This window comes from Adhaeribacter terrigena, assembly GCF_016623615.1.
GTDB lineage: Bacteria > Bacteroidota > Bacteroidia > Cytophagales > Hymenobacteraceae > Adhaeribacter_A > Adhaeribacter_A terrigena.
Window position 1 is genome coordinate 1 of sequence record NZ_JAEHFX010000012.1, and the last position, 105,769, is coordinate 105,769.

80 protein-coding genes and 2 tRNA genes are annotated in these 105,769 nt (G+C 47.1%); 29 read left to right on the forward strand and 53 right to left on the reverse strand.

Going from position 1 to position 105,769, the window contains the following annotated elements; genetic code table 11:
* The first annotated feature begins 279 nt into the window (after nucleotides 1-279).
* The 5 genes from I5M27_RS17590 (at nucleotide 280) to I5M27_RS17610 (ending at nucleotide 6,199) form a co-directional block, all read left to right on the forward strand.
* Nucleotides 280-678: a T9SS type A sorting domain-containing protein gene (locus tag I5M27_RS17590; protein ID WP_200507706.1), complete on the forward strand. Its 399-nt coding sequence runs from the start codon at nucleotides 280-282 to the stop codon at nucleotides 676-678.
* A gap of 149 nt (nucleotides 679-827) precedes the next feature.
* Nucleotides 828-3,788 (forward strand): glycosyltransferase family 117 protein, encoded by a 2,961-nt coding sequence (locus I5M27_RS17595; RefSeq protein WP_200507707.1) that lies wholly within the window; start codon nucleotides 828-830, stop codon nucleotides 3,786-3,788.
* A gap of 84 nt (nucleotides 3,789-3,872) precedes the next feature.
* Nucleotides 3,873-5,084, forward strand: coding sequence for a GWxTD domain-containing protein (locus I5M27_RS17600; protein WP_200507708.1), 1,212 nt, complete (start codon nucleotides 3,873-3,875; stop codon nucleotides 5,082-5,084).
* A complete protein-coding gene (rlmB, locus tag I5M27_RS17605) occupies nucleotides 5,057-5,863 on the forward strand; it encodes a 23S rRNA (guanosine(2251)-2'-O)-methyltransferase RlmB (RefSeq protein ID WP_200507709.1) in 807 nt (268 codons plus the stop codon). The genes I5M27_RS17600 and rlmB overlap by 28 nt, the downstream gene beginning before the upstream one ends.
* A gap of 153 nt (nucleotides 5,864-6,016) precedes the next feature.
* Nucleotides 6,017-6,199, forward strand: coding sequence for a hypothetical protein (locus tag I5M27_RS17610; protein WP_200507710.1), 183 nt, complete (start codon nucleotides 6,017-6,019; stop codon nucleotides 6,197-6,199).
* A gap of 93 nt (nucleotides 6,200-6,292) precedes the next feature.
* Here I5M27_RS17610 and I5M27_RS17615 read toward each other — a convergent pair whose 3' ends face one another.
* The 4 genes from I5M27_RS17615 to I5M27_RS17630 all read right to left on the reverse strand — a co-directional run bounded on the left by I5M27_RS17615 (nucleotide 6,293) and on the right by I5M27_RS17630 (nucleotide 9,972).
* The gene (locus I5M27_RS17615; RefSeq protein ID WP_200507711.1) at nucleotides 6,293-7,303 is read right to left on the reverse strand and encodes a hypothetical protein; all 1,011 of its coding nucleotides are present in this window, start codon (nucleotides 7,301-7,303) and stop codon (nucleotides 6,293-6,295) included.
* A 35-nt stretch (nucleotides 7,304-7,338) separates the two neighbouring features.
* The gene (locus tag I5M27_RS17620; protein ID WP_200507712.1) at nucleotides 7,339-7,758 is read right to left on the reverse strand and encodes a hypothetical protein; all 420 of its coding nucleotides are present in this window, start codon (nucleotides 7,756-7,758) and stop codon (nucleotides 7,339-7,341) included.
* A gap of 241 nt (nucleotides 7,759-7,999) precedes the next feature.
* Nucleotides 8,000-8,557, reverse strand: a complete 558-nt coding sequence (locus I5M27_RS17625) for an RNA polymerase sigma factor (protein WP_200507713.1) — start codon at nucleotides 8,555-8,557, stop codon at nucleotides 8,000-8,002.
* Between the two features lie 227 nt (nucleotides 8,558-8,784).
* On the reverse strand, nucleotides 8,785-9,972 hold the full coding sequence (locus I5M27_RS17630; protein ID WP_200507714.1) for a T9SS type A sorting domain-containing protein: 1,188 nt from the start codon (nucleotides 9,970-9,972) through the stop codon (nucleotides 8,785-8,787).
* Between the two features lie 600 nt (nucleotides 9,973-10,572).
* Between I5M27_RS17630 and I5M27_RS17635 the strand changes: the two genes are divergently transcribed.
* The 4 genes from I5M27_RS17635 (at nucleotide 10,573) to I5M27_RS17650 (ending at nucleotide 14,677) form a co-directional block, all read left to right on the forward strand.
* Nucleotides 10,573-11,424, forward strand: a complete 852-nt coding sequence (locus I5M27_RS17635; protein WP_200507715.1) for a cyanophycinase — start codon at nucleotides 10,573-10,575, stop codon at nucleotides 11,422-11,424.
* Nucleotides 11,425-11,807: 383 nt separating this feature from the next.
* Nucleotides 11,808-12,467, forward strand: a complete 660-nt coding sequence (locus tag I5M27_RS17640) for a sigma-70 family RNA polymerase sigma factor (RefSeq protein WP_200507716.1) — start codon at nucleotides 11,808-11,810, stop codon at nucleotides 12,465-12,467.
* An 83-nt stretch (nucleotides 12,468-12,550) separates the two neighbouring features.
* A complete protein-coding gene (locus I5M27_RS17645; RefSeq protein ID WP_200507717.1) occupies nucleotides 12,551-12,892 on the forward strand; it encodes a hypothetical protein in 342 nt (113 codons plus the stop codon).
* A 189-nt stretch (nucleotides 12,893-13,081) separates the two neighbouring features.
* Nucleotides 13,082-14,677, forward strand: a complete 1,596-nt coding sequence (locus I5M27_RS17650; protein ID WP_200507718.1) for an FAD-dependent oxidoreductase — start codon at nucleotides 13,082-13,084, stop codon at nucleotides 14,675-14,677.
* 221 nt (nucleotides 14,678-14,898) lie between these two features.
* Here the strand turns inward: I5M27_RS17650 and I5M27_RS17655 are convergent, their stop codons facing one another.
* The 3 genes from I5M27_RS17655 to I5M27_RS17665 form a co-directional block, all read right to left on the reverse strand.
* Nucleotides 14,899-15,549, reverse strand: a complete 651-nt coding sequence (locus I5M27_RS17655; RefSeq protein ID WP_200507719.1) for a hypothetical protein — start codon at nucleotides 15,547-15,549, stop codon at nucleotides 14,899-14,901.
* Between the two features lie 228 nt (nucleotides 15,550-15,777).
* The gene (locus I5M27_RS17660) at nucleotides 15,778-16,854 is read right to left on the reverse strand and encodes a mannose-1-phosphate guanylyltransferase (RefSeq protein ID WP_200507720.1); all 1,077 of its coding nucleotides are present in this window, start codon (nucleotides 16,852-16,854) and stop codon (nucleotides 15,778-15,780) included.
* A gap of 7 nt (nucleotides 16,855-16,861) precedes the next feature.
* On the reverse strand, nucleotides 16,862-17,836 hold the full coding sequence (locus I5M27_RS17665) for a KpsF/GutQ family sugar-phosphate isomerase (protein ID WP_200507721.1): 975 nt from the start codon (nucleotides 17,834-17,836) through the stop codon (nucleotides 16,862-16,864).
* Between the two features lie 57 nt (nucleotides 17,837-17,893).
* On the opposite strand from I5M27_RS17665, the gene recQ reads away from it, so the two are divergent.
* Together recQ and purD are read left to right on the forward strand one after the other, a co-directional pair.
* Nucleotides 17,894-20,080, forward strand: coding sequence for a DNA helicase RecQ (gene recQ / locus I5M27_RS17670; RefSeq protein ID WP_200507722.1), 2,187 nt, complete (start codon nucleotides 17,894-17,896; stop codon nucleotides 20,078-20,080).
* Between the two features lie 586 nt (nucleotides 20,081-20,666).
* Entirely contained in the window at nucleotides 20,667-22,001 is a 1,335-nt protein-coding gene (purD, locus tag I5M27_RS17675; RefSeq protein ID WP_200507723.1) for a phosphoribosylamine--glycine ligase, read from the forward strand.
* A 365-nt stretch (nucleotides 22,002-22,366) separates the two neighbouring features.
* Here the strand turns inward: purD and I5M27_RS17680 are convergent, their stop codons facing one another.
* From I5M27_RS17680 to I5M27_RS17690, 3 genes are all read right to left on the reverse strand, one after another.
* Nucleotides 22,367-22,783, reverse strand: coding sequence for a BrxA/BrxB family bacilliredoxin (locus tag I5M27_RS17680; RefSeq protein ID WP_317193624.1), 417 nt, complete (start codon nucleotides 22,781-22,783; stop codon nucleotides 22,367-22,369).
* 226 nt (nucleotides 22,784-23,009) lie between these two features.
* Complete coding sequence (locus I5M27_RS17685; RefSeq protein ID WP_200507725.1) at nucleotides 23,010-24,128, reverse strand: S1 family peptidase; 1,119 nt, start codon at nucleotides 24,126-24,128, stop codon at nucleotides 23,010-23,012.
* Between the two features lie 39 nt (nucleotides 24,129-24,167).
* Nucleotides 24,168-24,746, reverse strand: a complete 579-nt coding sequence (locus tag I5M27_RS17690) for an RNA polymerase sigma factor (RefSeq protein WP_200507726.1) — start codon at nucleotides 24,744-24,746, stop codon at nucleotides 24,168-24,170.
* Nucleotides 24,747-24,882: 136 nt separating this feature from the next.
* On the opposite strand from I5M27_RS17690, the gene I5M27_RS17695 reads away from it, so the two are divergent.
* Entirely contained in the window at nucleotides 24,883-25,101 is a 219-nt protein-coding gene (locus I5M27_RS17695; RefSeq protein WP_200507727.1) for a hypothetical protein, read from the forward strand.
* Nucleotides 25,102-25,692: 591 nt separating this feature from the next.
* Here I5M27_RS17695 and dinB read toward each other — a convergent pair.
* From dinB to I5M27_RS17730, 7 genes are all read right to left on the reverse strand, one after another.
* A complete protein-coding gene (gene dinB / locus I5M27_RS17700; RefSeq protein WP_262896462.1) occupies nucleotides 25,693-26,760 on the reverse strand; it encodes a DNA polymerase IV in 1,068 nt (355 codons plus the stop codon).
* 65 nt (nucleotides 26,761-26,825) lie between these two features.
* Nucleotides 26,826-27,374, reverse strand: coding sequence for an arylesterase (locus tag I5M27_RS17705; protein ID WP_200507728.1), 549 nt, complete (start codon nucleotides 27,372-27,374; stop codon nucleotides 26,826-26,828).
* Between the two features lie 189 nt (nucleotides 27,375-27,563).
* The gene (locus I5M27_RS17710; protein ID WP_200507729.1) at nucleotides 27,564-28,493 is read right to left on the reverse strand and encodes a DUF4249 domain-containing protein; all 930 of its coding nucleotides are present in this window, start codon (nucleotides 28,491-28,493) and stop codon (nucleotides 27,564-27,566) included.
* Nucleotides 28,494-28,533: 40 nt separating this feature from the next.
* Entirely contained in the window at nucleotides 28,534-30,948 is a 2,415-nt protein-coding gene (locus tag I5M27_RS17715) for a TonB-dependent receptor (RefSeq protein WP_200507730.1), read from the reverse strand.
* 454 nt (nucleotides 30,949-31,402) lie between these two features.
* Nucleotides 31,403-31,816, reverse strand: a complete 414-nt coding sequence (locus tag I5M27_RS17720) for a hypothetical protein (RefSeq protein ID WP_200507731.1) — start codon at nucleotides 31,814-31,816, stop codon at nucleotides 31,403-31,405.
* A gap of 145 nt (nucleotides 31,817-31,961) precedes the next feature.
* A tRNA-Arg gene (locus tag I5M27_RS17725) sits at nucleotides 31,962-32,035 on the reverse strand.
* 58 nt (nucleotides 32,036-32,093) lie between these two features.
* Complete coding sequence (locus I5M27_RS17730; protein ID WP_200507732.1) at nucleotides 32,094-32,822, reverse strand: TVP38/TMEM64 family protein; 729 nt, start codon at nucleotides 32,820-32,822, stop codon at nucleotides 32,094-32,096.
* A gap of 329 nt (nucleotides 32,823-33,151) precedes the next feature.
* Between I5M27_RS17730 and I5M27_RS17735 the strand changes: the two genes are divergently transcribed.
* The 3 genes from I5M27_RS17735 (at nucleotide 33,152) to I5M27_RS17745 (ending at nucleotide 38,566) form a co-directional block, all read left to right on the forward strand.
* Nucleotides 33,152-34,291 carry a cystathionine gamma-synthase gene (locus tag I5M27_RS17735; protein WP_200507733.1) on the forward strand — a complete coding sequence of 380 codons (1,140 nt, stop codon included), beginning with the start codon at nucleotides 33,152-33,154 and terminating at the stop codon, nucleotides 34,289-34,291.
* Between the two features lie 129 nt (nucleotides 34,292-34,420).
* Entirely contained in the window at nucleotides 34,421-37,105 is a 2,685-nt protein-coding gene (locus I5M27_RS17740) for a VPS10 domain-containing protein (protein ID WP_200507734.1), read from the forward strand.
* 168 nt (nucleotides 37,106-37,273) lie between these two features.
* Nucleotides 37,274-38,566, forward strand: coding sequence for a hypothetical protein (locus I5M27_RS17745; RefSeq protein WP_234462591.1), 1,293 nt, complete (start codon nucleotides 37,274-37,276; stop codon nucleotides 38,564-38,566).
* A 143-nt stretch (nucleotides 38,567-38,709) separates the two neighbouring features.
* On the opposite strand, the gene I5M27_RS17750 is transcribed toward I5M27_RS17745, so the two are convergent.
* The 4 genes from I5M27_RS17750 to I5M27_RS17765 all read right to left on the reverse strand — a co-directional run bounded on the left by I5M27_RS17750 (nucleotide 38,710) and on the right by I5M27_RS17765 (nucleotide 43,606).
* Nucleotides 38,710-40,248 carry a T9SS type A sorting domain-containing protein gene (locus tag I5M27_RS17750; protein WP_200507735.1) on the reverse strand — a complete coding sequence of 513 codons (1,539 nt, stop codon included), beginning with the start codon at nucleotides 40,246-40,248 and terminating at the stop codon, nucleotides 38,710-38,712.
* Between the two features lie 48 nt (nucleotides 40,249-40,296).
* A complete protein-coding gene (locus I5M27_RS17755) occupies nucleotides 40,297-40,806 on the reverse strand; it encodes a gamma carbonic anhydrase family protein (RefSeq protein WP_200507736.1) in 510 nt (169 codons plus the stop codon).
* A 958-nt stretch (nucleotides 40,807-41,764) separates the two neighbouring features.
* Nucleotides 41,765-42,748, reverse strand: coding sequence for a radical SAM protein (locus I5M27_RS17760; RefSeq protein ID WP_200507737.1), 984 nt, complete (start codon nucleotides 42,746-42,748; stop codon nucleotides 41,765-41,767).
* A gap of 168 nt (nucleotides 42,749-42,916) precedes the next feature.
* Nucleotides 42,917-43,606, reverse strand: a complete 690-nt coding sequence (locus I5M27_RS17765) for an endonuclease III domain-containing protein (RefSeq protein ID WP_200507738.1) — start codon at nucleotides 43,604-43,606, stop codon at nucleotides 42,917-42,919.
* A 49-nt stretch (nucleotides 43,607-43,655) separates the two neighbouring features.
* Between I5M27_RS17765 and I5M27_RS17770 the strand changes: the two genes are divergently transcribed.
* A complete protein-coding gene (locus I5M27_RS17770) occupies nucleotides 43,656-44,318 on the forward strand; it encodes a DUF2238 domain-containing protein (protein ID WP_200507739.1) in 663 nt (220 codons plus the stop codon).
* A gap of 1 nt (nucleotide 44,319) precedes the next feature.
* Here I5M27_RS17770 and I5M27_RS17775 read toward each other — a convergent pair whose 3' ends face one another.
* From I5M27_RS17775 to I5M27_RS17785, 3 genes are all read right to left on the reverse strand, one after another.
* Nucleotides 44,320-44,793 carry a hypothetical protein gene (locus tag I5M27_RS17775; RefSeq protein ID WP_200507740.1) on the reverse strand — a complete coding sequence of 158 codons (474 nt, stop codon included), beginning with the start codon at nucleotides 44,791-44,793 and terminating at the stop codon, nucleotides 44,320-44,322.
* A gap of 134 nt (nucleotides 44,794-44,927) precedes the next feature.
* The gene (locus I5M27_RS17780) at nucleotides 44,928-45,617 is read right to left on the reverse strand and encodes an OmpA family protein (RefSeq protein WP_200507741.1); all 690 of its coding nucleotides are present in this window, start codon (nucleotides 45,615-45,617) and stop codon (nucleotides 44,928-44,930) included.
* 266 nt (nucleotides 45,618-45,883) lie between these two features.
* The gene (locus I5M27_RS17785) at nucleotides 45,884-46,618 is read right to left on the reverse strand and encodes an OmpA family protein (RefSeq protein ID WP_234462592.1); all 735 of its coding nucleotides are present in this window, start codon (nucleotides 46,616-46,618) and stop codon (nucleotides 45,884-45,886) included.
* A 283-nt stretch (nucleotides 46,619-46,901) separates the two neighbouring features.
* Here I5M27_RS17785 and I5M27_RS17790 point away from each other — a divergent pair, with 283 nt between their 5' ends.
* Nucleotides 46,902-47,615 carry a hypothetical protein gene (locus I5M27_RS17790; RefSeq protein WP_200507742.1) on the forward strand — a complete coding sequence of 238 codons (714 nt, stop codon included), beginning with the start codon at nucleotides 46,902-46,904 and terminating at the stop codon, nucleotides 47,613-47,615.
* A 92-nt stretch (nucleotides 47,616-47,707) separates the two neighbouring features.
* On the opposite strand, the gene accD is transcribed toward I5M27_RS17790, so the two are convergent.
* Nucleotides 47,708-48,613, reverse strand: a complete 906-nt coding sequence (accD, locus tag I5M27_RS17795; protein WP_200507743.1) for an acetyl-CoA carboxylase, carboxyltransferase subunit beta — start codon at nucleotides 48,611-48,613, stop codon at nucleotides 47,708-47,710.
* A gap of 171 nt (nucleotides 48,614-48,784) precedes the next feature.
* Nucleotides 48,785-49,843 (reverse strand): class I fructose-bisphosphate aldolase, encoded by a 1,059-nt coding sequence (locus tag I5M27_RS17800; protein WP_200507744.1) that lies wholly within the window; start codon nucleotides 49,841-49,843, stop codon nucleotides 48,785-48,787.
* Between the two features lie 288 nt (nucleotides 49,844-50,131).
* Here I5M27_RS17800 and I5M27_RS17805 point away from each other — a divergent pair, with 288 nt between their 5' ends.
* Both I5M27_RS17805 and I5M27_RS17810 read left to right on the forward strand, forming a co-directional pair.
* Nucleotides 50,132-51,124 carry an OmpA family protein gene (locus tag I5M27_RS17805; RefSeq protein ID WP_200507745.1) on the forward strand — a complete coding sequence of 331 codons (993 nt, stop codon included), beginning with the start codon at nucleotides 50,132-50,134 and terminating at the stop codon, nucleotides 51,122-51,124.
* A gap of 166 nt (nucleotides 51,125-51,290) precedes the next feature.
* Nucleotides 51,291-51,998, forward strand: coding sequence for a DUF2243 domain-containing protein (locus I5M27_RS17810; RefSeq protein ID WP_234462593.1), 708 nt, complete (start codon nucleotides 51,291-51,293; stop codon nucleotides 51,996-51,998).
* A 119-nt stretch (nucleotides 51,999-52,117) separates the two neighbouring features.
* Here the strand turns inward: I5M27_RS17810 and I5M27_RS17815 are convergent, their stop codons facing one another.
* The gene (locus I5M27_RS17815) at nucleotides 52,118-53,428 is read right to left on the reverse strand and encodes a hemolysin family protein (RefSeq protein WP_200507746.1); all 1,311 of its coding nucleotides are present in this window, start codon (nucleotides 53,426-53,428) and stop codon (nucleotides 52,118-52,120) included.
* A gap of 229 nt (nucleotides 53,429-53,657) precedes the next feature.
* Between I5M27_RS17815 and I5M27_RS17820 the strand changes: the two genes are divergently transcribed.
* On the forward strand, nucleotides 53,658-55,844 hold the full coding sequence (locus I5M27_RS17820; protein WP_200507747.1) for a protein-disulfide reductase DsbD family protein: 2,187 nt from the start codon (nucleotides 53,658-53,660) through the stop codon (nucleotides 55,842-55,844).
* 152 nt (nucleotides 55,845-55,996) lie between these two features.
* Entirely contained in the window at nucleotides 55,997-57,022 is a 1,026-nt protein-coding gene (locus I5M27_RS17825; RefSeq protein WP_200507748.1) for an isoaspartyl peptidase/L-asparaginase family protein, read from the forward strand.
* Nucleotides 57,023-57,264: 242 nt separating this feature from the next.
* Here the strand turns inward: I5M27_RS17825 and I5M27_RS17830 are convergent, their stop codons facing one another.
* From I5M27_RS17830 to I5M27_RS17840, 3 genes are all read right to left on the reverse strand, one after another.
* Nucleotides 57,265-59,829: a gliding motility-associated C-terminal domain-containing protein gene (locus I5M27_RS17830; protein ID WP_200507749.1), complete on the reverse strand. Its 2,565-nt coding sequence runs from the start codon at nucleotides 59,827-59,829 to the stop codon at nucleotides 57,265-57,267.
* Nucleotides 59,830-60,059: 230 nt separating this feature from the next.
* On the reverse strand, nucleotides 60,060-61,235 hold the full coding sequence (locus I5M27_RS17835) for an MBL fold metallo-hydrolase (protein ID WP_234462594.1): 1,176 nt from the start codon (nucleotides 61,233-61,235) through the stop codon (nucleotides 60,060-60,062).
* A 20-nt stretch (nucleotides 61,236-61,255) separates the two neighbouring features.
* Nucleotides 61,256-61,453 carry a hypothetical protein gene (locus tag I5M27_RS17840; protein ID WP_200507750.1) on the reverse strand — a complete coding sequence of 66 codons (198 nt, stop codon included), beginning with the start codon at nucleotides 61,451-61,453 and terminating at the stop codon, nucleotides 61,256-61,258.
* A 194-nt stretch (nucleotides 61,454-61,647) separates the two neighbouring features.
* Here I5M27_RS17840 and I5M27_RS17845 point away from each other — a divergent pair, with 194 nt between their 5' ends.
* From I5M27_RS17845 to I5M27_RS17855, 3 genes are all read left to right on the forward strand, one after another.
* Nucleotides 61,648-62,316 (forward strand): hypothetical protein, encoded by a 669-nt coding sequence (locus tag I5M27_RS17845; RefSeq protein WP_200507751.1) that lies wholly within the window; start codon nucleotides 61,648-61,650, stop codon nucleotides 62,314-62,316.
* 198 nt (nucleotides 62,317-62,514) lie between these two features.
* A complete protein-coding gene (locus I5M27_RS17850; protein WP_200507752.1) occupies nucleotides 62,515-62,775 on the forward strand; it encodes a hypothetical protein in 261 nt (86 codons plus the stop codon).
* Nucleotides 62,776-62,878: 103 nt separating this feature from the next.
* On the forward strand, nucleotides 62,879-63,151 hold the full coding sequence (locus I5M27_RS17855; RefSeq protein ID WP_200507753.1) for a sugar phosphate isomerase family: 273 nt from the start codon (nucleotides 62,879-62,881) through the stop codon (nucleotides 63,149-63,151).
* Nucleotides 63,152-63,343: 192 nt separating this feature from the next.
* Here I5M27_RS17855 and I5M27_RS17860 read toward each other — a convergent pair whose 3' ends face one another.
* Nucleotides 63,344-63,514, reverse strand: a complete 171-nt coding sequence (locus tag I5M27_RS17860) for a hypothetical protein (protein WP_200507754.1) — start codon at nucleotides 63,512-63,514, stop codon at nucleotides 63,344-63,346.
* Between the two features lie 238 nt (nucleotides 63,515-63,752).
* On the opposite strand from I5M27_RS17860, the gene I5M27_RS17865 reads away from it, so the two are divergent.
* A complete protein-coding gene (locus I5M27_RS17865; RefSeq protein ID WP_200507755.1) occupies nucleotides 63,753-64,580 on the forward strand; it encodes a DUF1206 domain-containing protein in 828 nt (275 codons plus the stop codon).
* Between the two features lie 171 nt (nucleotides 64,581-64,751).
* Here I5M27_RS17865 and aspA read toward each other — a convergent pair whose 3' ends face one another.
* From aspA to I5M27_RS17890, 5 genes are all read right to left on the reverse strand, one after another.
* Nucleotides 64,752-66,158 (reverse strand): aspartate ammonia-lyase, encoded by a 1,407-nt coding sequence (gene aspA / locus I5M27_RS17870; RefSeq protein WP_200507756.1) that lies wholly within the window; start codon nucleotides 66,156-66,158, stop codon nucleotides 64,752-64,754.
* A 202-nt stretch (nucleotides 66,159-66,360) separates the two neighbouring features.
* Nucleotides 66,361-67,035 (reverse strand): porin family protein, encoded by a 675-nt coding sequence (locus I5M27_RS17875; RefSeq protein WP_200507757.1) that lies wholly within the window; start codon nucleotides 67,033-67,035, stop codon nucleotides 66,361-66,363.
* Nucleotides 67,036-67,153: 118 nt separating this feature from the next.
* Nucleotides 67,154-68,965 carry a translational GTPase TypA gene (gene typA, locus I5M27_RS17880; RefSeq protein ID WP_200507758.1) on the reverse strand — a complete coding sequence of 604 codons (1,812 nt, stop codon included), beginning with the start codon at nucleotides 68,963-68,965 and terminating at the stop codon, nucleotides 67,154-67,156.
* A gap of 263 nt (nucleotides 68,966-69,228) precedes the next feature.
* The gene (locus I5M27_RS17885) at nucleotides 69,229-69,606 is read right to left on the reverse strand and encodes an endonuclease domain-containing protein (protein WP_200507759.1); all 378 of its coding nucleotides are present in this window, start codon (nucleotides 69,604-69,606) and stop codon (nucleotides 69,229-69,231) included.
* A 182-nt stretch (nucleotides 69,607-69,788) separates the two neighbouring features.
* Nucleotides 69,789-71,306 carry a SulP family inorganic anion transporter gene (locus I5M27_RS17890; RefSeq protein WP_200507760.1) on the reverse strand — a complete coding sequence of 506 codons (1,518 nt, stop codon included), beginning with the start codon at nucleotides 71,304-71,306 and terminating at the stop codon, nucleotides 69,789-69,791.
* A gap of 422 nt (nucleotides 71,307-71,728) precedes the next feature.
* On the opposite strand from I5M27_RS17890, the gene msrB reads away from it, so the two are divergent.
* Nucleotides 71,729-72,265, forward strand: coding sequence for a peptide-methionine (R)-S-oxide reductase MsrB (msrB, locus tag I5M27_RS17895; RefSeq protein WP_200507761.1), 537 nt, complete (start codon nucleotides 71,729-71,731; stop codon nucleotides 72,263-72,265).
* 162 nt (nucleotides 72,266-72,427) lie between these two features.
* The gene (locus I5M27_RS17900; protein ID WP_200507762.1) at nucleotides 72,428-72,799 is read left to right on the forward strand and encodes a hypothetical protein; all 372 of its coding nucleotides are present in this window, start codon (nucleotides 72,428-72,430) and stop codon (nucleotides 72,797-72,799) included.
* A gap of 86 nt (nucleotides 72,800-72,885) precedes the next feature.
* Here I5M27_RS17900 and I5M27_RS17905 read toward each other — a convergent pair whose 3' ends face one another.
* Entirely contained in the window at nucleotides 72,886-73,398 is a 513-nt protein-coding gene (locus I5M27_RS17905) for a hypothetical protein (RefSeq protein WP_200507763.1), read from the reverse strand.
* Between the two features lie 478 nt (nucleotides 73,399-73,876).
* Here I5M27_RS17905 and metG point away from each other — a divergent pair, with 478 nt between their 5' ends.
* Entirely contained in the window at nucleotides 73,877-75,910 is a 2,034-nt protein-coding gene (metG, locus tag I5M27_RS17910) for a methionine--tRNA ligase (RefSeq protein ID WP_234462595.1), read from the forward strand.
* A 129-nt stretch (nucleotides 75,911-76,039) separates the two neighbouring features.
* Here the strand turns inward: metG and I5M27_RS17915 are convergent, their stop codons facing one another.
* The 13 genes from I5M27_RS17915 to I5M27_RS17975 all read right to left on the reverse strand — a co-directional run bounded on the left by I5M27_RS17915 (nucleotide 76,040) and on the right by I5M27_RS17975 (nucleotide 94,566).
* Nucleotides 76,040-77,323 carry an MFS transporter gene (locus I5M27_RS17915; protein WP_200507764.1) on the reverse strand — a complete coding sequence of 428 codons (1,284 nt, stop codon included), beginning with the start codon at nucleotides 77,321-77,323 and terminating at the stop codon, nucleotides 76,040-76,042.
* Between the two features lie 432 nt (nucleotides 77,324-77,755).
* Nucleotides 77,756-77,950 carry a hypothetical protein gene (locus I5M27_RS17920; protein ID WP_200507765.1) on the reverse strand — a complete coding sequence of 65 codons (195 nt, stop codon included), beginning with the start codon at nucleotides 77,948-77,950 and terminating at the stop codon, nucleotides 77,756-77,758.
* A 29-nt stretch (nucleotides 77,951-77,979) separates the two neighbouring features.
* Nucleotides 77,980-79,260 carry a DEAD/DEAH box helicase gene (locus tag I5M27_RS17925; protein ID WP_200507766.1) on the reverse strand — a complete coding sequence of 427 codons (1,281 nt, stop codon included), beginning with the start codon at nucleotides 79,258-79,260 and terminating at the stop codon, nucleotides 77,980-77,982.
* 255 nt (nucleotides 79,261-79,515) lie between these two features.
* Nucleotides 79,516-79,824 carry a hypothetical protein gene (locus tag I5M27_RS17930; RefSeq protein WP_200507767.1) on the reverse strand — a complete coding sequence of 103 codons (309 nt, stop codon included), beginning with the start codon at nucleotides 79,822-79,824 and terminating at the stop codon, nucleotides 79,516-79,518.
* A complete protein-coding gene (locus I5M27_RS17935) occupies nucleotides 79,805-80,578 on the reverse strand; it encodes an HNH endonuclease (protein WP_200507768.1) in 774 nt (257 codons plus the stop codon). Before I5M27_RS17935 ends, I5M27_RS17930 begins: the two co-directional genes overlap by 20 nt.
* Nucleotides 80,579-80,639: 61 nt before the next feature.
* Nucleotides 80,640-81,779 carry a hypothetical protein gene (locus I5M27_RS17940; RefSeq protein ID WP_200507769.1) on the reverse strand — a complete coding sequence of 380 codons (1,140 nt, stop codon included), beginning with the start codon at nucleotides 81,777-81,779 and terminating at the stop codon, nucleotides 80,640-80,642.
* Between the two features lie 252 nt (nucleotides 81,780-82,031).
* Nucleotides 82,032-82,595, reverse strand: a complete 564-nt coding sequence (pth, locus tag I5M27_RS17945; protein ID WP_200507785.1) for an aminoacyl-tRNA hydrolase — start codon at nucleotides 82,593-82,595, stop codon at nucleotides 82,032-82,034.
* 443 nt (nucleotides 82,596-83,038) lie between these two features.
* On the reverse strand, nucleotides 83,039-83,608 hold the full coding sequence (locus tag I5M27_RS17950; RefSeq protein WP_200507770.1) for a 50S ribosomal protein L25/general stress protein Ctc: 570 nt from the start codon (nucleotides 83,606-83,608) through the stop codon (nucleotides 83,039-83,041).
* 135 nt (nucleotides 83,609-83,743) lie between these two features.
* Nucleotides 83,744-84,673 carry a ribose-phosphate pyrophosphokinase gene (locus I5M27_RS17955; protein ID WP_200507771.1) on the reverse strand — a complete coding sequence of 310 codons (930 nt, stop codon included), beginning with the start codon at nucleotides 84,671-84,673 and terminating at the stop codon, nucleotides 83,744-83,746.
* Between the two features lie 158 nt (nucleotides 84,674-84,831).
* Nucleotides 84,832-84,904 (reverse strand) — tRNA-Gln (locus I5M27_RS17960).
* 429 nt (nucleotides 84,905-85,333) lie between these two features.
* Complete coding sequence (gene purL, locus I5M27_RS17965; protein ID WP_200507772.1) at nucleotides 85,334-87,562, reverse strand: phosphoribosylformylglycinamidine synthase subunit PurL; 2,229 nt, start codon at nucleotides 87,560-87,562, stop codon at nucleotides 85,334-85,336.
* A 289-nt stretch (nucleotides 87,563-87,851) separates the two neighbouring features.
* Nucleotides 87,852-89,525 carry a T9SS type A sorting domain-containing protein gene (locus I5M27_RS17970; RefSeq protein ID WP_200507773.1) on the reverse strand — a complete coding sequence of 558 codons (1,674 nt, stop codon included), beginning with the start codon at nucleotides 89,523-89,525 and terminating at the stop codon, nucleotides 87,852-87,854.
* 553 nt (nucleotides 89,526-90,078) lie between these two features.
* Nucleotides 90,079-94,566, reverse strand: a complete 4,488-nt coding sequence (locus tag I5M27_RS17975; RefSeq protein ID WP_200507774.1) for a T9SS-dependent choice-of-anchor J family protein — start codon at nucleotides 94,564-94,566, stop codon at nucleotides 90,079-90,081.
* 273 nt (nucleotides 94,567-94,839) lie between these two features.
* Here I5M27_RS17975 and I5M27_RS17980 point away from each other — a divergent pair, with 273 nt between their 5' ends.
* Nucleotides 94,840-95,775 (forward strand): helix-turn-helix domain-containing protein, encoded by a 936-nt coding sequence (locus I5M27_RS17980; protein ID WP_200507775.1) that lies wholly within the window; start codon nucleotides 94,840-94,842, stop codon nucleotides 95,773-95,775.
* 479 nt (nucleotides 95,776-96,254) lie between these two features.
* Here the strand turns inward: I5M27_RS17980 and I5M27_RS17985 are convergent, their stop codons facing one another.
* From I5M27_RS17985 to I5M27_RS17995, 3 genes are all read right to left on the reverse strand, one after another.
* Nucleotides 96,255-101,339 (reverse strand): T9SS type A sorting domain-containing protein, encoded by a 5,085-nt coding sequence (locus I5M27_RS17985; protein ID WP_200507776.1) that lies wholly within the window; start codon nucleotides 101,337-101,339, stop codon nucleotides 96,255-96,257.
* 644 nt (nucleotides 101,340-101,983) lie between these two features.
* Entirely contained in the window at nucleotides 101,984-104,683 is a 2,700-nt protein-coding gene (locus I5M27_RS17990) for a T9SS type A sorting domain-containing protein (RefSeq protein WP_200507777.1), read from the reverse strand.
* A 702-nt stretch (nucleotides 104,684-105,385) separates the two neighbouring features.
* Nucleotides 105,386-105,769: T9SS type A sorting domain-containing protein (locus I5M27_RS17995; protein WP_200507778.1), on the reverse strand; the 384-nt coding region annotated here is incomplete at its 5' end.

Sequence of the window (105,769 nt, forward strand, 5' to 3'; positions counted from 1 at the left end):
GCTATAAAGAAAGTATTATCGCAAGCAAAACCCTCTACAGCGTTTGCACCGTTTTGGAAAAGGTTTGGGATAGAGGCAGGAGAAGAAAATGGAACGCGGGAAAACTTAACCGGAAACAGATTTGTTAATAAAGAAATTAAAGTTTACTTTTAGAAAAATCACATGCAACAAAATCAGGCGTTTTGGCGTCAGTGTTTTAGGCACAGTAGTTGCAATGTGCATGGTAGTATTAAGAGTGATACTGCTTTTTTAGAATAATACCTTTTAAATTACTACATGATGAAAATCTTTACGCGCATATTTGGTTTAACCTTTTTCATATTTACGCTGCATACCTTCGCCATGACAGGCGTTTGTTCCGGCTCTACTGCCAATGGGGCAGCGGCCAAGCCACAAGTGCAGACCGAACGTGACAAAGTTACCGCTAGTCTGGATGCTTATCCGAACCCGAGCCGCGGCGAAATTTATTTTACCCTATCTAAAGCCACCGGCGAAGATTATAAGATCCGGATCTCAAACGCTATTGGCAGAGTGGTAAAAACGGTGGATCTGAGCAAAGCCACCGCCGATACCCGCGTGCAGGTAGACCTTACCGGCATGCCGGCTGGTTTTTATTTTTATAGCCTGATCGCAAACGATAAAATGATTGAAACCAAACGCCTGATTGTGCAGCGTTAATACTTTCTGGCATCAAAAGCATACCATTTTTAAGCCCCGCAATCTGCGGGGCTTTTTTTTGTTCAAAATAATTCTGCTCTAAGTTGCGTTAAGAACCCATATGTTTTATTTATTTTATTAATTTCGGCGGTTCATTTAAACACTACTTAATGCGTACTTATAAACGGATCAACGACCTGGCCGGCTGGATCATCTTTCTGGTTGCCACTTTTGTTTACGTTAAAACGCTGGAACCAACAGCCAGCTTCTGGGATTGCGGTGAATTCATTGCCTGTTCTTACAAACTTCTGGTTCCGCATCCGCCCGGAGCGCCTTTCTTTTTAATGATCGGCCGTTTATTTTCCATGTTCGCTACCGATCCTACCAATGTGGCTTTCATGGTGAATTTGCTTTCGGCCCTTTCGAGCTCGTTTACAGTACTGTTTTTATACTGGAGCATAACCATTCTGGGTAGAAAAATGCTGATTTGCGACCGTATTACCGAGCCAACTACCGGCCAGACCTGGCTGCTGATCGGTTCGGGCGCGGTAGGAGCCCTGGCTTTCACGTTTACCGATTCGTTTTGGTTCTCGGCCGTAGAAGCTGAAGTTTATGCCATGTCTTCCTTCTTTACGGCCATCGTTTTCTGGGCCATGCTCAAGTGGGAAGCCCGCTCCGAAGAACCGACCGCCGATAAATGGCTGATCTTAATTGCCTATTTAACCGGTCTTTCCATCGGGGTTCACTTACTGAACTTGCTTGCTATTCCTTCGCTGGCCTTTATTTATTACTACCGTAAGCACAAAGCAAACCGCAAAGGTGCCCTGGCTACTTTTGTGATCAGCGCTGTTATCATCGTTTTCATCCTTTGGGGTATTATCCCGGGCCTGCCTTCGCTGGCCGGAAGCTTTGAGGTGTTCTTCATTAATAATATGGGGCTGCCTTTCGGGGCGGGTATCATCATTTTCCTGTTGTTTTTCCTGGCGGCGCTTTACTTTGCATTTGCTTATTCTTACCGCAAAAACCTGCGCTGGCTCAATACCGCCTTGCTTTGCTTCGTTTTCATCCTGATCGGTTATTCTTCTTATCTCATGATCCCGATCCGTTCGGCTTATAACCCGACCATTGATGAAAACGACCCGGAAAACATTGTAAGCTTTGTATCTTACCTGAAACGGGAGCAATACGGCGATCGTCCGTTGCTTTACGGTCCGCAGTTCAACGCCGAAATTATAGACGAAGAGAAAACCGACCCGCGCTATTTTAAAGGTAAAGACAAATACGAAATTGTAGATTACAAAACCGAACCGGTTTACAACCCGAAAGACATGGCGCTGCTACCGCGTATTTACAGCAACCAGCCCGCGCATATTCAGGAATATAAAAAATGGGTAAACATTCAGGAAGGCAAAAAGCCGACTATGGGTCAGAACCTTTCTTTCCTGATGCGTTACCAGCTGGGCCACATGTACTGGCGTTATTTCCTTTGGAACTTTGTGGGCCGCGAAGGCGATGTGCAGCAATCGGGCGTGCTTTGGCCGGCCGAAGGCGACAAAAACCTGCCGGAACGCGTAGGGGAGAGCATGGCGCGGAATAATTTCTATGCCCTGCCGCTGATCCTGGGCATTATCGGTCTTATCTTCCAGATCCGCCGCAACGGGTTCGATGCCTTTATTGTAGGGTTGCTGTTCTTCTTTACCGGTATTGCCATTGCGCTTTACCTGAACCAGCCGCCGATCGAGCCACGGGAGCGTGATTATACTTTTGCCGGTTCGTTCTTCGCGTTCAGCATCTGGATCGGTTTGGGGGTAATGGGTATTGCTGCGGCGTTAAAGAAAATGATGCAAAGCGAAACGGCCCGCGCGGCAGTGGCTACCGTTTTAGGTCTTTCGGTGCCGGCTATTTTAGCGGCCGAAGGCTGGGATGACCACGATCGTTCGCACCGCTACCATTCCGTAGATTCGGCCATTAACCTGCTGCAAAGCTGTGCGCCAAACGCCATTTTATTCACCAACGGCGATAACGATACTTTCCCGCTCTGGTACGCCCAGGAAGTGGAAGGCATTAGAACCGATGTGCGCGTAGCCGTTTTAAGCTACCTGAACACCGACTGGTACGTAGACCAGATGAAGCGCCAGAGTTATAAATCTGATCCGCTGCCAATTTCTTTAGAGAATCCGAATTACCGCCAGGGTACTAACGATTACCTGCCATTTGTAGAAAAAGAAGTGGTGAAGAACGGCATGGACCTGAAGCAATTCGTGAAACTGGTGAAAGATAATTATGAAGGGTTGCAGGTACAGTCTGCTGCCGGCCGTTCGTTTACTTCTTTCCCAACCAAAACTTTCTTCCTGAACGTAGACCGCAACGCGGTAATTCAAAACAACGCCGTGCCGGCCAATCGTCAGGCGGAAATTGTGCCGCAGCTGAACTTTAACGTGGGCCGCTCGGCGCTGGAAAAAAAGCACCTGGTAATTCTGGATATTCTGGCTACCAACAACTGGAAACGTCCGGTTTATTTTTCTACTACCGTTAATACTTCCGACTTCCTGAACCTGGACCCTTATCTGCAGCTGGAAGGTTTGGCTTACCGCATTGTGCCGGTACGCAACCAGCAGCAAGGCGACTTAGGTTATGTAGAGAAAGATCTGATGTATAACAACATCATGAACAAATTCCAGTGGCGCGAAATGGATAACCCGAACGTTTTCTACGACGAAAATTACCTGCGTTTCCCTTCTAATGCCCGGAATATGTTTGGCCGTTTAGCTACCGAGTACCTGAAAGCCGGCGACAAAGCCAAAGCCAAAGAAGTGCTGGATCATTGCTTTAAAGTGCTGCCGGACAAATCGATCCCGTATGATTATTACACCCCGCCGTTGCTGTTGCCTTTAGCCGAAGTTGGCCAGCGCGATAAAGCCGCCCAGATCGTAGATGTAATGGGTAAGCGTACGCAACGGGCTTTAGATTATTACTTTACGCAGGGCACGCGTTTCGATAATGAAATTCAGTTGAACCTGTTTACCTTGCAGCAGTTAGTAATGGCCGCCCAGCAGTTAGGCATGCAGCAGAAAGCCGCGGAACTCAATACCATGTTCCAGCGCTACTACGGCAATATGCAGGGCATGTAAAAACGGTATTATTTTAAGCAGAAAAAGTCGGGTTAAACGCCGGCTTTTTCCGTTTAAAGCAATTTTGCGTATTCGAAGCACTGTATGAAAAAAATATTTCAGGTTCTTGCCGGCTGTATGCTGGTTTTAAGTTTTGGCTGCCGCAAATTGCCTGCACCCTCGCGCTTTAACCAGGGTTTTGAATACCAGCCTAAAACGGCCGTACAGCACGATCTGCGCCGCGAAGGCGACAGCCTGCACGTATATCTGAAATTTGCCGACGCCGGTTTTTTTTCCTTTCCGAAAAACCTGCAGGTTGCTTATACCGGTTTTGTGAACTACGAAGACACCGATATTATTTTAGCCGATTCGGTTAGAAAAGCCGGGAGCAGGATCTTAAAAACCGAAGACGGCGTATTGTTCGATTTTAAGCTGCCGGTTGCCAGGCTGAAATTCCCGATGGTGCTGCAAATGAAGCTGGTTTTGCGCAACGATCCGCAAAACGCGCTGTACCACGATGTCCGGCTTTCGGCCACCGAAGGAACCAAACCGTATGTTTTAGCTGATGCCGCCACCAATCTGCCGCTTTTCCGGAATTATGTGCGGGCGAACGAACCGTTTCTGATCGCGCAATTTGGCGTGCCGCAACCCGGCGAATTCCAGCGCTACGAAACCGTTTTCGGGGCCGCACTGCCGCCTATGGCTTCGCAGGAAAAAACGGTAGCCCCCACGCTTAAAAAACTGCAGACCATCTCCTTTCTGGATTATATTGTTTCGCTTTCGGAGATTGGGTTATACGGTATCGAAATAGGCGGTAAAAGTGTAGGCGGGGTTTTGGTAGAAAGTGCGAATTTCCCGGAACTGGTTTCGGCACAGGATCTGATTCAGCCGCTTATTTATTTAACCACCGCCGAAGAACGCAATAAACTTTATGCTGCTCCGGATCCCAAGGCGGCCGTAGATAAATTCTGGCTCGGGGTAAATCCTAATCAGAACGAAGCCCGGAGGTTAATTAGAAGCTACTACGAACGGGTAACGGCCGCAAACCGCTTTTTTACCGCCCACAAAGCCGGCTGGCTGACCGACCGGGGCATGCTTTATTTGATTTTCGGGCCGCCCGAAGAAGTGAAGCGTTACAGCAACCGGGAAGAGTGGATCTATCTGGTAAATCAGAATCATAACCAGGCGCGGTTCATTTTCTTGAAAAAAGAGAATACCTTTACGCAAAATCATTATGAACTCGTGCGAAGCCCGTATTACGAACAGGTTTGGTACGATATGGTAGAACAATGGAGAAAAGGAACTATCGGGAAATAGGCAACCGCCGTCCGCCGTTTAAAAAGGATAATGCCGATAAAATTGAAATGATCTTCGGGCTGCGGCCCATTCTGGAAGCGCTGGCGGCCGGAAAGACCATTGAACGGATATATTTACAGAAAGGTCAGAAGAACAGCTTAACCGCCGACATGACCGAAATGGCGCGCAAAGCCCACGTGCCGATTGCCAGCGTACCGGTAGAAAAACTCGACAGCCTGACCCGCAAAAATCACCAGGGTGCGGTGGCGTATCTTTCCATGATCACGTATCTGCCGCTCGGAAACATTGTAACGTCTTTGTTCGACGAAGGCAAAGATCCGCTGATCCTGGTTTTAGATAGAATTACGGACGTACGTAACTTTGGTGCTATTGCCCGAAACGCGGAATGCTTGGGCGTGCATGCCATTGTAATTCCGAGCCACGGCGCGGCGCAGGTAAACGGCGATGCGGTTAAAACCTCGGCCGGCGCGTTGAACAGGATCCCGGTTTGCCGCGAGCACAATTTAAAAGAAACGCTCGATTACCTGCATAACTCCGGCATCCGGATCGTATCGTGTACCGAAAAAGCCGAGCACAGCCTGGAAGAAAACATCGACCTGACCGGGCCTTTGGCCATTGTAATGGGAAGCGAAGAAGACGGCATTTCGCCGGAATACCTGAAACGCTCCGACCTGCGCATTAAAATTCCGATGGTGGGTAAAATTTCTTCGCTCAACGTTTCGGTAGCCAGCGGCATTATGCTTTTCGAAGTGCTGAAGCAGCGTTTGGCACAGAAGTAATTCTGATTTGAAGATTTGAAGATTTGAAAATTCGGAGATGGATTTTCAGGTTTGAAAACGGTAAGGAATTAGCGTCGAAAAGTGATTATAGCTTGTTAAAAAAACAATTTGTTATCTTTAATGCTCCAAAACTGAACCTTATTTCTGCAAATTATGAGCAACCTTTTCAGACCAACCTTTTCTTTTATTGCCGGCCTTCTTTTTCTGGTATTTATACTGTTACTTGGCGTGAAGAATTTAATTTCCGACGAAGGGAATTCAGTTCTGGGTATTATTTCCGTGTTCATTATTACAGCCGGTATTGCGATGAAAGTTTATTTGCGCAGACGTACTTAGGAATTTTGGAAAGTGTTTTAAAGAAATCAAAAAAGTCAGGCTGGAAGGCCTGACTTTTTTGTTGGAAAAGGGTAGCGTTTTTAGTTGCGTAGATCAAAGAATAAAACGCTTATAGGTAAACAGTAAGAAAGCTTCTTTATTGCCAAGAGGAATCATATCAGCAGAAAAACTATTCCGGCCTTGGGTACTGATCAGCCCCCAGATGAATTCATTGCGTTTTAGACCAGTAGATTTGTCGGTGCCAACGTAGCCGGCGCTTAAACCAAACCAACTGTCATGCTGACCAGTTGAGTTGATCTTGAATTGATAATATCCTTTCAGGCTTGTTCCTGTATTCAGATTTTCAAATTTTCCTTCTTTAAAATCAGTGAGAAGAAAGCCATTGTAAGAGGCTCCGAAACGATGTTTCAGAAACCGGCGGCTTGGCAGTGTTATGTACAAATCGTAACTAATAACTGGAGAAAGCTGGCTTCCGAATAACATTCCTCCCAAACCACCATTAAATTCTAAAGTAATCACTTTATTCTTTTTCGGATTGCGGTTTTCAAACCCGAAACCGGTTTTTTCCAGGCGGTAAGTAGATAAAAGATTGGCTTTTTTGCCTTCTTTTTTTACCGCTTGCAACGCCGGGCTCAGCATGGTGGTTGCCGCTAGCTCCGTTGCAGCAGAATCTTCCAGAAAGAAATGAATTTCAACGTTTTCCGGAAGATCGTAAATGGTGTAATGCAGCGGCGGCAAATCCAGGTTCATCCGGGTTTTTTCGTAACCAAGATCGAATTTGGCAGCAAATTCTTCGTTTATTTCTGCCTTTAACCGGCGTTTGCCTTGCTGGCTTACAAAATAATGAATGCGCTTTGGCATTTCCGGAAACGAACCGTTTTGCAGGCTCTTATTCAGATCAGAAAAAAAGTACGCTTTTAAAGAGTCGGCGCGCTCATAAGTGGCCAGCGTTCTGAGGCGTTTGCCAATTATGTGTACTTGGTTGCGGCCTTGCAAGCGAATCAAAACTGTATCCTGAGGATTTTGCTCCGTATTGGTTTGTGCCCACAGCGGAAAAGTTAGGGCAATAAATGCCAGGCACATAAATAGCTTTATGTTTTTCATAGAAGTAAGAATCTGAAATTTTGATTTAGGAAATGTTAGAAAGTATGTTGTAAACGAATAGGATTTTCTGGTTGACCGGTAGTGCGGCCGGGTTCAGAAATTTGAGGCATGAGCCTTATCTTAAATTGCAATTGCGCGGTTTGTACGGGCTGAGGTAAGCGTTGTAGTGTTTCCGGCGCATCGAAATCGAGTTCTACGTAGTGGTTTCTTTTTTTAGCAGTAACTTTGGGGTTTTCCGCTGCAATCAGAACCGGAGTTTCTTCAGAAGTTTGAGTTTGAATGCGTAATTTTCCTGTAGTATCTGTGGCGGGAACGGCGTTGTATTGATTTTGAACCTTAGTTTTTTGGTGTTTAACCATAGCGTTTATTCGCGCAGATTTCGTACTGGCAATAACCGGTTTAACAAGTTTCCTGCTTGGTTCGAATTTGTAAATTTCAGGCGCTTTTGTACTCATTTTTTCTGCAAAGCTTTCTTTCCGGGCAATGGCTCTTTTAGTTATTTTTTTCTCAGTTTGCCAGAACGTTAAACTGAAACTTAAGAGTAAAAGGAGGGAAGCTGCAGCTGCGTACCGGAAAAAATGCGGCGTTTTTTTCTTTACTGGTATTCCGGCGCGCAACAATTCCCACTTCGAATCCAGCAATGGATTGTAACCTTCCGGCAGCGAATCGAGGCTGTTCAATTTCTCCCGAATTTGTTTATCCTGCATAGCTTCCATACACGTTGTTCATTTTTTCTACCATTAACTTCAGGCGGCCGCGGGCTTTTAAAAGCTGACTTTTACTGGTACTTTCGCTGATACTGAGCATCCGGGCAATTTCCTGGTGCGAATAACCTTCTACCACATACAGGTTGAAAACCGTACGGTAGCCGTCTGGTAGTTTCGTGATCAGGCCAAAAAGTTCTTCCGCAGAAAGCTGGTCAATGGTATTGCTATCTTCAACTTCTTCCGGCAGGTTCTCCGATTGCACGACTAGCAGTAAATTGTTCCGGCGCAGTTCCATCAGCGCTTCGTTTACCATTATTTTCCGGATCCAGAAAAAGAGGCTGTGTTCATTTTGCCACTCAAAGGTTTCCAGTTTCTGAAAGATCTTCATAAAAGCTTTCATCAGGCAATCTTCGGCTTCGGCCTGTCGCCCGATATAGCGGAAACAAACCCGGTACATGGGCGCATAAAGTTTCTCAAAAAGCTCTTTCTGAGCTTTCTGGTCTTCTTTTTGGCAACGGCTCGTAAATTCCTTACTAAAAGCGATCATGCATCGGGGCGTTTAATGTCATAATGCAACAAGATGAGGTTGCGTTGCCTGCCGGTAAAAATATTTTTTATTTTTATATTGTTCCCCAAAACGGTAGGCTTTTAATGCAAAAAAGTCAGGTTTAACCGCCTGACTTTTTTATTGACGCATAAGGAATTAGAGCTTGCTGCATGCTGCAACTAACATTTGCTAGTATTGCCAGGGAAATCGGACGGCCTGAAAAAGGATCACAGCTTCATAATTTTTCTGATTACTTTTCCCTTATTGGTTAAAACCGCAACAAAGTAAATTGCTCTGGCATGCCGGCTTAAGTCTAATACCGTTGCGTATTTTTTGGAAACAGTATTTTCCTTTTGGGTAAAAACTAACTGCCCAATATTATTATATAGGTAAACTTCCACATATTTTAATTCCGGATCCTGAACTTCAATTACGTAATTGGAGGTGTATGGCAAAGGATTAATGGAAATGCCGGCATTCGGATTTGTAGTATTAGTTGAATCTGAAGGTTGAGGGGCGGGGTCTTTTACTTTATAAGTAAATAGAGATTGTACAAAATTGGGAAGCCCGAGGGTATTACTTCTTCCTTTCAGGGAAACAGCATTGTGCCGGTAATTGCAGGAAGCGCCGGGAGCATTTGGATTCGTGATTGCTCCAAGAGAGTCTAACAGGCTTTTTGCTACGTAGATCCTGGAATCTAAGGCCAACTGAACGCTCCCAAAAAGGAATGCTGAAGGTGAAAGTGGAATTTCATGCACTAAAAAACGGGAGTTGTAAATTTGTTGTTCGCTGGGTAAATCTACTTGAAACTGATATAGTTTCGCGTTGGAAGTAGTATATAAGATGCTGTCGTTGGGAGAAAATTCTAAACCATAATAACCATCATCCAGGTTTAAGGTTTTAAGGTTGCTGAGCAGCCCCGTAGTATTATCAAAGTCATACAACTCAATTATCTTGGTTTGTGTAATGGCACTGGCAACTTTCCGGCCATTATGGGAGAATTTCATGTATCCTTGTGACTGGCCATTGCCGTTGACCGGATCGTTGTGAATAATACCTAACCTGCTGATTACCGGCACTGGATTTAAACCACTGCTGGTAAGAAGCCAGGCGTATTTTTCATTGCTTCCCCAGTGCTGGGTCATGATCCAGATATCGCTTCCGTTTTTATGATGAACGGCGGTAACCTTTTCGGCGGTAGGAGTAAGTAAAGGGGTGTTTTTGGTGGTAACGGCCCCTAAACCGTCTTCCAGGCTCATATCCACAATACTGTAAGCAAGGCCCCCGTAATTGCCGAATGCTCCCGCCTGAAAATCTGCTGTAAATATATAATACTGGTTTTGCGATGGTTGTTTAACAATTAAAGCCGATTGCGTGGAATACCAATTGCCCCATAGCCCGGTTCCATTAGCCATGATTTGGTGCGTTCTATTCCATACCCTTACCCCGTCTGTATAAAAAAGAAGCCGGCCTGTGGAGTCGCTTATAGCAGAGCAGCCTTCAAGTGTATACAAAAAGCCATTGGTTATTGCGGTGGGAGCAGAACCATTAAAATTCAGACCTGCTCTGCTCCCAAAAAACCAGTTTGCAGTTTCCTTTTGTCCGTAAACATTCACGCCAGCACATAGAACAATAAACAACAGTAATATTCTTAATAAATAGAAATGAATTTTTTTCCATTTTCCGGGTGCGAATATTGGGGGTAAGGCTATCATTAACGGGCAGATTATGTGTGAATTACCAGTGTCCAGTGTAATTTGTAATTATTTCATTTTTTCAAATGCCATCAGGTGTCAAAAGGCTGTGTTTTATTTTAAGAATAACAAAAATGGTTGGCTGTAAAACACTTTACGTATTATTTTTTTCGATCTTAAAGGAAAGATACCATTTGTTTTATAAAAGTGCAATGGGTTGAAGCAAGACTTTTGCAGGTTAAAACCATAGCGTTTTCCGGAGTTTAAAACCATTTTTTATTTTCGGAGTTAAGGTCAGAAACGGCTGAAACATAATCTGATATGCAAACCCCGAAAGGTAAGATTGTAGCTATTGGCGGCAACGAAGACAAGGGCTCTATACCGGAACCGGAAGAGAATCATCTTCGGCAACAGGTGCGTTTTTTCGAGAACGGAATTTTAAAACGCATTCACGATGAGCTTTATGGCCTGGGTACGCGCATTGAAGTAGTTACCACGGCTACGTTAATTCCCGAAGAAATGGGGCAGGCTTATTTCGATGCTTTTGTGCGTTTAGGCTGCGATAACGTGGGCATGCTGCATATTCAAACGGCGGAGGACGTGAACAAGCCCGAATACCTGGAACGCCTGCGGCAAACGAACTGCGTGATGTTTACCGGCGGCAACCAGAACCGGATCGCTAAGGTTTTCTACCAAAGCAAAGCCCTGGAATTATTGAAAGAACGCTACCGGAACGAAGAAAAATTTCTGATCTCAGGCACCAGCGCCGGCGCCATGGCTTTGTGCAAGATCATGATCGAAGGGTCGCAGGGCATTCCGAACCTGGTAAAAGGCAACGTACAACTGGGCGATGGGCTGGGCTTGCTAAACGAGATCGCGATCGATACGCATTTTATAAACCGACGCCGTTTTCCGCGCCTTATAGAAACCATTGCTATCAATTCTTCCCTGATCGGGGTGGGACTGGGTGAAGATACCGGTATTCTGATCTCGGACGGCGAGCGCATCGAAACCATCGGATCGGGTTTGGTAGTAGTGCTGGACGGCCGCCATATGCTGGAAAATAACTACACTAAATTGCAAACCGGTGAGCCGTTTTGTCTCGAAAATATTGTCATGCATGTGTTGCCGCGCGGCCGGGCTTTCCTGATGGGTTCGGGTAAACTGGTTTGAAGGAAGAAATTAAGTAGCAGGCTTTCAGGCTTTGGTTTTTAAAAAGGGATTAAGCGCTTTCTTTTCAGGTGTTCTGAAAAATATGCCGGAAATCCTGTAACCGATGGCTGGTACCTGCACTCTAAAAAAAAGAAAGTTTGAAAAGCTGAAAACCGGTTATTGCAGGCTTTTTCGGAAGTACGGATTTAGCGATTCTCGAGCCGGAAATGATTTCAGGTTATATGATCAACTTTTAAAGCATTGCCGTCAATGAAACAGCGTTGTCATCCGCCGCATCTTAAGCTGCATCCTTCTCCGGCGGCTTTGTTTGCAGTAAATTGTGGCAATTGGTTTTGAAAGTAAAATTGGCACCCTTAATAACGAAATACATAAACGCTAAAAGCATGCGCCATTCCGAAACCCTGGAAAAAACTGCCACCGATCTGGAAACGATCGGGAAAATAAAAGCCGGTAAAAAGGACTTCTTCGGGATCCTGATCCGCCGTTATAACGGCGCGCTTTATAAAGTGGGCCGGGCATACGGTTTCGGGCACGACGATGTACAGGATCTGATGCAGGAAACCCATATTGCCGCCTTTCAGAACCTGCATAAATTTGAAGGGCGTTCCACCTATAAAACCTGGCTCATCCGGATTATGCTGAACAAATGCTACCACCTGGCGCAGAAAAACCGCCAGTTAATTAAACCCGAATTCACCGAACCTACCAGCACCGGGGCAGTTTTTTCCTCGCAAACCATACCGTTTTCCGATGCGCGCCACGAAGTGTTGAACCGGGAACTGGGGCAGGTGCTGGAAAAATGCATCGAAAAGTTGCCCCTGGATTACCGTACCGTTTTTGTGCTCCGCGAGCTGGAAGGCCTCAACGTGCAGGAAACCGCCGAAGCAACCAATATAACCGAAACCAACGTGAAAGTGCGGCTGAACCGGGCAAAAGCCATGCTCCGCAAACAACTGGAAAGCTGGTATCCGCAGGCTTCCGTGTACGAATTCAACCTGATATACTGCGATAAAATGGTAACGGACGTGATGCAGAAGATTTGAAAAACGAAATAACTGCAATGCTTTAAATTAAAAACACCCCGCTGCTATAACTGGAAGGAAACACAACCTAAAACCATGAAACGATGACCCTGATCTATGCTTCTATCGGATTTTTTGCGCTGGCCGCTTTGCTGGGCATGTACCTGTTAAGTTTTGTGCTGAAAGGCAAGGAAACGCCCAAAACCATTGTTTTCACGCATGGGCCTATGGCGGTTGTCGGGCTGGTTTTGCTCATTATTTACGCCCTGAAAGGCGGCCCCAACCCCACCGAAAGCCTGATCTTATTTGTATTGGCAGCGGCAGGCGGACTTTTCATGGTTTTCCGCGACCTCACCGGCAAACCCATTCCGAAGCTTCTGGCTGTTGGCCACGGTTTGCTGGCCGTTACCGGTTTTATTTTCCTGCTGATCTTTGCTTTTCGTTAGGCGGTAAAACGGTAGGATTTTCCGGGTGAAAACTGGCTTGATTACTAAAAAGATTCGCTTAGATTTCAGGCTTTCCAAACGGGAAATTTTGCTTACATAACATTAAGGTATTGCCTTTGTTGTTTATAAAATCCAGGCTGCTCAGCTGGAAACGGTTTTTTGCTTACAGGTAAATTAAAACGAAACATGATGGAAACGCAATCTTTCTGGGAAGCTACCACGCCGCGACGTCCCGATTTTCCGGCCTTGGAAGGCGATATTGAAACCGATGTAGTAGTAATTGGCGGCGGCATTACGGGCATTACTACGGCTTTGCAACTTACCCGCGCCGGCAAAAAAGTAGTAGTGCTGGAAGCGCGAAGAGTAGGAGGCGGCACAACAGGCTGGTCTACGGGCAACCTGTATGTGCCCGTGGGGCCTTATCTGCACACGATCTCTAAAAACCGCAATCTGGAAACCATGCAAACCGTAGCGCAGGCCCGTTATGCCGCCCTCGATTTTATTGAAATGCAGACCAGAGAGAAAAATATTGACTGCCATTTTGCCCGGCGGCCCTGGTATTTTTTCACGCAGGAAGAGGACATGGTTTCTACCATTGCGCACGAAGTGGAAGCCTTGGAGATTGCCGGCTTCATGCCTGAATTTGTAACCGAAGTGCCGCCGCTGCATTTGCTCCAGGTAAAAAAAGCGGCTCGTCTGGATGGGCAGGCGCGTTTTCATCCCTTGCGTTACGTGCTGGGGTTGGCTACGGCCGTTGCTAAGCACGGCTGTAAGTTATTTGAACATACCACCGTGCATGACTTTAAAGAGGAAGAGGACCATTGCCTGGTAAAAACCAGTCATGGAAACGTAACCAGCAAGCAGCTGGTAATTGCCACGCATATTCCCATCGGCATTCATACGGTGCAGACGGTAGCCTCGCCTTACCGGAGTTACGTGGTGGCGATGCGCCTGAAAAGCGGCGATTACCCGGATGCGTATTTCTGGCACAACGATAAAACCCACCACGCCATTACCACGCACAGCACCGATTCTATGAAACTGGATATGCTCATGATTGCAGGAAACCACCATAAAACCGGGCAGGCCAGCCACCAGGAATACCAGCATTATTTCAATGAACTCGAAGCTTACGCCCGCCAGCATTTCGATGTGGCTTCGGTAGAATACCGCTGGTCGGCGCAGCATTACCGCTCCGGCGACGGCGTTCCCTATATCGGGCTGACGCATAAAAGTGCCAAACGGACCTATATTGCTACCGGGTTTTATGCCGATGGTTTGATTTATGGCACGGTGGCCGGCATGCTGTTAGCCGATATGATCTCGGGACGGGAAAATGCCTGGAAAAAGGCTTTTGATGCGACCCGCGGAACCAACCTGGCTACGGCAGCGCAGTTCGTGAAAGAAAATGTAAACGTAGCTGCGCAGTATTTAAAAGATATGCCCGTTGGGAACGTAAGCCATTTTTCCGAAATAAAACCGGGCGAAGGCAAAACCATCGAAATTGATTCGGAAAAGCTGGCTGTTTACCGCGACGAGGAAAACCAGTTACACGTTTGTTCGGCGGTTTGCACCCACATGAAATGCATTGTAAACTGGAACAACGCCGAAAAAACCTGGGATTGCCCCTGCCACGGCAGCCGCTTTATGGTAGACGGTAGCGTAATTGAAGGTCCCGCAATTGAAAACCTGCAGCGCAAAAAAGTGGATATTCCAACCGAACACCTGCTTACCGAAAAGGTCCCGCCATCCGGCGAACGCGATCTGAATAATCCTATTGCCTGACCTGACTTTTTTACTGCAAAAAGGATAGGGTTTGAACGGGAAATTCAGAATTTTGGGCCTGACTTATTGTTGAGAAGGGTAAATGGTGAAGTAGGGGAGTTCTTACAAAACAGTGATTCTTGTTTCTGGGGAATGCTGGTTTCTGATTGATTGTTTTTGAGATAACGTACTTGGCTAAGGCACGTTTTAATGTGCTTTAGGCGTGGTTAAAGCTATTTATTTTAGTAAGGGTTCCATTTTACATATTTCCCTTTTCTTGAATTCTCGACAGCAAATTTTAATGCGTTATCTGGGATTAAATCACAATCTTTCAAGAATGATGATTTCAATTCATTCTTCCAACCAGAACTAGCCGCTGCTGCCCAAAGCCTCAACCCTCTTGGATCATTTGGATAGCTCTGAATAAAATCAACAGCTTTTGGATCAATGGCCTTTTCAAAGATTTCTTTGATTATAGCATCATCAGGCACAATTTGAAGAAGAGCAAGGGCTCGAAACGCACCATCAATCAACATATAATTATTGAAATCATATATCTGCTGCAAGGAATCCTGGATTGAATTTGAAAGGATTGAAAGCCTAAAAATGGAATCACCCAATCCTAGATATAGGATGGTTGCTTCAAAATTTTTTTTAGCAAGCTCTAGCAAAATAGGTAACGCAGCTTCATACTTTGAATGTCCAATTGCAAGAATAAGGTGATACTGGGTTGACCAAGTGCGAGAATCTTTTATTTCTTTTTGTAAAGCTTGGACCAAAGCTGGGCCAGCTTCCAATGATTCCAGTTTCCTAAGTTTTTTTGCTCCTGATTCACGCTTACTTGACTTAGGATTCTGTAAAAGCTCTATTGCCTCTTTTACTTTTTCTTCCATTACTAATTTGCTCTAACTACTGTATTTATGTAATAACATACGTTTATCCAACTACCATCCGTCAGATAACCGTATGTTTTTCAAATATAACAAAAGAATTAAACGGCCGGCCAACAGAGCAACTAATTCCCTTTCTCAGAAAAACGCTATCCCTGAAACGCAAAAAAGTCAGGCCATAACAACCTGACTTTTCTTCCTAAAACGCTATCGTTTTAGCGCTTAAAACTGCTAAATATACGCCGTGCCTTTCTTCGATTTTACGTCCGAAACGAATTCCTTTACTTTCTGCTCTTGGTCTTTGCTGCAGATCATGAGCACGTTATCGAATTCGGCTACAATGTAGTTTTCCAGGCCCTGAATTACTACCAGGCGGTCTTTCGGGGTTTTAATGATGTTGTTTTTGGCGTCGTAAAGCATCACGTCGCCATCTACCACGTTGCCGGCTTCGTCTTTCTGGCCAATGCTGTACAAAGAGTCCCAGGTGCCCAGGTCGCTCCAGCCAAAATCGCTGAGCAGCACGTACACGTTATCGGCTTTTTCCATAATGCCGTAGTCTATCGAAATGTTGCGGCAGTGGGAGTAGGCTTTGGTAATAAACTCGTCTTCGTGCTTGGTGTTGTAAAAATTATTGCCGTCTTCAAAGATCTCAGCCATCTCGCTTAAATGCAATTTAAACGCTCTCAGAATAGCTTTGGCGTTCCAGATAAAAATGCCGGAATTCCACACAAAATCGCCGCTTTGCAGAAACATGTTCGCAATTTCCAGGCTCGGTTTTTCGGTAAAGGTTTTTACTTTTTTTAGTTCCTGGCTTTCGCTTTCAATAAACTGAATGTAGCCGTAGCCGGTGTGCGGTTTGTTGGGTTTTATGCCCAGCGTAATGAGTTTATCGTCTTTCGCAGATTCTTCCAGCGCCTTCAGAACTGTGGTTTTAAAAGCCTCGTCTTTCAGAATTACATGGTCCGAAGGCATTACCAAAATATTAGCGTCCCGGTTCAGGCTCGAAATTTTGTAGCAGGCATAGGCAATGGCCGGGGCCGTATTACGCCCGATCGGTTCGCAGAGAATTTGCTCTGATTTTAAAAACGGCAATTGTTCGGCTACCAGGTCGCGGTAATCTTTATTGGTAACCACGTAAATATTTTCCGGGAGGCAGATATCCGTTAAGCGGTTGATGGTAAGTTGCAGCATGCTTTCGCCCACCCCCAACACATCGTGAAACTGCTTCGGGTTATTGGTCCGGCTGAAAGGCCAGAAACGGCTGCCAATGCCACCAGCCATTACTACGGCGTAGGTATTCTTATTCATATCGTTATTAAACCAGACCTTCTTTTAAAAGATCGTGCAAATGCACAAACCCCTCAAAGTTACCGGATTTTGTGACAATTAACTGCGTAATATTTTTTTGCTGCATCAGCGCCAGCGCTTCGGCTGCGTAGGTATCGGTTTCTACGGTTAGCGGAGCGACGGTCATAATGGCGGCGGCCGTAATCTGCGGAATTTCGTTCAGATCGAATTTGGTGAGCATGCGCCGCAAGTCGCCGTCGGTAATAATGCCGGTCAGTTTTTTAGCCGCATCCAACACCGCAGTGGCGCCTAATCTTTTGGAAGAAATCTCGATGATGATCTCTTTCAGGTTGGCCGTTTCCGGAACCTTCGGAGCGGCGTTCTGGTGGTAAATGTCTTCTACTTTCAGGTACAGTTTTTTGCCTAAGGAGCCGCCCGGGTGCAGGGTAGCAAAATCGCGGCTGCTGAAGTTACGGCATTCCAGCAAACAAACAGCCAGGGCATCGCCTAGAGCCAGGTGAGCGGTGGTGCTGGTGGTGGGGGCCAGGTTATTCGGGCAGGCTTCGCGGTCTATGGTGGCGTTCAGTACAAAATCGGCGTTTTTGGCCAGGTAAGAATCTACGTTCGAAACCAAAGCCGCCAGTTTGGCGCCTTTGCGTTTCAAGAGCGGAGCCAGGACTTTAATTTCGGGGGTGTTACCGCTTTTGGAAATGCAGATCACGAAATCCTCGTTTTGGATCATTCCAAGGTCGCCGTGAATAGCATCGGCGGCGTGCATAAACAAAGCGGGTGTGCCGGTGGAATTTAAAGTGGCCACAATTTTGGCGGCAATGTTTGCGCTTTTTCCTATGCCGGTTACCACTACACGCCCTTTTAAGGCTAAAATGGCTTCCACGCAGCCCACAAAGCTATCGTCCAGATAGTCTATTAATTTTAAAACTGCCTGTGCCTCATTTTCTAAGACACTTTTTGCAATTTTTTTAATGTTTTTCGGTATATTCAAGTTAAATTTGTATTAAGAGTAAGGAAAGTTCGATTACTGAACATTGTTGAAGTCCAGATGGAAATAATAGCGAAAGAAGACGTTAAACTGAAAAGCAAATTAAAGGAAGTTTTTGGGTATAGTCAATTCCGGGGAAACCAGGAAGCGATCATAAACAATATCATTGAGGGGAAGAATACGTTTGTGATCATGCCAACGGGGGCCGGGAAGTCGCTTTGCTACCAGCTGCCGGCTTTGATTCTGGAAGGCACGGCCATTGTAATTTCGCCGCTCATTGCCCTGATGAAAAACCAGGTAGATCAGCTGAATGCCTTTGGCGTGAATGCCCAGTTCCTCAATTCCACGCTTTCCAAAGCCGAAACCAACCGGGTAAAAAAAGAAACGATCAGTGGCGAAGTGAAACTGCTGTACGTAGCCCCGGAATCGCTGACGAAAGAAGAAACGCTGGAATTCCTGCGCAAAGCTAAAATATCGTTCGTGGCCATTGATGAAGCGCACTGCATTTCGGAGTGGGGCCACGACTTCCGCCCGGAATACCGCCGCATCCGGGGCATCATCGACCAGATCGGCGATCTGCCCATTATCGCGCTTACGGCCACCGCTACGCCCAAAGTACAGCTCGACATCCAGAAAAACCTCCAGATGGACGAGGCTTCGGTTTTCAAATCTTCGTTTAACCGCACCAACTTGTTTTACGAAGTACGTCCGAAGCACAAAACCAAGAAGCAACTTATAAAATACGTTAAAAAGCACAAAGGCAAAAGCGGCATTGTGTATTGTCTGAGCCGCAAAAAGGTAGAAGAAATTGCTGAATTGCTGAAGGTGAACGACGTAAAAGCCCTGCCTTACCACGCCGGTCTGGATTCGCACGTGCGCATGGCCAACCAGGATGCGTTCCTGAACGAAGACGCCGACGTAATTGTGGCCACCATTGCTTTCGGGATGGGGATTGACAAGCCGGACGTGCGTTTTGTAATTCACTATGATACCCCAAAATCCATTGAAGGGTATTACCAGGAAACTGGCCGTGGTGGCCGCGATGGGCTGGAAGGTAACTGCCTGATGTTCTACAGCTACGACGATATTATCAAGCTCGAGAAATTCAGCAAAGATAAGCCGGTAACTGAGCGCGATAACTCCAAATTATTGCTCCAGGAAATGGCTTCCTACGCTGATTCGGCGGTTTGCCGCCGCAAGCAATTGCTGCATTATTTCGGCGAAGCCTATGAAAAAGACTGCGGTTTCTGCGATAACTGCGTGAACCCGAAAGAAAAATTTGAAGCCCAGAACGAAGTGGTAATGGCCCTGAAAACGGTGGTTCTGACCGAGCAGCGTTTCGGCTTCGATCATATTTCGGCCGTGCTGGTTGGTTTGAATAATCAGTATGTTTCGAGCTACGGCCACGATCAGCTGGAAGTATTCGGAAAGGGAAAAGACCATGATATCCAATACTGGAATTCGGTGGTGCGGCAGGTGCTGCTTTCCGGTTACCTGGACAAGGATATCGAGAATTTCGGGGTGCTGAAGATTACCCAGAAGGGCCTCGATTTTATTCAGAGCCCGCACAGCATTCAGCTTTGCATAGACCATAATTTCGATGAGGAAGTAGCCAAGGAAGAAGAACGGCAGGAAAACCAGACCGCTTCCGGGCACGACGAGGCGCTTTTCAGCATGCTGAAAGACCTGCGGAAAAAAATGGCGAAAGAGAAAAACCTGCCGCCCTACGTTTTATTCCAGGATCCGAGCCTGAAAGAAATGGCTACCACCTACCCGACCACCAAAGAAGACCTGGCGCATATTGCCGGCGTGGGCATGGGTAAAGTGCAGAAATTCGGCAAACCTTTTCTCGATCTGATCACCAAATATGTAGAGGATAACGACATCGAAACGGCCACGGATGTGGTGGTGAAATCGGCGGTAAACAAATCGAAGATTAAGATCTACATCATTCAGCAGATCGATAAGAAAATGAATCTGGAGGAAATTGCCGCTTCCAAGGGCATTACCATGAATGAGCTGATAGAAGAAATCGAGCACATTTGTTATTCGGGCACCAAGCTGAACCTGAACTATTACATCGATAACATTCTGGACGACGACCGCCAGGACGAGATAACCGATTATTTCCTGCATGCCAGTACCGATAATATGGCCGAAGCCATGAAAGCGCTGGGGCCGGATGAATACAACGAAGAAGATGTGCGGTTAATGCGCGTGAAATTCCTGAGTGAATACGCCAACTAAGCTTTTCGTTTTTGAAAATAAACAAAAAGGCCGGCAGCAATGCCGGCCTTTTTTTCGACTTTTTGGGGCTAAAAGTATAGCGTTTTTTTTACTGAAATAGTTTTTGAGAGCAAATACCTACCGTTTTTCTGAGTTGAAACTTCATGCTTCATCCCCCAAGTTTATGCCCAGCCGCAACTGGTGGGCATCTTTCTGGTCAGTTTGCAACTGACCTTACCTGCAAGGTAAAAAGAAAGCCTGCTATAAAAACAGTAGGCTTTGGCAAAGAAAAACTGCTCAATAAAAAAACGCAATGCTTCCGCCAGGTGTAAACTGGCTATCAGAATAGCGTCACAAGTTACGGCTGCGCCTAAACTTGCGACATGGCAGGGACATGACTCAGCATTCCTTCAATTTAAAACTTGCGAAACCCTTAACTTATTAAGCAAAACGCTATCCTTTTGGGCATAAAAACTGTTGAAATAAAAGTGAGGCCGCGTTGTTTTTAAGGCAGGATTTAGGTGAGGTCGCCCACATTTAATAACTTGCAGCCGATTGAAAATGTAGCTAAACAACTTCGGTCACTTTTTTTAAAGCAGCTTAAAACATGAAAGTACTCATCATCGGATCGGGCGCCCGCGAACACGCCATAGCCTGGAAACTCAGCCAAAGTCAATATTGCGAAAAAATATTCGTAGCGCCCGGCAATGCCGGCACCGCGCAATTTGCCACCAACGTAGATGTTTCCATTACCGATTTTGAGGAAATAGCCAAATTCGCCACCGATTTTGATATCATGATGGTGGTGGTAGGGCAGGAGGCAGCGCTGGTAGACGGCATTCACGATTATTTCCTGGCTACCGAATACCTGAAAGAAATTCTGGTGGTTGGTCCTTGCAAAGCCGGCGCGCAGCTGGAAGGCAGCAAAGATTTTTCGAAGAAATTCATGCAGCAATACGGCATCCCAACCGCCAAATCGCAGACCTTTACTACCGACAACTTTGACGATGGCCTGGCTTACCTGCAAACCCAAAACTACCCAACAGTTTTAAAAGCTGATGGTTTAGCGGCCGGCAAAGGCGTAATTATTGCCCAGGACTTCGAAGAGGCCAGCTTCCATTTCAAAGACATGCTGCAAAACGCCCGTTTTGGCAAAGCGAGCGCGAAAGTGGTGGTGGAAGAATACCTGGACGGCATTGAAGTTTCGGCGTTCATTCTTACCGATGGCAAAGATTATCTCTTGCTGCCGGAAGCCAAAGATTACAAACGCATTGGCGAAGGCGATACCGGTTTGAATACAGGCGGGATGGGTTCCATTTCGCCGGTAAGTTTTGCCGACGACGTTTTTATGCAGAAAGTAAAAACCCGCATCATTGAGCCGACCTTAAAAGGTTTGCAAAGCGAAAATATTCCGTACAGCGGTTTCCTGTTCATTGGTTTAATGAGCGTGAAAGGCGAACCTTACGTGATCGAATACAACGTGCGCCTCGGCGATCCGGAAACCGAATCTATTTTGCCGCGCATTAAATCCGATCTTTTCGAAATGTTCCAAGCGCTGCACGATCATACTTTAGGTCAGTTCAAACTGGAAATTGATCCAAGAACGGCCGCCACGGTAATGCTGGTAGCCGGCGGTTACCCCGAAAATTACGCGAAAGAAAAAGAAATTTCCGGTTTGGATCAGGCAAAAGATGTGCACGTTTTTCATGCCGGCACCAAGCTGAACCACGATCATAAAGTAGTAACGAACGGCGGCCGCGTAATAGCAGTTACTGCCTTAGGCGAAAACCTGCACCAAGCGCTGGAAAAAGCCAACACTGCCGCATCGGCTATTACCTGGCAAAACCGTTACTTCCGCCGAGACATTGGCTTCGATCTGAAAGCACTGGCAGATAAAAAAGGCACTGCCGCTGCCCCGGAACATGACCAGATTTTAGGCTAAAAAGCATAACGTTTCTAACGGTCACTCTGAGCCTGTCGGAGAAACTAACGCGTACTACGATGGAGTTTAAGCGTAGCGATAAATTTCTTTCCTAAGTTGGGTTTCATGCGGGCTCAGTACGCGTTACTTCCCTCTGCTTCGCTCGGCATGACCTAATAGAAACATACCATTTCAAAGCAAAAAAAGTAGCGCGGGGTTTAAATCCTGCGCTACTTTTTTATTTACAATTTCAAACACAAAAAAGCCCGGACTGCTCAGTCCGGGCTTTTTTTTGCTTTCCAGGCCCGAAACGCTACCGTTTTTGCCTTCAAAAGTCCAGATACTAACTACCAGGTACTAACTACCCGATACCAGCTACCAATAAATTAGCAGTTTGCTTCGAAAGCGCCTTTCAGGTTATCTACAATGCGTACCAGGTCGTTGCCTTCTATGTGATGGCGCTCGATTATGTGTACCAGTTCGCCGTTTTTAAACAACGCGATAGACGGCGAAGATGGCGGATAAGGCAGCATGTATTCGCGGGCTTTAGAAACGGCATCGGCTTCCATGCCGGCAAACACCGTGATCATTTTCGACGGCTTTTTATCGGCGGAAGAAATGGCCATTTTCAGGGCCGGGCGGGCTTTGGAAGCGGCACAACCACAAACCGAATTGATGGCTACCAAAACGGTACCTTCTTTTTCTGAAAGCACGTTTTCTACTTCTTCCGGGGTCATTAATTGCTCGAAACCAGCCGAAGTAAGATCTTCGCGGATCGGGGCTACCATATATTCAGGATACATTCCCATAATTCAGATATTTTTAGCTGAAACATAATTACTTCTGCAAATTTACGAAAACCAAGCCGGAATAACGAATCCTGACAGAAAGACAGAGAACTAATGGTTAATTATTAGGGAATTGGGCAATAGTAAAAGTATTAAAATAAAAACTGCCAGCTGAATACTCAACCGGCAGTTTTTAAATCTATTATCAGGATATTAATCATTATCCATGAATCACTAATCACTAATTATAAACTTTCACCATGTAAATAAAGTCCTTCAGCTTTTTGAGTTGCTGTTTGCGGGCACGGCCGCTTAAGGTATTTTGGCGGTTAAAAGAAACGCGGGTGGCTGAATCGGACTTCAGTTGCTGGGCAATGCTCATTAAATAAGCCGATTTGGTGGCAAAAGCCGCGCCCTGCGCATCGAGCTGCTTGCCGCTGATCACGCCAATGAGGTTGCCTTTATCGTCGAAGAGCGGACCGCCGGAGTTACCCGGATTCAGCGGAATGGAGATCTGATACGCAGCCGTGTCGCCTTCAAAACCCGATTGGGAGCTCAGCGAACCTTCGCCAAAAACCATGTCTTCGCGCGGGAAACCAAGGGTGTAAACTTTTTCACCCAGCTCCGCATCGGTGTTAGCAACGGTATAAGGCAGGCTGCCAAAGGTGGTAAAATTAGGGTCGGTAACTTTCAGGATGGCCAGGTCGTGGTCCAGGTCCTTGTAAACTTCGATTACTTTAAAACGGTTGCCGTTCTTGTTTTCGATGTAAACCGAATCGGAATCTTTAATTACGTGGTAGCTGGTTACAAAATAGCCGTTTTCGGTGAGCGCAAACCCGGTTCCGCTAAAAGCCCCCGGATTGATTTCATTTTTAGGCGTTTTCTGGTTTTGGTTGAAGGCCCGGTTTATGGCCCGCTGGTTTTTCTTGATCTTTTCTACTTCGCGGCGCAATTCAGTATACCGGATGGTTTGCTGCTTGCCCATGGTATTCCAGAGCTGAATACTAAAGAGCGTACTGAAAACGGTTAGAATGGCTACCGAAGCTGCTACGGCCATGGTAGTGGCATGCGCTTTCCAGAACATTTTCCATTTCGGGTCGCTTTGTAAAACAGGCTGCGCAGGCAATATTTCGGGCGCCGTTTCAGCTTCCATATCGGCATGAATGGCCGCCATTTTTTGTTTCAGGTGCTGGCGGCGCCCAAATTGCTGTAACGTACCGGTCAGTTCCTCGAACTGCCGCGAACGGTGCGCTAAAATGGGGTCCTGGAGGAGTTGCGCTTCAAAATCGGAGGCCTCCTGGTCGGTCATATCACCGGCAAGGTAGCGTTCAATTAAGGCGTAAGCTTCTGTTTCAGTCATGGCATTTTTCCGTTTCCGGAATGGTTAAGGGCAGCGCCTCTATTGGGCCGGCGCGACGGTTTTATAAGCGGCAAAGAACAATTTCTTCAGCCGCATCAGGCATTTATATTTTTGGTTCTTGGCATTGTCGGCGTTGGTGTAGCCGAATTTTTCCGTAATGTCCTGCATAGAACGTGCCTGCAGGTAAAAATCTTCGAGCAGGGTGCGGCACGGTTCGCCTAGCTGGTTCATGGCCTGCTCCATTACTGAAAATTTCAGTTCGGTTTCTTCCGGTGCAACCGGTTCATCTTCCAGGCCAATAAAATTCTCTGAATCGATCACCCCGGAAAACCGGTTCTTTTCAGCCAGTTTCTTAAGCCAGAGCCGCCGGCAAACCGAATACAGGTAAGTTTTGATCTGGCAGGTTAGCTCCAGCGTGCCGTCTTTGATCTTCTCATAGAAAACCAGGATACCTTCCTGAAAAATGTCTTTGGCTTCGTCGGAAGTACCGCTGTTACTCAGAATAAAATGCGCAACCATGGGGTAATGCAATTTATACAGGTAACTCAACGCCCGGTCATCGTCCTGCCGGATGCCGGCAATCAAAGATTCATCAGTATGTTCTGCCGCTCGCTGCATGCACGTTTCAAGTGTTTATACCATTTAGGACCTTTTGTAACCCACAAAAAAAAATATTTTTTACCGGGTTACTTCTTAGCCTTTCTGGTATGAAGGTGAGAAATTTAAAACTAAAACACTTAAACCGATAAACAAAATGAAAAACACAATCAAATTAGCAGTAGTTGCTTTCGCTTTCGCCGCTTTCACTACTTCATGCAGCAAAACTGAGAAAACGGTAGAGAACACAACTGAAAGCGTAGAAACTACTGTTGATGACGCTACCACTCCGGAAGCTGGTGATACTGCGGTAGTTATCGATCAGGAAGCTGATGCAGTTATCAAAACGGATACTACTGTTACTGAAGTGAAATAATTGCTTATATATTATTTTTTCTGCGAAAAGTCCGGCCTTAACAAGCCGGACTTTTTTTTTTACCCTTCCCGGATTTTTTCTGTTTCGGTGTAAGTTCCAATAAAGTTTGTCTGAATCAGGATTTATAGGATTTGAGGATAGCCAGGATTGTTTGTCTGAACACGATTTTTGTGATTAAAGGATGGGCAAGATTTCACGCATATCGCCAGCGCAGCGTTTCCTGAAGATCACGTTATCTAAGAAGCTAAACTAAAAAGAAGCGGGCTACGAAGGGAAACTCTACCAGTTTCTGTGAGAGCGGCCTCCAAGACTTCCGGTGCCGAGGAACGAGGCAGCCCGGCAGGGCAGGAAGGGTTGCAGCCGCGAGCGCAGAAACGAAGCCTCCCGGCTGGAGGGAGAAAGTTTAATTAGAAGTCAAAAGTTATGAGTTGAAAGCTAAAGGTCAGCTATGAAAACGCTATCCTTTCAGCCTTTAAAAGTCAATAGCAAGCTTTCTTATCAGCGTAAATAGATCCCTCCCCTCATCGGGATGACAGAAACCGACGTGAGGACGAAAAAAATGCTATCTTTTTCCCCTGAAAAACTAAAAAATCAGAAAGGAAACGCTAATTGATGCCCAAACCGCGCTTCCTCTTCCGAAAGCAGATTCGAAACCGAAATGCCCAGCAACCTTACCGGCAACTGCGGCACAAACGGCGTGCGCAGCAATTCCTTCGCCAGTTGCCAAAGCAGTTCCGCCGACTGAATGCCCGATAAAAACGTTTTGCTGCGCGTGTTCATGGTAAAATCGGCATACTTTATTTTAATAGTTACGGTGCGACCAGCGTTGTTTTTTTCTAACAGGTATTCGGCAATTTCATCGGCCAGAGGCTTCAGGCGTTCATCCATTTCTTCGGCAGTGGTCAGGTCTTCGGCGTAGGTGCGTTCGGCGCCTACCGATTTCCGGATGCGGTTCGGGTTTACCTGCCGGTCATCGTGCGCGCGGGCAATTTCGTAATAATAAAGCCCCGATTTTCCGAAATGTTTGCTGAGTTCAGCCAGGCTGCGTTGCTTCAGATCCAAACCGGTATGAATGCCCAGCGCGTGCATTCTGGCGGCCGTTACGCTGCCAATGCCGTAAAATTTTTCGATGGGCAGGGTTTCCACCAGCGCTTCCGCTTTTTCCGGACGAACCACCGTCAGCCCGTCGGGTTTCTGCAAGGCCGATGCTACTTTTGCCAGGAATTTGTTGTAGGAAACGCCCGCCGAAGCCGTAAGCTTGGTTTCTTCCAGAATGCGTTGCTTAATTTCTTTGGCAATTTGCGTAGCCGAAGCCAGCCCGAATTTGTTTTCGGTTACGTCCAGATACGCTTCATCCAAAGAAAGCGGTTCTACCAGGTCGGTATAGCTCAGAAAAATTTCCCGGATCTGCCGCGAAACGCTTTCATACACTTCGAACCGGGTTTTGGCAAAGATCAGGTGCGGACATTTGCGTTTAGCCAGGCTCCCCGGCATGGCCGAATGCACGCCGTACGCCCGGGCTTCGTAGCTCGCGGCTGCCACTACGCCGCGGGGCCCGCCGCCGCCCACTGCCACCGGTTTGCCGCGCAATTCCGGAAAATCGCGCTGCTCCACCGAAGCAAAAAAAGCGTCCATATCGATGTGAATGATCTTGCGCAAAGCGGGGAAAGTTTTATTACTTCAAAGATACGCATTGAAAACGGTATGATTTTCCGCTCAAAAACTCAAAGCAGATCTTCGAGCACTTTCCAGATATGTTGGGCCATTATTTTATGTCCTTCGGTGTTGGGGTGCACATGGTCGGGTAAATTTAAATGCGGCACGCCGGCTACACCTTCCAGCAGAAAAGGCACAAAAGCCAGGTTGTTTTTTAAAGCCAGTTCCCGGAATAAAACCCGGAATTCTGCCGCATAACGCCCCGGGAAAATATCAGGGATCTCCATACCCGCCAGCACGATCTTCGTTTCCGGATGGTGCTTTTTTACCACGTCAATAATTTCCTGCAGGTTCTGGCTCGTTTCCCGCGCCGGTATGCCGCGCAAGCCATCGTTGGCGCCCAGTTCCAGCACAAAAATATCCATTTGCCTTCCGATCCATTTATGAATGCGATACTTTCCGCCCGCCGTGGTTTCGCCGCTTACGCCTGCGTTCACCACGGTATAAGGTTTGCCCGCCGCCTTTATCTTTTGCTGGATCAGCGCCGGAAAGGCATTACTTTGCCCCACGCCGTAACCCGCCGAAAGACTGTTGCCAAAAAACAGTATGGTTTTCATCCGAAAAAGTAAAAGTTTGTTTCGGCTTATATACGGAAGGCAGCCCGGAATTACACCGGATTTAAAAATGAATTATTTACTATTTCCCCAGGCAAAAAAAGAGCCCTGCCAGTTTAATAGTAGGGCTTCTCTGGATTATAAAAAACAAAATTTCGGTTCGAATTAAAACTCCTTTAATTACCGCTTCCCTTACTTCACCACCATTAAAGTATCCTGGGTGTAGCCGGCAAAAATGCCGTAGCCATTCTGAATATTGCTGGGCATTACCACCGGTTCGCCGCTGAAAATATCGCCGCCCTGGTTATACAAATGCAGTTGCAGCTTGCGGTAATACTCATGATATTCCGGCGATACAGTTTTGAAAGCCAGCAACATCGTGTCTTTCTGGCCTGAGCCGTTGTTGCCGTAAGGCGGATAAAAATTCAGAGACAGTTCGTATTGCCGGCCGTTAAACAGGTTGTCTTTCAGCAGCATCCCGTTTTCGCCGCCATCTTCCACATCGTTCAGGTCGCTGAAAAAGTAGATCGGGTATTTGTAATACGCCACCTGTGGATTTGGACCTCCGGGATCGGAGGTGTAATAACTGTACAGTTGCTGACCGCTTACATTGTAGAAATTCTGCACGTGGCCGGGATCCTGAAAAGTGATCAGAAGCCTCGAAAAATACTGTCCGCCATCATCCAGACCGGCAGAATCGCGGATGCTGGCCTTCTGAATCGGAACTTTGCCCGGAATAGTACAGCTGGCCTGCGCATCCGGAAACCCCGGGGCTTTTACAATAAGCGTATAATTTTTATTTGCCTGCGGTGTAAAGTGTTTGGAGCGGTAATAACTTTCATAAGGATTACTGAAGAACGGCAAGGTATCTACCACAACGCTATTTTCCAGCAGCACCACTTTTGCGTTCGAAACTGCTACCGATTCTTTCCGGTCCAGCGGCCCGAGGGTTTTGTAAACCCGCACCGTTACCAGGCTATCGGGCGTAAGCAGGCAGTTTACCACCAGTTTCGATTCGTGCGGCGGCAGGTCAATATCTACCACCATTTCGCAGCTTGCCATTCCTGAAAACGGCAGCCACCACACGAATTTCAATATATTAAACAGACTTTTAAGCTTCATTTTGATACCGTTTTTTTAGTTTTCCTGAACAGGGATTTTATCAGAAAGTGAAATTGTAAGTAATAGCCGGAATGATCGGGAACAAGCTCACCTGTTTCAGACGGCGGTTGCCGCGTTGATCGTAGCCGTAGTAATAGTAGAAGGGATTCTTCCGGTTATAGGCATTGAAAACTGAAACGTTCCAGGTGCGGGTACCCCAGCTTTTTTCCTTCGTAAAATTGATGCCCACGTCCATGCGGTGGTAGCTGCGCATCCGGAAACCGTTGCGGCCGTCGTAGATCTCGATCTGCTGCCCAAAATAACCGCCGCCGTAACTGGTGGAATTATTGTTCATGGATGGATAGCGGCCTACAGCCAGCGTAATCGCGTTTCCCGTGCCGTAAACCCAGCTTCCCGAAAGGCTCACATCTTCGCTCAATTGGTAAGTAAGGGCAGCGCCAATATCGTGGCGACGGTCGTAGCGGAAAGGATATTTATTGCCCAGGTTTATGTTCGTGCCCGGAAATTGCCTCTCAGACCAAGCCAGCGTGTAGCCGATCCAGCCGTTGAGCCTGCCGGTTTTCTTTTGGAACAAAAACTCGCCGCCGTAGCTCCAGCCTTTGCCGCCGGTTTCCACGTTATCCTGCCAGTCGGAAGTGCTGCCGAAAAAATTGGAACCTTCTTTGTATTCGATCAGGCCGCGCATGGTGCGGTAATAGCCTTCCACGCTTACTTCGTATTCTTCCTCTTTTAAAGTCAGTGATTTTGCCAGTCCTAAAGCCACCTGCTGCGAAAATTGCGGCTTCACGCGGTCGGTAACCGGCACCCACAGGTCGGTTGGCAAGCCGGCATCGGAATTGGTAAGCAAATGCACGAATTGCTGCATGGTGGCGTAAGAAGCTTTCAATGAGTAGCGATCGGGTAGGAGGTAGCGGGCAGATAAACGCGGCTGGGCCGAAAAATAGCTTTTGCTGTTCACCAGGAAATTGGAAAAATGCAACCCGCCATTCACTTTCAGTTTCGGATTAATTTCCCAGTCGTCTTCCGCATAAACGGAGCTTTCCCAGGCTTTAATGTTTGAAGAGCCGAACGTGGTATCGGTTTTCTGGTCGCTGCCAAAGTTAGCGCGGATCGCGGTTACGCCCGGCCGGAACGTATGATAAATGGTTTGCGCCCCGAATTTAATGCTGTGCTGCGGGTCCGGATAAAAATCGAAATCGGTGCGGGCGCTGAAATCAGTAATACCGGAATTATAGCCGAAATACGCTTCTTCCTTTTTGGTTTCGCCGTTCTGGTTACTCGAATTTTTCTGCTCAAAATCTACCAGGAAGCGGTAGCGCGTAAAATTAACGGTAGTGTTGCTGAATAATTTTTCGTTAAAAAGGTGGTTCCAGCGCAGCGAAGTGAGCAAATTGCCCCACATCAGACGGCTTTTTCCCGTGGTTTCAAATTCGTTGTTGTCGCTGGTGTAATCATCCTCCATGGTAGCAATAGACTTGTCGTCGCCGCCGTAAAAGCTTAGGTACAAACGGTCGTTGGGCGAAAGAATGTGATTTATTTTCGCATTGAAATCGTAGAAATGATACCCGAACGAAACTGCGCCATCCGTAGCTGCTTTGGAAATTGGCCGCATAAAAAGATCGATGTAAGACCGCCGGCCCGAAACCATAAACGAGGTTTTGTCTTTAATGATTGGGCCTTCCAGCGCCAGTTTAGCTGAGATCAAACCCAAGGAACCGTAGCCTTTTATCTTTTTCATATTCCCTTCGCGCATTCTTATATCGAGCACCGAAGACAAACGGCCGCCGTAACGCGCCGGGTAACCGCCTTTGATCAAGGTCACGTTGCTGATGGCATCGGCATTAAAAACCGAGAAGAAACCACCCAGATGACTCACGTAATAAAGCGGCACACCATCCAGCAAAATTAAGTTCTGGTCGGGGCTGCCGCCGCGCACGTACAGCCCGGTACTGGCCTCGCCGCCACTTTGCACGCCTGGCATCAGCTGAATCACTTTCAATACATCTACTTCCCCAAATAAGGCCGGCATTTTCTTAACCAGTTCTATGGGCACTTCTACGGCGCTCATTTGCGTGGTTTCCTCGATGCGCGGATCCTTGGTAGCGGTGATTTCCACCTCACTTAATTCCTGACTCTGTTTCAGCGTTGTATTCAGGGTAAGATTGGCTTTTAAGTGAAAATGCTGCTGCTTCGGATGATAACCCACGTAAGAAAAAAGCAAAGCCACAGAATCGGCCGGAAGCGTGAGACTGTAAAAACCGAACTGGTTCGTAGAAGTGCCTTTGCCGGAACGCCGGTCGTAAACGGTGGCCCCGATCAGAGCTTCGCCCGATGATTCGTCTTTCACGTAGCCGTTTAAGGTAAACCGGTTTCCGGACTGAGCAAAACCCTGGTTTCCCAGCGTCAGGCCAGAGAGCAACAGGCACAGCAGCCAGCGCAGTTGTAATTGATTCATAGAAAAATTAGTGTAAGAAATTCCGAAACTTCTCAGGAAACGCTATAACAAAACCTTGCAAAAGTAAGACAATAAACCTGCATCATACCCTAGGTCGCACCTTGCAAACAGGCTATATAATGTGAAAGCTGGTTTTATATTGTTAGCGGCCTTGATTTTTTGGTGAATGGGTGGAATTGGAGGGTGATTACCCCGGTAGCAATTACGGAAGAGAGGCGTTAATTACTACTAATAATGTAACAGCTTTAAGAATTAAAATCAGTGTCTGGAATTTGAATTTAAGAACGTTCCGATTATCATTTCAGCCTCTTTCAGTTACCTGCTGTTTGATGACAAAAACTTCTTCCAGTAAAAGCCACGCAGTGCCTCCCGTTGCAACCCGCTAATAAGAAAGCAAGAAGAAATTATTCCGGAAAAGGTAAGATCGGAACTTGTATACCCGAAAAGCGAAATTTTATTTGTTGGCCAGCAGCCATGCGATGGCTTCTTCGCGCCGCTCAAAATTGGCTACCTGAAAATGAATGCCGATACCATTTATGATTTCCTGGTTGTAAAACCGGTATTTGCTTTCAATGCCTTCGAAGCTGCTTTTCAAACGTGCCATTTTCTGCAGCGAAGTCTGGGCAAGTCCGCTGAAAAGCAAGGTGAAAATATGCAGGTAGTGCTCCAGGGAAAGGGAATTGCGGTTTCGGGAAGAATCCAGCAGGAAATATTTTACCTCATACGTATTCATTGCCCAAAGCACCGCCTCAAACGATTCCTCAAAATACTGCACCATCAGCGGACTATTGTCGGGCCAGCGCGCGTACAGAACCCCGGTAGGCGGGTCGTATTCTAAATAAACCAAGTCTGTAAGATCGAGTACCAATAGGATCTGTATTTTTTCGGAAAACAGCTATGAACTGCAACAAAATTTTATACTGAAAACATAACCGGCTGCCTTTCTGAAGCGCCCTGTAGCCAGATCATTTAAAAACAAAAAGCCCCTCAGCGTTAACTAAGGGGCTTTTAAGTGGTCGCGTAGGGAGTCGAACCCCAAACCTTCTGATTCGTAGTCAGATGCTCTATCCAGTTGAGCTACGTGACCGTTTTGCTGTAATGCGATGCAAAGGTGGGGAAAATTTTGATTACTGTCAAGCCCTTGCTTAAATTTTTTCCATATTTTTTTCAGAACTGCGCTTTAAAGCCTTTTTAATGGCATTGTTGAGCAGATAGTAAAGCCCGAAGAGCGAAATCACAATTAAACCGATCAGCAATACTTTACCAAAAACGCCTTCGTTCGGGTCTTTGAGCAGATCTAATAAATTGCTGGCCTGGGTGCCGACCCAGAAAAAGAACAACGTGCGCGGTAACATGCCGGCCATGCTGGCAATTAAAAACTTCTTCAGGGGTACTCTGATAATAGAAAGCACGAAGGTCATGAAAGCAAAGGGCAGTACCGGCGAAATGCGCGCCAGCAAGATCAGTTCCCAGCTGTGGTGCTTGAGTTCGTCCATGACCAAAGCCGCTTTGGGGAAGTGGTTGATAAAAGCCGTCATGCGGCCGTGATCGATGCGCTGGGCCACCAGGTAACCAATAAAAGCGGCTACGCCATACGAAATAACCACCCCCGGAAAACCCACCCAACCCAGAAAAAAACCGGAAATAAGCGCAATGAACGTGGTAGGCGTGAAGGCAAAAGCCATGGTAAAGGAAGCCACCATGAAAAAAGCCAGCATTTGCCAGGCATTCAGGTTCAGAAAAACTTCCTGCTGTTCGTAGAAAAAGTAGATCAAAGCCGAACTGGCCGCCACCGGCACAGCAATAAGCAGGAAAAGCGAAACCAGCGTGCTCCGGTTTTCCCGGTAAAGTTGTTTTACAGCGTTTATGGGCATGTTTTTAATGTGCTAATTACTTAATGTGCTAATTTGAAGCTTTAGAATGAGGGAAAGTGGCAAGGTGAAAAATTGGAATAACGAAATTTCCTAATTAGCACATTAACGCATTTTCCATTAGCACATTAAAAATGGTAGGCATTTTACGGAAAAAAGTCGGGCATAGCTAAAACCGTTCCGGCAACGATGTTCGGCTAAAAATTTTTAACTTGCAAACGACATGCGGAAACGGTAGGGTTTTAGGCCTGAAAAGTGCTCGTTTGATAGCAGAACAATAAAACTCCCCGCAAGTCTTTTAATATTTTGTCTTACATCTTTAATCTGAAAACATGAAATTCGGAACCAAAGCCATACATGCCGGCGTAGAGCCGGATCCGACCACGGGTGCCATCATGACGCCCATTTACCAGACTTCAACCTACGTGCAACGCTCGCCCGGCGACCATAAAGGCTACGAATATTCGCGTACCCACAACCCAACCCGCACGCAGTTGCAAAACGCACTGGCAGCGCTGGAAAACGGCAAGCACGGCCTTTGCTTTGCCAGCGGCATGGCAGCGATAGACGCAGTAGTGAAATTGCTGAGCCCCGGCGACGAGGTGATCTCGACCAACGACCTTTACGGCGGCACCTACCGCATTTTTACCAAGATATTCCAAAATTACGGCATCAAGTTCCACTTTATTTCCATGGCCGATATTGCCAACGTGGAAAAATACGTGAACGAAAACACGAAACTGCTGTGGGTAGAAACGCCAACCAATCCGCTGCTGAACATCATCGATATCAAGGGTGCGGCTGCCATTGCCAAAAAGCACAACCTGAAACTGGTAGTGGACAATACCTTCTCTACGCCTTATTTACAAACGCCGCTTGATCTGGGCGCCGACATCGTGATGCACTCGCTTACCAAATATATGGGCGGCCATTCGGATGTGGTTATGGGCGCTTTGATCGTGAAAGACGATGAACTACACGAAAAATTAGCGTTTATCCAGAACGCCAGCGGCGGCACACCTGGTCCGCAGGATTGCTTTTTACTGCTTCGCGGTCTGAAAACCCTGCACCTGCGTATGCAGCGCCACTGCGAAAACGGCCGTAAAGTTGCCGAATACCTGAAAGCGCATCCGAAAGTAGAAAAAGTTTTCTGGCCGGGCTTCGAAGATCATAACAACCACGCCATTGCCAAATCACAGATGAACGATTTCGGCGGCATGATCTCGTTTGTGCTGAAAGGCGATAAAATGGAAGATGCTGTGAAAGTGCTCGAAAAAGTAAAATATTTTGCCCTGGCCGAATCGCTGGGCGGCGTAGAATCTTTGTGCGGCCACCCGGCCAGCATGACGCACGCCAGCATTCCGCGCGAAGAACGCCTGAAAGCCGGTTTATCTGATTCTTTAATTCGTTTAAGCGTGGGCGTGGAAGATGCCGAAGACCTGATCGAAGACCTTAAACAGGCCATTGGGTAGTTTTTAGCCCGAAAATAATACCGTTTTTTACAACAAAAAAGTCCTGGCAAAAGTCAGGACTTTTTTGTTGTTATTAGTGAAGGTTGTTTTTATTTTGCAAAAGTTGTTATTTCAGGCAAACATTCTGATATGAAACATTTCCGTGCGCTGCTTTTTCTGGTCATAATGCTGGCAAACCTGCCGCTACGTGCCCAGGTTTATGTTCAAAAACGTTCCTCCGATACCCTTACTTTTAAAGATCTGCAGCGCCAGTTCGGCAACTGGAAACGCGACAAAGATATAAGTAAGATCAAAGGCTGGAAATATTATAAACGCCTGGAAATGGAAATGCTGATGCAGACCGATGGCCAGGGCGAACCAGCCGATCCGGCCATTTATATAAATGAAGCCCTCCGAATTACCCGCGAGAAAAAGAACCTGCAATCGGCCCGCTTCTCAAACGATTGGTACCCGGTTGGCCCGAATGCTTTGCCGAATAACCAGACCGGCTACATGGAAAACGGCGTTGGGCGGATCAATTGCATCGCGTTTCATCCAACCAATCCGGCAACGTATTTTGTAGGTGTGGCGCAGGGCGGCGTCTGGAAAACCACGAACAACGGCGTTTCCTGGACCCCGCTTACCGATGATCTGCCCATCACCCGCATCAGCGATATTGCCATCGATCCGAACAACCCGAATACGATGTACATTTCCGTGTGCGATTATGCCTACATAGGCGCCGGGCTTTTCCTGGATGGCCGCAAGCGGAATACCCATTATGGTTTGGGCGTTTACAAAACGACCGATGGCGGCCTGACCTGGAACCCTACCGGTCTGAGTTTTCAGCAAACCAGCCGCGATGCTTCCCTGATCAAAAAAATAATGGTAAACCCGGCTAACAGCAACAACGTGATCGCCTGCGGCGTGAGCGGCATGTACGTTTCTACCGATGCCGGCGCCACCTGGACCATGAACCGGTCCGGGCTTTTCTGGGACCTGGTGCAGCACCCGACCAACCCCAATATCTTATACGCTGCCACCGGCTGGGTGAGAACGGCCAATATGGGCAGCGCCGCCATCTGGAAATCTACCGACTTCGGCCTAACCTGGGCACAGCAACCTACCAATATTCCGCCTACCGGTACGGTGCAACGCATAAAACTCGCCATTGCGCCTTCCGATCCGAATTATGTTTATGCCATTGCTGTGAACATTGACAATGGTTTGCACGGACTTTATAAAACCACCAACGGCGGCACAAACTGGCAATTCATAAATCCGGGCCTCAATATTCTGGAAGGCGGAAACGGAGCTGCTCCAGGCGGCCAGGGAAATTACGACCTGGCCCTGATGGTTAGCGGCACCGACCGGAATCTGATCTACACCGGCGGCGTGAATATCTGGGGTTCGTTGGATGGTGGCCAGACTTTTAAACCGGTAAGCCATTGGACCACCAGTTATGGGCCTACGGTGCACGCCGATATTCAGTTTATGGAACGCCAGGCCAGCACCGGAAACATATTTGTCTGCAACGACGGCGGGCTTTACCGCACTTCAAATCTGGTTTTGGGCGACTGGAATGCGGCTAACAGCGGAACGCCCTGGCCAACCCAATGGACCAATATCAGCAACGGTATGGCCATTACTTCTTTTTACAGAATTTCAAGCTCTAAAAACAGTGCCGGCAGAATTGTGGCCGGTGCCCAGGACAACGCCACTTTCTATTTCGACGGAGCGAGCTGGAGCACGATCTTTGGCGGCGATGGCATGGATAATTACTTAAGTCCGGTTAACAACAGCGAGATAATCGGTTCGTGGCAATATGGCAACTTTCTGCGGTCAGTAAATGGTGGAACCAGTTCTCAGAATTCAATTTTCCCGGGCCAGTTTGGCGAAGTGGCTGAATGGACGGCGCCGGTCGTAGCTAATCCTAATCAACCAGGTACATTATATGTAGGTTTTGAGAATGTTTACAAATCGGTAGATAATGGTAATACCTGGAGTGTTGCTTCGAACCTGCCCCGTGGTATTAACGCTTCGGAAATCTGTGCGCTGGCCATTGCCAATTCCAACAGCAATGTGCTTTACGCCGCCCGCCGGGTAAGGCACGAATATAATTTACCAGGCAGCCTCTTTAAAACTACGAACGGCGGCGCCAACTGGAGCAACATTACTGCCGGCCTGCCCGATTCCTTATATTATACGAGCGTGGAAGTGAGTGAAAATAATGCCGATGTAGCGTATGTTTCCATGGCAGGTTTCAGCGCGGGAAACAAGGTTTTCAGAACTATAAATGGCGGAGCAAGCTGGCAGAATATTTCTTATAACCTGCCGAATTTGCCGGTAAACTGCGTAAAATACATTCCGGGGCAGAATTATATCATGGTGGCTACCGATCTTGGGGTTTATGTTTTAGCGAACGGCAGCACCACCTGGGTTAACCAAAGCAAAGGCCTGCCTAACGTAATTGTTACCGATATTGAATTCAATCCGAGCCTGAATAAGATTTACCTTTCTACCTTCGGGCGCGGCATCTGGGCCAACGATCTGAACAGTTTTGTTTCCGGTACAAAGCCGCAAATAGCCGACCTGAAAATTGAATTATTTCCTTCCCCGAACCAGGGAAGCTTCACTATTAAATTCCCGGCCGGAAGAACTGCAAAGGAAACCTATCAGCTGGAAGTGATCGATGTAACGGGTAAAATCATCCATCGTGCTTGGCTTTCCGGCAAAACCGAATATCAGCATAAACTGGACGTGCCGGCCGGCTTGTATTTTGCCAAAATTACCGGTAAAAACGTATATGGCGTAAAGCGCTTTGTGATAGAATAAAGCGATAAAACGGTATCGTTTTTAACTGAAAAAGTCCCGGTGCGAGCCGGGACTTTTTTTATTGGTTTGTTTCGTTGAGGCGCTATTCAGGTAAACCAAATGGTTACTGGCTTGTTCTTTAGGTAGTTTTCACCCCGGAAACCCTACCGTTTTAAAATCCCATAATTTATGGAAAAGCAGCCGCAAACCTTACCGCCCGGATTTCAGGATATGCTTTCGTTTGGGCTGGTAGAAGCTTTGCTGGGCCGCCGGTCGCGCCGGTTTTTTATGGGCGCCGAAATTCCGGACGGGGTTTTTAAGTACAGATCGAAATACGAACCAATGCCGCTTTCGGAGCTGGAAAAACTGTTGGTGGTTACGGCTTGCGGCGGCAATACCGGCTGGAATCATCTCATCTACCGCGGCCAGCGTTATGCACCCCATCTTTCCAATTATGCCGGAGCCGCCGGCGGACGTACTTTTCCATCGGCTGCCGGTTTTCATACTTCCAAAACATTCTTTACCGACGATGAAGGCGTATATGTGCTGGATGTGCGCGATGCTCCGGCTTTAGCTGAACGGGGAAATGATGGCGAAATAAATCTGGAAACGCTATTGCCGGAACTCCAAAAACACGTGCGCAAAATTCAGGATGGGAGGTTGAAAGTGCCTTCGGAAGTGCCGTATGTGGAAGCGCATAATACCTGGGTGGCCAATAAACCGGGAACGCTTTTGGTAATGCCGGTCGGAGATCTGGCGCAGCACGTTTTGCTGGGTTTGTGCTACATGCTGCAAAATGGCCAGGTACTTTTCGACGATATAAACAAACGCGCGGTGCCGGGAATTGAAAAATTCAGCGATCTGGTAGATGTAAAAAATGTGCTGCCCATCTCGTTTGCCGAACAACTCTGCCTTTCAGAAATTATCGTGGAATTGAGCACCAGTTGCCTCGCCGGCGCGTTGCTTTTACAGGCCATGGGGCTGGGCGGCTGGATGTACGATGGTATCGATCCGTTCAGTTTGCTGGGTGCCAGCGGCAAACCGGAAGTTCCGGGTTTGGGTTTCCGGTTCGATATGAAAGAAAACTGGAGCGTGCCCAATGTAACGGGTCTGCCGGGAATTATGGAAGGTTTTTGTCCTCCCCATTTCAAGGATATGCGCGCCGCCGTAGAAGCCGTCTGCGAACGGAAATTCGGGAAAGGCGGCCCTTTTAATGCTGAAACGCCGGGGCCTTTTCAGGATACCAAAAAGGTGCGATCAGCGGCGCAGGTACACAGCGAAGCGTTCAGAGAATGCGTGGCTTTGCAGGCGCAATATATTTTTGATACGTTCGGGAAATTTCCGGCTACGGTACCTTCTATTTTTACGCACATGTTTTTACAGGCGCATCATTTAGACCTCGATCATTATGATACATTCTACCAGCCCGGCGAGTATCTGCATACGCACGCGAAGCATATGGAAAGGTGGCATCGGGAGTAGTTTTGACCTAAAAATAGATACAAGACTAGATGGGTAAGATAAACCAATAAATTGTAGCCTTATTGCTGTGCGTTATACAAATGCGAAACAAAAAAGCCCCGGAATGTGCCGGGGCTTTTTTATTTTATAAACTGCAAAATTACCTAGCGGTTAATCAGTAATTTCCCGGTATAGGTTTTAGTGCCGTTTTCCAGGCGATACATATACAAGCCGGCCGGCAGGTTAGAAGTATTGATTTCCAGCGTACCTGCCTGGCCTTTCGCCTGCACATTTAAAACTTCCTGGCCCAGATTGTTGTAGAAACGCAGGTTACTTTTTTCGTTTAAAACCATACCGTTTAGCTCCAGTTTCACCAGGTCAGTTGCTGGGTTCGGGTAAAGGGCCGGCGCGTTCTGCGCTATCCCCGGACGAATACCGGTAGCCGGGGCTTTATAAATAGGCGTGAAAATCACCGGGCCGTGACTGGCATTATCTACCTTGTGGTAAATATGGGTTTCTATAACCGTGGTATCGGTAGTGCCCCAGATATTATTTTGGGCGTAAATGGTATCGGTGGTGTTGTTGTACAAATCCCAGCTATGGCCGGAAGTACCGGCGGTGAAGTTGTTATAGATCTGGTTCAGGCCAACATCAGCAGTATCGATCGGGTTGATTCTGCCCAGGCTTGGTTTCGGGCCGGCTTTCACTGTAGCTCCACTCTGAATAGTAACGCCCCAGCGGTTATCGCGGATGATATTGCGGGAAACTACGATGTCCTGCGGGCCGCCGCTGGAGAAAAAGTTAATGCCGCTGCCGGCAGCATTTGGGTCCGGGAAAACTTTATTGCCTTCCAGCAGGTTGCCTTTGATGTAGCCTTTCATGTTGGTGCCGGTTACGTTTACCCCGTAGCTGTTCTGGCGGATCGTATTATTGGCGATCAGAAACTCTGTAATTGCCGATGAACCCAGTAAATTGGCTATGGCAATACCGCCAGACCGGTTCGTGGTCGCGTTAATGCCGATGATCGTGTTGCCGGTGATCTCGATCGGGCCGGCATTGGCCGGGCCTAAGTTGATCTGTGGGTACAGGCCGGGCTCCTGCCCATTTTCGAAGAACCAGTTGTTGCGAATGATCACGGTTGCGCCGTTGGCCGGGGTAGAAACGCCGGCACGCGCATTCTTATAGATCTTTGAATTAGTAACGGTAACCGGTACATTGCCCGACACGTTAATGGCTCCACTTTGGGCGGCCCGTTCGTTGAAGCGCACCACGCAGCTATCCATTTCCAGGCCCGCGCCAATCACCCTTACACCGCTGCCGTGTTCTACGATCGTTTTCTTTAACTTCGATAACTTGGGCGTCATGCCGGTAGCCGTTTCGAAACGGAGCGTGTGGAATTTATCAGCGGAATTCAGGGCCGTAATTTTAACGGAATCCGGTGGGTTGATCAGCAAAGTGCCTTCGATCGTGATCCGGATATTATCGCCGAGCTTAATAGTTTCGTTCGTAGAGATTAAAAGCGTATCAGTAGTAGCCAGGGTCAGGTCTTGCGAAACCACGTATGCTCCACTAGTTAGCGTGGCAGCGCCTGCCGTAACCATATCGTTCAGGGAGAAACGCATTCCTAAATTCGGGCTCGTGAATTGGGCCTGCGCCGAACCTATGCCGCAGCACAGGCCTAATAGTAAAAGTAATTTCTTCATAATAAAGCAATTAAGTAAAACAAAAAGGTATAGGAATTAAACAGAAAGCTACCGTAGCCAGCTGGCATACAGCACGTAATTGTTGGCAACTTTATCCAGATTTTCGATCTGTTCCTGGCTCAAAGCTTTTACTTTTTTAGCCGGCACGCCAGCGTAGATATGCCCGCTTTCGCAGATCGTATTTTCGAGCACCACCGAGCCGGCCGCTACGATGCAGTTTTTCTGCACCACCACGTTATCCATCACAATTGCGCCCATGCCAATCAGTACGTTATCTTCCACGGTACAGCCGTGCACAATGGCGTTATGCCCGATGCTTACGTTACTACCCACGGTGGTAGCCGCTTTCTGGTAGGTGCAATGAATTACTGCGCCATCCTGAATGTTGGTTTTATTCCCGATCCGGATCGCATTCACATCGCCCCGGATCACGGCATTGAACCACACCGTACAATCGTTGCCCAGCACTACATCGCCCACAATGGTGGCATTCTCAGCCACGTAGCAATTCTGGCCCAGCGCCGGCGAAACACCTTTAATTGGTAAAATAAGCGGCATATTTTTTCAAGTTTAAATTAAATACCAGGAAGCAGCATTATTTATGTGCCATTTCCGTTGGTGTTGCAAAGGTAGGAAAGAATTTGGTTATGGGTTGAATGGCCGGTTTGCAGGATCAGAACCCGGTTTTTGAGGAATAGAGGATTTTCGGGATTGGCCCTCCTAAATAGCTGATTCAGCCGCTTTGATCAGATAACGGGTTCAGCCACTCCTAACTACTCTCCCGAAAGTCTCCAGGATCTGCGACTTGAAAAGGAGGGAGCATAAAACCGTCAGCTAAACCAAATAGGAATGAAGTCTGAACATGATTTTCAGGATTTATGGGATGGACAGGATTATTTGTCTGAAACGTAGTTCGGCGAAGCCAATTGGGATTTATCAGATTCAGGGATTTAAGGATTCTTTTCTGAATCAGAATTTACTGAATTCAAGAATTATCAGAATCACGAATTAGGATTTCTCTGCAGAGACACCCCTTATGCGTGCTCTTTCGCTTTATCCCTACACGATATCGCCAGCGCAGCGTAACCTGAAATCAAGGACTGAAGAAAAGTAGACTAAAAAGAAGCTCACTACGAAGAAGCATGACACCAGTTTCTGTGAGAGCGGCCTCCAAGACTTCCGGTGCCACAGGCAGCCCGCAAGGGCAGGAAGGGTTGCAGCCGCGAACGCAGAAACGAAGCCACCCGGCTTGAGGGTGAAAGTTTAATTGAAAGCAAAAGGGAATTAGTTAAAAAAAGAAGCAAGCTATAAAAACGATATCCTTTTCAACTAAAAAACTCATTAACAAACTTTCTTTTTAACTTAAATAGATCCCTCCTCTCGTCGTGCTGACGAAAAAAGTGGAGATAACAAAAAGAGGCGGAATGATCGAAAAAACGGTATCCTTTTAACCTAAAAACGCTAGGCTGCTATCTGTTAATATAGGGATTCACTAATATTCAGGATGACAAACCACTCAGTTCTTCAATAACCGCTTCCACGTACCCTTATAATAATTATATTTCAGCGTGCTCGGCAACGCCTTCCAGAAATACTTATTCATTTCCACGGCAAAACTGGGCTGCATGTAGCAGTTAATCGTGCAACCTTCGCATTGCGGTAAGCGGCCTTCCAGGGCAATCAGCTGCTTTACTTCTTTTGAATTGTACAAGGCATACAGGTTTCCGGAGATCGGGAATTTCTTTTCGCCTAAATGGTAGCAGGGGAGCACCAGTTCGTTTTCCGGCGAAATAACCAGCGTGGTGCTGGCCGCTTTGCAAACCGGATTATTAATGTGATTCCCTCCGTCGCGCCGTAAGGCAATAAAGCCATCGTTCAGGTACACGTATTTGCGTTTGCCAAATTCGGAAAGGAAAGTCAGTTCTTCAGAAGTCAGGGCATCGCCGGAAGCCACTTCGTTGTAAGCAAAAGCCGGATTGATAATTAAAAGCAGCTTGTTGGGCAGAATTATTTCCCGGTAGATCTTTTCGAGCTGATCCAGGTTTTCGCGGAAAACGGTGAAGATGATATCCGGATGTTCGCCCAGCTTTCTGGCAATTTCAATGCTTTGCATTACAAAATCGAAACAAGCCACGCCGCGGCCTTTGTCGTGCTGTTCCTTTTCTGAAGAATCGAGCGAGAAATGCAGCATGTCTACTTTGCCTTTCAGGCGTTCGGCCCATTTGGGGTAAAGCAGGCCATTAGTGGTAAGCGTGGTAATAAAACCCAGCTCATGCGCCAGCGCCAGGAATTTATCGATCTCGCGATGCAGAAGCGGTTCGCCGCCGGTAAAATCGATCACGTTCACGCCCAGTTTTTTCAGGTGGAGCAGGTTTTGCTCCACCTGCTCCAGCGTTACGTACGGACTCGGTTTTTCCCAGATGTCGCAGAAGCTGCATTTAGCATTGCAACGGTAGGTCACGTAATAATTACACAAAACCGGATGGTGAACAAGACGCATGTTTAATGTGCTAATTTTTTAATGAGTTAATGTGCTATTATTCGGCGCAATTAATTCCGGTTTCTACGTGAAGTTAAGCGAATAAAATGAATATCGATTTCCGGCAATCTGTAATTCCACAATTTAAATATAAAAAATAGCACATGAACACATTAAATAATTAGCACATTACCTAACCACCTCCTGGTAATAATTGCAGATGGTTTTCAGCGGGCATTTTTCGCATTTGGGTTTGCGCCATACGCAGATCTTTTGCCCGTGCCAGAGCAGATGCATGTGGTAATTATAAAGTTCTACAGGGTCTTTCGGAAGCATTTCCAGTAAAATGGCGTGGGCTTTTTCGGGCGTATTGGTAGCGGTTAGAATGCCGATGCGCTGGCTCACCCGGAAAACGTGCGTATCTACTGGCATTACCGGTTTATGGTAGTTGAAAAGCAGGAGCAGGGTTGCCGTTTTCAGGCCTACACCCGGCAGACTGGTGAGCCATTCCAGCGCTGCATTGGTTTCCATTTTCTCCAGAAAAGCTATGCTGATCTTGCCCTTATTTTCCGGATAGGCCTTTATGATCTGCAGCACTTTCTGAATATTTGCCGCTTTTTGCCCGGGAAACTGCGCGGGTTTTAAAGCGTCGGCCAGGTCTTCGAATTTTGCCTCCAGCACGCCTTCCCAATCGCCGAAGGTTTCGAGCATGTTGAAGTACGCTTTTTCTTCGTTGGCGTGGTTGGTGCGGTGCGAAAGCATGGTAGAAATAAGTTCGCGCAAAGGCTCGCGGCGCGGTTTGAGTTCCAGCCGGCCGTAAAATTCGTTCAGAATTTCGTGCGTTTCTAAAATTTTCTGTCGGGCATCGTTTTTCTTCATAACCAATCGCGTATAAACTGGTTACCGCTTTACGCATAATTCCTGAATTATGGCCTTCCGCCTGGCTAGTCTTTTTCCCGATCCCGGTTATCCGGCGCCGCAGCCTTTCCGGCAAAACCGGCTGCTGAAAATGTACCTCGCCGTATTGGTATTTTTCTGGCTCTATACCGGTGCTACTGCCACAGATTTTATTAACTGGATGCTTGAGAATTCGCTAACTATTCCGGCAGTGTATCTGCTGATTTTCTTTTACCCGAAACTGCCGTTCAGCAATACGAGTTACACGCTGATCCTGCTTTTCCTGTTACTACATTTGTATGGCAGCCAGAACGCTTACGCCAAAAATCCCTTCGGCTTCTGGCTGATGGAACAATTCAGCGCCAGCCGCAACCATTACGACCGGATCGTGCATTTCTGTTTTGGGTTTTTATTGGTTTATCCCATGCAGGAAGTGCTGTATAAGGTTTCCGGGCAACGCAACTGGCTACTTTATTTTATACCAGTAGCGTTGGTGCTGCTCTTAAGCGCGTTTTACGAAATTGTGGAATGGCTCGTGGCCGACGTGTTTTTTCCGGACCTGGGCATGCAGTTCATCGGGGCGCAGGGCGATATCTGGGATTCGCAGAAAGACATGTTCCTGGCAACCCTGGGAGGGTTTATAATGATTTTGTACGTGTTGCTTTGCCGGAAATTAAGCAACTCAAAACGCTAGCTTATTGCATCGGGAAAGTCTGGGCGCCTTGCATGGTTTCAATTTTCATCTCGGTTTTATTTATCCGGATGCGCACCAAATCGTTTTCTGCTTTTAAATTGCCTTTGCCCCGGTAATACGGGATCCTGGTTTTCATATAGGTTACAAATGCATCCGGTTTCATGCGTGCCGCTTTCATGGCATCGTTATGCAGGGCGCGCTTTGCTGCCTGGTCCGGGGTAACTTCTTTCAGTTCTTCAGCCGTGGGCATGGGTTGGCGTTCCGTTTTGGTTTCCGGAATTTCCGGTTGGTTTCCTGTATCTGCAACCACATGGCTATCAACCGGAGTTTGCGCGCTTATTGCAGTGTCTGGCGAAGTGACCGGCTCAAATTCGTGGGGCTGGGTTGCGTTTTCCGGTCTGGAGTTTTCGCAGGAGAAACTGAAGATCAGGAAAAAAAACGCTATAAAAATACGGGCTAAAACTGACTGCTTCATGGTGTTGTAAAGATAAACGCTGAAAGCTAAAAAACGCTATGCTCCGGAGCCGGAAAAGCGGGCCCGTAAAAAAAGCTGCTCCCATCCGGAAGCAGCCTTATTTTAACATTCACTTTCAACAATTAAACTACTCGTTAGATCTGCCCTTTTTCGGCCGCTTTTTTCAGTTTTTCGTTTGCATAAATGGCAATTTCTACCCGGCGGTTGGCTTGTTTGCCGGCTTCGGTATTGTTGCTGGCCACCGGCATGCTCTCGCCGTAGCCTTCGGTAGTGATGCGGCTTGCCGAAATGCCCTGTTGGGTAGTATAAGCCCGCACAGAACTGGCTCGACGTACCGACAACGATTGGTTATAGCCGGCAGTACCGGTGGCATCGGTGTGGCCCTGGATCAATACATTGGTATCGCCGTATTTTTTCAGGGTTTGCGCCAGCTCGGCAATGTTGCTTTGGGCCGTGGCGCTTAGCTGCGAAGAATTATGCGCAAATAAAATGCCCGAATCGAAGGTGATCTTGATGCCTTCGCCTACGCGTTCTACTTTGGCGCCTTCCATTTCGCGTTTCAGCTCTTCGGCCTGTTTATCCATTCTGCGGCCAATAATGGCACCAGCTGCACCGCCAACCGCGGCTCCTACAATTACCCCGGCAGCGGTATTACCGGTTTTTTTCCCAACCACGCCACCAACTACCCCGCCCGCTACAGCCCCGATCAGGCCGCCTTTAGTGGTTTTGGTCAGCTTCTTTTTCTGAGTGGTTTGTGCATAGCCCGAAGTAATGATAAAAACCAGAGCCATTAAAATCGCGACATAAGTTCTTAAAGTTTTCATAATGCTGAATTTTCGTTTGTAAAAGCCGGAAGCGGTTTTTTTTAATGATTGACTTCCTTTTCCGGGCAATAGGCAAGCCTTATGCCAAACTTTATTTCCGGCCTTCTTTCAATTCGCACTGCAGCAGAATTGCAACCTGCTAAAAAAGCGGTTTCCAGTGCCTGAGAGAAGTTTTTTGCTTTTTAAGGGTATGTTTTTCCGGGCAAAAAAAAGCCGTTCCGGAATGTATCCGGAACGGCTTTTCAGCGAATTTTTAAAGCTTTGGCTTATTTGATATCGCCGCGTTCAGCTGCTTTTTTCAGCTTTTCGTTTGCAAAGATCGCGATCTCTACCCGACGGTTAGCTTGTTTGCCGGCTTCGGTAGTATTATCGGCAACCGGGCGGGAAGAACCAAAACCTTGAGTTGTTACACGAGAAGGTTCAACGCCCTGGGAAATGGTATAATTGGCTACCGATTGCGCTCTTCTTTCAGATAAAGGCTGGTTAATGGCATCGGAACCGGTATTATCAGTATGGCCTTCTACAATTACGTTGGTATCGCCGTATTTTTTAAGCGTAGCAGCCAGCGTCTGGATGTCGGTTTTAGACTGCGGGCGCAGTTCGGCAGAATTCGTGGCGAACAGAATGCCCGAATCGAAAGTGATCTTGATGCCTTCGCCCACGCGCTCAACTTTAGCGCCTTTCATATCGCGGCGTAATTCTTCGGCTTGTTTATCCATACGGCGGCCGATCACAGCACCTGCAGAACCACCAACAGCCGCGCCAATAATAGCACCTGCCGCCGTGTTGCCGGCCATTTTACCAATTATGCCGCCAACTACCGCACCACCACCGGCGCCAATAATACCGCCTTTAGCGGTTTTGCTCATGCCCTTTTTTTCAGGCTCATTTTGATATGTACTGTCGCCGCCGGTTGGCATGGTGTTTTTGCTCGATTTACAGGCTGAGAATGCCATCATTACAGCTAAGAACAGAGACAGATAAACTTTAAGGATTTTCATGTTTAATGGGTTATTTGGTTTTTAATAGCAATGTTTATTGGCTACACATACTCAATATCGTGCCAAAATGTTTAGATTAATATAGGGAAATATATATTCTTTGCGGTGTTCTGGAATTGATTGCTGATTTTCAATTGATTAAAGTTTTAAAAATTTTCCAGGTAAATGTAACAGGCAATTTTCAAGCCGAAAAGCATAGCGTTTTCCAGGAGTTCTCTTTGTTTCCTGTGTTTTTAACAAAAAGAATGTCTATTTTCCCGGGAATATTCAAACCCTACTATTTATGAAAAACAAACTTCTGGTCGCCCTGGCTTTTCTGGGTTTAGGTACGCCCGTAATTGCTCAGTCTTCAGATTCTGCTGAAACCAAAAACCATTTGGGCATTATTGCCAGTCCTTCGCTCGATAAATTATTTGAAAGTAACCGTTCATTGCCGGTTGGTTTAATTTATAAGCGGCAGGTGAAAGAAAATCAGGCCTGGAGGTTAACTACAACTGGACAATACAACCAATATAGCGAACCTTTGAACCATAGCGGTGATCTGATGCACCGTAGGGATCATTCTGATTTTTCCGGAAAAGTAGCCTTAGGGTATGAGTGGCAACAAAAACTGAATAACCGTTTTCAATTCTATTATGGAGCAGATGCTGGCTTTGGTTATCAGAAAAATTCGGAAAATACCGAATTTGAAGAATATTATGACACGTGGCAAAATGAGTATATCATAATATTAAATAACCGTGAGACTAGTCAGCGTACATTAACCTATTTTCTGAAGCCTTTGGTTGGTTTGCAGTTCAAAATTAGTCAGAAATTGTATCTGGCCACCGAAACGAGTTTGAATCTGCAACATTCCCGGCATGAAATGAATTATTATCATAGCCGTTTTTTCAGTGATGGTAGTCCAGATACCTATGCAAATGATTCATATAAAAGCCGGGTTACCAGCGTTTGGTGCCAGCCACTCTCCAATATTCAGTTAGTTTATAAATTCTGATTTTCAGAAAAGACATAAAAAAACCGGACAGCTTTTACACTGCCCGGTTTTTTGCTTTAAAACCCTACCGTTTTTCAGGCTAGGTTCAGGCGTTATTTTACTTTTTTAGTGCTTTTGGCTACCGTTTCGATTGCTGCCATTTCTGCGGTACCTTCCGGTTGCAGCATGGTCAGCAAATCAGTTAATTGTTGTTTGAGTTGCTTGCGGTCTACAATAAAGTCCAGGAAACCGTGCTCTAAAACGAATTCGGCGCTCTGGAAACCTTTCGGCAGGTCTTTGCCAATAGTTTCTTTGATCACGCGCGGGCCGGCAAAACCAATTAAAGCGCCCGGCTCCGAAATATTGAAATCGCCGAGCATGGCATACGAAGCCGTTACGCCGCCCGTGGTCGGGTCGGTTAAAAGCGAAATATAAGGAATCTTGGCGTTGGCCAGCAAAGCCAGTTTGGCAGAAGTTTTGGCCATCTGCATCAAGGAGAAACCAGCTTCCATCATGCGTGCGCCGCCCGATTTCGAGATCATGAGGAACGGGATTTTGTGCGTGCGGGCATAATCAATGGCGCGGGCAATTTTTTCGCCTACCACTGAACCCATAGAACCGCCGATGAATTTAAAATCCATGCAGGAAACTACCAGGTCTACGCCATTCATTTTGCCGTGGGCGCTGCGTACGGCATCTTTTAAATGCGTTTTGCGCTGCGTTAAGGCAATGCGGCTCGGGTAAGCCTGCGTGTCCACAAATTCCAGCGGGTCGGCTGAGGTCAGGTTCGGGTCCAGTTCTTCAAACTTGTTGTCGTCGAAAAGGATCTCGAAATATTCGGCCGAATCGATGCGGTCGTGGTGGTTGCAGCTTGGGCACGTGTACATGTTCTTGCGGTGCTCGGCGGTATTGGTTACCGTTTTGCAGCTCGGACATTTATACCAAAGGCCTTCCGGAGTTTCTTTTTTTCCTTCGGTGGGCGTGATGATCCCTTTTTCTACGCGTTTAAACCAAGACATACAATATATTCGTTAAGCGCCAGGCGCAGTACCAAAATCAATTTCAAAAAAAGCGAGCCGTAAAATTAACGACTAAAAACGAAAAAACGGCCGGTTGCTTCGCCTTTTTTTCGGGCAGCGCAACCGGCCGTTTTGTTATTAAAAAAGCGTAAATCGCAACAAAGCAAATACTTACGCTACTGTGATCTGGTTATCCAGGTAAACATCCTGAATAGCGTTCAGTAACTCCACGCCAACTTTCATGTCTTTCTGGAATGCCTTACGGCCAGAGATCAATCCCATACCACCGGCACGTTTGTTAACTACCGCAGTACGTACTGCATCTGCCATATCCGATTCACCTTTCGATTCGCCACCGGAGTTGATCAGGCCGGCGCGGCCCATGTAGCAGTTCGCCACCTGGTAACGGGTCAGGTCGATCGGGTTGTCAGAAGAAAGTTTATCGTACATAGCCGGGTGCGATTTTGCGAAGTTGATCGCCTTGAAACCGCCGTTGTTTTCCGGTAATTTCTGCTTGATGATATCGGCCTGAATGGTTACGCCTAAGTGGTTTGCCTGGGCAGTAATATCGGAAGCAACGTGATAATCTACGCCGTCTTTTTTGAACGCATTGTTCCGCGCATAGCACCACAGAATAGTAGCCATACCCAACTGGTGCGCACGCTCGAAAGCTTCCGCAACCTCGATGATCTGGCGGGAAGATTCTTCCGAACCGAAATAGATGGTTGCACCAACGGCAGCAGCACCTAAGTTCCAGGCTTCTTCAACTGAACCGAACATGATCTGGTCGAATTTGTTCGGGTAAGTTAAAAGTTCGTTGTGGTTGATCTTTACTACAAAAGGAATTTTGTGCGCGTATTTGCGGCTCATCATGGCCAAGTTACCATACGTAGTAGCCACGGCGTTGCAACCGCCTTCAATAGCCAGTTTAATAATGTTTTCCGGATCGAAGTAAATAGGGTTTGGTGCGAAAGAAGCACCGGCAGTGTGCTCAATGCCCTGGTCAACCGGCAGGATAGACAGGTAACCGGTACCCGCTAAACGGCCGGTGTTGTACAGCTGGCCTAAATTACGCAACACTTGCGGGCTGCGGTTGCTCTGACCAAAAACGCGGTCTACGAAATCCGGACCTGGCAAGTGCAGCATGTCTTTAGAGATCGTTTTACACTCGTGCGTAAGCAGGCTCTCGCCGTCTTTGCCCAACAGGGAAACAATATTATCGTGGTTCATCTGGGTATATAAAAGAGTTAAGGAATTGAATTCGGCTCCTAAATTTTGCGCAAATATAGCGGTAAAAAGTTACCCGCCATAATTTCCGGCATCTGTTCGGCCGCAGTTTCGGGCGGAAAATCGATTATCCGGAACAAAAACCATGATCTGGTATGGCAAACCTTGTTTTAAAGCCTGTTTTTAGTTTTAGGGCCGAAAAACCTACCGTTTTATGCAGTACAGTTTTTTGCGTCCCGTTCTGGTTTTTAGTTATATTTGTGAGCTATACTCTTTCATCTTTCAATACTTATGAACACAACTTTTATCCGAAGCGCCTGCACGTTTTTGCTGGGCGGCGCCCTGCTTTCGGGTTGCGTAGCCTCTAAAAAGTACGACGACCTGCTGAGCCAGAAAATGAACCTGGAACGCGAAAAGGCCGAATGCGACAACAGCCTGGCTAAACTTCAGGCCGATAAGAAAAACCTGGACGAGCTTTACGCCGAATTAACCAAGAACAATAATAAACTGGTAGCTGATTCTATTCAGACGGGTATCATTCTGCGCAAAACCAAGCAGCTTTACAACGACCTGAACAACACCTACGACCGCCTGAACAAAAACCACGAAAAACTGCTGGCCAACAGCGCTTCCGAAACCACCAAATTATCGGGTGACCTGGCGCGCCGCGAAGCGGAAATGAAAGCCCTGGATGCCTCTTTAAATAAAAGCAAAGGCCAGATCGATCAGCTAAGCACCGACCTGAAAGCGCGCGAGGAAAAACTGAAAGAACTGCAGCGCATCCTGGACGAAAAAGACAAAGCCGTTGCCAACCTGAAAAACAAAGTGAACAATGCTTTGCTGGGCTTCAACTCCAAAGACCTGACCGTGAACGTGAAAAACGGCAAGGTGTACGTGTCGCTTTCCGAGCAATTGCTCTTTAAATCGGGCTCTACTAAAGTGGATAAAAAAGGCGAAGACGCGCTGCAGAAACTGGCCAAAGCCCTGAAAGACCAGGATGAAGTGAACGTGGTAGTAGAAGGCCACACCGACGATGTGCCGATCAGCAAAGCTTCGGGTGGCATTAAAGATAACTGGGACCTGAGCGTGTTGCGCGCCACCGAAATTACCCGTATTTTAGCCGACGCCGGTTTCCCGGGTGCCCGCATTACGCCAAGCGGCCGCGCCGATAACGTGCCTTTGGAAGCTTCTAAATCAGCCGATGCGCGCCAGAAAAACCGTCGCACCGAAATTATCTTAACTCCGAAACTGAACGAACTTTTCCAGATCCTGGAAACGAATTAATTGCCGGAAAACGGTATGTTTTTATAGTGAAAAAGTCAGGCCGCAAGGTCTGACTTTTTTTGTGGTTAGGTATTACGCATAGAAACCACCTGTAAGAAAGCCGAAGCCTGTTAAGGTGCGTATAGGATATCCGGGAATTAAGATAATTCTGAAAGCAAGAACGGATATGAAAAAAGTTACCATACTTACAGCTTTTCTTTTTTGTAGTTACAAAGGGTTTGGTTGTATTACCTGCAACCGGCAGGTACAGGAAAATATCTATAATGCCGACTTTTTTCCGAACCTTTTCGTCATGCTTTCGGCCTTTATAGTGCTGGGAGGTTTGGTGGCTTTTCTAACCTATCTTTCTGCAAAAAGTCATAATAACCGGGTGGTGGCTAATCCGGACATAAACTATTTAGATCCGGTTCCGCTTACCACTGCTTCGCTTGTACTGGGTATTGGCTTGGGAGGCTTTATAGACGGCATTGTGCTGCACCAGATCCTGCAGTGGCATGAAATGGTTTCTAATCGTATGCCGCCCGTAACGCTCACCACCAAAAGCGTGAACATGTTCTGGGATGGCATTTTTCATTTATTTACCCTTATGGTCGTTTTTACGGGCATAATCTTACTCTGGAAACTGCTGCACCGGGAAAACATAGACCGGTCCGGGAAAATATTAGCCGGTGGCCTGCTTGCCGGCTGGGGCCTGTTCAATATTATTGAAGGTATTATAGATCACCATCTGCTGAAATTGCACAACGTAAAAGAAGTAACTGCCCATCCCGGTTTTTGGAATTTCGGCTTTTTAGGAATTTCAGTGCTGATGCTGCTTATGGGCTATTGGCTGGTTAACAAAAAAAGACAGATACCAGCAGATATTAGCCGATAAACAGTATCGTTTTAAAATAAGAAAGTCAGCGCTGTTACCAACGCTGACTTTCTTCATGGAAAACGCTATCGTTTTCAGATCAAAAACTAATCACGAATCATTATTCCCTAATCACTAAACTAAAGAATATCATCCCGTTTATCTTCGGTAACTCTTAGCTGCACCAGTTCAATTTTGCGGTCCGATTTTTCGAGCACTTTCACGTCGTACACGTCAAAAACCATGGCTTCTTCTTTGTCCGGAATGTGGCCAAAAATGTAGTTCACAAAACCGCCCACCGTTTCGTAATCATCGCCTTCTGGCAGCGGGTAGGGCAGGAATTCGTTTACGTCGGAAATATAAGCCGAGCCTTCGAGCTGGTATTCAAAATCGGCGGTTTTCTTTACAATGGCATTTTCGTCATCGTATTCGTCCTGAATTTCGCCCACCAGTTCTTCCATAATATCTTCTATGGTTACAATGCCAGCCACACCGCCAAACTCATCGGTTACAATGGCCATGTGCAAACGCTTGCGCTGGAATTGCTGTAAAAGGCGGTTTATTTTCTTGGTTTCCGGAACAAAATAAGCCGGCCGCATCAGTTTTCCGATCTCGATCTCTTCATTCTGGCGCATTTTTATGAGCAGGTCTTTCACGTAAAGCACGCCCACTATATTATCGATGGTTTCTTTGTAAACCGGCATGCGGGTAAAGCCTTCGGCAAAAATACGCTCCATTATTTTTTCGGTGGGCATATCAATGGCCAGGGCCGTAACGCTGGTGCGCGGCACCATGATCTGTTTCACCATCCGTTCCGAAAACTGAAAAACGTTCTCGATCAGTTCGTGCTCCGAAACTTCTATTTCGCCGCTTTCCTTGCTTTGTTCAAAAAGCAAACGCAGTTCGGCAGCCGTATGCACTTCCGAACCGTGCATGGGCGAAATACCCATCAGGCGCAGAATAAAGTTCGAAAAACCGTTCAGGATCCAGATGGCCGGCTGAAAAAGGAAGTAAAAGAATTTTAAAGGATAGGCGATCGCCAAACTCGTAGATTCCGGGCGCTGAATGGCCAGCGATTTTGGGGCAAGTTCTCCGAAAACAATGTGCAGCACCGTAATTAAGGCAAAGGAAATAGGCAAAGCAATGCTGTGGGCCAGCGCTTCGGTACCTTCGTAGCCCGCCTGGTGCATCAGGTGAATAATAATTTCGGATACCACGCCTTCGCCTACCCAGCCCAGACCCAGCGAGGCGAGCGTAATGCCCAGCTGCGTAGCCGAAAGGTAAGCATCCAGTTTATGGGTCATGTTGTGGGCTACGGATGCAAGTTTGTTGCCGGCCTGCGCCCGGAGTTCCAGCTGCGAGGCCCGGACTTTTACCAGTGCAAACTCGGCGGCCACAAAAAAACCGTTGAGTAAAACCAGGAAAATGGTAATCAGAATATTGAGAATCATAAGTTGGTATGAGGCGTCCGGAAGAACAGAAATTTCCGAAGTTAAGCCAAAATTACGGTTATCCGGTTAATTTCAAACAATTGGCTGGCCGAGTTTACGTTAAATTAAAGCGCGGCGGTTGAAACCAGTTTGGGTAATTCTGAAAAAAGGGTATCAAAATTCCCGAAAAAGTGCGTAATTGCTTTTAATTTTCAATGGCTTAGTGTTTTTGTAACCTGTTTCTTTTTAAATGAAAACCCGCATATATTTCCTGCTGTTTTTAACATTCTTTGTCCGGCTGGCGGCAGAAGCCCAAATCCTGGAGCCCGTTAAATGGAGCCTCGATGTTTCGAAAAAAGAGGTGAAAATAGGCGAGGAGGTAGAGCTTATCTTTAACGCTAAAATTGACCAGGACTGGTATTTATACTCTTCTGATTTCGATCCGAATTTAGGCCCTACGGTTACCACGTTCGAATTCAAAAAAAGCCCGGCGTATGAAATAATCGGCAAAATAAAACCCGTAAATCCGAAAAAGAAATTCGACGATATCTGGGGCGGGGAATACACCTATTTTACCAAAACCGCCCAATTCCGCCAGAAAGTAAGAATTCTGCAGGCCAACCCGGTTATTAAAGGCACTTACGATTACCAGACCTGCACCGAAACCGACGGCAAATGCATTCCCTTCAACGAAGATTTTACCTTCGATCATATTAAAGTAAGCGGTACTGCTACCACTACTCCTGCAAAATCAACCGGCAGCGCCACGCCAGGTAAAACGCCAGCCATTGCTGCACCAATTGTAGAAACCGATTCTTTAACTGCTTCTGCTGCGCCCGCCGACAACGCCGTAGCTCCGAATGTAGCCGCCGAAGTTGCCAACGATTCTGCCCAAAATGCTATGGTTTCGGAGGAAAAAACTGCGGTAAGCGCTGCTGCAACTGCCCCGGCAACGGCCGCCGTTCCGGAGAGCCTGTGGTCGTTTTTCCTGATCGCGTTCGGTTCCGGTTTGGTGGCTTTGCTTACGCCCTGCGTATTCCCGATGGTGCCCATGACGGTGAGTTTCTTCACCGGGAACAGCGGGAGCCGGGCTTCGGCCATTTTTAAAGCGGTGGTATACGGGTTTTCCATCATTGCCATTTATACCATAATCGGTACACTGGTTTCCCGCATCTTTGGCGGCGACGCGGCCAATTTCCTGAGCACGCACTGGCTGCCCAACGTACTTTTCTTCCTGATCTTCCTCATTTTTGCCATGTCGTTCTTAGGTATGTTTGAAATTACGTTGCCTAGTTCCTGGCTTACCAGCGTAGATAAACAAGCCGATAAAGGAGGTTGGCTGGGCGTATTTTTCATGGCGTTTACCCTGGTGCTGGTTTCGTTTTCGTGCACCGGGCCCATTGTAGGTAGTATTTTAATTGCTTCGGCCTCCGGCGATATTCTGAAACCAACCATTGGCATGTTTGCCTACTCGCTGGCCTTTGCGCTGCCGTTTACCTTATTCGCTATTTTCCCGTCGTGGCTGAGCAGCTTGCCAAAATCGGGCGGCTGGCTGAATTCCGTAAAGGTGGTTTTAGGTTTTATCGAGCTGGCGCTGGCCCTCAAATTCCTTAGCATCGCCGACCAGGTGTATCACTGGAATTTGCTGAACCGCGACGTATATTTAGCCCTTTGGATCGTGATCTTCGCATTGCTGGGCTTGTATTTGATCGGGAAAATAAAATTGCCGCACGACTCCGACCTCAAGCACATCAGCGTGCCGCGCGTATTGCTGGCTTTAATTTCTTTTGCGTTCGTAGTGTACTTAATTCCGGGTTTATTCGGTGCGCCGCTCCGGCCGCTTTCCGGTTACCTGCCGCCCCAAACTTCCCGCGATTTCAACATGAGTTCCGGTATGCAGCAGGCCGCTATTTTACCGGTTCAGAACGATAATACCCTGTGCGAAAAACCGAAATACGCCGATTTTCTGGAATTGCCGCATGGCCTGCAGGGGTATTTTGATCTGGAGCAGGCCCTGCAATGTGCCAAAGCCGTGAACAAACCCATTTTCATCGATTTTACCGGCCACGGCTGCGTAAACTGCCGCGAGATGGAAGCCAATGTCTGGTCCGATCCGCAGGTTTTAAAGCGCCTCCGCGAAGATTATGTGGTGGTGGCTTTGTATGTAGACGATAAAACCGAACTTCCGAAAGAAGAACAATACGTTTCGAAATACGACGGCAAAGAAAAAACCACCATCGGCCGCAAATTTGCCGATTACCAGGTTACCAAATTCAACGTGAATGCCCAGCCCTATTACGTGCTGCTCGGCCCCGACGGCGAGAAACTGAACGAACCAATAGCCTATAATTTAGACATCGCCAACTTTGTGAAATTCCTCGACGAAGGCAAAGCAAACTACCGCGCTAAATTCGGGAAGGACCTGGCAAAACGCTAGGATTTCTGAGCTAAAAAGTCAAAAGCCCGCTTCCGGAGTAATTTCCGGAGCGGCTTTTTTATTTCCGATTTTTTAGCTGTAAATCAGCGCATTCTGTTAATTTGGTTGCCGGAAACCGGCTATTGTTTTTTCAAACCCAAACAACTTTCATTATGCGCAAAATTGTCTTGTTCATATTCCTGATTTTTAATTTAAATCAGGTCGCATTTTCGCAGAAAAATTACCCCATTACGCTGGTGATTCACGGCGGCGCTGGTAATATCTCGAGGCAGGGTTTAACGCCGGAAAAAGAAAAAGCGTATCAGGAAGGCCTGAATGCAGCTTTAGCGGCCGGCTATGCAGTTTTAGAAAAAGGCGGCACCAGCCTCGATGCCGTGGAAGCCGCTATCCGGGTGATGGAAGATGATCCCTTATTTAATGCCGGCAAAGGCGCCGTTTTCACCCACGATGGTAAAAACGAGCTCGATGCTGCCATCATGGATGGGGCAACTTTGAAAGCGGGTTCGGTAGCCGGCGTAAGCACCATTCGTAATCCGGTTTCGGCCGCAAGAGCGGTAATGGAAAAATCGCCGCACGTAATGCTGGTGGGCCGCGGGGCCGAGCAATTTGCGCAGGAACAAAAATTAGAGATCGTTCCGCCGGAATATTTCTACACCGAGCCTCGCTTTAAGCAACTCCAGAAAGCCCGGGAAACCGAAAAGCCGGCCCTCGATCATACTACCGATACTTCCGGCAGTACCTTGCCCGTTTTACTGGAAGGAAAGAAATTCGGAACGGTAGGCGCAGTGGCACTGGATAAATTCGGGAACCTGGCGGCCGCAACTTCCACCGGCGGCATGACCAATAAACGCTACGGCCGGGTAGGAGATGCCCCCATCATTGGAGCCGGGACTTATGCCAACAACCAGACCTGCGCCGTTTCTGCTACCGGCCACGGCGAATATTTTATCCGCTACACGGTTGCTTCCGATATTTCCGCACGGATGCAATACCGGCACAAATCGGTACGGAAAGCGGCCCAAAAAGTGGTGATGGAAAAACTCGTAAAAGCCGGCGGCGAAGGCGGCGTAATAGCCCTGGACCGCAAAGGAAAATTCGCGATGCCTTTTAATTCCAGCGGTATGTTCCGGGGGTATAAAAATGCCAACGCTTCGGAAGTTAAGATCCTTAAAGATTAGTTTTGAAGCCAGAAACCATAGCGTTTTAAAACAAAAAGCAGATCGAAAGATCTGCTTTTTTGTTTTTTACTGGCACTAAAATAAGGCAAAGCTTTAGTCTTTTTACAAGAACACTCCGGGAAATTTATTCTCTGCACCTCGGCCTGTAGTGCGCAGATTCAGCCCGGCTGCTTCATTCAACCTGAAAACGCTACGGTTTCAGCCCGAAAAACCAACAACGGCCAACGACTAACAACCAACAACTATTTGGCCACTTCCACCCAGCCTTTGTAGGTTTTACCGGATTGCTGATTGCGCAGTAAATAGTAATAGGTGCCGTCGCTGAGTTTTTTATCGGGCCATTGATCCTGGTAGTTTTGCTGCTGGTAAATCAGGCTTCCCCAGCGGTTGTAAATGCTGAGTTCATATTGGCCGGCTTCCAGTCCTTTGGGTCCGAACCGGTCGTTGAGCTCATCATTGTTGGGCGTAACGATGTTGGGAATGAAAGCGGTTTTAAAGCAGCGCTCGGTTTTTACTTCCAGGGAATCGGAGAAGAAGCAGCCTTTAACCGTTTCCAGTTTTACATGGTAGTTTCCGGCTTTAGCAATCGTAATGCTTTGCGAAGTAGCGCCGGTGTTCCAGCGGTAGCTTAAGGCTTTAGGGGCGGTAAGTGTATAGCTGTCGCCGTTGCAGATGGTGGTATCTTTAAAGCGGGCTTCGGGCAGTTTGTTGAGCGTAATCTGGATAGAATCTCTTACGGTTGTACAGGCCGTGGTAATTTCGAGCCAATAAATGCCGGAAGCAGCAGCTGAAAAAACAGGAGCCGTACTGCCATCCTGCCATGAATAACTTAATGCTGCTGGATGGTTCCCTCTGATTTCAAAAGGCTCCGTGCTGCAAAGAACCGTATCTTTGGGCAGCCAGTTATTGGAAACAATTGGCCGGTAATTCACGGTAATCGAATCGCGCCAGGAGCCGCAGGCATTGCTGAGTTCTGCCCAGTACGTGCCGGGCTTCGTAACGGTAAACGTAGCCGCCAAAGTAGAATCACTCCATAGCAGATTGCCGCCGCTGGCATTTACCGAAAGCGATAAAGTTTCTCCCGGGCAAAGCGTGGTATCACTTGGCAAAGTTAAACTCAGCGGGCTGTCGAAACGCACCACAATCGTATCGCCCAAGGTGCCGCAGCCGTTGGAAACTGAAACCCAGTACGTGCCCGGTCGGGTAACTACGTAAACCGAATCGGTGTTGATGGAATCCTGCCATCCGTAAGAGGTTCCCGGTTGGTAAGCGTTCAACCGTAAGGTGTCGCCCAGGCACAAAGTCGTATCGTTGCCTAAGCTGGGTTTTACAATGGTAGCGGGAATATAAACAGTTTGGCGGAGCGTATCGGAATCGAAGTTGAAATGCACGATGGCCTGTACCTGTTTAGGCCCAGGCGTGGCGTAGAAGTGCTTGGGGTTGAACAAGGTGCTCGTATTGTGTACGCCCGAAGCCGGATCGCCGAAGTTCCACTCCACCGAATCTACGTAAGCCGGGTTGCCCAAAGCAAAGAAAGCCGTATCGCCGAAACAGGTCTGCTGCATCGTGATCTTCGGCCGGTAAAAGTAGCTCTGGATGAAGGTGGGAAGGATGTCGCCTGCATCGACAAGGCCAGTATTGTTAACGTCCAGATCGATCATGTTCGGGACAAAGCGGCTAGCAGTACCTTTTAAATTAGGCCGGTTAATTACGCTCAGGTACCGGGTGCCACTCCCAAATATGGGCTGCCCTGTACTACCTTGTGTAAAGCCTACCGTCGAATAAATCTTACCATCTGGGCCAACCTGGAGGGAAAGCCCATTACTAGCAGAAAATGCTGTTTGAGATTGGTAAACGGTTGCGGCACTGTTAAAAATAGCTGATGCTGTGCCGGCACCAAGATCGTATTGTTTAAGCTGGAAATAGCTTAAGCTCGTACCTACAGGAACTGTGCGGGTGGCGTAAAGAATACTCCCGTCGGGAGAAAACTCAATGCCCTGTACGGTTGAATCTGGCAAACTGCCTTTGTAAGTTACTGTTCCATTAGATGCGTCAAAATTTAACAGCTCTATTGTTGCTATAGGATTGCCTATAAGCATAGCTATGGTTTTACCATCAGGCGAGATTTTAATGGAATTAAGACCGGTCGAAGCACCTGGGGTAAAAGTTGGTGTGCTTACTATTGGCACCAAGTCCACTCCTACAGGAGAAATAAGAAAAGACTTAAAGATATTGGTGCTTTCTGAATGGTAGATCACCCAGAAATCGCGGTTGTTCCGGTGCTGTACGCCTATAACTTCCAAGGCATCTGAGTTATGAATAAATGCATTTTTTGTGGTTGTTACATCGCCAAAGCCGCTATTGAGCGCTAAATCAATGACAGAATATGCCTGGAATAATTGTGCAGGCTGAGTTGGTGATCCTCCTGATTCATACCGGTAAAAATTGAAGTATTTCTGAGGCTGTCCCGGCCAGGGAACGAAAATCGAATTAGCCGGAACTAAGCCAAAGCCAAAACCATTGGACATTCCCAAGTGCTGCCTGTCGAATAAGGAAGGCTGCTGGTTACCAAGAAAGCCAGCAGAATAAAACAGCAGATTGCCGGCTGCATCCGACATGGACGCATGCCCCCATTGCCCCCAAGCCTGACCGTTCGTTAAAACCTGAGGCGGATTGCTATTAAAGCTCAGGCCGGCATTTTCACCAAAAAACCAGTTATTCGCTTCTTTCTGAGCGTAAGCGTTCAGATTCAGCAGCAAACCAAAGATCAGTAAAAAAAGCAGTTTTAGGCAGGTAGTTGTTTTCATAGCCGGTGAGATTTCAGGTTATGGAAACAAATATAGGCATCCCGTAACAAAAAAAAACAGTTGCAACAAAAGATAATTTCCTGAATAAAACGCTATGCTTTCCGGCCCTAAAACTAAAAAGCCGCTCCGGAAAATTTCCCGAGGCGGCTTTTTTATTCTTAGGGTTTAGCCCCGGAAACGGTAGCGTTTTTAACTTAAAAACCAGCTACCCGTCCTCAGGTGGTGATCTTTCACGGATAATTATTGCTCGGCGCATTGCGCCCGGTAAAGTCATCTTTCCCTTTATTGCCTTTAGAATTGTTGCGGGGTTGTTTCGGACCGTTGCGGCGGCGCAGCTCGTTGTCTTCCACTTCCGGAATTTCGCCGTAAACCGAAAGGTTCATTTCATCGCCATAATAAATATGCGTATCGAGCGGACCTTCCGCAGCATTGGCTTTATGATTCTTTTTCCGGCGGGAAATGGCTAATGCTGCCAGACCTGCTACGGTAATTAACCCGGCAATTGTCAGGGCTTTGGTAGCGGGCGTAGAAACGGCATCCGGTACTGAAACCACGCCTTGCTCATTCATGATGGCGGGGTGGTTTACGTAGCGGCCGTGCGTTGGCACCGCCATCTGCTCAAAGTACTTGGCCAGTTCATCGAGTTCGTCCAGCATGCGTTCGCCGCGCATCGGCACGCCATGGCCGGTAGCAATTACCTCCGGGCGCAAAGCCGTAATTTCTTCTACCGATTTTTTAGCGGCTGGCCAATCGGGCGTAAAATAAGCCGGCGGGCCGCAAACTTCCGGCGCATCGGTCAGCACCGCCAGCGCCGATTCCGGTTTGCGCGTTACCACCGCATCTCCCACGATCATGGTGCGGTCTCTTTCCCGGAAAAAGGAAACGTGACCAGGGCTGTGGCCGGGCGTATGAAACCAGCGCCATTCCGGTAAGCCGGGCACTGAGCCATCGGCCGGAAGTGGTTGTACCATGCCCCCCACGTTAATGGGTTTCTTCGGGTACATAAAACTCATATACGCCATGGCACCGCCGCCTACGCTCGGGTCTGGTGGCGGATAGCTCGAAAGGCCGGTCAGGTAAGGAATTTCCAGGTGATTGGCATAGATCGGCACGTTCCATTCCAAGGCCAGCTCTTTCAGTGCGCCTACGTGGTCGAAATGGCCGTGTGTAAGCAGAATGGCGCTTGGGCGCGCATCTTTGCCAAAATGCGCCTCCGCTACTTTTTTAATGCGGTTCGCCGAGCCGTACAAGCCGGCATCTATCAGCACCCAGTTGCCGCCTGGCCCGCTGGAGCCGCGCACAAAATATACATTCACGAAAACGATCTTCATGCCCGTAACCCCATCGGCTACAGCATAAAGATTCTCTTTTTTATCAACGGTTAAAGTTCGGGTAGAATGCTCCATATTTTGCTGTTTTTTGGTTTTTAACTGTCTTCGCGGCCGGCAATGCTGTGCTCGTTCCCTTTATCGTGCATAGAATTGGTATCGGTATCGGTGGAACGGCCACCTTTTCCGCCCTGGCTTTCCTGCGCATCTTTGCTGCTGTGCATGTCCAGGTTTTCCTGATTTTGCGGCTGCTTTTCAGGCTTTTCTTTGTTTTTGTCAATTTCTTCGGGTTGCATCGTTTTCAGGTTTATGGTGAAAAAAAGCTCCTGCTGCGGAAAAACTATGTACGAAAGTGCGCGTGAATTGGCTGTTTTCGGCAAGATTAATTTTAACCTGCTTTTCCGGTTTATTTCCCGTAATTTTGCAGCCGCAAAAACGGTATGGTTTTGAGGCTGAAAAGTATTGCCTTAAAAATCGGTTAATTGGAATTATGGGAAAGCAGTGGGTATTGGTTTGGTTGGTTATGTGGTGCAGTGCCTGGCAGGTTTTGCAGGCGGCCGCGTTACCAGATTCGGCAGCCATTCAGGCCCAGAAAAAAGCCCGTTTCGTTTTTAATTTCGATACCCGCTATACTTTGTTCGAGAACGAACGCATTCGGGTAAGCGGGCTGAAAACCGGCATAGAGTGGCACAATAAATTCCGGACCGGCGTAGGCTATTATTTTATGCGGAATCCGCACATTACTAAATTTCCCGTTTCCGCTGCCGACCAATCGGCCACCGAAGCCCGCGTTAAATTTTATTACGGCGCCGTTTACGGGGAATATGTGTTGCTTAAAAACGCGAAATGGGAACTAAGTCTGCCGGTGCAGGCGGGGTTGGGCAAGCTTAAAAACGAACATTATTCCGCCTCCGGGAAATTACTGCGCGCGCAAACCGATCCGCTTTACCTGCTGGAGCCTTCCGTGGCAGGGCATTACAAGGTCTGGAGCTGGGCCGGAATTGGCGCCGGGCTTGGTTACCGGCAAATGCTGGGCCAGGCGCACCTCGAAACCAACCATCTGAACGCGCCGATCTATTACATTAAAGTGAAATTGTTTGCCGGCGAGCTTTACCGGCAGCTGCAAAGCAAATATTGCCCGCCTTCGCCGGATATTTAAGCTTGTTTATTCGCGATTTCTGGTAGTTTGCAATGCAATAAAGCTGTAAAATAAATTGCTTTTGCATGCTTTTCCGGAAGAAATTTGCTGATGCTTTGCCAAACGGTATACTTTTCGGTGCAAAAACTGCGTTTAGTAGAAAATGGTTTTTTTAAGCATGCCGGGAATTAATCGGGGCATAAAGGAGTTTTTTAGAGTATGGTAAATTTAATTGTTCCCCCAAAATACCAGGCCATGTATGCCTGGTGCATCGACGATACGCCGCCGGCATTCGAGCCAGAGGCCTGGATCGAGCAAGGCCGGGTGTATGCCGTAAAACACATTTCCGAACCGCTTAACATTTCTGAAGGTTACGCCCTTACGATCTTAGATAAAAATGGCACCGAAATCCATCCCTCCGATTCGCACTGGAGCTTTGCGTCCAACCGTTTCGAGATGTTCTCGGTATTCCTGAATTAATTGTTGTGAAAAAACGGATCTTTACGATCCTGAAAAATAAAAGGGCTGCCGGCGGTAGTCCTTTTATTTTCTACGTTTTTACGGCAAAACCGTATCTTTTCTTATGCTGAAACTGTTGGAATTTCGTGCGTTGTCGTCGGCAGAAAAAGCAGCCTACGTGCTGGAACACGGCCAATACATTCATTTCCGGATAAAAGGCTGGTGCAAAATAGACCTCTACCTGGTTAAAAGCGGCCCGGGCGCAACCGAAATCTTTTATGCCGAACTCTGGTATTATTACGATCTGAAAAGTGTAGGGCTGGTACGTGTCTTCGAAGCTGCGCCGCCCCTGGAACCATATACTGAAAACATTCAGCTCCGATTTTCCGGGAAATAAAAAAAGTGCACCGGGGAGGTGCACTTTCAAAAAGGTTACTCGCTAAGAGAAAATCAAATATCTCACCCTTTAAAAAACCCTATGAGCGAAAATAACCCCTTTTACGTTAAGCGCAAGGCTTAAATGTTTTTAAACGTAGCAAATATAGAATTTCGCTATTTCATTTCCAAATTGTTACGCAAAATAAAATAATTATTCGTTTCCAATAGTTTTTTGCTTGCCCGAATGTGAAATAAAATTCCCGGTAAGTACAAAAATCAGCAGGCTGGTTCCCGCTTTCTTGTGCTGTAACGCTGTTATGAAAAGACTGAATGCAATTTCAGTGATTTTTCGCAAGGCCATCATTCTGAGGTTGGTACGCATGTTTTCGGGTGTTACTGGCAAGCGATAATTTTATTTCCGGTCCTTTTTTTTCTGCAAAGTTTCGTTTTTTTTTACCCATTCACATTTAGTTTTGCAGCAGGGTGGGTACAATTTTTCCAGTCTTTTTAATGCGTCTTATGCTTTGTATGCTTCGGGGCTGCAGGCAGGTACCGATATCTTTTTTCCGAATAACCCTGCTGCTGCAATTACGTGTAAGAGGGAAATTAACCTCATTTCCATGAAAGATATTGCCAATTACGTACCCGGGCCGCCACCCAAATGGGTGGAGCGTTTTGCCCGGCTTGGGCTCACTGCTAAAGGAATTGTGTATTGTCTTATAGGCATGCTCGCCTTTATGGCTGCGTTCGAATTGCGCGGAAGCACCGAAAAAAGCGCCGATAAAAAAGGTGTTTTCCAGTTTTTGCTGGAGCAGCCTATGGGTAAGGTAATGCTGGCCATCATTGGCATCGGGTTACTTTTTTACGCCGCCTGGCGCCTTATTCAGGCCCTGCGCGACAGCGAGAATAAGGGTAAAAATGCCAAAGGAATAGGCAAGCGGATCGCTTATCTTTTCAGTGGTTTGATCTACGGTGGCTTAGCTATTATTGCCCTTAAAATGGTATTAGGCAAACCTACCGGTAACGCCGATTCCCGTCAGACATTGGCCGGTGAAATATTATCGCAGCCTTTCGGGCAGTGGCTTTTGGGCGCGGTAGCTTTGGGAATGGCGGTTATCGGCATTTACCAGTTCTATTACGGCCTTTCCGATAACTACAAGAAAAAGGTGCACGGTTCCGGCATAAAAAACGAATACGAAAGCCTGATGATCTGGGCGGGCAAATTTGGTTACATGGCGCGCGGCGTGGTGTGGCTGCTGATCGGGTATTTATTTTTTAATGCTGCTTTGCACGCCAATCCTAAATCTGCCGGAGGTACCGGAAGTGCATTTCAGTTCCTGGAAGAAGTTTCGTACGGTTCTTATTTGCTGGGTGCCGTGGCGCTGGGCTTGCTTTGCTACGGCGTTTTCATGTTTATGCGCGCGCGTTACCAGCCCATTAGTAGCTGAGTTTCCAAGGCTGAAAGCATAGCGTTTTTAAGTACAAAACGCTATGCTTTCAGCCCCCAAAACTACGAAGCCATTTTAATTTTTGGCTGCAGTGGTAACGCTCATCAGTAAATAAAAAAAGCCAGCCGGAATACACAAACTGACTTTTCTGCCCTGAAAGCATAGCGTTTTCTACCGGATGAAAACCGGACGGATCAGGTTTTCGAAGGTGAAGATCTCATCCCATTTTTCCTGGCTCACTATTTTTCGTTCGTGCACGGTAATGTCGTAAACCGATTTTCCGGTAACCAGCGCTTCTTTGGCAACTTCGGCGGCCAGCTCGTAACCAATTACCGGGTTTAGCTGCGTTACAATACCGATGCTGTTGCGTACCAGCCCTTCGGTATGCTGGGCGTTGGCCGTGATCCCGAGCACGCATTTTTCGCGGAGCGTGTTGCAGGCGTTGGTCATATAGGCCAGTGAAGTAAAAAGAGCGAAAGAAATAACCGGTTCCATTACGTTCAGCTGCAGTTGTCCGGCTTCGGCGGCCATGGTTACGGTAAGGTCGGCGCCGATTACGTAAAATGCGGTCTGGTTCACTACTTCCGGAATTACAGGGTTTACTTTGCCGGGCATAATAGAAGAACCCGGTTGCATGGGCGGAAGATTAATTTCGAAAAGCCCGGTGCGCGGCCCGGAAGAAAGCAGCCGCAGATCGTTGCATATCTTGGAGACTTTTACGGCCGTTCTTTTTAAAACCCCGGAAAGCTGCACGTAAACGCCGGTATCGTAGGTGGCCTCTATCAGGTCGTGGGCTAAGGTTAGTTTCAGGCCGGTGATATCACAGAGATATTTGGTCACCAGTTCGGCGTAGCCGGCAGGCGCATTTACGCGGGTACCTATGGCGGTAGCGCCCATGTTTATTTCCGAAATCAGATTCTTGCTGTCTTCAATGCGCAGCAATTCTTCCCGCAGGTTGGTAGCAAACGCATTGAATTCGTCGCCCATGCTCATCGGTACGGCGTCCTGCAGCTGCGTGCGGCCCATTTTCAGCACATTTCTGAACTCCTGGCCTTTGTGCGCGAAGGCATCGGCCAGGGCGCCTAACGCGTGACTGTAGGTGGTAAGCCGGTTTATGAGCGCGATCCGGAAAGCGGTAGGGTAGGCATCGTTGGTAGACTGCGAAAAATTTACGTGGTTATTAGGGTGGCAGAACTCGTATTCGCCTTTTTCCTTGCCCATCATTTCGAGGGCAATGTTGGCAATTACTTCGTTGGCGTTCATGTTTACGGAAGTGCCTGCGCCGCCCTGGATCATATCGGTTAAAAACTGGCTGTCGAATTCGCCGGCAATTACGCGGTCGGAAGCGGCGATGATGTAGCTGGCAATTTCCGGGTCGAGCACGCCTAAGTCGCGGTTAGCCATGGCAGCAGCCTTTTTTACGTAACCTAAAGCCTGCACAAAAAGCGGCTCTATTTTAATGGGAATACCGGTAATGTGGAAGTTTTCGAGGGCGCGTTCGGTCTGGATGCCATAATAGACGTTTTCGGGGATGGTGCGTTCGCCTAAAAAATCGTGTTCTATGCGGGGTTTTTTCATAGCTTCATGTTAGCGGGGAATTTGAATCCTTAAACCTGAATATAGCGGTTTGGGTTGAATAAACGCTCCGGATGCAGCTAATATTTCAGAAACCTTTCCGGAAGCAGCATAAAAAAACTCCCGGCCTGCATCGGGAGTTTTTAGGCCTGAAACCATAGCGTTTTTGCCAGAGTAAATTCCAGATGTAGCGATTTTATATAGCTTAAAGCTCGCCGATTTTATAAGAAAGACCAAAAAGCAGGGTTTGTGAATTTGTTTTATATACAAAACCTTCGCTCGGTTTAAAGGGATTTATTCCATTGGCAATATTTTTTAAACCTAAATTATTCCGCGCCTCCAGGCTTAGATCAATCCTTGGGTTTAGCGGATAGCTTATTCCAGCGCCAAGAGAAAAACCATAGTCAAGAGGTTTATATTCCTTGTTTATGTCGTTTTCTAAATCTGCTTTTCCGGGTTCTTCGAATGAATATTTATGGGTCAGGGCAAAACCAATATAAGGACCTGTATTTACAAAATACCGGAATTTATTGCCGAAAGTGGCTCGTACCAGCACTGGGACGGTAAGGTAAGTATGCAGGAATTTAAGGGTGCCAATATTTTCATAAGAACCGAACCAGAAAGGTGTCGTAAAACCTTTTTGTTCATATGCCAAGCCTGTTTTTATGGCAAAAACGCTATTTAAATTCAACTGAAAACTAACCCCGCCGGAGGTTCGGGTAATGGCTGCCGCATTGTTTCTGAGCAAATCATTGCCGTAAGAGCAGCTGCGGTTACCGCCAAGTTCCAGACCAAGGGTATATTTGTGTGATTGGGCGGAAGTCTGGAAGGCTAAGCTGAGCAATAAAAGGGTTAAGATAAAGCGTAATTTTTTTTTCATTTATATGCGGAATGTTAGAATGCAATGTTAAAGCATTATTACAAGCATAACAAAAAAAAAGCCCCGACGAATGCCGGGACTTTTTCTCTTTAAAACCATACCGTTTTCACGGCAGATATTATAATGCTTCTACTTTTTTCTCGTAGCGTTTGCGGTCGTTTTCGTCTAACCAGATCTTCCGCATCCGGATTGATTTTGGCGTTACTTCCAGGTATTCATCTTTCTGGATGTATTCCATGGCTTCTTCCAGAGAGAATTGTTTTTTGGGAACGATCTTCACGTTGTTGTCAGAACCGGAAGCGCGCATGTTGGTCAGCTGCTTGCCTTTCTGAATGTTTACTGTTAAGTCGTTGCCGCGCGAGTGCTCGCCAATTACCTGACCCATGTAAACATCTTCACCTGGCTCTACGAAGAAAACACCACGATCCTGCAGTTTGTCAATAGAATAAGCAGTACCGGGACCAGTTTCCATCGCGATCAGGGAACCGTTAATACGACCCGGGATCGGACCTTTGAACGGCTCGTAGCTCAGGAAGCGGTGGTTCATGATGGCTTCACCGGCAGTTGCCGTTAAAACGTTATTACGCAGACCGATCAGACCACGCGCCGGAATGTTGAATTCCAAATGCTGTAAGTCGCCTTTCGGCTCCATAATGGTTAATTCACCTTTACGCATGGTTACCAGTTCAATTACTTTACCAGCAACATCATCCGGAACGTCTACCACAAGGTGCTCAATTGGTTCGTGACGTACGCCATCGATCTCTTTGAATAATACCTGCGGCTGACCAACCTGTAACTCATAACCTTCACGACGCATGGTTTCGATAAGAACAGACAAGTGAAGAATACCACGGCCATAAACCAGGAAGGTATCTTCTTTATCAGTTTCAGCAACGCGCAGAGCAAGGTTTTTCTCCGTTTCTTTGAACAAACGGTCGCGTAAGTGGCGGGAAGTAACAAATTTACCTTCCTTACCGAAGAACGGCGAGTTATTGATCGTGAACAACATGTTCATGGTCGGCTCGTCGATCGAGATACGCTCTAACGGCTCCGGATTTTCGAAATCGGCAAGGGTATCGCCAATGTCAAAACCTTCGATACCGGTTACAGCGCAGATCTCGCCGGCAGAAACTTCTTCTACCTTCACGCGGCCTAAACCTTCGAATACGTTAAGTTCTTTGATCTTTACTTTTTTCATGCTGCCATCACGCTTGCACAGCGTCATGTTAGCGCCTTCTTTCAGGGTACCACGGTGCACACGACCAATAGCGATACGACCAACGAAAGAAGAATAGTCAAGAGAAGTGATCTGCATTTGCGGCGTGCCTTCACGGAACGGCGCCTGCGGAATTACTTCAATAATAGCATCTAAAAGCGGCGTGATGTCTTCGGTTTTGTTGTTCCAGTCGGTGCTCATCCAACCTTGTTTCGAGGAACCATAAAGCGTGGTGAAGTCTAACTGATCTTCGGTAGCGCCTAAGTTGAACATCAGGTCAAAAACCTGCTCATGCACTTCATCCGGGCGGCAGTTTTCTTTATCTACTTTGTTTACCACCACAATTGGCTTTAAACCTAAGTCGATTGCTTTACCCAGTACGAAACGGGTCTGCGGCATGGCGCCTTCAAAGGCATCTACCAACAGCAATACGCCATCAGCCATTTTCAATACCCGCTCTACTTCACCGCCAAAGTCGGCGTGACCAGGAGTATCAATAACGTTGATCTTCACACCTTTGTAGCGTACCGATACGTTTTTGGAAACGATCGTGATACCGCGTTCGCGTTCCAGGTCGTTGTTGTCCAGAATTAAGTCGTCGAACTGCTGGTGCTCGTCAAATAGCTTAGAGGCGTGGATGATCTTGTCAACCAGGGTCGTTTTGCCGTGGTCAACGTGGGCAATAATGGCAATATTACGGATACTTTGCATTGAAAATTTTATATCAGGGCGCAAAGGTACGAAGAAAAACTTGTTTTATAAGCAATTTTTCTAACCTTTACAAACTGCTGTTTGGTGTTTATTTTTTTTGTTTGAAAAGCATAGCGTTTTGGCGCTTTTGTGAAGTAACATAAGGGTTGAGGAAAAGAGTTCAAACCCCACCCCGGCCCTCCGCTAAATCAGGGAAGGGAGTTTTATCGGGAATTTTTGAAGAAAAACGGTATGGTTTTACCTGCGAAAACTCACTTCAGAATTTAAGCGGCTTCCTGCTTTTGGAAATTTTCTGCAATTGTTTTTAAAACAGCATTCAGATAAATGAAAATTGCTTCATTCGGGAATCGCAGCACTTTATAATTCAGTTGATGCAGGCGGGTATCTCTTTCTTTGTCGTTTTCAACCGCTTCGGTTTCAGCGTGATGAACGCCGTCTAATGCAATTATTAGCATTTCCGAAGCGCAATAGAAATCTACAATAAAGTTCTCGATGCTGTGCTGCCTGCGAAATTTTCTGCCCGGCAGTTGTTCATGGCGCAAGTATTGCCAAAGCGTTTCTTCGGCGGAAGTTTGATTTTTGCGAAGTTCCTGCCGGTTAGTTTTGGGATGAGGCAGGTTATGAATTTCGTATTTAACCATTGTTGCAAATTTTCGGCTGCAACGCTTTGGTATAAATGGGAGTTCCGCCCCAGCCCTCCCCTAATTCAGGGGATGACTTTGATCGGGAATGCGTATTGATGCTGTAAAATATAATGGTGTTTTCAGCGAAGCTGAAAAAGAAAAAATTCCCTCCCCTGAATTAGGGGAGGGCTGGGGCGGGGTCAAACCACTACATAGTGCGGGTCTTCCAGGATATTTACTTCGATCACGGCATCGGCATTTTTTAGAAGGGTGCGGCAGTCGGGGCTCAGGTGTTTCAGGAGTAACTTTTTGCCGGCTTTCAGGTAGCGTTCCGTTAGTTTGTTCAACGCATCTATGCCGCTCATATCCGCCACGCGGCTTTCTTTAAAATCGATGATGACTTCTTTCGGGTCACCTGCTACGTCGAATTTTTCGGTGAAAGCGGTAACAGAACCAAAGAAAAGCGGACCGTAAATTTCGTAGTGTTTCGCACCGCTGGAATCTACGAATTTTCGGGCGCGGATGCGTTTGGCGCTTTCCCAGGCAAAAACCAAAGCCGAAATAATTACACCGATCAGAACCGCCAACGCTAAATTATGCAGCCAGATCGTAATTACAGCTACCAGGATTCCCACAAAAATATCGTGTTTCGGCATTTTGTTTATGATCCGGAAACTGATCCATTCGAAGGTGCTGATCGCTACCATGATCATAACACCAACCAAAGCTGCCATCGGTACATTCTCGATAACCGGCGCACCCACCAGGATGATGGCTAAAATAGCAAGCGCTGCTACTACTCCGGAAAGTCTTGCTCTTGCGCCGGCACTTAAATTTACCAGCGTTTGCGCGATCATGGCGCAGCCGCCCATGCCAAAGAAAAAACCGTTCAGAATGTTAGCGCTGCCCTGCGCCACGCATTCTTTATTGCTATTACCCCGGTTGCCCACTATTTCGTCTACCAGGTTCAGCGTGAGCAAACTTTCGGTTAAACCCACGCCAGCCATAATTAACGCATAAGGGAAAATGATCTGCAGCATTTCAAACGTAAGAGGCACTTGCGGAATATGGAAAGGAGGGAAACCGCCGCTCACCGAGGCAATATCTTTTACCGTTTTTGTATCGATGCCCAAGCCCATTACCAACGCAAAAATTACGATGATGGCTACCAGGGAAGGCGGAACGGCTTTGGTGATCTTCGGGAGGAAAACGATAATGGTAATGGTTAGCGCTACCAGGCCCAGCATGGTATAAAGTGCCGGACCGGCAAGCCAAACCGTTTCGCCATTTACCACCGTTTTGAATTGCTCCAGCTGGCTCATGAAAATAATTACGGCCAGGCCATTTACAAAGCCAAACATAACCGGCTGCGGCACCAGTCTGATAAATTTCCCTAACTTAAATACGCCCACCAGAATTTGCAGTACGCCCGCCAAAGCCACCGCCGCAAACACGTATTCTATGCCGTGGCTTTGCATTAAGGCAATTAAAACGATCACCGTTGCGCCTGCGCCACCCGAGATCAAGCCCGGTCTTCCACCGAAAATCGCCGTAATCAAACCCATAATGAAAGCAGCGTATAAGCCAACCAATGGTGGAAATCCGCCTAAAATGGCAAAAGACAGCGATTCCGGCATCATGGTCATGGCTACGGTTAGCCCGGCCAGGATCTCGGTTTTGTAATTGATATTTTTAAAACTTTGTATAGTGAAATTCATAATAAAAAAGAAATGCTATGCCACGGCGCTCAAAAAGTAATGGCGCCGGGTTAAATTATTGCGGAATAAGTTTTCAGGGATTTTTGAAGCAGGCAAACGCAACGGCCGGGATGCCGTGCAAAATGAAAGCCAGAAAGCAAGGGAAATCAGTGGGGAGCAGAAGCCATGCGACTGGTTTGGGTTTTTGTGGCTGCAAAAGTAAGGATTAATGCTTGTTTTAGAAAGTAGTGCCTACGGCTGCTTGCTTTATGTTGCTTCCCGGGTCTTCTGTTTCCGGAAAAGATAGTAGCCGGTTTTCAACCAAAAACAGTTTCCGGTTGTTTTCAATAAAATAACAACCAGGAATGAAGCAATGCTGTTGCCGGTTTAAATTTTCTCTTGAAGCCAATATCCAACTACCAGATACCAATATCACATTAGCCATGAAAAAATTCTTCTTCTTTTTATTCCTGCTCCCTTTCAGCTTCAGTGCCTGCGGCCAGAAGCAGGAGCCCCGAAACGCTATGCAGAACGGGCAAAAAAGTCCGGGTTATAAAGATATCAGGATCACGAAAAGCTCAAAAACCGGGCGCGATACGGTGATTAAAACCGATGCGGAATGGCGGAAACAGTTAAGCCCGGAGCAATTTGAAGTGACCCGCCGCAAAGGTACCGAAACGCCTTTTCGCAATAAGTATAACGCCAACAAACAAGCCGGCATTTACAAATGTATTGGCTGTGGTTTAGACCTTTTCCGTTCCGAAACCAAATTTGAAAGTGGTACCGGCTGGCCTAGCTTTTACGATAAGATCGGCAACAACGTAACCATAGGAAAAGACAACAGTATGGGCATGACCCGCGACGAAGTGGTTTGTTCCCGTTGCGGCGCGCATTTGGGGCACGTTTTTAACGACGGTCCGAAACCCACCGGCCTGCGGTATTGCATGAATTCGGCTGCGCTGGATTTTGTGAAGAAATGAAACAAAAAACATTTAAACAGTGCGTTTCATTTCGTTTAAATATTCCTTGAAATATAAGTATTTTAATAAACCATTTGTGCTGCAGTAATTTCAACAGCCCGGGCGCAGGAACTACCAACAATAATCTGGACAGGAGCGTAAAGCCAGAGAAAATAGTTGCAGATGGAAACCGCAGGAAAATTGTTCGAAAAATTATTGAAGTTGCCGGCCGTTGGGGCGCTGGGTTTTTGTTTTGTGCTGGCTTGCTCTACTGTTAAAGAACAGGGCGAGCCCGAAATAACGGCTGCACCCACCGAAATTACCAACGATGTGCAACGCCAGATTATTTACGAACAAGGGTCTGAAAGAACCATCCGGCAAAATGCTAACCCCATTCCCACCGGCGACCAATTGCAGTTAAATGAAAAAGCGAGCGAAATAAACCGCAAGAAAAACATTGAAGAAGGCAGTAACCCCAACGCTCCTTCTAATACCCCAACCGAAGAACGCCCGCGGCAAATGCGCAATGTGGGGAACGATACCATTGCCAGGTAAAGCCTGAACAGCAATGCTTTAAATCTAAAAACCCGGCTTTAAAAATTAAAGGCCGGGTTTTTTATTGGTTTACTCTAAAATGAGGTTTATTCTACTCCGGTAGTTTCGTTGCTCGCAGAAGAAGGAACGCTTTCGGAGGAAGCAGCCGGACGGCGGCCACGTCCGCGGCCCGTAGCGCTGGTAGTAGTTTTAGTGCTGCGCGTAGAAGTGGCGCGGGTGCGGGCAGCCGTAGTAGCTGCGGCCGGTTTCCGGCCCCGGGTTGTGCCACCGGTAGTTTTGGCAGCTGTGGCCGTACTGGTTTTTCTGCCGCGTTTTGGTTTGGTTTCGCCGGCCAGCTCTTCAAATTGCTCGGAGATCGGTTCCAGCATTTCTTCGTTCACGTAATCGGAGCCTTCTTTAAATTTGCGTTTTGCATCTTTAATCAGGCTTTTCAGCGTTTTTTTGCTGTCTTTTTTCAGTTCTTTAATAGCCTTTTTCAGCTTTTTATCCATATCGCGCTCCAGTTTTTTGGTAGCGGCGGCCAGCGATTTTTTGCCGGTTTTCTTCTTTGCTGTTTTTTTATCGGAGCTTTTGGCGCCCTTTTTATTTTCTTTTTTCATAGTAAGCGGTTATAAATAAATTTTAAGTTTTGCAGCTTTGCCGGAAATCCGGGCCTGAATAAGGTGTTAACGAATGAACCGTTAAATTTTAGATATTCAGATATTTAGATGAAGTAATATACGAGATTTCGAATGAAAAGGTAAATTAATTTAAGCCCAATTCGTGAAAATCTTTACTGGTTGGTTTGAAACACCGGCTGGTACATCTTTAAGTAAGGCCCAAAGTCTGAAAACGCTATGATTTCGGGCCTGAAAAGTATAACCTTTAGCAGCTTCATTCAGGTTGCTTTTTGTGTATCTTTGCACGTTTTTCAGAAATCCAAAAGCAGTTTTTTGCCCGGAAATCATAGCGTTTTTCACGCGGTTTCCCTTGCCAAAGCTTTAAGAATGCTGAAAAGTTTACTACGCAGAATTAAAACGAGGAGCAACGAAAATTCATTTTCAAATCTCCCAATCTCCCAATTTTCAAATTGAAAAGATGCAACCGAAAAGATATACCGTAACCGCCGCCCTTCCTTACGCCAACGGACCCGTACACATTGGTCACGTAGCCGGCGTGTATTTGCCCGCCGATATTTACGTGCGTTATTTACGCTCCAACAACCGCGACGTAAAGTTCATTTGCGGCTCCGACGAACACGGCGTTCCGATTACCATCAGGGCGCAGAAAGAAGGCGTAACGCCGCAGCAGGTGGTAGATAAATACCATAAATTAATGGGTGATGCGTTCCGCGATTTCAACATTTCCTTCGATATTTATTCGCGCACTTCCAACCAAACGCACCACGAAACTGCTTCCGGATTTTTCAAAAAATTGTACGAAGAAGGCAAGTTCGTAGAGCAGGTTTCGCAGCAGTATTTCGACGAAAAAAATCAGCAATTCTTAGCAGATCGTTACATTGTAGGAACCTGTCCGAAATGCGGCAACGAAAACGCGTACGGCGACCAGTGCGAAAGCTGCGGAAGTTCGTTAAATGCGACCGATCTGATCAATCCGAAAAGCATGCTTTCCGGTGAAAAACCGGTGATGAAGGAAACGAAACACTGGTATTTGCCTTTGGATCAATACGAAGGCTGGTTGCGCGAATGGATCGTGGAAGGTCACAAAGATGACTGGAAAACGAACGTTTACGGCCAGTGTAAAAGCTGGATCGATGGTGGTTTGCACCCGCGTGCCGTAACCCGAGATCTTGATTGGGGTGTACCGGTTCCGCTGCCCGGTGCTGAAGGAAAAGTATTGTATGTATGGTTCGATGCGCCAATTGGTTACATTTCTGCTACCAAGGATCTTACCGAAGATTGGGAGAAATACTGGAAAGATCCGGAAACCAAACTGCTGCATTTTATTGGCAAAGACAACATCGTTTTCCATTGCATTATTTTCCCGGCCATGCTCAAAGCGCACGGCGATTATATTTTACCAGATAACGTTCCCGCGAATGAGTTCCTGAACCTGGAAGGCGATAAAATTTCAACCTCAAGAAACTGGGCGGTTTGGTTGCACGAATACCTGGAAGAATTCAAAGGCAAAGGCGACGTGCTGCGTTACGTTTTATGCGCCAACGCTCCGGAAACCAAAGACAACGACTTCACCTGGAAAGATTACCAGGCCCGAAACAACAACGAACTTTTGGCCATTTTAGGCAACTTCGTAAACCGCGCATTGGTGCTCACGCATAAATATTACGAAGGCAAAGTTCCGGCCCGAAATGAACTGACCGAACTCGATAAACTGGTGCTTGATGAAATGTCGAAATTTCCGGCGTTGATCGCAGCTTCCATTGAGCAATATCGTTTTAAAGAAGCCTTGCAGGAAGTAATGAACCTGGCGCGTTTGGGCAATAAATATTTAGCTGAAACCGAGCCCTGGAAACTCATTAAAACCGACGCGGCCCGTGTTCAAACCATCCTGAATATTGCCCTGCAGATCTGCGGTTCGTTAACCATCGTAATGGAGCCGTTCCTGCCAACTTCTGCCAAAGCCTTAGCCGATATGCTGAACATTCACTTAGGCAAGTGGGAAGAAGCCGGCGCGGCGGAATACATTTTACCAAATCACCCGATCGGCGAAGCAAAGCTGTTATTTGAAAAAGTGGAAGACGAAACGGTAGACAAACAGGTACAAAAACTGCTCGATACCAAAACCGCTAACCAACTGGCCAACGCGCAAGCCGCACCTTCTAAAGAGAACATCAGCTTCGACGATTTTCAGAAAATGGACATCCGGATCGGTACCATTTTAGAAGCCGAAAAAGTAGCCAAAACCAAGAAGCTTTTAAAACTGAAAGTTGATACCGGCATTGATCAGAGAACGATTGTAAGCGGTATTGCGGAACATTTCGTGCCGGAAGCAATTGTTGGTCAGCAGGTAGCCGTTCTGGTGAATTTAGCGCCACGCGAGATCAAAGGAATCGAAAGCCAGGGCATGATCTTAATGGCCGAAAATGCGGACGGCAGTTTGAAATTTATGCAACCGTCGGCGGTTGTGAACAACGGCAGCTCCGTGAGTTAATTCGTAAACTGAAGGGACCGGCAATTCATATTATAAATTTAAAAAGCAGCACGGAATTAATTCTGTGCTGCTTTTTTTATGAACTTCTCCAAATAAAAACGATGTGCTTTCGGTCGTAAAAAGTCGGGGTTAACCCGCTGCCTCGGCTTGCAACTTCGGAACTAAAAAGTAAAAACCAGCTGCCGCCACTACACTCATGCCACCCAACACATACCAAAGCGTTTCAAACCCGAAATCGGCAATAATGTTGGTGCCCAGATAGGGGCTGATCACGTGCGCGGCGGAATAGGAGAGGGTGTACAAGCCCATGTAAGAACCGCGGTTGAAATTGTTGGAGCGCTGCACCGTAATGGTAGCCATAAAGGGCATGGCCAGAATTTCGGAAACGCTCAGAATAGCCATGGCCACGTAGAGAATAAAATGGCTTTCGAATAGGTTCAGAATTACAAAGGAAAAGCCCATAATAAGCGTGCCCAAAGCCATTAAATGCCCCAGCTTGAATTTGTCGCCGATGAGGTAAACCACCACCATTTCCAGCGAAAAAACCAGCAGTCCGTTCAGCGCCAAAAGCAAACCAATGCCCGATTCGGATAGCTCGTAAACCTGCCGGTAATAAATGGGCAGGGTGGTGAAGAACTGGAAAAATGTAGTGGCAAACATGCAGCTGAGTAAAGCAAACAACACGAATTTCACATCGGTATAAGGCGAACGGACTTTGGTAGTTTTTTGCCCCTTTTCCCTAGCGTTTTCAATGGCATTTTCGGGAGTGTTTTCTGCGGAATTAAGGTTGGTATTTTCTGAAACGGCCGGCTTTTGCTGCTTAAAACCTCTGCGGCTCCGGAAGTAAAAGTAAAAGAAAATTCCTGCCGAAAAACAGGTAATGGCATCGCCTACAAACAACCAGCGGTACGAAATACTGGCCAGCAATCCGCCTAGCGCCGGACCAATGGAAAAGCCCAGGTTGCTGGCCATCCGGTTCAAAGAAAAAGCCCGCGTTACGTTTTCCGGCTTCGCATAATAACTCACCGACGAGGCATTGGCCGGCCGCAGGCATTCCGCTACCAGGCTCAGAAAAAAGATGCCAACCGCAATGCTTTCGAAGGTTTGTAACTGAAGCATGACCAGGAACATGCCGCTGCTCAGAAACAAACTTCCCAGCTGCACCTTGAAATGCCCGATCTTATCGGTAAGCCAGCCACCCATAAAAGCCCCGCAGGTTGCGCCCAGCCCGAAAATACTCATGATAATACCGGCATCTTTCAGCTTAAAACCCATGGCTTCGGTCAGGTACACACTCAGGAACGGCACCACCATGGCTCCGGCCCGGTTTACGAACATGATGAGCGCCAGCATCCAGGAAGCCTGCGACAGGCCGCCAAACGCGTTGCGGTAAAGATTGATAACCTGGGACATTTTCGGGTGGAGATTTTAGCGGGGCAAAGGTACGAATTTACCCAACCCGGCGGCTAAAAACGGGGGAGGTGATTTTGGTTTCTCCTTTGAAAAAGTTGTTGTGGTGGAAGTGAATTTTTGAAGCTCGAAAATCAACCACCCCCGGCCCTTCCTTGAAAAGGAGGGGAGCCTTTCGGTGTTGCTTTCTTTGAGTTTTTGGTGCTTAAAGTATAGCGTTCTTCCGCTTTGTAAACTATGAAAATGAAACCACAGAAACTCCTACTGAAAAATATTCAGGCTACAAACAAGCTCCCCGCCTGGACAGGCTACAATTAGGACACAAAATGAAAAAGAATGATCAAAGGCTTAAAAACCACAAATTTCAGCTATTAATGTCATCTCGACGTCAGGAGAGATCTCATCCGGTTGGTAGGAGTTTTTATTCTGGCTTTACTACCAATCCGATGAGATCTCTCCTGCCGTCGAGATGACCGAATGATTGTTTTGTGTCCTAATCATAGCGCCTGGACAGGAGGGGTTGGGGTGGTTGACCTTCCAGGGCTGAAAAGCTCGAAGTAGCAGAGGAGTTTTATCTGGAATTTTATCAACAATAAAGCCGCTGGAGAAAATCTCCAGCGGCTCTTTCATTTTGTTAATCAACAATTAACAATCAACAATTAATTAGCTTTTGCTTTCGGTTTGTTACTCCACCAGCCCTGCTTTTTCTGCTTTGGTTTACTGGTATTGCTTGAATTCCGGAACTGCGGCTTACCGGGCTTTTGCGGAAGCGGAACGGCAGTAACCTGTAAGTGCGCTGCGTTGTGCATTACGTACGGATGCTCTTCCACTACCGGAATCGCGCGGTTGATCAGTTTGTTGATGTCGCGTAAATACTGGTGCTCTTCGGCATCGCAGAAAGATAAGGCAATACCAGCGTTGCCGGCGCGACCGGTACGGCCGATCCGGTGTACGTAGGTTTCCGAAACGTTTGGCAGTTCGTAGTTAATTACGTGGCCCAGTTCTTCCACATCAATACCGCGGGCAGCAATATCGGTAGCAACTAAAATGCGGGTTGTTTGCTCTTTAAAGTTGCTCAACGCGCGCTGACGGGCATTCTGGCTTTTATTACCGTGAATGGCTTCAGCCGAAATACCGGCTTTTACGAGGTCTTTTACCACCTTATCGGCGCCGTGTTTGGTGCGGGTAAATACCAGCGCAGTTTTAATGGCCTTATTCTCTAACACGTGGATCAGCAGGTTCTTCTTGTCTTTTTTATCGACGAAGTAAACGGCCTGGTTAATGGTTTCGGCGGTAGAAGAAATTGGGGTTACTTCCACTTTTTCCGGGTTTACCAGCATGGTATCGGCCAGCTTGATGATCTCCGGAGCCATGGTAGCCGAGAAGAATAAACTCTGGCGTTTGGTTGGCAGCTTGGCAATTACCTTTTTCACGTCGTTCACAAAGCCCATGTCCAGCATGCGGTCGGCTTCGTCTAAAACGAAATGGGTGATGTGGTTCAGGTTGATAAAGCCCTGGTTCATCAAGTCGAGCAGACGGCCCGGCGTTGCCACCAGGATATCGATGCCGTTGCGTAATGCGTCGGTTTGTGGTTTCTGACCCACGCCGCCAAAAATAACGAGGTGTTTCAGGTTCAGATTTTTGCCGTAGGCCTTAAAGCTTTCCTCGATCTGGATAGCCAGTTCGCGGGTGGGAGTTAAGATCAGGGCTTTGATGCGGTTTTGTCCGCGGGCCGGCGTTGGCAGCGCAGCAAGGTGTTGCAAAATAGGAATGGCGAAAGCCGCCGTTTTTCCAGTACCCGTCTGGGCGCAACCCAGCAGGTCTTTTCCTTCCAGTAAAAGCGGAATAGCTTGTTGCTGAATAGGCGTAGGGTTGGTGTATCCTTCGGCTTGTAACGCCGTCAGGATAGGGGCAATCAGGTTTAAATTCTCAAATGTCATTAAAGATTTTTGGTTGTAATTGCAGCCTGAAGCAGGATAAGGGCTGAAGCCGCGATCGGATGTTGTGAAGGAGGTTCACTTTACTTAAAGGCATCCTTCGGGTTGGTACTATTTGTACTGGAGGTATAACCCCAGTTCCGCCGTAACAATTCAATTATCGGGTGATATTGTTGGAGAAGTGGCGGGGTGGTTTTGTAATGCGTAAAGGTAGGGGTTTTATATTTCCTATACTAATATCGGCCTTTACGCTTATTATCACAATTGGTTAAGAAATTCTGAAATACTTCTTTCATTAGTTACTTCCTCCTTTGTAGATTCAATATCTTCAAACTCATGCCAATTATGATCTAATTCTTCATCAAAATGGAAGCTTTGTAATGCTGGAATTTGCCATTTCGAAGCCACAAAATATTCGCCATCAATTAATGCAGCCCTGATTTTTGCGCTTATAACTTCAAGAGGAATATTTTCCGGGTTGCTGAAAATAATATTGCCGAACTGCTTGTAATTACCTGCATCTCGGTACAAGTAGCTTAGTTGAATGTTAAGGTTTGAATCTGACATTGTTGTGGTATTCCAAGAAATCTGGTTCAGGTAAGAATTTGGTAGGTAGGATTATTTCCTGTTCATCATACTTTAGAAAATAATCCTGAATAGAAACTTCTTTATTTTGTTTCTTTAAAGTAGATGAAATTTTGATCTTATAATTTGGTGTAATCGTCAATAAACCAGCTTCAAAAGCTTTATCATGAAGGGCGTTTATTATTATTCCGTTTCGAGGATTTAATCTATTGTTTTCGTCAATACCCCAAGGGCGAATATGGCCAGCAATTAAGAGGGAAGAATCTTTTAAACCGGTTATGCAACAGGTATTATTATAAGCAGCTAAGCAGGTTTTTCGAAAGAAGTTTTGGTTCACTCTAACCTTAACCAGTTGTTCTCTTTCTTTACCTTCTTTCGGTAATTCCTCTTCCTCAATATTGTTTATTTCTTCAACCGTTGAATGTTCAAATTGGGCCAATAATTTTTCGCTTTCAAAAGGAAGAATATCCCAATGTTGGTAAAATTCATTCCAGATTTCCTTGTCTAATTTGCTGGCATTTGAAGCACCTTTTATGCCTCTTGCTTGTAAACTAGGGTCAAGGCTAGCAAAATTCACCAATTTAAAAGCAATAGAGCCTGGAGTACGTCCGATTAACCGCGCCAGTTTAATTATTTCGGGATTGGTGCTATGTAATTTACCAAAAGGCAATTTGCAATATAAATTAATTGCTAAAATTAATTCTTCTCTTGTCCAAAGACTTTGCCCTTCTTTCATTAAGTTGTTTTTTGAGAAATGAGTTTATAGTTACTCATAAGATTAAAGAAAGAACTAAAAACTAATTCATATTAACCGGTATTCTCTTTATTGTGACAGTTGGTTCTTTTATAGTTTTGTTTACGTATTGAGGCGTTATTACTGGTTCTTTAATTTGTCTTTCTATGTACTTTTTATAAACTGATACAGCTACTACTTTTACAGTTACATTAATTTCATTATGGAAATTATCGTTATGTAAACCTAAATAAAAAGTACCTTGTAAAGGAATGTCTTTTCTCCCATATCCAGATACTCCATTGCCTTTATCAAAATACCTGAAACCTCCATTATCGAAACTTCTAATAAAAATTTGTGCGTCATTTAAAGTTGGCAGAAAATAATAACCAACGTTGCTGCCTGCGTTTCCAGTTGGCAAAAAAGCAACTTGATTTAAAGCAAGTCCAATTAATGGATTGCCGGTGATATCTGCTAAGGAGCCAGCAGCCTGAAGATATTTTTTCTTATTTGACTCAAAGGCAATATGGCCTTCTTGGCCAACGCCAATCCAATAAGCCCAAGAAATTACTTCTTTTGATTCTAAGGAAGAAATTTGGTTAGTTGGTAAAGTAATAGTTAATATTGATTCACTTGGTTTGCCAATTGTAGTTCCGGCAGCAATTTGTTCATTTTTACTAAATAGTTCTTGAGCAATTGTATCTATTTTAATTAGCTCTTTCTTCGCTAAATATTTGAAAGTAGTATCGTACCTAGTAATTTCTTGTTTTGTAATTGTCGTAAAAGTGGTATCTGTAATTTGCTTCCAAGTAATGCTTGTGTTGAAACTTGATGTAGAAGCATTTGCAGGTATCCGTGCAATTTTAAATGAGCAAATTCGTTGACCAATAGCTGAATTGGTAAATTTAAAAATATATACTCCCCGCTTATTTATTTTAAATCGTTTGGAAGTATTTGAAATTTGAGTACCTGAGAACTTAATAGTGTTAGGATATTCAATTATCTCAAGCTGCTTAACCTCTTTCTTATTATTCTCTGAAAAAGTGAATATTAATTCGTCACCTTCTTCAAATCCATAAAAATATTCTTGGAAACCTAAACCAGGCACTTTTACAGATAAATCTGCAACTTCTATTTCGCTTGATTGGGCTAAAAGAAAGTTGGAAATCAATATGAAGAAGAAAGTGCTTAAAAGGCGTTTCATAGGAATAGTTAAAATTTAACAGTGTGTAAATATAGATATTTCATTTTAATAGCAAATAGATTCTATTTAATATTTACAAAAACCACTAACCTTAAAATGGCTTAATTGTTTATTAAGCTTTCGTTTTTTAGAGCTTTTCTCTGTTGTTTTTTTTCTCATTTCCATTCGTGTCGAAAAAAGCGCTGAAATTCGACATGAGTTGCTAACGTGTCGAAAACTCCGGTTTTTTTGTGCACGTTCCCTGCCGTTTTCCTACTTCGTATTATAAAAATTCATCGTTCGTTCAATCCCAATTGCGCCAAATGAAATTGCCATTTCTCCGGTTTTTTCAATTAAGCCCGGCAGGTCAATTTGTTCGTCGGCGGAGAAGGGGCTGAGTACGTAATCTACCTGGCGGCCTTTCGGGAAGTTAGCTTCCACGCCGAAGCGGAGGCGCGGGTATTCGTTATTGCCGAGGGTTTCTTCAATGTGTTTCAGGCCGTTGTGGCCGCCGGCAGAGCCTTTGCTGCGCATCCGCAATTTACCGAACGGAATTGCCAGGTCGTCAGTGATCACGAGCATCTGGCTGGCCGGAATTTTAAGCGTACTGAGCCAGTGTTGTACGGCTTTGCCGCTCAGGTTCATGTAAGTGGTAGGCTTTACGAGCGTAAAAGTGCGGCCTTTGGTTTTTATTTCCGTTACAAAGGCATGACGGCCGGTTTCAAAGGTGGCGTCGTGTTTTTGAGCCAGGTGGTCGAGCACCATAAAACCAATATTATGGCGGGTATTGGCGTATTCGGGGCCGATGTTGCCGAGGCCTACGATCAGGTATTTCATATCGGTGGGTTCCGTTTCGGAAGTTTCCTTTTTAGGCTGGAATAAGTTGAATAGACTTTTGAGCACTTCCGGTGGGTTGGGTTTAGTAAGAATACAAAATTAAGGTTTGTTTCGGAAATGGCTGCCTAAAGGCAATGGTAATGTGTCTTGCCAATAATTTCATTGCCGTCTGCTTTAGCTGAGGGTTTTCAGGGCAGAAACGGTAGCGTTTTGCAGTGAAAAACGGTATGGATTTAAGCTTAAAAAGTGCCGGAGAAACCCAGCAGATCTAACCTCCCCCTTGCCCCTCCAAACGGGGACTTATCAGACATGCGCAGATTTTTTGTAGAGCTATTAAATCCTGAAAATCCTTTCATCCCTTAAATCGTGTTCAGACAAAAAAAGCTCCTGCCTTCCGAAGAAAACAGGAGCTTTTTGAAAAGATCGGGCAGATGCCGGGAAGACTATTTCTCGTTGGCAGCTTGCTTCAGTGCACGTGGGATGGTTACGGTTGCAACCGGGGCAGATGGGTTGGTCAGGATCGTGTAGTTTTTCGCTTCGATCTTGCTAACTTTTACTGATTTACCCAGTTCCAGGTCAGAAATGTTTACTTCTACGAAATCTGGCAGGTTAGCCGGAAGGGCTTTCACTTTCAGTTTACGTAGTTTGCTAACCAGTTTACCACCGGCCAGAACGCCCGGAGAAACACCGATGTAACGAACCGGCACATCCATTTTAACTTCTTTGTTGTCGTTCAGCTCCAGGAAATCTACGTGCAGCAGCATTTCGTTTACCGGGTGGAACTGAGAAGCCTGTACTACAGCTTTATATTCATCACCTTCAATGTTCAGGTTTACCTGAGCGGCTTCCGGTGAGTATAATAAGTCACGGAACATGATCATGGGAGCATGGAAATGCACCTGTTTCTCGCCGCCATAAAGTACACATGGTACCATAGCTTCGGCGCGCAGGTCTTTCGACTCCTTTTTACCGAGATTTGCTCTTTTAAACCCTATAATCTCTAACGTTTTCATAAAAATTGTTTTTAAAAATGTAAGTTATATTGCTAATATGTATAGCCTTGTTAATTTGTTAAATGGCTTAATTGTTAAATTGTTGATTTGGTTTTTCTGAAGTTTAACCATTAAACAATTTAACCATGCAACCATTTAAATAAAGAGTGAACTGATCGAATCGTGGGTTACCACGTTGCTGATGGCACGGGCAAACAGATCAGAGAAGGTCAGCACTTTAATTTTCGGAGATTCCTGTTTCAACGGAATGGTGTCAGAAACTACCAGTTCTTCCAATACAGAATTCTCGATGCGTTCGTAAGCCGGCCCGGAAAGCACTGCGTGAGTAGCAATGGCCCGTACCGATTTAGCACCTTTATCTTTAATTAGCTGTGCAGCCGTGGTCATGGTACCGGCTGTATCGATCATATCATCTACCAGCACTACGTCGCGGCCTTCTACGTTACCAATTACCTGCATCGAGGCGATCTCGTTGGCGCGGGCCCGGTGCTTGTCGCAAACCACAATGTCAGAACCAAAGTTCTTGGCGAACATGCGGGCGCGGCCTAAACCTCCAACGTCCGGCGAAGCAAAGATCAGGTTGTCGCCTAGGTTCAGACTTTTAATATACGGTACAAAAATGGCCGAACCATCTAAGTGATCTACCGGGATATCGAAAAAGCCCTGGATCTGACCGGCGTGTAAGTCGCAGGTCATCAGGCGGTCGGCGCCCACGCTTTGAATAGCGTTGGCAATTACCTTAGAACCAATGGAAACGCGCGGTTTATCTTTGCGGTCCTGGCGGGCGTAGCCGTAATACGGCATTACCACAATTACTTTGTGAGCCGAAGCGCGCTTGGCCGCATCAACCATCAGCATCAGTTCCAGCAGGTTATCGGCTGGCGGAAAAGTAGACTGAATGATGAAAACTTCCGCACCGCGAATCGATTCATTAAAATGCGGAGCCATTTCGCCATCGCTGAATTTGTATAAGGTAGCATCGCCCAGGTTGGTGCCATAAGCAGTGGCTACTTTTTCAGCAAAATATTTAGAAGCGGTACCGGAAAAAATTTTAACCTGTGGCATAACGGGAGAGTGCGTTAATTCTGGTTTTGTTGTTTGAGTGAATGAAGCCGCAAAATTAGGGATAAAAAGCCGGAATAAAAACCGAATACCAATATTTATTCCTGAAAATCAGAACTTTGGGCATAAAAAAAGCCCCGAAGAATTTCGGGGCTTTTGCGTTGTCCGACCAGGTTTCGAACCTGGACTCTTCTGAACCAAAATCAGACGTGTTGCCAGTTACACCATCGGACAATCTTCGTTTCAGCGGGCGTTGCCGTGATTCGATGTGCAAATGTAGTAAGGATTTTTAAACCTGCAAAAATATTTTTGAAAAAAAATGACAAAAGTTGCCATTGCAAGGCTTAAAGGCTGATTTTGAGGAAAATATAACGCCAGCTATTTTAAGAAAAATGTCAGAACCGCTACTTAACAGCTTAGAAGGGCAACTGAGCAAATATTTTCTGCAGGCATTCTGAGTTTTTCGACTGAAAAGAGTAGCGTTTTGCCCGTATATTCGATCAGTGCCGGGCAAACTTTCTCCTAGCTCTGAGTATGCGGCAAGTTGCGCTCCGTTAAACTGGCGGCATACTCAGGGGATTTATAAAAAAAGTAGCGCAGGAATTAATCCCTGCGCTACTTTTAAAAAGTCCTGATACTTGCTACCAGGTACTTGCTGCCAATTTAATTCGCCATGATCTCGCCTAAAGCGTTGTCATAAACGTGCTTCATGTCTGAAGTCTGGTGCCAGGTTTCGCCGTCTATTTCGCAAACGCCGGAAGTAACTTCGCCTAATAACGTAAAACCGGTATTTTTAGACTTCAGCATTTCCTCAAAAGCCGCTTTTTGTTCAGCTTTCACCGAAACCACTACGCGGCTCTGGCTTTCACCGAACAGGTACGCATCCTTGCGGAAATCGCTATTCGTTTTGATCGAAAAACCTAAATGCTTCGGCATGGCAGCTTCCAGTAAAGCAATGTACAAACCACCGTCGGAAACGTCGTGGGCGGAAGTGATGGCTTTAGATTTGATAAGTTCTTTAATTGTGTTCTGCACTTTGTATTCTTCTTCCAGGTCGAAATGCGGCGCCGGAGAAAGGGCTACTTTCTGGTAAGAATACAAATACTCCGAACTGTTAATGTCGTTTTGCGCTTCGCCAACCAGGTAAATTAAGTCCCCGGCTTTCTGGAAAGCCAAGGTCATCGCGTTCGACTTATCTTCCAGTAAACCTAACATACCAATAGTAGGCGTAGGGAACACCGGACCTTCGTCGGAAGACTGGTTGTAGAAACTCACATTACCGCCGGTTACCGGGGTTTCGAATTTTTCGCAGGCTTTTTTCATGCCTTTAATGGCGCCTACAAAGTGCCAGTAAACTTCCGGAACGTACGGGTTGCCAAAGTTTAAGCAGTTCGTAATGGCTAGCGGTTCACCACCCGAGCACACAATATTCCGGGCAGCTTCCGCTACCGCAATGGCCGTTCCTTCTTCCGGATCAGCATTTACGTAGCGGCTGTTGCAATCTACTTTAATGGCAATGGCTTTGTTGGTGCCTTTGATTTTCACGATTGCTGCGTCCGATGGCATGTTCGTAGTCATCGTAGCAGTTCCTACCATGGAATCGTACTGCTCAGAAACCCAACGGCGGGAACAGATATTCGGGTGCGAAACCAAATGCTCGGCGATCTTTTTAAATTCTTCCAGACTTTTTGGCTCTGAAACGCTATCGATCTTGAATTTCTTCGTTTCCTGGAAATAAGCCGGCTCGCGGTATTCGCGGTGATAAACCGGAGCGCCACCACCCAGAACCAGATCATCAGCCGGTACATCCGCCACCAATTCGCCGTTCTGGAAATAAGTCAGGCGCTTGCTGTCGTTTACCACGCCAATTTGTTCGCAATAAAGATCCCACTTATCGCAGATCTTTTTAATAGTAGCTTCTTCGCCTTTTTTCACCACGATCAGCATGCGTTCCTGAGATTCAGAAAGCAGAATTTCGAACGGTTTCATGTTTGGCTGACGGGTAGGGACTTTGTCTAACCAGATCTCCATGCCGTGCTCGCCTTTGGCGCTCATTTCGGAAGTAGAGCAGGTAATACCTGCCGCGCCCATATCCTGCATGCCAATTACGCAACCAGATTCGATCACGTCCAGCGTAGCTTCCAGTAATAATTTCTCCTGGAACGGGTCACCAACCTGCACGGATGGAAGGTCGTTCGCTGAATCTTCGGTAATATCTTTAGATGCGAAAGCCGCGCCGTGAATACCGTCTTTACCGGTGGCGGAACCTACGATGAAAACCGGATTGCCTACGCCGTAAGAAGTTGCGGAAACCGTTTTTCCCGATTCCACAATACCCGCCGAAAACGCGTTTACCAGCGGGTTAATATTGTACGAAGGATCGAAGAATAACTCGCCGCCCACGGTCGGGATTCCGAACGCGTTGCCGTAATCGCCGATGCCTTTTACCACGCCTTTCAGCAGGCCTTTGGTTTTATCTTTGGTAATATCGCCGAAACGGAGGGAGTTTAATTGCGCAATCGGGCGGGCACCCATGGTAAAAATATCGCGGTTAATACCGCCTACGCCGGTTGCTGCGCCCTGATAAGGCTCGATGGCGGAAGGGTGGTTGTGGCTTTCAATTTTAAAGGAACAAGCCAGGCCGTCGCCGATGTCTACTAAACCTGCGTTTTCTTCGCCGGCTTTGGCCAGCATTCTTGGCGAATCTTTCGGCAGTTTTTTCAGCCACACAATGGAGTTCTTATACGAACAGTGCTCACTCCACATTACCGAGAAAATACTCAGCTCAGTAAAATTCGGCGTGCGGCCCAGAATGGATTTAATTTTTTCGAACTCTTCTTCTAACAAGCCAAGTTGCTTGGCAGTTTCTACGGTAGTCAGGGTTTGTTCCACAGGAAATTGGTGAAATGATGATGGTGCAAAAGTACGCTTTTCTGCAGATATGTGCCTAATACAAAACTGCTTTTCCCGGAAATGTGCGTGTAACTAAAGCTGTGCGACCGAAAAGGCTATGGTTTTTAAATGAAAAAGTAAGAAGTTGGCTTCCCGCCGATCCGTTACACTTTAAAAAACGCTATGCTTTCCGGCATAAAAAGTGAAACCCCGCTCCATAAAAGAGCAGGGTTTCGGGAAAGTGTGAGAGTAGATTTTATTTACTCCTTCTTGTACCGGCCGGAAATTTTTATTGTTTCACTATTTTTTTAGTGAACGAATTTTGCGCGCCGCTTACCTGCACCAGGTAATAACCAGCCGGCAATTCGCTTATCGGAATGGTGAGTTGCAGGTTATTCCTGCCGTTCAGGTTTGCCTGTTTTACCAGGTTGCCGGCCAGGCTAAAGATCTGCAGCTTTTCCAGGCCCGCGCTTTCATGCAGCGAAACCGTAATTTCGGAAGTGGCCGGAACCGGGTAAACAACTAATTCAGTTTGCACGGCAGTGGTATTTTTTACGGCTACAATTTTAGAGTATTCGGTAGCGCCGTCAAAGTCGGTTTGCTTTAAGCGGTAATAGTTAGTGCCTTGGGCCGGTCTTGCATCGGTAAAGGTATAGTGCTGGGCGGCGTTGGTGGTGCCGTTGCCTTTTACCGTGCCAATAGTTTCGAATTTGCGGCCGTCAAGGCTTCTTTCCACCAGGAATTTATCGTTGTTTTTTTCCGAAGCCGTGGCCCAGTGGAGTTCAGTTTGCTTGTTTACCAGTTTACCCGTAAAGGAAGTTAACGTAACCGGAAGCGGCGCCGGAGCGGTTTTCCAGCTGAAGCTGTTGATGGCGATGCCCTGGTTGCCCGCAGCTGCATCGAGGTTGTTGTAAGTAAACACGATGCGGTCTACCGGCTCCGAGAATTTCACGGTTACGTTGCCGTTGGTCGAATTAGTGGCTACGTTTGTGCCGTTGGCCACCGCCTGAACCAGATTGCTGCCTTCCACAAATTCGTTGTAGCTCGTCGTGATCACGTCTTTTTTCTGGAGTTGCACCAGCGTAGAGCCCTGGTAACCTTCTATTTTTATCGCATCGAAATACTGGCCGGCATTACGGTCTACATCGAACATGGTAAAGGTAAGGTCTGAAACCGCTTTACCGAACGTGGTAGTTATTGTTGTGCCCCTGGTGGTAGTGGCGCTGTTCTGGATCAGGGTAAGCGTGCGGGTAGGGTTTTGAAAAGTAGCATCTGAAAGCACGGCAGTGGTCAGGTTTACGCCGCTGGCCGTTTGTTTGCTGAAACGCATGCTTACGCCTTCGGTAGTATAAGGATTGGCAGCAGTCGGCGAAGAAACCACGAACGGGTCTTCGTTATTCGGGCGGTCGTTCCAGTTCTGGCTGCTGATGCCTTCGTCCGGGGTGCCGGTAATTTTAAGATCGTCTATAAAGTAAGAACGGCCGTTGGAAACAGCAACTGTCCAGCGCAGATAAAGGTTTGCGGCTTGGGCGGCAGCAACCGGCAGGTTAATTTCGGTTCCGCCGTTAACAGCAGCCCAGGTGCCGTTAGCCGGTACGTCGTTAAAACCAGCTACGGTTGTATAGTTTAAGCCATTGGTGCTGTAAGCCAGCGCAATCGTATTTGTGTTGTTGGCTTTTCGCGCGTTCCAGGAAATTTTTATGTTGTTGTAGCCCGCTGTATTTAGGCCGCTTAAATAAAACGTGGTAGTGGTAGCAGGAGAATAAGCAGCCGTGGCCAGGTAGCGCCCACCGGATGCACCCGTGGTAGTGTTAGGGCTGGCAGTAGCGCTAACCCATGAATTGTTAACGGTAACCATATTGTTTACTGTACCGCTGAAGTTTTCGCTGTAAAGTAAGGTTTGCGCCTGTGCATAGAAATTTGCGGCTAACAGAATTGTGATAAGTGATAAAAGCTTTTTCATAACGATGGGCCTTTCTGTGGTACTATTTTTATTTAGTGATATGACAAAATTAAAGCGCACCTCAGCCTTCCCGGATTTTATTCGATGAAAGGGCTTATTTACCGGTTAAACTTTTTGCCATTCCCGATGAATGCAGTTTTTAAATGGGTATAACATTAAGCGGTAATTAATTGGCTTAGGCTGGAATTTACGTTAGCAAGGAAATGATCAAACATGTGTGCATTATTTTAAAGAATGCGCAAACTTTTTTTCGGCTTAAAAGCCACCAGAGCGGCGTCAGGATGGTTCTGGCGCGGCTTTTTACCGCATTCAAAGACTTTTTAATACCAATAGGATAGCGTTTTCGTCAGTTTATGGGGCAGCATTCCGGAAAGTTCAGGCAGAAGGATATTGAAGATCCCGGGAATAAAGGAAAGCCGCAACTGCAGAAAAAACGCTATGCTTTTGGCTTCAAAAACCCGAATGCAGCTTTCCGGAAACAAAAAAAAGCAGACCAACGGCCTGCTTTTTAATAAGCTTCCAGCACAAGCTGGTTCAGACTCCCACTTTTTAATTAATGCATGATCAGTTTGCGGGTAGCGCTGCCGGCCGCACCGTTAATTTTCAGTATATAAATACCTCTGGCCAGATCGGTTAATTCGAGTTGCACATTACCGCCCGCTACAATTTGTTCCCGGATAATTTTACCCGCCAGGTCCGTAATTTCGAGGGTGTATTTTTGGGTAGAAGCCGGTAAGCGCAGGTTGAAGATCCCGGAAGAAGGATTCGGATAAACTACTACCAGGTCTTGCAGTATATTTTCTTTCGTGCCGTTGGTCGGGTTGCCTGATACGCGCACGTTGTCTATTAAATTGGCCGTGCCGTTGCCGTTGGCATAACTTTCTTTCACGCTGCTTTCCAAACCAATTTGCATCGTGCCCTGGCTGATAAAAGCAGTAAGCAGAATTTTAACGTGCTGCCAAATGGCTGGCCCACCTCCAAATGGCGGACGGTAGGTAGCGCCCACCTGGTTGCCGTTTACCGTTACCCGGAAATTGGTATTCACATTGGCTATTTTAAACAACTGTTTCAGCTCGAATTCCAGCCAGAGCGAATCGGTAGGCAGGAAGCCGGTTGGAGTAAAGCAGAAATAAGCGCCCGCAAAGTTTTCCGGGTTTTCGAGCCACGGGTCGATCGTTCCGCCCGGAATCGTCCAGCTGGAATCGGCAAATCCTTCCATGATCATGCCTTTGCTTCCCGCGCCGAAACTGGCTCCCGCACCGTCGGTAATAGCCGAAAGCGCATGGGTGCGGAGCTGCATGCCATTCAGACTGCTGGCCGCCGTCTCAAAATCAAGCATGAAAGGCAGGCTGGCGTAAAGCGCGTTATTCTGGTAATGCACCAATGTGTCGTTCGTGTGGTCCGGGTCATTGGTTGCGCCGGCAATTACCCGGATCTGGTGGTTGCCAACAGTCGTTAAATTGGCGCCGGCCGGGAACGTGAAATTGGTTTTAGCCCCGCCTGCAATTGGCCCGGCAAACATCGCCGAAACCGGATTCCCGCCATTTACCTGGAACTGCATGCTCACATTCGCGATCGGGGTGCTGCCCAGGTTTTCCAGTTCAACTTCCACTTTTTCGTTCGGGCCATAGTTGCAGTGGTTAGCCAGCGGAATAAATTTATTCACGGCCAGGTTGTTGGTATTATCCACGATCCGCACATCATCAAAAGCAAAACCGTCGTCCTGCCCCCAGCTGTTGGCTCCAAATGCGATCCGGATCTTCACCGAAGGTTCACCCGCCAGGTTATCGAGTTTGTGTTTTACGGTAACCCAGCCGTTGCTGCCTTTATCGGCGATGGTGCCGGTCCAGCCGCGCGCCATGTAATTGGTCTGGCCGCCCGGTTGCGCGTAGATCGAAGAATCGTTGTACCAGTTCAGCGCATCGCCCATTTCGCCCACGTTCTTCCAGGTCAGGCCGCCATCGGTAGAAGTTTGTAAAACGGCGCCATCGATGTTGGTCTGGGCATTCCACCACACTTTCATTTCAATGTCCGGGTCGCCGGTCAAGGCCGAGAAATTAAAGCAGGGACTCATGACGTAAGAATCTTCGCTGGCATTGTATTCCCCGGTCAGGTTGGTTACCCAGGAATTCGTGCCGGATGCTGCGGAATTGATAACGGTTTTTGCCGGAGTGCCCAAAGCCCAGGAACTGTTGCTGCCGCCCGCTACCCAGCCGCCGTTACCGGCATCGAAATTCTGGAAATAGGGCAGGGTTGCAATAACTTGCTGGTTAAAAGTAGAGTCTTGCATAACGTTGTTGATGGTGTCGCCGTCGCCGGCTGCGTTAGCAGCAACGCTTACGTTGTGCTGGCCGGCCAGGCTGAAGTTGGCTTTGGTGCTGAAGCAGAACTGCGCTACCCCGCCGGCCGGAATAGTGCCCGTAAACATTTCGGTAACTACCGGAGCGCCGTTTACCTGGTAGGTTACCGGGAAGTTGCTCTGGGCTGAAGTGCCCACGTTCATCAGGGTCATGCAAACATCCGAAGCTGGCGATAAGCTGCAGCCCGGGGCGGGTAATTGCAGGGCAAGCACTTCCAGATCAGTAGCTGCCAGGTTAAAGAATTTCAGGTCGTCTAAAGCAATTTCGCCGGCCGGGCCGTTTCCTGCTTTCGCCTTGAATTTGAGTTTGATGTTGCCGGAATAGCCTTGCAGGGAAATGATCTTTTTGCGCCAGGCATCGGTTTCCAGCATTTGCTGCGGCCCGGTTAAAGTAAACAGGTTTGCCCAGGTAGCGCCGTTATTGGTAGAAACCTCTACCTGGAATTTATTGATGTCAGCGCCCGCCATGTGGTACCAGAAACTAAAGCCGGGACTCGTTAAACCTGTCAGATCAATACAAGGGGTGATCAGTTCGGTGCTGTCGCCGGCTGCGCTTCCCACCGGGGCGTACATGTATTTGCCACTGGCATTGCCCAGGGTGTGGTCGGCTACCGGTCCGCTTCCCTGCCAGGGCGTTGGGCCATTGGCTACTTCCCAGCTATACGGGTAGAAGAGCGCAGTGCCGGTTGTCAGCGTCCAGCCGGGCGGAATGGTGCCTGGCACGCCAACGGGGTAGGTTTCAAAATCTTCTACGTAGGGAAATCCGGAGATCGGGTTGAAAATGAAAACGGTATCGGCCAGGCTGTTATTGGTCAGGAAAGTATCTCCGGGCAAAGCAGTGGATACCAGGAATTCAAAGTTGCCGCTGGAGTTGAGGTTGGCCGGAGTTGGGAAGGTATAGTTTACCGAAACGCCGGAAGCCAGTGAACCGGTAAAAACGCCGGTGATGGCGGCTTTACTCCCGATCTGGTACGAAACCGGGATGTTGGTTTGGGTAGCGCTGCCGAAATTTTTGATGGTTACCGTTACGTTTTCCTGCGCGCTGGCGCCGCAATTGCCCGAAACCGGCGCCACCAGCGCCGTGATGCCGACATCGTTAGCCGGGTTTTCGTAGATCGCAATGTTGTCGAAAGCAAAGCCGTCGTCGGTTAGAAAGTTGTTGTCAGAGGCAAAAGCGATCCGCAGTTTTACGTTCGACTGGCCGCCTAAACCCGTTAACAGGTGTTTTACCGTTACCCAGCCATTGCTGCCGGTGTTTATAAAATTCATGTTAGAGCCCGACCAGCCGCTTTGCTGACCGCCTGGATTTGAACTGATGCTGTTGTGGTTGTACCAGTTATCGGGATCGCGGAAAGCACCTACCGTTTGCCAGGTTATGCCGTTGTCTATAGACGATTGCAGTACGGCCCCGGCGGCACCGTCTACCGCATTCCACCACACTTTCATGGTAAGTAATGGCGAAGTAAGGCTGCTCATATTGAAGCACGGACCTAATACCTGGGAATTTTCTCCGGAATTATAGTTGCCGGTAAGGCCGGTAACCCAGGCGTTTGCGCCGGAAGCCGCCGAGTTGATCGTGGACTTTGCCGGGGTGCCCAGCGCCCAGGAACTGTTTACCCCGCTTGTCAGCCAGCCGCCGTTGCCGTTCTCAAAATTCTGAAAATACGGATAAGCAGCTATGGTAGGAATGGCATGTACCAGGGTGTTTATGGTGTCGTTCCCGTGGTCGCCGTCTGAGGGCAGGCCGGTATAAACCACGAGCGGATAAGTGCCCGGGGTAGCTAAATTTACTTTCGCATTAAAGGTGTAAACCAAAACATCCTCGGAAAGCATGTTGGAGGTAATGACTTCGGTAACGGGCGGGTTATTGCCGAGCCGGTAGGTTACCGGAATAGCATTCTGGGCCAGCAAACCGAAATTTTTGATCATGACCGATACGCTTTCCTGGTTGGTGGAGCCGCATTTGGAAACGGGGCTGGTTATGGACAGGATGCCGGCATCGTGGTTCGGGGTTTCGTAGATCTGCACATCGTCGAAGCCGAAGCCGTCGTCTTCGTAATAAAGATCGGAAGCAAAGGCAATTCTTAAACGCACCGAAGCCTGGCCGCCTAAACCGTTGAGTTTGTGCTTGGCCCTTACCCAGCCGCCGCTGCCATTGCCCGGCGAAGAGCCCACGCGGCCCGTCCAGCCCTGGTTGTTAAAAACGGGCGGCTGGCTGCCCGGCACGGAAGCGATATTATTGGAATTGTACCAGTTATAAGGGTCGCCGTAATCGCCAACGCGTTGCCAGGTTAAGCCGCCGTCTATGGAAGATTGCAACACCGCGCCGTCGCCGTTATTCTCGCTGTTCCACCAGATCTTCATTTCAATTACGGGCGCGGTAAGGCCGGTTAAATTGAAGCATGGACTTACTACGTAGGAATTTTCGCTGGCATTATTGGGACCGGTCAGGCTCGTGATCCAGGAGTTGGAATCGGAGGCGGTGTAATTCATGTATAATTTGCCGGTGGGGTAGCCCAGGGCCCAAGAAGAATTGGGGCCGCCGCTAGTCCAGCCGCCAGGGCCGGACGCAAAATGTTCTACGTAGGGGAACGTAGTAATGGGGGTGCTGCAGGCCGGCGCCTGGCTCTGCGCGAACCGGGCGCTAAGTAGCAACAGCAGGAGTAAACAGTACTTTCTCATAAAAACGTTATTGAATTGAGGGTTGTTGGTGGCGGAAACGGGCAAAAGAGAACCAAAAACGAACCCGACTTCTTAAGGCTGAAACCCTAGCGTTTTTCAGCTTCGTAAACCTGTTAATTTTATATTTTCTCTTTTAATTCTTTAATCTCAAAACAACGGCTTCTTTTATGGATTGTACTTGTAAAATCCTGTCTTTTTAGTAAATATTGAATAGCGGATTTCATGAGTATGTAGATTATTACATAATTTTGACCTTTTATTATTTGCCTGTTTATGCAGAAGGCTACTTTTTCTAAAAAGGAAATGCTGTTTTACAACCGGGGTTGCGATGTGTTTCATTTGGATCATGCCAGCAACCGGACTGACTTTTCTGACCTGGCGCCCAACAGTATAATCAGCTCCTGTTTCACGGCCTACGAAAGCCAGATCCATCCCACCACCGGGCTGGGGGTAAAGTATGTATCGGAAGGCAAGGAAACGTATTGGCTGAAAGGTAAAAAAAGCGAGGTCACGGCCGGAAAATATTTGCTGATAAATGAATCGGAACCGCGGTTAGACGTGAAAATAAAATGCGCCGAAACCTGGGGCATGTGTGCCAATATTGAACCCGCGGTTTTAAACGATCTCATCTTTCAGGTACTTTTCCCGAATAAGCTGGACGAAATGAACCAGGTGCAGCAGTATTTATTATCACCCGAACTGCTGGTGCGGCAGGCAACCGCCAGCGACGAACTCCAACAGTTCCTGAACCGGCTGATCGGATTTGTGGGCACGCATCCGAACGAAAATCCGCCCATTGAACTCATTTATGAACTGGCTTCTTTGCTGGTGCGTGAAAACCTGCCGTTGATCGGTTCTTACTATAAACTTGGCGCCAGCAAACGCACTACCCGGCAGGAATTATTTCAGCGGCTGCTGCAGGGCAAGGAAATGCTGGACGACAGCGTTTTCAGCGAAGTGAATATCGGGCAGGTGGCAGATGAATGTTGTTTGTCGGAATTCCGGTTTTTCCGCTTATTCAAGCAATGCTTTGAGGTGAGTCCGTATCAGTATCTGTTCCGCCGCCGGATCGAAAAAAGCCTGGAACTGAAAAAGCAGAACCTGAGCTGGGGGGAGATTGCCTACCAGCTGAATTTTACCGATCTGGCCGCTTTCAGTAAAGGATTTAAGAAAATTACCGGCGTTTCGCCTTCGCAGTACGTGTTTTAGAACAGATTCAGTTTTTTTTATTCTGCTGTAAATTCGGCTAGAACCTTACCTGCGAACTTCCGCCTGCTTAAACAAATTATAATCCTGCACTTCATGCTGCGCAAAACGCTATGGTTTTCCTTTCCAAAACTAAAGGTTGCCGAAACGGTATGCTTCAGGACGGAAAATCTTTTTATAGCATAAGAATCAGTTTTTCCTGCAAGGCTGTCGCTGACTTTTTGGGGCTAAAACCCTACCGTTTACCAGGAGCTTGGTAAAATATTAGAAATATAATATTCAAGGCTTCTGAATCTAAAGTTTCTCTAGAGTTTTCAGGCTAAAAAGGATACCATTTCAGCTTCCGTCGCGTTCAGAAAATACGGATTTCTGTGACAAAGTATTTAATAAATTGAATATTTGAACAGTTCCAGGATTCAGGAAATAAATAAAAAAGCCCCGGAAAATTCCCGGGGCCTTAAGCATATAGAAACCAAATTAAACTATTCTACAATCAATTTCCGGGTGGCAACGTTGCCTTCAGAAGCGATCTTCAGTACATAAATCCCTTTGGCGGTACCACTCAGGTTTAATTGTTGAGTACCTGAATGGTTCGTTACAACTTCACGCTTCACCACTCTGCCGGCCAGATCTGTTACTTCAACTGAATAGCTGCCGAGAGAAGCCGGTACTTTCAGGTTGAATAAACCGGCAGACGGGTTTGGATATACTGCAATATTGTTTTGCAGAATATTTTCTGAAATACCGGTATTCGGGGCAGCAATGCGTACCACATTAATATTGTCGATCAGGTTAGCAGTTCCGTTTCCGTTATCGTATTCTTCTTTCACATCGCTTTCCAAACCGATCTCGATAGTAGACTGGCTCAGGTAAGAAGTAAGATCTACCTTAATTTTCTGCCAGTTAATTGGCGTACCGGAGAAAGGCGGGCGGTAAGTAGGGCCTACCTGCGTGCCGTTAACAGTTACCCGGAAGTTCGTATTGGCATTTACACTCCTGAACAGCTGTTTCAGATCGAAACTCAGGTATAAAGAGTCTTTCGGATTTCCCACGCCAGGAGTAATGCAGAAATAAGCTCCGGCGAAATTATCCGGGTTAGCCGTCCAGGGATTGGTAGTGCCAACAGGCAGGGTCCAGTTAAAGCTGGCTACACCGTCCATGATGAGGCCTTTGGCAGATCCGGTACCATTGCTGGCGCCTGTTCCTTCGGTAATTTTTGCCTGTTTACCAACCATAGTTTTCAGCATTGGTAACCCAGTATTGGTTGTTTCGAAATCCAGGGTCACCGGTAGAGTAGAGAACAAGGCATTCGGGTGGCTTATGGTGTCAGCATCGTTGCTGGCATTTCCATCGTTTGGCATTACCGTTTTCGCAACAATTAAATAAGGACCAGGCACACTCATGTTCGCTTTTGCAGTGAAGGTGTAAGAGGCAGTTGCATTACCCAGCAGAGAACCGGTGAAAGTTTCGGTGGCAATAGTGGTACCGTTTATAGAGAAGGTAACCGGAACCGAAGTCTGGGTTACTGAACCGAAGTTCTTGATCGTAACAATAATGGTTTCGGCGTTGCTCAGACCGCAACCGGAAGTAGCTGGTCCGCTGATGGCAATTACGCCGGCATCATCCTGAGCAGTACCGAACTCATACGCGCCTGCATCTGGCGTGGCAACATTGCGTGGGGCGCCGGCAATATCGTCCGTTACAGTGGCAAGCGGCTGCCCGATATTGTTTATCAGGCCGGAGGTTGGCTGTAAGTTTCCGGTTATCAGATTCGCGTAAGAAGGATCGTCGGAAACGCTGTTCTGGTCATATGCATTGCTGTTGGCAGCTTTCCAGTCGGCAAGAGTAGCTTTGGCAGTACCTAAGAACCCAATATTTCCGCCAGGTACAAACAGCACATTATTGTTGCTTGTAATGCTTGAAGTAGCATTATCGAAGTACAGGGCATACTTGGCTCCGGTTCCGGCAGTGATCGAAACAATGTTGTTTATGAATCTTGCATTGGTAACCGGGGAATTCTGAAAATAACCGCGTAATGCACCGGTGCTGGCCGCATGGCCCAGGTCAAGGGTGTTGTGATAAATGTGAGCGCCATCGCTGCCGGAATTATAAACGCCGTAAACAGCACCATTGGTATTGATGTCGTAAACCAGGTTATTTTTAATAATATTTTCAAACCCGGCCGGGGCATCTGAATTGAAGATGTATATACCGTAAACTGCGCCGTTTTTTGTAGTAGCAGCAATATGCGAGTTATGGATCCGGTTTTTACTGATGATAGTAGCGGTAGAGTTGTCGGTTAAATAAATACCAATTGTAGGGTTCGATACCAAATTGCGGACAGGTCGGGAAATATCATTGCCTTCAATCAGGGTGCCTTTCGCAACTGATATCATAATACCAGTAGCGTAGAAGTCTTTGATCGAGTTGTTTACAAAGCGGTTCTGGCTATTCACATTGGCATTGCTGTTCAGGTGTATGCCTTTGTAACCGCCGATGATGGTGTTGCCGGAAAACGTGTTATTATTACCGGTATTGCCGGGCAATGCTACCAGCGTATTGGAATTCGTAAAAACAATACCAACAGAATTGTTTTCGGAGGTGTTGGTAGCAGCAATGGTAACAGTATTGTTGGTGATTGCATTATTATCGGCTCCGTTAGTCAGCTGAATACCCCAGCCGTAAGTAGCGTCAGATGCTTCTACCTGGAAATTGTTTATGGTTACGAAATCAGTACCGTCCAGGCGGATCACAGGTCGGTTAGAAGTGGTAGAAGCAAAACTGATCGTATTGCCATTCCCTTCGAACCTGACAGTGTTTACTGCATTCGTTCCCGGAAGCGTTCCCAGGTTTAACTGTTCCATGTAAGGACCGGTTCCGGCTACTACATTGAAGATTACCGGGGCAGAGATTCCGCAGGAAGTAAGGTTTTGCACGGCGGCTGTAATGGACTGGTAATTGGTGGCAGAAACCGGGCTGTTCTTATCGATGGTATAGGTTCCGGCAAGCGGTATGCAGGAAGTTCCGTTCAGCGTAAAGCAATCGTTTGAAGTATTGCCATCGGTTTGCCCGTTTGGCGTAGCCGTACATACCTCTAAAGTAAAGGGGCCTGCAACGAAGGTATAATTGCCAATGGTTACCGAAGTAGATGTTCCCGGAGCCAGGTTACCTGTCCAGGTGTAAGGCGTCTGGGCAACGGTGTTCACTGTCCAGGCTATGGAAGCAGTGGTTAAAGGTGTGGTGCCAAAGTTTTTAATTACAATTTCTACAGTGCTTGAGCCCGGGGCTACGGCCAGGGCTGGCGTAATGACAGAAGTTACTCCGGCATCGTTGGTTGTAGGGGAGTTAAATTCGTATGCACCAGCATCAGGGGTAGTTGTGTTGCGGGCCGCACCGGTAATGTCGTCGGTAACTGCAGCAATTGGCTGGCCGATATTATTAATGGTAGAATTGCCTGGCTGCAGATTGCCGGCAGTAATATTCACAAAGTTCGGATTGGCAGATAAACTGTTCTGATCGTAAGCGCCACCGCCTACAGCTTTCCAGTCAGCCAGGGTTGATCTGTCAGTTCCGGCAAAACTCCCGAAGTTGCCATTGGGAATATGTAATACGTTGTTGTTGCTGGTTATTACTGAAAGGGGAGCTTCGAAATAGAGCGCGTGTTTAGTACCGGTTCCGGCAGAAATGCTAATAATATTATTGATGAACCGGATGTTTGAAGCCGTATTTATCTGGTAAAAACCGCGTAAATTACCGGTATTTGCGGCATTGTCTAAATTAACGGTATTGTAGTAAAAATGTGCTCCGTCGCTGCCACTATTATACAAGGCATAAATAGCACCAGTATTGTTGATGTTGTAGGTCAGGTTGTTTTTAATTACGTTTTCAGAACCGGCCGGGGCATCTGAGTTTTGAATATGGATCCCATAAACATCGGTACTTAGTACGGTTCCGGTTGCGGCATCGTGTGTATTGTGTACCCGGTTTTTATTAATGGTGGTTAACTGTGAATTGCCGGATACACTAATGCCGTAAAATTCGCTTCCCAGGTTCCGGGTCGGACGGCTGATGTCATTTCCTTCTACCAGGGTGCCTTTTGCTGCTTTCACCCAAATACCATAAGAAATAAAATCTTTGATGGTATTGTTTCTGATCTGGTTATTGCTGGTTGCAGTAAGTACACTGTTCAGGTAAATTCCAACAAAACCGCCGGTAATGGTGTTGCCGGAGATGATATTGTTGTTGCCGGTGTTGCCGCCGGTTGCACTATTAGTGCTGTTCGTAAAGAAGATGCCGGTATTGGCTGCATCCAGTAGGGCATTAGAAGCAACGGTAATGGTGTTGTTGCTGATGGTATTGTTATCGGCGCCGTTCGTGATGTGAATTCCCCAGCCAAAACCAGAATCCGAGGCTTCGATCTGGAGATCTTTTAACGTAATGAAGTCAGCGCCATCCAGACGAATAGTTGGGCGGTTGTTTGCGTTACCTGTAAAGCTGATCTTATTACTGTTTCCATTAAAGGTAATGGTATTGGTTGTGCTGGCGCCCGGAACAGGCGTGAAAATAACCTGTTCGTTATAAGGGCCTGAACCGGAAACTACGTTAACCGTAACCGGGCCCGAAACCCCTTTGCAGGTAACATCTGAAACAAAAGTTGCAAAAGACTGATAGTTGGTAGTTGAAACGGGGCTGTTCTTATCGATGGTGAAGGTGCCACTCAGGGGAGCAACAGTAGTAGTTACCTGCACACTGCCAGATGGAGCTGTATTGGTTCCGCAACTAACATTTACGCGGTAAAAGGTAGTAGCAGTTTGTGAAGTCGTGTAACGGTCGGTGGTTGCGCCTGTTATATCGGTCCAGGTAGTTCCGTTCGGAGAAGATTGCCACTGATACGTTAAACCCGATGCAACAGTGGAGCCGGTAACGCTAAGTTCAAAAGGCACGCCAACGCAAGTTGTGGCCGCTGAACTTACTGCACTGCCAGCTGTTGGCGTACCGCTGCAGGCCGGGAATGGGGTAATATCAATGCCGAAATTCGGCCAGCCATTTGTATCCTGGGTGCCGCTGGTAGCAGCAGTACTAGATGCGAAAATCTTTTTATGAGCCGGTACTACGCCGGAGCTTGTGGAATGTACGCTGATGCCAGTATTGAAAGAGCCGATCTGCACTTCAACGATTAGGGTGCGGGTATTGTCGTAGTTGAAGGGCGTATCCAGATCGATGAAGAACCAGCCTCCAGCCGTTGCATGACCGGTAAGAGTTAGCGAAGCGCTGTTTTTTACCTGCGTAAGGCCGGTAAAAAAATCGAGGCTGTTGCTTCCGGGAAAAACAGTTGCCTGCGTCTGGCCCATGAATACCTTGAAATTGGTAAATGTGCCTGAAGCGCCTGCTGTAGTATTCCGGAAGTAGATCCGGCTGATGGTGCCGGGAGTTGTTGCAGGGCTGAAATCGCCAGGGAGGTAGAAAAACTGCGTTTTTAAAGCATTTGGGTTATTAAAGAGATTAAGAGTGGTTCCGGTACCAGCGCCTTTGCTGTAACCAGGTGTCTGAGCCTGGGTTTGGGGCATGCCTGATAGCAGGAATACTGCAAGCCAAAAGCAAAGCAGTAGAAAGTTGCCTGGCTTTCTGCTGAAAGCATGAGGCGAGGCCAGTTTACCGGAGAGGAAGGAAACTAACCTTGTTTTGATCTGGGTATTCATGTAATAAATAGGAAAAAATTAAAAATTTCTTAGTGAGTTTGTTTTTGAAAAAAAATGCAGGGTATCTTGTTGATTTACAGAGGTTATTACTTCGAAATATACCTTCTTTTACTAAGTGTTTATTCAGGATGGGTATGAACGACCTTTTTGTTTCCATAAACATCAGGAAGCATGAAAAATAATTGCCGAATTTGGTTTTCGGAGCAGTGATTACCCGGATTTATACAGGTAAAACAAACCAATTTTCGGAGCGGGAAACGCCGGGTTGAATCAGAAATTAAGGCAATGATCTGCCTCCTGACTTCAATTAACAGCGAAGCGTTTAGGAGGGGCGGAATTGGCTGATCGAACAGTTTTTAAGACTAAATGAATAGCGTTTCTTGTAAAGCGGGTATTTTGGGAGCAAAAAGGGTACTCCTAAAACAAAAAAAAGCCCCGAAAGTATCTTCGGGGCTTTTGAGTTTTGGAAACTAAAACGATAGCGTTTTTTGCTTTAAGGTTTACTTTATGAATTATTCCACGATCAGCTTGCGGGTAGCTACGTTTCCTTCGGAAGCGATCTTGAGGATGTAGATCCCTTTGGCTGTGCCGTTCAGGTTCAGTTGGGTTGTACCAGCATTGTTGGTTACGGTCTGCTGTTTTACCAGTTTGCCCGTCAGGTCCGTTACTTCTACTGCATAATCTCTAATAGTAGTTGGTATTTGCAGGTTGAATAAACCGGTAGAAGGGTTCGGGAATACTATCAGGTTGCTTTGCAGGATGTTTTCGGAAATACCTACGCACGTAGAGCAGGCAACGCGTACGATCTGGATATTATCGATCACGTTGGCTGTGCCGGTGCCGTTGGCATATTCTTCTTTCACGTTGCTTTCCAGGCCGATCTGAATGGTGCCTTTGTTTTTATACGGGGTCAGGTTTACTTTAATGGTTTTCCAGGGGGCCGGTATGCCGGCAGGGTAGCCACCAAAAGGAGGCCAGTAGGTCTGGCCTACCTGGTTGCCGTTTACCGTAACCCGGAAGTTGGTGTTGAACATGGAGGTTTTGTACAGCTGTTTCAGGTCGAAGGTAAGGATCAGGGAATCTGTGCCAACTTGGATAGGGGTCAGGCAAATGTAAATTCCGGATAAGTTATCTTCGTTGTTTATAAAGGGATCTATGCCTATCGGATCTACCCATTTAGAATGGTTTATGCCGTCCATGATCAGGCCTTTTCCGGCTCTACCGGTGCCGGCTACTTCGTTAATGGCAGATTTTGGCCGGGTAACGATGCGGGCGGCAATCATGCTGGTAGGCGGGGTTTCAAAATCGAGGGTAACAGGCAGGGCGTTGAACAAGGTATTGGTTACGTTATATATAACCGTGTTATTGGTCATGTCCGGATCTATTCCGGCATTGTTTACAATGCGCACTTCAATGCTGTGCGGGCCGGCAGCCGAAAGGTCGGCCGTTTGGGTGAAGGTGAATTTTTTAGGTACGTCAGGCATTAGAGGTGTGCTGGTAGCCGCTGTTGTCCAGGCGCCGCCGTCAACCCTGAATTGCAGGTGATAATTGCTTATAGCAATGCTACCCAGGTTCTCGATCATAACTTCTACTTTTTCGCTGTTACTGAAACCACAGACCTGGCTAAGCGGCTCAAAGGAATAAATAGAAAGGTTATGGGTATTATCAGCAATGCGCACATCATCGAAGGCAAAACCATCATGAGCAGACCAGGTATTGGAGCCAAAGGCCACACGCAGCATTACGGCTGGTTGCCCGGATAAGCCGGTAAGTCTGTGTTTTACTTTCACCCAGCCATTGCTGCCCGGTGGTGTTGGATTTGAGCCGGCTCCGCCCGACCAGCCTTGTTGCTGGCCTCCCGGGTTACCGGAAATGGTGCCGGAGTTATACCAGTTATTAGGCTGGCCCATGGTGCCAATGGTTTGCCAGGTAGCGCCGCCGTCAATAGAAGATTGCAGCACAGCACCGGCTACGGCCGCTTCAGAAGCCCACCAAACTTTCATTTCAAGGTCAGGATCGGCGCTTGTTAAGGCAGAGAAGTTGAAGCACGGGCTCGTTACCCAGGAGTTTTCAAGTGTATTATGATTCCCGGTCAGTCTGGTAACCCAGGCATTTACGCCGGAAGCCGCGCCCTGAATGATCTGCTTGGCTGGCGTGCCTAAAACCCAGGAAGAATTGGTGCCGCCTGCGCGCCAGCCGCCCTGGCCGTTTTCAAAGTTCTGGCTGTAAGGAAAAGTTGAAATAAGCGGAACCGAAGTAATGCTGGTAGTTGCCGTATTGTTGCTCGGGTCGCTGTCGCCGGTTAATAAAGTGGTAGCCGTAATAGTATAAGACCCAGCCGTAGACAGGTTTGCTGTTTGCAGGAAGCAGTAGGTATACGTGTCAAACGGCGCAATCGTATCTGTTACGGTTTCGGTAACTACCGGGCCGCTGCCAACCTGGTAACTTACCGGGAAATTGCTTTGTGCGGCAAGGCCTCTGTTGGTAATGGTCACGCAAACGGTTTCGGCAGCTGAAAGCAAACAGCCGGAAACCGGTGAGATGAAGGAAGTTAATTCTAAATCTAAACCCGACATTTCAGTTAAAAGTACGTCGTCTAAAGCAAACCCTCCCAGGTTTACACCGGGATCGGAGGCGAACGCGATACGAAGCCTGACATTGGTCTGACCTCCCAGGCCTGTAAGCGCGTGTTTGGCCAATACCCAGCCCCCGCTGCCGGTTGAGCCGCTTCCACTCCAGCCAGTAAGCTGGCCGCCCGGGAAACTACTTATGCCACTGTTGTTGTACCAATTATTGGGGGCGCCAACCGTGCCGACAGTCTGCCAGGTTAAGCCATTATCTATAGAAGACTGCAAAACAGCGCCATCCCAATTGTGTTCGGTTTGCCAGAAAATTTTTGCCGAAAAAATGGGCGCTACCACGCTCGCGAAGTTGAAGCAGGGGCTCATCACGTATGAATCTTCCCCACTGTTATGATTTCCGATTAAGTTGGTTGCCCAGGCTTTAGTACCCGAGGCAGCGCCGGTAATACCAGGTTTGGAGGGGGTGCCCCAGGCCCAGGAAGAGTTCGTTCCGCCGCTGGTCCAGTTGCCGTTGCCGGCTTCAAAATTTTCGAAATAAGGAAAAGTGGAAATAGGAGTAGTGCAGGCTTGCCCCCAGGCTCGCCCTGCTAAAATCAAGATAAGCAGCGAAAGCGGTATTAGTTTTTTCATATGCAGCAGGTTTAAAAGCAGCGTAATATGGTGTTAGGTCGCTAAATTTATAGATAAATCTAGTATTATCAAATATAAATCGTGTTCTGTTATTAAGGAGAGGATGTAAAGGTGTATATAATATGTTCAAACTGCATTTTGCAAATGAAATGCCCGGGCTATGTTGTTAGAGTTTAATTGAATAGTGCTTTAGCCCGAAATGCTGTAATGTTGTAGTTTGATCTTTCAATGTTATTCTGGTTTGGATCACGATTCTGCGATGATTAAGTGCTTCATGTTGACCAGGTTTTTGAGAATAATAGTCGCTAGAGGCTTGGGAACAGGTGGATTGTCAGCTAACCGCAGAGTGCAGAAAATTCCCGGACGCGCTTTTAGGAAATGTAATACACCTTTTTAAAACCGAACATTATCCGCAATGAAGCTAGCATTACTGGAGTTTTTGCAGCTTTCGTTTTCATACTTTTCAGGCAGATTTAGCTACCGTTTTTAAATCAAATTTTGGATTAATATTCGGGAATTCCGGGCTTTGCTTTTTTTTTGAAGCATTGCAATGCATACTTTTTAAGCTTAAAACCCTACCGTTTTTTCCCTTGGAAACTTTCACCTGGCTGGAAACAAAAAAAGCCCCGAAAGTATTTTCGGGGCTTTTGAGTTTTGGAAGCTAAAACGATAGCGTTTTCGCTTTAAGGTTTACTTTATGAATTATTCTACGATCAGCTTGCGGGTAGCTACGTTTCCTTCAGAAGCGATCTTGAGGATGTAGATTCCTTTGGCCGTGCCGTTCAGGTTCAGTTGCGTCGTACCAGTATTGTTGGTTACGGTCTGCTGTTTTACCAGTTTGCCGGTTAAATCCATTACTTCTACCGAGTAGTTACGGGTAGTAACAGGTACTTTCAGGTTGAATAAACCAGTAGACGGGTTTGGGAACACTACCAAGTTGCTTTGCAGGATGTTCTCTTTCATGCCCAGCACAGTAATGCGCTGCACCTGGATGTTGTCGATCACGTTAGCCGTGCCGTTGGTATTATCGAAAGCTTCCCGCACGTTGCTTTCCAAACCGATCTGGATGCCGCCTTTGTTTTTGTA

What these genes read in the sequence shown, in the direction of transcription:
- I5M27_RS17590 (WP_200507706.1), top strand. Translation starts at nt 280, where the DNA reads ATGAAAATCTTTACGCGCATATTTGGTTTAACCTTTTTCATATTTACG.
- I5M27_RS17595 (WP_200507707.1), top strand. Translation starts at nt 828, where the DNA reads ATGCGTACTTATAAACGGATCAACGACCTGGCCGGCTGGATCATCTTT.
- I5M27_RS17600 (WP_200507708.1), top strand. Translation starts at nt 3,873, where the DNA reads ATGAAAAAAATATTTCAGGTTCTTGCCGGCTGTATGCTGGTTTTAAGT.
- rlmB (WP_200507709.1), top strand. Translation starts at nt 5,057, where the DNA reads ATGGAGAAAAGGAACTATCGGGAAATAGGCAACCGCCGTCCGCCGTTT.
- I5M27_RS17610 (WP_200507710.1), top strand. Translation starts at nt 6,017, where the DNA reads ATGAGCAACCTTTTCAGACCAACCTTTTCTTTTATTGCCGGCCTTCTT.
- I5M27_RS17615 (WP_200507711.1), bottom strand. Translation starts at nt 7,303, where the DNA reads ATGAAAAACATAAAGCTATTTATGTGCCTGGCATTTATTGCCCTAACT.
- I5M27_RS17620 (WP_200507712.1), bottom strand. Translation starts at nt 7,758, where the DNA reads ATGAGTACAAAAGCGCCTGAAATTTACAAATTCGAACCAAGCAGGAAA.
- I5M27_RS17625 (WP_200507713.1), bottom strand. Translation starts at nt 8,557, where the DNA reads ATGATCGCTTTTAGTAAGGAATTTACGAGCCGTTGCCAAAAAGAAGAC.
- I5M27_RS17630 (WP_200507714.1), bottom strand. Translation starts at nt 9,972, where the DNA reads ATGGCTAATGGAACCGGGCTATGGGGCAATTGGTATTCCACGCAATCG.
- I5M27_RS17635 (WP_200507715.1), top strand. Translation starts at nt 10,573, where the DNA reads ATGCAAACCCCGAAAGGTAAGATTGTAGCTATTGGCGGCAACGAAGAC.
- I5M27_RS17640 (WP_200507716.1), top strand. Translation starts at nt 11,808, where the DNA reads ATGCGCCATTCCGAAACCCTGGAAAAAACTGCCACCGATCTGGAAACG.
- I5M27_RS17645 (WP_200507717.1), top strand. Translation starts at nt 12,551, where the DNA reads ATGACCCTGATCTATGCTTCTATCGGATTTTTTGCGCTGGCCGCTTTG.
- I5M27_RS17650 (WP_200507718.1), top strand. Translation starts at nt 13,082, where the DNA reads ATGGAAACGCAATCTTTCTGGGAAGCTACCACGCCGCGACGTCCCGAT.
- I5M27_RS17655 (WP_200507719.1), bottom strand. Translation starts at nt 15,549, where the DNA reads ATGGAAGAAAAAGTAAAAGAGGCAATAGAGCTTTTACAGAATCCTAAG.
- I5M27_RS17660 (WP_200507720.1), bottom strand. Translation starts at nt 16,854, where the DNA reads ATGAATAAGAATACCTACGCCGTAGTAATGGCTGGTGGCATTGGCAGC.
- recQ (WP_200507722.1), top strand. Translation starts at nt 17,894, where the DNA reads ATGGAAATAATAGCGAAAGAAGACGTTAAACTGAAAAGCAAATTAAAG.
- purD (WP_200507723.1), top strand. Translation starts at nt 20,667, where the DNA reads ATGAAAGTACTCATCATCGGATCGGGCGCCCGCGAACACGCCATAGCC.
- I5M27_RS17680 (WP_317193624.1), bottom strand. Translation starts at nt 22,783, where the DNA reads ATGTATCCTGAATATATGGTAGCCCCGATCCGCGAAGATCTTACTTCG.
- I5M27_RS17685 (WP_200507725.1), bottom strand. Translation starts at nt 24,128, where the DNA reads ATGACTGAAACAGAAGCTTACGCCTTAATTGAACGCTACCTTGCCGGT.
- I5M27_RS17690 (WP_200507726.1), bottom strand. Translation starts at nt 24,746, where the DNA reads ATGCAGCGAGCGGCAGAACATACTGATGAATCTTTGATTGCCGGCATC.
- I5M27_RS17695 (WP_200507727.1), top strand. Translation starts at nt 24,883, where the DNA reads ATGAAAAACACAATCAAATTAGCAGTAGTTGCTTTCGCTTTCGCCGCT.
- I5M27_RS17705 (WP_200507728.1), bottom strand. Translation starts at nt 27,374, where the DNA reads ATGAAAACCATACTGTTTTTTGGCAACAGTCTTTCGGCGGGTTACGGC.
- I5M27_RS17710 (WP_200507729.1), bottom strand. Translation starts at nt 28,493, where the DNA reads ATGAAGCTTAAAAGTCTGTTTAATATATTGAAATTCGTGTGGTGGCTG.
- I5M27_RS17715 (WP_200507730.1), bottom strand. Translation starts at nt 30,948, where the DNA reads ATGAATCAATTACAACTGCGCTGGCTGCTGTGCCTGTTGCTCTCTGGC.
- I5M27_RS17730 (WP_200507732.1), bottom strand. Translation starts at nt 32,822, where the DNA reads ATGCCCATAAACGCTGTAAAACAACTTTACCGGGAAAACCGGAGCACG.
- I5M27_RS17735 (WP_200507733.1), top strand. Translation starts at nt 33,152, where the DNA reads ATGAAATTCGGAACCAAAGCCATACATGCCGGCGTAGAGCCGGATCCG.
- I5M27_RS17740 (WP_200507734.1), top strand. Translation starts at nt 34,421, where the DNA reads ATGAAACATTTCCGTGCGCTGCTTTTTCTGGTCATAATGCTGGCAAAC.
- I5M27_RS17745 (WP_234462591.1), top strand. Translation starts at nt 37,274, where the DNA reads ATGGAAAAGCAGCCGCAAACCTTACCGCCCGGATTTCAGGATATGCTT.
- I5M27_RS17750 (WP_200507735.1), bottom strand. Translation starts at nt 40,248, where the DNA reads ATGAAGAAATTACTTTTACTATTAGGCCTGTGCTGCGGCATAGGTTCG.
- I5M27_RS17755 (WP_200507736.1), bottom strand. Translation starts at nt 40,806, where the DNA reads ATGCCGCTTATTTTACCAATTAAAGGTGTTTCGCCGGCGCTGGGCCAG.
- I5M27_RS17760 (WP_200507737.1), bottom strand. Translation starts at nt 42,748, where the DNA reads ATGCGTCTTGTTCACCATCCGGTTTTGTGTAATTATTACGTGACCTAC.
- I5M27_RS17765 (WP_200507738.1), bottom strand. Translation starts at nt 43,606, where the DNA reads ATGAAGAAAAACGATGCCCGACAGAAAATTTTAGAAACGCACGAAATT.
- I5M27_RS17770 (WP_200507739.1), top strand. Translation starts at nt 43,656, where the DNA reads ATGGCCTTCCGCCTGGCTAGTCTTTTTCCCGATCCCGGTTATCCGGCG.
- I5M27_RS17775 (WP_200507740.1), bottom strand. Translation starts at nt 44,793, where the DNA reads ATGAAGCAGTCAGTTTTAGCCCGTATTTTTATAGCGTTTTTTTTCCTG.
- I5M27_RS17780 (WP_200507741.1), bottom strand. Translation starts at nt 45,617, where the DNA reads ATGAAAACTTTAAGAACTTATGTCGCGATTTTAATGGCTCTGGTTTTT.
- I5M27_RS17785 (WP_234462592.1), bottom strand. Translation starts at nt 46,618, where the DNA reads ATGAAAATCCTTAAAGTTTATCTGTCTCTGTTCTTAGCTGTAATGATG.
- I5M27_RS17790 (WP_200507742.1), top strand. Translation starts at nt 46,902, where the DNA reads ATGAAAAACAAACTTCTGGTCGCCCTGGCTTTTCTGGGTTTAGGTACG.
- accD (WP_200507743.1), bottom strand. Translation starts at nt 48,613, where the DNA reads ATGTCTTGGTTTAAACGCGTAGAAAAAGGGATCATCACGCCCACCGAA.
- I5M27_RS17800 (WP_200507744.1), bottom strand. Translation starts at nt 49,843, where the DNA reads ATGAACCACGATAATATTGTTTCCCTGTTGGGCAAAGACGGCGAGAGC.
- I5M27_RS17805 (WP_200507745.1), top strand. Translation starts at nt 50,132, where the DNA reads ATGAACACAACTTTTATCCGAAGCGCCTGCACGTTTTTGCTGGGCGGC.
- I5M27_RS17810 (WP_234462593.1), top strand. Translation starts at nt 51,291, where the DNA reads ATGAAAAAAGTTACCATACTTACAGCTTTTCTTTTTTGTAGTTACAAA.
- I5M27_RS17815 (WP_200507746.1), bottom strand. Translation starts at nt 53,428, where the DNA reads ATGATTCTCAATATTCTGATTACCATTTTCCTGGTTTTACTCAACGGT.
- I5M27_RS17820 (WP_200507747.1), top strand. Translation starts at nt 53,658, where the DNA reads ATGAAAACCCGCATATATTTCCTGCTGTTTTTAACATTCTTTGTCCGG.
- I5M27_RS17825 (WP_200507748.1), top strand. Translation starts at nt 55,997, where the DNA reads ATGCGCAAAATTGTCTTGTTCATATTCCTGATTTTTAATTTAAATCAG.
- I5M27_RS17830 (WP_200507749.1), bottom strand. Translation starts at nt 59,829, where the DNA reads ATGAAAACAACTACCTGCCTAAAACTGCTTTTTTTACTGATCTTTGGT.
- I5M27_RS17835 (WP_234462594.1), bottom strand. Translation starts at nt 61,235, where the DNA reads ATGGAGCATTCTACCCGAACTTTAACCGTTGATAAAAAAGAGAATCTT.
- I5M27_RS17840 (WP_200507750.1), bottom strand. Translation starts at nt 61,453, where the DNA reads ATGCAACCCGAAGAAATTGACAAAAACAAAGAAAAGCCTGAAAAGCAG.
- I5M27_RS17845 (WP_200507751.1), top strand. Translation starts at nt 61,648, where the DNA reads ATGGGAAAGCAGTGGGTATTGGTTTGGTTGGTTATGTGGTGCAGTGCC.
- I5M27_RS17850 (WP_200507752.1), top strand. Translation starts at nt 62,515, where the DNA reads ATGGTAAATTTAATTGTTCCCCCAAAATACCAGGCCATGTATGCCTGG.
- I5M27_RS17855 (WP_200507753.1), top strand. Translation starts at nt 62,879, where the DNA reads ATGCTGAAACTGTTGGAATTTCGTGCGTTGTCGTCGGCAGAAAAAGCA.
- I5M27_RS17860 (WP_200507754.1), bottom strand. Translation starts at nt 63,514, where the DNA reads ATGCGTACCAACCTCAGAATGATGGCCTTGCGAAAAATCACTGAAATT.
- I5M27_RS17865 (WP_200507755.1), top strand. Translation starts at nt 63,753, where the DNA reads ATGAAAGATATTGCCAATTACGTACCCGGGCCGCCACCCAAATGGGTG.
- aspA (WP_200507756.1), bottom strand. Translation starts at nt 66,158, where the DNA reads ATGAAAAAACCCCGCATAGAACACGATTTTTTAGGCGAACGCACCATC.
- I5M27_RS17875 (WP_200507757.1), bottom strand. Translation starts at nt 67,035, where the DNA reads ATGAAAAAAAAATTACGCTTTATCTTAACCCTTTTATTGCTCAGCTTA.
- typA (WP_200507758.1), bottom strand. Translation starts at nt 68,965, where the DNA reads ATGCAAAGTATCCGTAATATTGCCATTATTGCCCACGTTGACCACGGC.
- I5M27_RS17885 (WP_200507759.1), bottom strand. Translation starts at nt 69,606, where the DNA reads ATGGTTAAATACGAAATTCATAACCTGCCTCATCCCAAAACTAACCGG.
- I5M27_RS17890 (WP_200507760.1), bottom strand. Translation starts at nt 71,306, where the DNA reads ATGAATTTCACTATACAAAGTTTTAAAAATATCAATTACAAAACCGAG.
- msrB (WP_200507761.1), top strand. Translation starts at nt 71,729, where the DNA reads ATGAAAAAATTCTTCTTCTTTTTATTCCTGCTCCCTTTCAGCTTCAGT.
- I5M27_RS17900 (WP_200507762.1), top strand. Translation starts at nt 72,428, where the DNA reads ATGGAAACCGCAGGAAAATTGTTCGAAAAATTATTGAAGTTGCCGGCC.
- I5M27_RS17905 (WP_200507763.1), bottom strand. Translation starts at nt 73,398, where the DNA reads ATGAAAAAAGAAAATAAAAAGGGCGCCAAAAGCTCCGATAAAAAAACA.
- metG (WP_234462595.1), top strand. Translation starts at nt 73,877, where the DNA reads ATGCAACCGAAAAGATATACCGTAACCGCCGCCCTTCCTTACGCCAAC.
- I5M27_RS17915 (WP_200507764.1), bottom strand. Translation starts at nt 77,323, where the DNA reads ATGTCCCAGGTTATCAATCTTTACCGCAACGCGTTTGGCGGCCTGTCG.
- I5M27_RS17920 (WP_200507765.1), bottom strand. Translation starts at nt 77,950, where the DNA reads ATGAAAGAGCCGCTGGAGATTTTCTCCAGCGGCTTTATTGTTGATAAA.
- I5M27_RS17925 (WP_200507766.1), bottom strand. Translation starts at nt 79,260, where the DNA reads ATGACATTTGAGAATTTAAACCTGATTGCCCCTATCCTGACGGCGTTA.
- I5M27_RS17930 (WP_200507767.1), bottom strand. Translation starts at nt 79,824, where the DNA reads ATGTCAGATTCAAACCTTAACATTCAACTAAGCTACTTGTACCGAGAT.
- I5M27_RS17935 (WP_200507768.1), bottom strand. Translation starts at nt 80,578, where the DNA reads ATGAAAGAAGGGCAAAGTCTTTGGACAAGAGAAGAATTAATTTTAGCA.
- I5M27_RS17940 (WP_200507769.1), bottom strand. Translation starts at nt 81,779, where the DNA reads ATGAAACGCCTTTTAAGCACTTTCTTCTTCATATTGATTTCCAACTTT.
- pth (WP_200507785.1), bottom strand. Translation starts at nt 82,595, where the DNA reads ATGAAATACCTGATCGTAGGCCTCGGCAACATCGGCCCCGAATACGCC.
- I5M27_RS17950 (WP_200507770.1), bottom strand. Translation starts at nt 83,608, where the DNA reads ATGAAAACGTTAGAGATTATAGGGTTTAAAAGAGCAAATCTCGGTAAA.
- I5M27_RS17955 (WP_200507771.1), bottom strand. Translation starts at nt 84,673, where the DNA reads ATGCCACAGGTTAAAATTTTTTCCGGTACCGCTTCTAAATATTTTGCT.
- I5M27_RS17970 (WP_200507773.1), bottom strand. Translation starts at nt 89,525, where the DNA reads ATGAAAAAGCTTTTATCACTTATCACAATTCTGTTAGCCGCAAATTTC.
- I5M27_RS17975 (WP_200507774.1), bottom strand. Translation starts at nt 94,566, where the DNA reads ATGAGAAAGTACTGTTTACTCCTGCTGTTGCTACTTAGCGCCCGGTTC.
- I5M27_RS17980 (WP_200507775.1), top strand. Translation starts at nt 94,840, where the DNA reads ATGCAGAAGGCTACTTTTTCTAAAAAGGAAATGCTGTTTTACAACCGG.
- I5M27_RS17985 (WP_200507776.1), bottom strand. Translation starts at nt 101,339, where the DNA reads ATGCCCCAAACCCAGGCTCAGACACCTGGTTACAGCAAAGGCGCTGGT.
- I5M27_RS17990 (WP_200507777.1), bottom strand. Translation starts at nt 104,683, where the DNA reads ATGAAAAAACTAATACCGCTTTCGCTGCTTATCTTGATTTTAGCAGGG.